The sequence below is a fragment of the Parabacteroides distasonis genome (assembly GCF_004793765.1).
GTDB lineage: Bacteria > Bacteroidota > Bacteroidia > Bacteroidales > Tannerellaceae > Parabacteroides > Parabacteroides distasonis_A.
Genome location: NZ_SRYM01000011.1, coordinates 1 through 99,420, shown reverse-complemented (window position 1 = coordinate 99,420; position 99,420 = coordinate 1). Strand labels below are relative to the sequence as shown.

The 99,420-nt window shown below is 43.4% G+C and carries 72 protein-coding genes and 3 pseudogenes; 25 read left to right on the top strand and 50 right to left on the bottom strand.

Annotated elements, in window-relative coordinates; translation table 11 throughout:
- Positions 1-62 precede the first annotated feature (62 nt).
- The 5 genes from E5342_RS05960 to thiL are packed head-to-tail and all read left to right on the top strand — an operon-like array spanning position 63 to position 6,475.
- The gene (locus tag E5342_RS05960; RefSeq protein WP_121736707.1) at positions 63-1,523 is read left to right on the top strand and encodes a glycosyltransferase family 2 protein; all 1,461 of its coding nucleotides are present in this window, start codon (positions 63-65) and stop codon (positions 1,521-1,523) included.
- Positions 1,520-2,539, top strand: coding sequence for a DUF4922 domain-containing protein (locus E5342_RS05955; protein ID WP_135959031.1), 1,020 nt, complete (start codon positions 1,520-1,522; stop codon positions 2,537-2,539). The genes E5342_RS05960 and E5342_RS05955 overlap by 4 nt, the downstream gene beginning before the upstream one ends.
- Before the next feature lie 30 nt (positions 2,540-2,569).
- On the top strand, positions 2,570-4,318 hold the full coding sequence (gene sppA, locus E5342_RS05950) for a signal peptide peptidase SppA (protein WP_135959033.1): 1,749 nt from the start codon (positions 2,570-2,572) through the stop codon (positions 4,316-4,318).
- A gap of 11 nt (positions 4,319-4,329) precedes the next feature.
- Positions 4,330-5,439 (top strand): tetraacyldisaccharide 4'-kinase, encoded by a 1,110-nt coding sequence (lpxK, locus tag E5342_RS05945; RefSeq protein ID WP_135959030.1) that lies wholly within the window; start codon positions 4,330-4,332, stop codon positions 5,437-5,439.
- Positions 5,440-5,446: 7 nt separating this feature from the next.
- Positions 5,447-6,475, top strand: a complete 1,029-nt coding sequence (gene thiL / locus E5342_RS05940; RefSeq protein ID WP_121736703.1) for a thiamine-phosphate kinase — start codon at positions 5,447-5,449, stop codon at positions 6,473-6,475.
- A gap of 611 nt (positions 6,476-7,086) precedes the next feature.
- Here the strand turns inward: thiL and E5342_RS05935 are convergent.
- From E5342_RS05935 to E5342_RS05890, 8 genes and pseudogenes are all read right to left on the bottom strand, one after another.
- Positions 7,087-8,121 (bottom strand): hypothetical protein, encoded by a 1,035-nt coding sequence (locus tag E5342_RS05935; RefSeq protein ID WP_135959029.1) that lies wholly within the window; start codon positions 8,119-8,121, stop codon positions 7,087-7,089.
- A gap of 2 nt (positions 8,122-8,123) precedes the next feature.
- Positions 8,124-8,534 carry a TerB family tellurite resistance protein gene (locus E5342_RS05930; protein WP_135959028.1) on the bottom strand — a complete coding sequence of 137 codons (411 nt, stop codon included), beginning with the start codon at positions 8,532-8,534 and terminating at the stop codon, positions 8,124-8,126.
- Between the two features lie 247 nt (positions 8,535-8,781).
- Positions 8,782-10,365: a hypothetical protein gene (locus tag E5342_RS05920; RefSeq protein WP_135959026.1), complete on the bottom strand. Its 1,584-nt coding sequence runs from the start codon at positions 10,363-10,365 to the stop codon at positions 8,782-8,784.
- A 295-nt stretch (positions 10,366-10,660) separates the two neighbouring features.
- Positions 10,661-11,968 (bottom strand): MobV family relaxase, encoded by a 1,308-nt coding sequence (mobV, locus tag E5342_RS05915; protein ID WP_135959025.1) that lies wholly within the window; start codon positions 11,966-11,968, stop codon positions 10,661-10,663.
- Between the two features lie 191 nt (positions 11,969-12,159).
- Positions 12,160-13,131 (bottom strand): toprim domain-containing protein, encoded by a 972-nt coding sequence (locus E5342_RS05910; RefSeq protein ID WP_135959024.1) that lies wholly within the window; start codon positions 13,129-13,131, stop codon positions 12,160-12,162.
- A 251-nt stretch (positions 13,132-13,382) separates the two neighbouring features.
- Positions 13,383-14,624: pseudogene (locus tag E5342_RS05900) on the bottom strand (primase-helicase family protein).
- 277 nt (positions 14,625-14,901) lie between these two features.
- Positions 14,902-15,285 carry a hypothetical protein gene (locus E5342_RS05895; RefSeq protein WP_135959023.1) on the bottom strand — a complete coding sequence of 128 codons (384 nt, stop codon included), beginning with the start codon at positions 15,283-15,285 and terminating at the stop codon, positions 14,902-14,904.
- A 12-nt stretch (positions 15,286-15,297) separates the two neighbouring features.
- Positions 15,298-16,518: a site-specific integrase gene (locus tag E5342_RS05890; RefSeq protein WP_135959022.1), complete on the bottom strand. Its 1,221-nt coding sequence runs from the start codon at positions 16,516-16,518 to the stop codon at positions 15,298-15,300.
- Positions 16,519-16,832: 314 nt separating this feature from the next.
- Here E5342_RS05890 and E5342_RS05885 point away from each other — a divergent pair, with 314 nt between their 5' ends.
- Positions 16,833-18,125: a 3-keto-disaccharide hydrolase gene (locus tag E5342_RS05885; RefSeq protein ID WP_121736702.1), complete on the top strand. Its 1,293-nt coding sequence runs from the start codon at positions 16,833-16,835 to the stop codon at positions 18,123-18,125.
- A gap of 104 nt (positions 18,126-18,229) precedes the next feature.
- Complete coding sequence (locus E5342_RS05880; RefSeq protein ID WP_135959021.1) at positions 18,230-21,046, top strand: NPCBM/NEW2 domain-containing protein; 2,817 nt, start codon at positions 18,230-18,232, stop codon at positions 21,044-21,046.
- 78 nt (positions 21,047-21,124) lie between these two features.
- Here E5342_RS05880 and E5342_RS05875 read toward each other — a convergent pair.
- The 3 genes and pseudogenes from E5342_RS05875 to E5342_RS05865 form a co-directional block, all read right to left on the bottom strand.
- Positions 21,125-23,542: pseudogene (locus E5342_RS05875) on the bottom strand (SusC/RagA family TonB-linked outer membrane protein); the annotation flags it as partial.
- A 281-nt stretch (positions 23,543-23,823) separates the two neighbouring features.
- Entirely contained in the window at positions 23,824-24,834 is a 1,011-nt protein-coding gene (locus E5342_RS05870; protein ID WP_135959020.1) for a FecR family protein, read from the bottom strand.
- Positions 24,835-24,903: 69 nt separating this feature from the next.
- The gene (locus E5342_RS05865; RefSeq protein ID WP_135959019.1) at positions 24,904-25,476 is read right to left on the bottom strand and encodes an RNA polymerase sigma factor; all 573 of its coding nucleotides are present in this window, start codon (positions 25,474-25,476) and stop codon (positions 24,904-24,906) included.
- Between the two features lie 300 nt (positions 25,477-25,776).
- Between E5342_RS05865 and E5342_RS05860 the strand changes: the two genes are divergently transcribed.
- From E5342_RS05860 to E5342_RS05830, 6 genes are all read left to right on the top strand, one after another.
- Positions 25,777-27,009 carry a site-specific integrase gene (locus tag E5342_RS05860; protein WP_135959018.1) on the top strand — a complete coding sequence of 411 codons (1,233 nt, stop codon included), beginning with the start codon at positions 25,777-25,779 and terminating at the stop codon, positions 27,007-27,009.
- A 24-nt stretch (positions 27,010-27,033) separates the two neighbouring features.
- On the top strand, positions 27,034-27,417 hold the full coding sequence (locus tag E5342_RS05855; RefSeq protein ID WP_135959017.1) for a hypothetical protein: 384 nt from the start codon (positions 27,034-27,036) through the stop codon (positions 27,415-27,417).
- A 357-nt stretch (positions 27,418-27,774) separates the two neighbouring features.
- Entirely contained in the window at positions 27,775-28,149 is a 375-nt protein-coding gene (locus E5342_RS05850) for a hypothetical protein (protein ID WP_135959016.1), read from the top strand.
- Between the two features lie 162 nt (positions 28,150-28,311).
- Positions 28,312-29,670, top strand: a complete 1,359-nt coding sequence (gene mobV, locus E5342_RS05845; RefSeq protein WP_135959015.1) for a MobV family relaxase — start codon at positions 28,312-28,314, stop codon at positions 29,668-29,670.
- 348 nt (positions 29,671-30,018) lie between these two features.
- Entirely contained in the window at positions 30,019-30,693 is a 675-nt protein-coding gene (locus E5342_RS05835; protein ID WP_135959014.1) for a hypothetical protein, read from the top strand.
- 11 nt (positions 30,694-30,704) lie between these two features.
- Complete coding sequence (locus E5342_RS05830) at positions 30,705-30,959, top strand: hypothetical protein (RefSeq protein WP_135959013.1); 255 nt, start codon at positions 30,705-30,707, stop codon at positions 30,957-30,959.
- 297 nt (positions 30,960-31,256) lie between these two features.
- On the opposite strand, the gene E5342_RS05825 is transcribed toward E5342_RS05830, so the two are convergent.
- From E5342_RS05825 to E5342_RS05800, 6 genes are all read right to left on the bottom strand, one after another.
- Entirely contained in the window at positions 31,257-34,391 is a 3,135-nt protein-coding gene (locus tag E5342_RS05825) for a glycosyl hydrolase (RefSeq protein WP_135959012.1), read from the bottom strand.
- Positions 34,388-36,760, bottom strand: a complete 2,373-nt coding sequence (locus tag E5342_RS05820; RefSeq protein ID WP_008773824.1) for a family 78 glycoside hydrolase catalytic domain — start codon at positions 36,758-36,760, stop codon at positions 34,388-34,390. The genes E5342_RS05825 and E5342_RS05820 overlap by 4 nt, the downstream gene beginning before the upstream one ends.
- A gap of 17 nt (positions 36,761-36,777) precedes the next feature.
- Positions 36,778-40,350: a glycosyl hydrolase gene (locus tag E5342_RS05815; protein WP_034532093.1), complete on the bottom strand. Its 3,573-nt coding sequence runs from the start codon at positions 40,348-40,350 to the stop codon at positions 36,778-36,780.
- 118 nt (positions 40,351-40,468) lie between these two features.
- Entirely contained in the window at positions 40,469-41,989 is a 1,521-nt protein-coding gene (locus E5342_RS05810) for a RagB/SusD family nutrient uptake outer membrane protein (protein WP_008773826.1), read from the bottom strand.
- Positions 41,990-42,013: 24 nt separating this feature from the next.
- Entirely contained in the window at positions 42,014-45,304 is a 3,291-nt protein-coding gene (locus E5342_RS05805; protein ID WP_210434960.1) for a TonB-dependent receptor, read from the bottom strand.
- Positions 45,305-45,557: 253 nt separating this feature from the next.
- On the bottom strand, positions 45,558-46,625 hold the full coding sequence (locus E5342_RS05800) for a FecR family protein (RefSeq protein WP_135959011.1): 1,068 nt from the start codon (positions 46,623-46,625) through the stop codon (positions 45,558-45,560).
- Between the two features lie 323 nt (positions 46,626-46,948).
- On the opposite strand from E5342_RS05800, the gene E5342_RS05795 reads away from it, so the two are divergent.
- From E5342_RS05795 to E5342_RS05780, 4 genes are all read left to right on the top strand, one after another.
- Positions 46,949-47,500: an RNA polymerase sigma-70 factor gene (locus tag E5342_RS05795; RefSeq protein WP_008773829.1), complete on the top strand. Its 552-nt coding sequence runs from the start codon at positions 46,949-46,951 to the stop codon at positions 47,498-47,500.
- A gap of 130 nt (positions 47,501-47,630) precedes the next feature.
- A complete protein-coding gene (locus E5342_RS05790; RefSeq protein ID WP_135959010.1) occupies positions 47,631-50,450 on the top strand; it encodes a TonB-dependent receptor in 2,820 nt (939 codons plus the stop codon).
- A gap of 264 nt (positions 50,451-50,714) precedes the next feature.
- Positions 50,715-52,274: a sensor histidine kinase gene (locus E5342_RS05785; protein ID WP_135959009.1), complete on the top strand. Its 1,560-nt coding sequence runs from the start codon at positions 50,715-50,717 to the stop codon at positions 52,272-52,274.
- Between the two features lie 2 nt (positions 52,275-52,276).
- A complete protein-coding gene (locus tag E5342_RS05780) occupies positions 52,277-53,008 on the top strand; it encodes a response regulator transcription factor (protein ID WP_005861388.1) in 732 nt (243 codons plus the stop codon).
- Positions 53,009-53,089: 81 nt separating this feature from the next.
- Here the strand turns inward: E5342_RS05780 and E5342_RS05775 are convergent, their stop codons facing one another.
- The 14 genes from E5342_RS05775 to rsmH form a co-directional block, all read right to left on the bottom strand.
- Positions 53,090-54,505, bottom strand: coding sequence for a carbon starvation CstA family protein (locus tag E5342_RS05775; protein ID WP_135959008.1), 1,416 nt, complete (start codon positions 54,503-54,505; stop codon positions 53,090-53,092).
- A 115-nt stretch (positions 54,506-54,620) separates the two neighbouring features.
- Positions 54,621-55,070 carry a GatB/YqeY domain-containing protein gene (locus E5342_RS05770; RefSeq protein WP_005861384.1) on the bottom strand — a complete coding sequence of 150 codons (450 nt, stop codon included), beginning with the start codon at positions 55,068-55,070 and terminating at the stop codon, positions 54,621-54,623.
- A gap of 19 nt (positions 55,071-55,089) precedes the next feature.
- Positions 55,090-56,427, bottom strand: a complete 1,338-nt coding sequence (gene ftsZ, locus E5342_RS05765; RefSeq protein ID WP_121736697.1) for a cell division protein FtsZ — start codon at positions 56,425-56,427, stop codon at positions 55,090-55,092.
- A 34-nt stretch (positions 56,428-56,461) separates the two neighbouring features.
- Entirely contained in the window at positions 56,462-57,838 is a 1,377-nt protein-coding gene (gene ftsA / locus E5342_RS05760) for a cell division protein FtsA (protein ID WP_121736696.1), read from the bottom strand.
- A 5-nt stretch (positions 57,839-57,843) separates the two neighbouring features.
- Positions 57,844-58,572 carry a cell division protein FtsQ/DivIB gene (locus E5342_RS05755; RefSeq protein WP_005861378.1) on the bottom strand — a complete coding sequence of 243 codons (729 nt, stop codon included), beginning with the start codon at positions 58,570-58,572 and terminating at the stop codon, positions 57,844-57,846.
- Positions 58,569-59,957, bottom strand: a complete 1,389-nt coding sequence (gene murC / locus E5342_RS05750) for a UDP-N-acetylmuramate--L-alanine ligase (RefSeq protein ID WP_135959007.1) — start codon at positions 59,955-59,957, stop codon at positions 58,569-58,571. The genes E5342_RS05755 and murC overlap by 4 nt, the downstream gene beginning before the upstream one ends.
- A 5-nt stretch (positions 59,958-59,962) precedes the next feature.
- On the bottom strand, positions 59,963-61,069 hold the full coding sequence (gene murG / locus E5342_RS05745; RefSeq protein ID WP_121736694.1) for an undecaprenyldiphospho-muramoylpentapeptide beta-N-acetylglucosaminyltransferase: 1,107 nt from the start codon (positions 61,067-61,069) through the stop codon (positions 59,963-59,965).
- Positions 61,056-62,363 (bottom strand): FtsW/RodA/SpoVE family cell cycle protein, encoded by a 1,308-nt coding sequence (locus tag E5342_RS05740; protein ID WP_135959006.1) that lies wholly within the window; start codon positions 62,361-62,363, stop codon positions 61,056-61,058. The genes murG and E5342_RS05740 overlap by 14 nt, the downstream gene beginning before the upstream one ends.
- Before the next feature lie 112 nt (positions 62,364-62,475).
- Positions 62,476-63,813 carry a UDP-N-acetylmuramoyl-L-alanine--D-glutamate ligase gene (gene murD / locus E5342_RS05735; protein ID WP_121736692.1) on the bottom strand — a complete coding sequence of 446 codons (1,338 nt, stop codon included), beginning with the start codon at positions 63,811-63,813 and terminating at the stop codon, positions 62,476-62,478.
- 3 nt (positions 63,814-63,816) lie between these two features.
- The gene (gene mraY, locus E5342_RS05730; protein WP_121736691.1) at positions 63,817-65,076 is read right to left on the bottom strand and encodes a phospho-N-acetylmuramoyl-pentapeptide-transferase; all 1,260 of its coding nucleotides are present in this window, start codon (positions 65,074-65,076) and stop codon (positions 63,817-63,819) included.
- A 13-nt stretch (positions 65,077-65,089) separates the two neighbouring features.
- Positions 65,090-66,550, bottom strand: a complete 1,461-nt coding sequence (locus E5342_RS05725) for a UDP-N-acetylmuramoyl-L-alanyl-D-glutamate--2,6-diaminopimelate ligase (protein ID WP_121736690.1) — start codon at positions 66,548-66,550, stop codon at positions 65,090-65,092.
- 2 nt (positions 66,551-66,552) lie between these two features.
- On the bottom strand, positions 66,553-68,748 hold the full coding sequence (locus E5342_RS05720; RefSeq protein ID WP_135959005.1) for a penicillin-binding protein: 2,196 nt from the start codon (positions 68,746-68,748) through the stop codon (positions 66,553-66,555).
- An 18-nt stretch (positions 68,749-68,766) separates the two neighbouring features.
- Positions 68,767-69,120, bottom strand: a complete 354-nt coding sequence (locus E5342_RS05715) for an FtsL-like putative cell division protein (protein WP_121736710.1) — start codon at positions 69,118-69,120, stop codon at positions 68,767-68,769.
- A gap of 12 nt (positions 69,121-69,132) precedes the next feature.
- Positions 69,133-70,050: a 16S rRNA (cytosine(1402)-N(4))-methyltransferase RsmH gene (rsmH, locus tag E5342_RS05710; protein WP_121736689.1), complete on the bottom strand. Its 918-nt coding sequence runs from the start codon at positions 70,048-70,050 to the stop codon at positions 69,133-69,135.
- 476 nt (positions 70,051-70,526) lie between these two features.
- Here rsmH and E5342_RS05705 point away from each other — a divergent pair, with 476 nt between their 5' ends.
- The 3 genes from E5342_RS05705 (at position 70,527) to cls (ending at position 73,905) form a co-directional block, all read left to right on the top strand.
- The gene (locus E5342_RS05705; protein WP_121736688.1) at positions 70,527-71,351 is read left to right on the top strand and encodes a 1-acyl-sn-glycerol-3-phosphate acyltransferase; all 825 of its coding nucleotides are present in this window, start codon (positions 70,527-70,529) and stop codon (positions 71,349-71,351) included.
- A gap of 12 nt (positions 71,352-71,363) precedes the next feature.
- On the top strand, positions 71,364-72,338 hold the full coding sequence (locus E5342_RS05700) for a GNAT family N-acetyltransferase (protein WP_121736687.1): 975 nt from the start codon (positions 71,364-71,366) through the stop codon (positions 72,336-72,338).
- Between the two features lie 130 nt (positions 72,339-72,468).
- Entirely contained in the window at positions 72,469-73,905 is a 1,437-nt protein-coding gene (gene cls / locus E5342_RS05695; protein ID WP_121736686.1) for a cardiolipin synthase, read from the top strand.
- Here the strand turns inward: cls and E5342_RS05690 are convergent.
- From E5342_RS05690 to E5342_RS05680, 3 genes are read right to left on the bottom strand one after another with little or no spacing between them, the layout of a single operon-like run.
- Positions 73,877-74,434 carry an RsmD family RNA methyltransferase gene (locus tag E5342_RS05690; RefSeq protein ID WP_121736685.1) on the bottom strand — a complete coding sequence of 186 codons (558 nt, stop codon included), beginning with the start codon at positions 74,432-74,434 and terminating at the stop codon, positions 73,877-73,879. The two genes, cls and E5342_RS05690, sit on opposite strands and share 29 nt — an antisense overlap.
- Positions 74,425-75,249 (bottom strand): DUF3822 family protein, encoded by an 825-nt coding sequence (locus E5342_RS05685; protein WP_121736684.1) that lies wholly within the window; start codon positions 75,247-75,249, stop codon positions 74,425-74,427. Before E5342_RS05685 ends, E5342_RS05690 begins: the two co-directional genes overlap by 10 nt.
- An 11-nt stretch (positions 75,250-75,260) precedes the next feature.
- Positions 75,261-75,896: a hypothetical protein gene (locus E5342_RS05680; protein WP_121736683.1), complete on the bottom strand. Its 636-nt coding sequence runs from the start codon at positions 75,894-75,896 to the stop codon at positions 75,261-75,263.
- Positions 75,897-75,989: 93 nt separating this feature from the next.
- Between E5342_RS05680 and E5342_RS05675 the strand changes: the two genes are divergently transcribed.
- The 5 genes from E5342_RS05675 (at position 75,990) to E5342_RS05655 (ending at position 80,508) form a co-directional block, all read left to right on the top strand.
- Positions 75,990-77,405: an ATP-dependent DNA helicase gene (locus E5342_RS05675; RefSeq protein WP_121736682.1), complete on the top strand. Its 1,416-nt coding sequence runs from the start codon at positions 75,990-75,992 to the stop codon at positions 77,403-77,405.
- Positions 77,406-77,514: 109 nt separating this feature from the next.
- A complete protein-coding gene (locus E5342_RS05670; RefSeq protein ID WP_135959004.1) occupies positions 77,515-78,210 on the top strand; it encodes a hypothetical protein in 696 nt (231 codons plus the stop codon).
- Between the two features lie 9 nt (positions 78,211-78,219).
- Positions 78,220-78,924 carry a 16S rRNA (cytidine(1402)-2'-O)-methyltransferase gene (gene rsmI, locus E5342_RS05665; RefSeq protein WP_121736680.1) on the top strand — a complete coding sequence of 235 codons (705 nt, stop codon included), beginning with the start codon at positions 78,220-78,222 and terminating at the stop codon, positions 78,922-78,924.
- A gap of 19 nt (positions 78,925-78,943) precedes the next feature.
- Positions 78,944-79,816 (top strand): hypothetical protein, encoded by an 873-nt coding sequence (locus E5342_RS05660; RefSeq protein WP_121736709.1) that lies wholly within the window; start codon positions 78,944-78,946, stop codon positions 79,814-79,816.
- Positions 79,816-80,508 (top strand): YjjG family noncanonical pyrimidine nucleotidase, encoded by a 693-nt coding sequence (locus E5342_RS05655; RefSeq protein ID WP_121736679.1) that lies wholly within the window; start codon positions 79,816-79,818, stop codon positions 80,506-80,508. Before E5342_RS05660 ends, E5342_RS05655 begins: the two co-directional genes overlap by 1 nt.
- A gap of 131 nt (positions 80,509-80,639) precedes the next feature.
- Here the strand turns inward: E5342_RS05655 and E5342_RS05650 are convergent, their stop codons facing one another.
- The 16 genes and pseudogenes from E5342_RS05650 to E5342_RS05575 form a co-directional block, all read right to left on the bottom strand.
- Complete coding sequence (locus tag E5342_RS05650; protein ID WP_121736678.1) at positions 80,640-81,647, bottom strand: FAD:protein FMN transferase; 1,008 nt, start codon at positions 81,645-81,647, stop codon at positions 80,640-80,642.
- Position 81,648: 1 nt separating this feature from the next.
- Positions 81,649-83,229, bottom strand: a complete 1,581-nt coding sequence (locus E5342_RS05645) for a peptide chain release factor 3 (protein WP_121736677.1) — start codon at positions 83,227-83,229, stop codon at positions 81,649-81,651.
- Positions 83,230-83,249: 20 nt separating this feature from the next.
- The gene (gene rfbD, locus E5342_RS05640) at positions 83,250-84,113 is read right to left on the bottom strand and encodes a dTDP-4-dehydrorhamnose reductase (protein WP_135959003.1); all 864 of its coding nucleotides are present in this window, start codon (positions 84,111-84,113) and stop codon (positions 83,250-83,252) included.
- 14 nt (positions 84,114-84,127) lie between these two features.
- Positions 84,128-84,676: a DUF4924 family protein gene (locus E5342_RS05635; RefSeq protein WP_135959002.1), complete on the bottom strand. Its 549-nt coding sequence runs from the start codon at positions 84,674-84,676 to the stop codon at positions 84,128-84,130.
- Positions 84,673-85,599 (bottom strand): Mur ligase domain-containing protein, encoded by a 927-nt coding sequence (locus E5342_RS05630; RefSeq protein WP_135959001.1) that lies wholly within the window; start codon positions 85,597-85,599, stop codon positions 84,673-84,675. Before E5342_RS05630 ends, E5342_RS05635 begins: the two co-directional genes overlap by 4 nt.
- Positions 85,600-85,662: 63 nt before the next feature.
- Positions 85,663-87,132, bottom strand: coding sequence for a TolB family protein (locus E5342_RS05625; protein ID WP_135959000.1), 1,470 nt, complete (start codon positions 87,130-87,132; stop codon positions 85,663-85,665).
- Positions 87,129-88,904 (bottom strand): DUF6057 family protein, encoded by a 1,776-nt coding sequence (locus E5342_RS05620; RefSeq protein WP_135958999.1) that lies wholly within the window; start codon positions 88,902-88,904, stop codon positions 87,129-87,131. The genes E5342_RS05625 and E5342_RS05620 overlap by 4 nt, the downstream gene beginning before the upstream one ends.
- 137 nt (positions 88,905-89,041) lie before the next feature.
- A pseudogene (locus E5342_RS05615) lies at positions 89,042-89,143 on the bottom strand (AAA family ATPase); the annotation flags it as partial.
- A 90-nt stretch (positions 89,144-89,233) separates the two neighbouring features.
- Entirely contained in the window at positions 89,234-90,532 is a 1,299-nt protein-coding gene (locus E5342_RS05610) for an HlyD family secretion protein (RefSeq protein WP_135958998.1), read from the bottom strand.
- Positions 90,533-90,555: 23 nt separating this feature from the next.
- On the bottom strand, positions 90,556-92,751 hold the full coding sequence (locus tag E5342_RS05605) for a peptidase domain-containing ABC transporter (RefSeq protein WP_135959032.1): 2,196 nt from the start codon (positions 92,749-92,751) through the stop codon (positions 90,556-90,558).
- A gap of 150 nt (positions 92,752-92,901) precedes the next feature.
- On the bottom strand, positions 92,902-93,456 hold the full coding sequence (locus E5342_RS05600; protein WP_246867068.1) for a glycosyltransferase family 32 protein: 555 nt from the start codon (positions 93,454-93,456) through the stop codon (positions 92,902-92,904).
- Positions 93,457-93,542: 86 nt separating this feature from the next.
- Positions 93,543-94,724, bottom strand: a complete 1,182-nt coding sequence (locus E5342_RS05595; RefSeq protein WP_135958997.1) for a 6-bladed beta-propeller — start codon at positions 94,722-94,724, stop codon at positions 93,543-93,545.
- An 8-nt stretch (positions 94,725-94,732) separates the two neighbouring features.
- Positions 94,733-96,226, bottom strand: coding sequence for a radical SAM/SPASM domain-containing protein (locus E5342_RS05590; RefSeq protein WP_168354458.1), 1,494 nt, complete (start codon positions 96,224-96,226; stop codon positions 94,733-94,735).
- Positions 96,227-96,321: 95 nt separating this feature from the next.
- On the bottom strand, positions 96,322-96,534 hold the full coding sequence (locus tag E5342_RS05585; protein ID WP_135958995.1) for a hypothetical protein: 213 nt from the start codon (positions 96,532-96,534) through the stop codon (positions 96,322-96,324).
- A gap of 58 nt (positions 96,535-96,592) precedes the next feature.
- On the bottom strand, positions 96,593-98,560 hold the full coding sequence (locus tag E5342_RS05580) for a glycosyltransferase (RefSeq protein ID WP_160217500.1): 1,968 nt from the start codon (positions 98,558-98,560) through the stop codon (positions 96,593-96,595).
- Between the two features lie 10 nt (positions 98,561-98,570).
- Entirely contained in the window at positions 98,571-99,278 is a 708-nt protein-coding gene (locus E5342_RS05575; RefSeq protein WP_121736667.1) for a glycosyltransferase family 32 protein, read from the bottom strand.
- Positions 99,279-99,420 lie beyond the last annotated feature (142 nt).

The window sequence follows — 99,420 nt, the reverse complement described above, 5'->3', positions numbered from 1 at the left end:
AATGGAATCGACCCTAATTTTATCTTGCAATAAAAAGGTTTATCGGACAGCAATAATATACAATGAAACGAATCAATTGCTTTATCCCCTATGGGGAAATAGAGGCGACACAACAAACAGTAGCGCAATTAGCCGAGTCATCCTTAGTGGATCAGATCTATCTAATCACGGACAATCCTCACGCCAAGGCTATCTATCCCTGCTACTTAATCTACACGGAGAATATCCAGAGTACGAAAGCCCTCCAGAAAATAGCCAGCTATGCCAGTACCGATTATACATTGATTTATACGAAGACCGATAAGCTTCAATTAGGCATGTATGCCCTAGAGCGTTTTGCCGCTATCGCCGACGATACGAGATCCGGCATGGTTTACTCCGATTATTACGAGAAGAAGGAGGGTAAACTCAACCTCCATCCGGTGATCGATTACCAGAAAGGAAGTCTTAGGGATGATTTCAATTTCGGCTCCCTCCTGCTCTATCGTTCTTCCACGCTACAAAACGCCATAGCCTCCATGAACACGGAATATACGTTCGCCGGGCTCTACGACTTGCGCCTGAAAGTCTCCCAGAACGCCCCACTGACGCACATCAACGAATATCTATATACAGAGATAGAGAATGATCTAAGGAAATCCGGAGAGAAGATGTTCGACTACGTAGATCCCAAGAACCGCTCCGTACAAATCGAGATGGAAGCCGCCTGTACAGACCACCTAAAGATGATAGGCGGTTACTTGCCCCCTCATTTCAAGCCAGTCCGTTTTGATGAGCAGGCATTTCAGACGGAAGCCTCCGTTATCATCCCGGTACGTAACCGTGTACGGACGATCGAAGACGCTATCCGCTCCGTACTGCGGCAAGAGACATCCTTCCCCTTTAACCTGATCATTATCGACAATCATTCCACGGACGGCACCTCCGAGCGAATCCAAACGATTGCCGCCACAGACCCTCGTATTATCCATATCCAGCCGGAGCGTGACGACCTCGGCATCGGGGGTTGCTGGAATATAGGAATACACCATTCGGCTTGCGGCAAGTTCGCCATCCAATTGGACAGTGATGACGTATACAGCGACGAGCATACCCTGCGTAAGATCGTGGAAGCATTCTACGAGCAGCGATGCGCCATGGTAGTCGGAACCTACCGAATGACCGATTTCGATATGCGAACCATCCCGCCCGGAATCATCGACCATAAGGAATGGACCCCAGAGAACGGCCGCAATAACGCCCTCCGCATCAACGGGCTCGGTGCGCCCCGGGCCTTTTACACGCCCCTGCTGCGGAAACTGAACCTCCCGAACACCAGTTACGGAGAAGATTACGCCCTCGGCTTGCGCATCAGCCGTGAATACCCGATCGGGCGGATCTACGACGTGCTGTACCTTTGCCGCCGTTGGGAAGATAACTCCGACGCCTCATTGGATGTCGTAAAAATGAACAACCATAATATATATAAGGATAAAATCAGGACTTGGGAACTCGAGGCCCGCTTAAACATGGAAAGACAATGAAACCAAACAACTGGGTCAGCTCATCGCAAGCGACCGAATTATTAGCCAAGCAACTCGTGACATGGCCATTGGCCGAGAAGAACTATAAGGCGCTGGAGGCCGTGCAAGTAAAATCCTTCGATATGGGAGGGTTCTCGATACGTGCGCAATTCAATCCCGCCCGTATTGTTTCCACCGGGGCCAAGGTAGATGCCCGATCCCTAAAAGAACGCAAGTGCTTCCTATGTCCCGAGAACCTGCCGGTGGAACAGGAGCGACTGCCTTTCGGCTTTCGCCATCTGGTATTGTGCAACCCCTACCCGATCTTTCCCCAGCATTTCACGATCCCTACCCGGAAACATACTCCGCAACTGATATTGCCGCAATGGAATGACTTCTTGGAACTGACAAGGAGACTCGCTCCCTTCACCGTCTTCTACAATGGACCCCGTAGCGGAGCCTCGGCACCGGATCATGCCCACTTCCAAGCGGTGACACGAGGCATCATGCCACTGGACGAGGAGGTGACCGAATTTATCCGACACCCGGAAGCGAGCATTTCCGACACCCGGAAGCGAGCGTTTCCGACACCCGGAAGCGAGCGTTTCCGACATCCGGAAGCGAGCGTTTCCGGCGCCCGTATATTCCCGCTCACCGGAAACCTCCGCCCCGGCCTCGTCATCCAAGCCGCCACCGCCGAGGCCGCCACCCGGCTCTTCAAGGAGATCTACGCCGCCCTGCCGCTTCCCCCCGGCGAGCCTGAGCCGATGATGAATCTCTTCGGCTCCTATTACGGCAATCAGTGGGTAATCACCATGATCCCCCGCAAGCGCCACCGCCCGTGGCAATACGAGGCCGAGGGCAACGACCATCTCCTGTCCAGCCCGGGAGCTGCCGATATCGGAGGTCTTTTCATCACCCCTTTAGAAAAAGATTTCAAGAAGATCAACCCGGAGCTTCTGCGAGATGTTTACCAACAAGTATGCCTCAGCGACCGGGACGTAGAGGAAATTTTCGTACATTTGTCATCTAATTAGTTTTCAATAGATATGAAACAATTCTTTAAAATGATGTTTGCCTCAACGCTAGGCGTTATGTTGGCAATGGGAATAATCATAACGGTCTTGATATCCATGACTATAGGATATATCGCCACCGTAGGTAGCACACCTGATTATACCCCCAAAAGCAATACGGTATTCAAGATCAAGCTAGACGGGACGCTGGCGGATAACCCGGCGGAGAATCCCTTCTCTGCCTTGATGGGCGACAAGGAAAACACACTGTCACTCAAAGACTTGCTCGAGACGATCCGGATAGCGAAACAGAACGATAAGATCGCAGGGATTTATATCGAATCGGGGCTTCTCTCCTCGGGTAGCGCCAGCTTGGAGGCGATCCGCCGATCGCTGACAGACTTCAAGGAAAGCGGCAAGTTCGTGGTAGCTTACGCCGATAATTTCACGCAAGGGAATTACTTCCTCTGCTCCGTAGCCGACAAGGTATTTTTGAATCCGCAAGGCATCCTTGAGTTGACGGGACTCGCCTCGCAAACCCTATTCTACAAAGGGCTGATGGATAAGGCAGGTATCGAGATGCAAATCTTCAAGGTAGGTACCTACAAAGGTGCCGTGGAGCCTTTTATGCTGGATAAACTGAGCGAGGCGAACCGGGAGCAAATCCAATCGTATATCTCTACCATCTGGAATAATATAACCGAAAGCATCGCCGAATCACGTGGCATCAGCGTGAACGATATCAACCGCTACGCCAACGAGGGGCTTTTCTTCGCAGACCCGGAGAAAACGGTGGAATGTGGCTTTATAGACGAATTGAAGTATAAGCCGGAGGTAGAAGCATATGTCAGAGAACTAGCCGGACAAAGCGGAGAGAAACTGAGATCGGCCAGCGTAGCCCAAATGAAAACCCTCAAGGCCTCCCCCAGCAAAAACGCTCCGGAGATAGCCGTACTTTACGCCGAAGGCGAGATTAAGGCGCAAACATCCGGCAGCCTATACGATATTGAGCAAAGCATCACGGAGAAAATGGCCGATGAGCTTATCAAGCTAAAAAACAACGATGACGTGAAAGCCGTGGTATTCCGCGTGAATTCCCCGGGAGGTAGCGCTTATATATCCGAGCAGATATGGCGTCAAGTCGTCGAGTTGAAGAAGGTGAAACCCGTGGTCGTTTCCATGGGCAACGTAGCCGCCTCGGGAGGTTACTATATCTCATGCGCCGCTAATAAGATCATCGCCGAGCCGAATACGTTGACCGGCTCCATCGGTATCTTCGGTATGTTCCCGAACGCCTCCGGGTTATTCGGGAAACTAGCGTTGACCGCAGATATCGTAAAGACAAATACGTTCTCGGACCTCGGAGACCTCTCCCGCCCCATGACCGAGAGCGAGAAGGCACTGATACAGGGATACGTGGAAAGAGGCTACCAAACCTTCCTTTCCCGCTGCGCCGAAGGTAGAGGTATGACTATCGAAGCGGTCAACGCTATCGGACAAGGACGGGTCTGGACGGGTGAGCAAGCGAAAGAAAGAGGTTTGGTCGATGAGCTGGGCGGTATCGAATTAGCCATAAGCACAGCGGCAGGGTTGGCCGGTCTAGATCAGTATAGCGTGACTACCGTCAGCAGTTCCAAGAATTTCCTGGACGAGTTCTTGGAAAGCCAGCTCGGAGAGGTGAAACTCTCTATTGTCAAAAGTGTATTGGGCAATGAGTTCGAATACTTTAAGACATTGGATAACATCAAGACAAATTGCGGAATCCAAGCTCGTATGCCTTACGATATAAAACCGCTATAAAAACTGAGCCTATGCCGACAGATCATACAATTAAGTTCAATAAACTCCTCACCCCATTCTCTTTCCTTTACGGGATCGGGGTGAGATTCAGGAATCAGCTGTTCGATTGGAAAGTCTTTCGGACAGAGCAGTATGATCTGCCTATTATTTGTGTGGGGAACCTTACTGTCGGGGGAACCGGGAAAACCCCTCATACAGAATACATCATCCGTTTGATAAAAGACCAATATCGAGTAGCTGTACTCAGCCGTGGCTACAAACGGAAAACCTCCGGTTTCTTGTTGGCCGATCAGCGAAGCACCAGCAAGGATATCGGTGACGAGCCGTACCAAATAAAACGCAAGTTTCCGGATATTCTCGTTGCCGTAGACGCCAATCGCCGCAGGGGTATCCGTAACCTATTGGCCTTGCCGGAAAATGAGCGCCCAGAAGTGATCGTACTAGACGATGCCTTTCAACATCGATATGTCACCCCCACACTGAACATTCTTTTAACCGATTCCCACCGTCTTTATACGCAAGATAAACTCTTGCCCACAGGACGTTTAAGGGAGCCCGTGGATGGTGCTCGGCGTGCGAACGTAATTATTGTCACGAAATGTGAGTCATGTATACAGCTTATAGACTTCCGGATCATAGAAGAGGATATGCATCTATCTGCTTATCAAGAACTCTATTTCAGTCAAATTCTTTATGGAGAGCTGGAACCCGTCTTTTCCGGTAAAGCTCCCAGACGCACATTAAAAGGACTGGCCTCTACTACAGAGGTTTTATTGGTATCCGGTATCGCATCCCCAGCACCTCTCGAAAAAGAGATCCATAAATATACGGAGCATGTCACCTCGCTGGTCTTTCCGGATCATCACGCCTTCGATCGGCATGACATTAAAAAAATACAAATGGCCTTCAAGCGGTTGACTTCTACAAGTAAATTGATAATCACCACGGAGAAAGATGCCGCCCGACTTCGGGATCTTCCTTCGCTTCCCATGGAATGGCTTTCTCATTTATATTACTTACCCATTACAGTGGGTTTCTGTATGGATCGGGAAAAACAATTTCAAGAATTAATCGTTAAACATATTAATACAAGAATAAAGAATCATCCTATATTACGTTAACAATCTTATGAGCAATAGAACAGAAATATCGACTTTGGGAGAGTTCGGTTTAATCCGTCATCTCACCAATAAAATAAAGCTAAAAAACCCAAGTACCTTAAAAGGCGTGGGTGACGACGCAGCCGTACTGGATTACACGGACAAGCAAGTATTGGTTACGACAGACCTTTTGCTGGAAGGCATTCATTTCGATTTGATGTATGTACCGCTGAAACATCTCGGCTATAAATCCGCAGTCGTAAACTTCTCCGATATTTACGCCATGAACGGACGCCCGAAACAGATTACGGTATCATTGGGTATTTCCAAACGTTTCTGTGTAGAAGATCTCGAAGAATTCTACGAGGGCATTAAACTCGCTTGTGATATCTATGACGTAGATCTCGTTGGTGGCGATACTTCCGCATCACGCACAGGGTTAGCGATCAGTATCACTTGTATAGGCGAGGGAGAAAAAAGTAAAGTTGTCTATCGAAACGGAGCCAAAGAAACCGATCTTATTTGCGTGTCTGGTGATTTAGGAGCCGCCTACATGGGCCTCCAATTACTGGAACGGGAGAAAAGCATATTTAATGGGGAGAAAGATTTCACGCCCGATTTCTCAGGTAAAGAATATTTGTTGGAACGCCAATTAAAACCGGAAGCCCGCAAAGACATTGTCGAGGTTCTTGACCAAGCTGGAATCGTTCCGACCTCCATGATGGATATCTCCGACGGCCTCTCTTCAGAGTTGCTTCATATATCTAAAGAAAGCAATGTAGGTTGTCGAGTTTACGAAGACCGTATTCCTATCGATTATCAAACCGCAGCCATGGCAGAGCAGTTTAACATGAATCTGATAACAGCGGCATTGAATGGAGGTGAGGATTATGAACTCTTATTCACTGTTCCTCTAGCAGATCATGATAAGGTATCGGAAATAAAAGGTATCAAGGTGATTGGTCATATAACAAAATTGGAATTAGGTAATTACCTAGTCGGCCGTGAAGGAGGTGAAGTCGAACTTAAGGCGCAAGGCTGGAACTCACTAAATTAGGGGCTGTCCACAATTTTGTATAAATGGAAACAGGATTCAGTTGTAAGTTTCCTCTTATATCTGTATTCTGTTTTCAAAAATAAGCACAAATTGGTTCATAATCAAGCTCCAGTTATGAATTTCAGGGCAACCGCATCAAAATAGCAGTAAAAAATAGACAATTTGACACTAAAACCAGGTATTTAAAGGTCTCTTTCCCAAAAGATTTATGGCGTAGTGATAATTCCTGAAACTAATTTTTTCAATTCGAGGGGATATGAGGATTACGTTCATTGCCTTTGGGAACGGGCATAGTTACCGTAATTTTGATACGGTAGCCCTGGGTTTTTTCTTTCAACAGAAAGAGAGATCAAAGATTTTATATAATTCTGGAAAACTTTCGTTAGTGACTTATACAAAGGACTTTGGGAGAATTACCCGATTTTGAGGTAATGACTTGGCAACTGTGCCATATACTGCGTTCTGCCTTGATTTGCTATTCAAGTAACTCGTTTGGGTACAAATATAGAAAAAATATTAGAAGCTATAACACAAAATAAGAAAAAGCTAATACCCTTTTTGCAAAAGAGAACCATACCTATTTTTCTTTATGGTTCTCTTTTGCTATTTAATCAAGCTGCACTCATTTGTTCCATTACATCATTTGCGTCTTTTTCAGCTTTGCTTATTTCTGTTTTATTGATGATATTTTGGTCTGAACTGTTGGATTTTCGTACTAATTTCACTTTACACATATTGTACAACACCCCTACAATCAGAACCATATTCTCTATAATAAGCTGTTCTTCCATTGATAGATTATGCCAATTTATACGTTTTTCACTATACGACTCAATAATATTCCGCATTTTAGTAAGTTGTTTCAAATACAATGAGCGCATACGCAATAATGTAGCATTGTATCTTTCAGCAGTTCTTTGCAAATCATAAAGATAGTTGCATATGTCATTGATTTTTCGTTCATTAGAAATCATTTGTTCCCATGCTTCATCCGCTTTACTTGAAAGTTTAGAACCTGTACAGCTAAATATGACACCTCCAACTAATAAACCTACACCTAATGTTGCAGCACCTAAAATCGTAGTACCTAAAGCTATCCCACCACCTCCTGCAGCAAGTGAACCGCCACCAAGAGCAGCAAGAATTGCATTAGTTGCAGCAGCTCCACTTAAAGCAGAAATTGCAGTTCCTGTTGAAGCCGTACAAAGAGCCATGACAGCAGCCGTTGTTGCACCTGATGCAGCAAATCCTCCAGCTGTACCTAAAGCAGCTCCACTTAAACCTCCAACAAGAACACTTGCTCCGACAGATGCTTTCTTGATTTCTTCACCTTCAAATTTTGGTATTGATACATTTCCAATTTTTACGTCTGCAAACTCAGGACGATTCTTAATCCGCTCAAACAAATCGGAGAATTGTTGAAATTCGGAAAGGACCTTCATTTCATTCTCCCCCAAAACGTCCATAGTCCTGCAAGCACTTTGATTCATCCTTTCAAGACGAGCATTGTTTGAATTATTCCGTTTTTGAGCCTCTTTTAACTTATCATTGGCTTGTTTCATCTTGACACCGCCATGAATTCCTAAGCCGACACCTGTTGTTCCTGCAACAGCGGCAGCTATTCCTAAAATCAATGGTAATGGCATAGTTATTCTCCTTTCTCTACTAAATTGACTAATGACATATAAGCAGCTACATAAGCATCTTCCAAATTGATAGCTTGCTCTATAAAAGCTTTATCAAATTCAAAAGCATCTGCCAGCTGTTGTACTAATGCCTTTTCTTCAGTGGCATAATTTCCATCAGCAAACGCCAATGCCAGTAACTCTAAAAAGATAATTCGTTTTGTTTGAGGTGTCGAAGTCATAGCAAATTCCTTAATGATACTATCAACATCACATTGTTCATCTAAGTTGCAAATAGGAATTAGCATTTCATTAGCATAAGCAGACAAAATCTGCTTTTCAGATTCTTCAACAACGCCATCAGCCTTTATTACCGCAACGGCAAGTTTCATGAAATTATCCTTTTCTGTAGGATTCAGTGAATTTAAAAACATAGCTCTTTATTTTTTAGTTTGTTACATATTTCATAGTTGAGTTTGTAAAACTCATCACGAGTGTATTTCTCTTTGAAAAATTGTTCGTAGCAATTGTCTATCCGACAAAACAAAGGCCTATCTTCATAAATACTGCACAGATTTCCTTTTAGGTATTTGCAAATACCATCGCCTCTATCTAACTCAGCATAAATTGATATACCTTTGAGATGTCTGCAACATTCTCCGCACTTATCACATTCAAACATCAGCAGAATTTTAATTTGCTGTTAGGATCTGCCATAAAAGAATCCATGTCTTTATGGTTTCCAATCGGTGAATTAATCTCTAATCGTTTACATACAGTTCGCAAGGCAAAATTCAGTTCTTGCTCATTGGCCGCATCCTCTAAAATAGATACAGCCTCACTATAAGACTGGGCTTCCTTTTGGAATGCAGCCAAATCTATATTCATCAGTTTGGCGCAATATTCTTCTAACAGCCGTGCTTGTGTTCGATAATATACTACAATATCATCAACAGTCGGAATTGAATTAAGCACTTGCACAATTTTATTGACGGCGGAATTTCTGTCCAAAAGATATAACAACGAACAACTCAATATGCCTGTAACAAGTGTGCCGCAGAATGTTTGTACAATATCTCCAACAACAGGAATTGCCGCAACACCTGTTTTAGCAATCAAATCGCCAACCATTGTACCTGCAACAACGCTGGATCCTGTTGCTATAATTTTTGCAGCCGCCCTAAACCTCTCTCCGAAAGGAAGAAAGTCGGGATTAAACAATAGAATTTTTGTCGCTTCAACCAACGAAGCCCACGATTGCCGGATAATCCTCACCACATTCTTAGCCGTAGTAAAGAATATATTACAAAGCGTTGTGGTCAAAGAAGCCAAGACTCCTCCAACTGCGCCTTCTATGAATTTATGCCATAGTTCTTTATATTTGAGCTTGGCATTTTCCAAACCTCTTTTAACTCCCAAAGCTATGCTGTTAAACAAGGCTTTACCATCTTCTTTCCCTTGTTTTATTTCATCACGAACAGCAAACCAAATTTCACTAAAGACCAAGCCGAGCGCTTGACGTAATCCCATAGCCACGCCAACCTTACCAGCAGCTTTAGCTGTGTCCTTGAAAAAGGCTGAACTTGTATAGTAAACTCGGTTGATTTTTTCATTATAGGCTTTTCTTGCCTGTTTGTCTTTTTCAAGCATTCTTTTTTTTGTTTCCTCGTCAAGTTCGGGATGGGATTCAATATATTCTTGAATGCTCTTGTCTTGCATAGAAGCGTTTAAGCTCTTATTTGTCCAAGCAAAATTATCTTCAGAATCAGCAAGTTCTTTTCCATTCAGTCCTGATAAAAGACGCCCTCTATCTTCATGTATTTCTTTTGCTGCAATTATATGGTCTAATTCTGCTTTTTTATTTGGTGGTATAGATTTTGTATGCCCATAAAAACCTATATCTTCATTGGTATATTCATCTTTTATATTTTTTCCTGTAGCTTGCCACTGTTCTCTTGCCTCGTGTTTCTTTTGCTGAAAATTACCCCCTTTATGATAGGCTACACCATCATAATTACCCTTATTGTTATAAGTTTCTTCATTCTTCTTGTTTTTATAGTGCATTTGTTCGTCCTTACCAATCTGCCGCACGTTATGAATTGTATCAACATCACCTCCATGCTGGTCACTCACTAAGAAGTCAAGTCCAAATGATGTAATAAGACTTTGTATAACAACACGCTCATACTGTTCAAATATGCTATTATACACATTTGCTTCAGCATCATAACTCCCATCAATTTGTTTCACAAAATTTTCAGCCATATATAATCTCCTTTATTAAACCACGAAGCGTGGAACTGTATGCCACACTTCTTTATGTACAGGCCCTGAGAAAACCTTTGGAAACAGATGTGGGAATAACAGCCCCACGCATATGCGTGGAGACCATTATATCATCTCTTGTTTCCTTTGTTTGAAGGTTCTCAGGCTTCGTACATACAAGAAGAAGACATAACGCCTCTTATTTTTAATATGTTATGGATAGAGTTAGCTCAATCCGAATACAAAAGTATGAAAAATCCGTGATATACTTTAAATCATCACGGATTTTTTTGATTTACAGTTTCATACTTCTATTCTGTTTCGGCTTCGGTATTCCGATAGCTTCTCTGAACTCATTCATTTTCTTTCTGAACCAGTTCACGTGAGAAACCCCGTCTATCTTGAAATCGAATTTACCGTTTTCATCCTGTTTGATGGAGCAGACGGAATGTCGGGTATCAAAACTTCGGTTAAACTCGGAAGAATAGAGTTCACCTTTTATCCCGACCTCCTTGAACTCGCACAGTCTTCTGATTATCCCGTCATTAAAGCCCAAACGTTCACGCAGGAAACTTATCACGGGCATCAGCTTCTCCACATACGGAAAGTAGCGTCTGACAAAATCCGCAAACTCCGACAGCTTGCGGTGCTGTTGCTCGTAAGCGTTTCTTATCTCCTGTATCTGCTTGGCTTGTTGCCGTTCCCGTTGTCGGGCTTCGTCTTCAAGTTCAAGGATGCGGTCTTGCAAGTCCTCGTTCCTGCGTTCCAACGATTTCATCTTTCCACTTCCGAAAAGAGAGCCCACACTGCTTGCAAGGGCGGTTGCCGTATCGGTGGCTGCGCTTTTGAGCTTGTCGGTACGGATTTCCGCTTTCACCTGCTTCAGTTCCTCCTGCGCCTCGGCTTTCTTCTCCTGCAACAGTCTGGTTTCAGTTTCGAGGACTTCATTCTTCTTTTTCAAGTCCCTATAATACTGCATGGTGGTGGTGTGCCGTGCTTCCGAACCCCGTACCCCACGCTGCAATCCGTATTTCGCCATCACCCTTGCGTAATTGTCGTGGTAGGCGACCAAGGTCTGGCGGTTGAACAGGTCGTCGGCACACAAACGGACGGAATTTGTTTTCTTGCGGTACTTGCGCTTGCCATCAGCCTGTTCTTTCTTGGCTTTGCGCCTTTCACCCGTCACGATGGGAACAACGGCTGCGTGGATGTGCGGAGTCTTCTCGTCCATGTGCAGATGTGCGGCAACCACATTGTCTTTGCCGAATGTGGCTTGCAGCCATTGGATGCTGTCGCTGCACCATTCATCGAGTTCTCCTTTTTCCTGTATGTTCATCATGTCCTCGTGCGTACCCGACAAGACCACCCGAACGACACGGACTTGGTCGTGTGTGATTTTCCGTCTGATGCCTGCCGTGTTCAGCCTGTGGGCAATCGCTTCATTCCTGCCATGAACGCCATTGGGGTATTCGACAAGCACCCTGTTCAGATGCGTTCTTGTCGGGTCTGCGTTTTTAGGTATTATCTTTCTCTCTATATGGTCGGACTGCGTGGTGTCCGATGTACCCTTTGCTTTCTTTATGTCCAATGAAAAATATCCCATATTATTTCTATTTTTGCGGTTATCGTTATGTCTCTTCTCTCTGCCTGCGACATCGGCTCACAGGGTTTCCAAAGGGATTTCCCTTTGGCTCGATAGGGTGTTTTTAGCGTTACGAAGTAATGCGTGAAGAAAACGCCCTATTGAGCTATGGTATTTCTGTCTAAATACCTTTGGGAAAGCGAACGTGCATATTACAGATGAAATCCCCCTTTCTTTTTCGGTGGCTGCATCATCCGCCTTGCGGATTGGACTTGCTTCTTCTCCTTTATCGGCTCTGCCGATTGGGACAAGGGCTTACCGCACAGGTAGTCGTTCAAGTCCTTATAATCACGATAGTACATTGACTTGTCAAGCATCCGTTCCCCGAACTTCTCTTTCAGCTTCTTGCAGATGCTCCGTCCAGCCGTGTCGTTGTCAAGGAAACAGCCGATTTGGGTGTAGGTTTCCAATAAGCTTTCCGCTTTCGCAAGATTGGAAACGGAGTTCAGTATGACATAGTCCTGTGTGTCCAATCGCGGGTGTTGCGGATTGTTTCTTACTCGGATGGTAAGGAATGAGAGGTAATCCATGAACCCCTCGAACAGGTAACACATACATCGTTGTCCGTCCTGCTGTCGGATATGAGTGATGTCTTTCGGGGCGACACATCCCTTGAAGTATCTGTTGCGCACTTCATATCCTCCTGCCATGTTCGGAAAGCCGATGGCAAAATAGGGTTTGTCGGCATTCATAAACCGAAGCTCCCTGCATTCTCTTTTGGCAAGTCCAATGTTTATTCCCCTTTCTTGCAGATAAGCTATAAGAGCAGGAGAGGACAACTCACCAACCCTTAATCCCTGATAAGGCTGATTGTCGGAATGCTGTCTGCCAAAAGAGAACGATGCAGGGCGGATGTATGCTGTCCGCTCCTCTATGCGTTTCAGCAGATAGGCTACATCTTCCGAACGGTAGAGTTCCGCTGCCAATGCAATGATATTACCGCCTTTGCCGATGCCGAAGTCGTACCATTTTTCAAGCTCGGTGTTTACCTTGAACGATGCGTCCGTTTCTTTCCGTAACGGTGATTTGTACCACAGGTTCCTGCCTTGTTGCTTTACAGGCGTATAGCCCAGACTTTGCAGATAGTCTGCCAGTTTGATTTGCTTTACATCTTGGATTGTCATATTACATATGGTTTTGAAGTTGATGAAAATTTGTTGATTTGATGAATTGTCAATGTAATATATTTATATACAGCCTCGTAACCTCTCAACATCTTCTCAACAAACCACTCGCCAAAAGAAAAATCAACAAACGGGTGTCAGTGGTCTCTCAACTTCTCTTTTGGCTTGTTGAGATTTTGTTGAGAATGTATATCGTTTATTGTCAGTGTATTTATACCCATATTCAACAATTCAACAGAAAAATGATAATATTACAGGGATTCAAGTTGCTCCCTTGTGACGGTGTAGAAGCGTCCCACTCTCCTTATCGGCTCATACCGACACTCCCGATTGCAGTTGAACTGGTAGGTGGTATAAGTCAGTCCGTTTGGCGCAGGGGTCAGTTTCCAACATTCCTGCAACACTTTTCGGACTTGGTGTTTCTCCACCTTTACCTGTGAGTGTACCAGCAAAAGAAGAATGTCGCTGTAACAGAAAGAGAATGTATCCGTGCCGACACTGTCCATGATGTCAAGGACAAGTTCGTGCATCTCTATCTCCAATCGGTTGCGGTTGCTGCGGATAATCTTCTGCAAGGCTTCTGTATGCAGCAATGTGGGGTTGAACCACATCCGGCTTTCCTTATCGGTGGATAGCTGTCTGTATTGCAGGAAATGGAGAAAGGCGGGTATCTCCGCTTTCAGTTTTTACAGGAAGTCGGTGTCATCGGACTGCAAGCGGTCTATCTTGCGCACCCAATAGCGTGTTTCCCCTGCGTCTATGATTACGGGCAGATACTCGTTGTTGGAGCACAGCACGAATTTGGCGAAGAATGCAATCTCGTCACGGTCGTTGCCTTTGGCTTCCACCTTGTAGGATAAGGTAGTGCTGAGGTTTTTCAACCGTTCGCTGTCCTCCCTGCGGTTGAGCAACACCTCATACACCAAGATAAGGAGCTTACCCGCCCAATCGGAATTGAACTGGCTGCGGAAATCCTCGTTGGTGTTGAAAGTCACATTGTTCTGAAAAAGGGCTTTCAGAAAGTTCAGGAAGGTGCTTTTGCCCGTGTTGCGTTCTTCTGACACCAACAGCAGGATAGGCAACTTCTGAATCGGTTGCAGGTAGAGCAGTTGCAGATAGTCCATCCCCAACTCGTATTGTTCCCCGAAGATGTGATGCAGCAATGAACGGATAGAGGGGAAATCCCCTTGTCGGGGTACATGGTCTATCGGTTCGTAGAGGTTAAGGAATTTGCCGACTACGGAACGGTAGCCGATGTGTTCGGGTACTGTGCAAAAGCCGTCATACTTGGGAACGCTGCCGATGTAATCCTTGCCGTAATCCTGTCGCAGGGTCTCGTTGTTCCATGCGATGCGTTTCTTCACATACCCTCCGTTCAGTCTCGGTTGCTCCACAATCTTGTAGAGCGTTGTCCCGACACGGATAAATTCTTCCTTTGCCATGCCGCCATCCGATGGCGGTCTGTGGCTGTCCTGTTGTTCGATAGCTGACATAATCAAATGGTTTTAAGTTTGAAAATTACCAGCTGCAAAAATATAATCAATTATCGGATAGGTTGTTATGCAAAACACAGCAGAATGGTGACAAATAGCCCCCGAAACAAAAACTTTCAATGGTCTGGGACAGGAAACGGGTTGCGCAAACGGAAAAACTCCCGAAAAGCTAATGTCGGATTACGCTTTTCGGGAGAAAAAATCGGAGTGTCTGTCGTGCTGTTGTACTGACTTAATGAATTACTGACTCACCGAGGGAATTATGTCAGTCATTCAGCTACGAGAAGTATTCGGATTTGGATATACCGTTGGTATTCAGCGAGAAGAAGATGCTTGTTTTCTCTTTTCGCAGGTACAGTCTTTCAAGAACGGCATCGCGTACCCGTTCCGCTCCGAATGTGCCGATATGGAAAGCGAGGGCAACTATCGTTTCAAGGTTGTAAACCTCCATGCTGCAATTATCGGATATCCGTATGTTTCGCCTTATCCCGTATTCCCTTAAAACTCCGTTCTTGCAAAGAGCCTTCAGCCCTGCACGGAATGTCGGGGCGGTTACTCCGAGCAGGTCGCAAAGTTCCCATTCGCTCATGGCGGTTGCGCTTATATCAGTCGGCATGATGATGTTTCCGTTATCGTCCGTTGTGATGATGCTTCGTTTCATGGCTATGCTTGGTTATGGGGTTACACTTCCGAACGATGCGTTCAGTTTGTTGCCGAACATCGTCAGGTCATTGTCAAGTTTCTGTGTGGTTATCTTCGCATAGATTTGAGTCGTGACAATGTTCGTGTGTCCCAGCACACGGCTCACGCTTTCAATGGGCATCCCCTTGCTAAGAGCCAGTGTTCCAAATGTATGGCGGCTGCAATGAAATGAAATTGACTTGGTTATACCACATTCCTTTATCATCCGTTTCAGAGGTTTACAGACAGACCAGTAGTTCAAGCCGGGGAATATGCGGTTGTCTTTCTGCATCGGTCGGTAGCGTTCTATTATCTGCAAGGGTATATCCAGCAGCTTCACTTGAAAGGGGACTTTTGTCTTGTGGCGTTTGGACAATATCCACTTCTCGCCATTCACCTCCACTATGTTGTCATTCGTCAGTTCCTGAATGTCCACGAAAGACAAGGCGGTGAAACTTGCAAAGACGAAGATGTCACGGATATATGCGAGCTTGCTGTCTGCAAACTCATGTGTCATGACCGCTTTCAGTTCATCTTCCGTCAGATATTCCCGTTCCTTTACATTGGGACTGATGTGGAACTGTGCGAAAGGGTTGCGTGGTATCAGTCCGTTGAAGTGCGCACGCATCACCACGCCTTTCAGCCACATACATTTCTCCCATATCGTTCCGTTATGCAGTCCGGCTTCCGTTGAAAGATATGCGGCAAACTCCTTTATGAAATCGGGAGTAAGTTCCGGCATAGCCATGTCGGTACGTTTATAAAATGACTTGATGAAAGCCGCAACATAGTTCCTTGCCACTACACGTGAGCGGTAGGTAGCCATTGTACGATCTTTTCCCACACGCTTCTTGAACACCTCGTTCTCACGGTCAAAAGCCTTGAGCAGGGTTTCATACTCACTACCGATTCCCTGATAGGCGTTGCGTACCATTTCAGCCGTGACGAATGCCTCACGGTCTGATATGCGCTGGTAATGTTTGATGATTTGCGCCTTGATGTTGTCCAACGCAAGATTGATGTCCCGTGCCTCGCGGCTCTTGCCTTTCGCCTTGTTGCCTTTCACGTCCCAAAGCGATTTCGGGATGCTCTGCTTGCAACTGAACTGCGCCACAGTTCCGTTGATTGTAACCCGTCCCATAATGGGGACAATACCGTTTTTCTCCTTGCTGCCGTTCACGTAGAACAGCACCTTGAATGTGCTTCTTGCCATACTCGTTTTTTGTTTGCAAAGTTATTACTCAACGAGTTAGACCTTGATATGCCAACCTATGCCACAAGCTGCCAGATACAACACGGTGTGTTAAAAATCACCATCCGGCGGGTAACGATTTGGAGACCGTTCTGCTTCATAAATCCTCTTTCCTTTGCATTACCCCGGTTTCTCGCCTGTCCTCATTTGGCTTCGTAAACGCCTTATTGACAGGCATTACGAAGGCATTTATCCCTTTTTATTCGTCTTTTCCAAAGATTTTGTGTAAATTTGTCATCCAGTTACAATTTATCAACCTAAATTCTTTAATTTACATGGAATCTGTAATGAAAAAAACAGTTGTCACAAGTTTGTTAGCCTCTTGTGCAGTATCGCTGGCCTTGTTTTCCTCTTGTGCCAGTCAAGAACAAAACACACTTACTCCCGAAGAAATCGCTGACGGATGGGTTCTGCTTTTTGATGGAAAGACATTGGACGGCTGGAAAGATTACAACGGAACTACATTGACACAGCCTTGGCATGTAGTGGATGGTTGTATCCAAGCCAAAGGAGATGGCAGCGACGCTAGTGGCTACATCGTAACCGACAAAGAGTATGAGAACTTCGAGCTTTCTTGGGACTGGAAATTGTCCAAGGGGGGCAATAGCGGTATGTTGTACCACGTGGTAGAGCGTCCCCAATACGCTGTTCCTTACGTAACGGGGCCAGAGTACCAGTTGATCGATGAGCCGAACTTCTCGGAACCATTGGAAGAGTGGCAGAAATTAGGCGTGGATTACGCAATGCACTTGCCGGATAAATCCAAGATGAAGGTAAATCCGCAAGGCGAATGGAACAACTCCAAGATCGTATTCGACAACGGACATGTGGAACATTGGTTGAACGGACAAAAGATCGTTGAGTTCGAGGCATGGACAGACGATTGGCACGCTAAGAAAAATAGCGGTAAATGGGCCAACGCACCGGAATACGGATTGGCGAAAAAAGGTGTGCTTTGTTTGCAAGATCATGGTTATCCCGCATCTTTCCGTAACTTGAAGATCAAGGAACTTCCCCGTAAGGCCGGTAAGGAAGTGAACCTGTTCAATGGCGTGGATTTGACCGGATGGGAACCATACGGTACGGAGAAATGGTACGTAAAAGACGGCTTATTGGTTTGCGAAAGCGGTCCTAACAAACAATACGGTTATCTAGCTACCCGTGATTATTACGATGATTTCGATCTGACCGTAGAGTTTAAGCAAGAGGCTGACGGAAACTCCGGCGTATTCATCCGCTCTTTCGTAGAGGAAGGCGTGAAAGTAAACGGTTGGCAGGTAGAAGTAGCTCCGAAGGGTCATGATACAGGTGGTATCTACGAGTCATACGGACGTGGCTGGTTGGTTCAGATTCCGGACGAGAAAGAGAATATCTTGAAAGAAGGCGATTGGAACACGATGCGTATCAAAGTACAAGGCGATAACGTACAGACTTGGCTAAACGGACAGGAAATGGTAAACTTGAATGACGAGAAGATCGGAGACGGAAAAGGCCGCATCGCCCTTCAGATTCACGACGGTGGAGGCATCAAGGTTCTTTGGCGAAATTTAAAACTTACGACATTATAATAGAACGAAGCTAGATTATAAACCAAATAAGGTGTTTCAAAAGAAGTCTTTTTGAAGCACCTTATTTTTATCATTGATAACACCCTCTTTTATCACTGGATTTTATGAATAAACTTATCTTTACAGCTATCCTTTCGGGATTTGCCGGCCTCTACGCCATGAGCCAAAACGAGATCCGGCTTATGGACATGGACCTAAATAAATCCTACCAAACTTACGGTGGCGCCGTCAAAGGGAAATCTGTTACCAACGAACCCGCCTCCATACAAGGAAAAACGTATGATGACGTGATCGGGGTACAAGCCAAAAGTCATATCAAGATTGATTTACACAAGAATGCGTCACGCTTTCAAGCTCAGGTCGGGATCGCCGACTCACATATCGATTATACGGATAAAAGTCTCACGGTTATCCCTTTTGTTGACGGAACGAAAATGTATTTCGATACCCGAAAAAACGCCAAGACATTTGTTGGTCTAGAAGGCAAAGACGGAAAAGTACATCCGGGCTCGGCCTTATTTATCTTGAAAGGAGATGACAAGGAGATTTATAACAGCGGTATCGTCAAACTTGGCGATGCCCCGAAAACAATCGACATCCCCCTAAATGGCATAAAAATATTGGATCTTATCGTAGAGCCTACCGATGATGGACCTAGCGGAGATCATGCCTTATGGATCACGCCCCAAATAGAGTATATGGAGATCATCCCCTCAATCGTCTCCACGAGCTATCAAGGGAAAGGGCCGGAAGTATTATCCGGTACGGAGAGGAAATTACTTGATAAAATCAAGCGATTACCCCAACAAGGGCTTCCTTTGGAAAACACCTCTTTCGACTGGCTTTTACAACCCTCACGATCAAAAGCCGGGATATATGCGACTCCCGATGGCAAAAGCCTCTTATTGTCAAACGGAATGGTAGCACGTATGTTCCGTATCTTACCTAATCTTTCCACGCTTGATATCTTCAACAGGATGACCGGAGAAAGTATGCTTCGCGCCGTAAGTAGCGAAGGCAGTGTGACGATTGACGGGAAACGTTGGGAACTTGGCGGGCTGGTCGGTCAGCCCGAGCGGGGATACTTCCAAATGGAATGGGTCGGCCAAATGACTACCCGCCCCGGTTCTTTCCTTGTCGAGGATTTCCGCATAGAAGAATTACAGGAAGATATCAAATGGGCCAGAAGCCGCTGGGCGCTGAATAAGAACGTACCCACAGGGAAAAGACTGACTTTCGTATTAAAAGGAGAGAAAGAAACAGAAGGTGTCATCGTAGAACTTCATTACGACTTATACGATCACATCCCGGTTATCCGGAAAAGTATGGAGGTTACCAACAATACCCCGCATTCCATAGATATCGATGCCTTTCAATTGGAATATCTGGCATTCGCCGAACCGGAGTCGCCCGGCGGTGGAGATCCCTCCAAATTCAGGCTCCCGAACATACATGTAGAAAGCGATTATGCTTGTGGCGGAGAGTTCACCGAGCGGGAAACCGATATCACAGAGAAATGGGTAGCCGATCCGGAATATACCTCCCAACGCAATTATCCTTTACTCACGCCTTGTATATTAGACGTATCGCCCAAGCTAGGTCCCGATTATACTCTAGCAACGGGCCAGAAGTTCAAATCCTTCAGCGTATACGAGATGCCATTCGACAGCGATGATCGTGAACGGAAAGGTTTGTTCAAGCGACGCTTACATTATACGGTAGCTCCATGGGTTACGGAGAATCCAATCTTCATGCACCTTACCTCTTCCGATCCGGATGTCATTCGTACCGCTATCGACCAATGCGCCACCGTGGGCTACGAGATGGTTATCATCAGCTTCGGGTCTGGATTGAACGCCGAAGATATCTCGGAAGAAAATATCTCCAAATATAAATCCTTGGTGGATTACGCCTGCGGCAAAGGTATAGAGTTAGGATGTTACTCCCTCTTATCAAGCCGTTGGATCAGCGACAAGGTAGATGTTATCAATCCCAAGACGGGCAAACGGGGGGGTATGCGTTTCGGTAGCGCCCCTTGCCTTTGCAGCGATTGGGGATATGAGTATTTCCATCATATACGAACCTTCTTCGAACGTACGGGTATGCGTTGCTTCGAACACGACGGCTCCTACCCCGGCGACGTATGCGCCTCCACCCACCATACCTATCATAAAGGGCTGGAAGATTCGCAATGGAATCAGTTCCATAAAATAACTGATCTCTATCGTTGGATGTGCGAGAATGGCATTTATATCAATGTTCCCGATTTCTATTTCTTGAACGGGTCTACCAAGACAGGCATTGGTTACCGTGAAGCCAACTGGTCGCTTCCCCGAGACCGGCAGATCATCCATGCCCGCCAATTGAATTATGATGGTACATGGGAGCGGATGGCTTCAGCATGCTGGAGCTTTGTTCCTCTCGTGGAGTATCAAGGAGGAGGAGAAGCCGCCACCTTGGAACCCCTCCACGAACACTTGTTCGAATATAAGACACACATGGTGCAAAACTACGGAGCAGGTGTCCAAGCTTGCTACCGAGGGCCACGCCTGTATGATACCCCGGAGACCCAAGCAGCCGTAACCGAGGTTATTCAATGGTATAAGAAATACCGTGATATACTTAACAGCGATATGATCCACTTACGCCGACCGGACGCACGGGACTGGGACGGGTTCATACACGTCAATCCCCACAAGAAAGAGAAAGGTTTAGCCATGTTCTTCAATCCAACCCATCAAGAGATCACCCGTACGATCCATGTTCCACTCTACTATACGGGCTTGACGCAGACAGCTCGCATCCGGGAAAAAGAGCAGGCACCAACCATATACAAGTTGAGCAGAGATTATACCGTAGAACTCACGGTGAAGATCCCGGCAAACGGATACACCTGGTATGTGGTTGAAGCAGCCGATTAAAACTAAATTAGTATCTACATCCGTACGATAAATAGAACTATTCAAAGCCGCATCACTTCCAGCCCAAATGATCGGATTCACTTGGTCACTTAACTTTACCACTTTGTTCTTGTTGGTAGACAACGTAAAAGCCACGTCATACCTGAAATCTTTATAGGAATCCCTCCATTGAACCATCCATTCGAAACCTCTATTGCTTATCTTTCCGATATTAGCCCGATAAGAAGAAGTCTCGCTAAATGGTTCCGAAGAAGGTCCGGCAGAAGGTGGCACACCTACTGAATATAACATATCAGAAGTTTTCTTATCATAATACTCGATTGTCGTATTCAAGCGATTATCCAGAAAACTTGCGTCAACACCTATATTCCATTGGGCCACGTCTTCCCATTTAATCGTAGCATTCGCAACATTTGAATACCAGAATCCTCTCTGCGTATTTTGCCCATCATATGAATAATATAGATAATTATTCGTAAAAGAAGGTTCATACAAGAATTGAGGAATTGTATTGTTACCAATTTTACCATAACTTCCTCTCAATTTCAACTGAGACATCCATGTTATATTATCCTTTACGAAGCTCTCTTTTCCCACATTCCAACCGACAGAAGCAGAAGGAAACACACCAAACCGATTCTCTGGACCAAAGTTATCATAACCATCCCGACGAATACTAGCCTCTAGCAAATACCTGTCATCATAAGCATAGTTTACACGAGCGAACTGGGATAAACTACGACCTTCCGTTTTCGTTCCGGATACATCTTTATCTCCCGTACCTAAACTAATATCATCCGAAGGCTGAACCAAAAAGCCGTTTTTCCAACCACCTGCCGAAGAAGCCGTCGCCCGATAAGCCTCGTAGCCAACCATAGCTTTTACATAGTGTTTCTCCCCAAAAGTATGGTCATAGGTCAATGTATATAACATACGTAAATCATAACCGGAGCCATAATCTTTCGAGTAATAATCCTGTTGAGATAAAGATCCCAAATTCCATGACTCTAAGAACAAATTATTCGCATGGGAGTCAAAATTGGCAGAGAAATTCGCTTGGAATTTTAAATCATTGATAATCTCCCAATCCAAAATCGCATTTGCCCGGGCCCAAAACCTACGTTCATTCTCATGATGAGACATTAGTGTAGCCACATGATTAGGTCCCTCGTAGTAACCACCTGCCGGATGTTTTCCCCAACCTCCACCAGCTTCGTTGGTATTATCATAAGGCACCATCGTAGGAACTTGGCGGTAATAAACATAATCATTATTCGTCTGCCCATACAAATGGGGATCCGTATTATTAAAACCAACAGTCAGGATCTCGGAAAATTTCACGCGTTTACTTATATTTGTCTGGCTAGCCACACGGAAATTACCCGCATCCTCAAATGAATAACGTTCGATAAACTGATTCTTGTAGAACTCCGCAGACATATTAAATGTAGTTTTCTCATTACCACCCGTCATCTGTAAAAAATAGTTTTGCCTAAAAGCATTACGCCAAACCAGATCTTCCCAGTCTGTATCTGGTAGCGAAGCGGGATTATCCCAGCCGGAATTGGGATTATTAGGGAAGCCTGCCGCCAATTTCCGGTCAATAAAGTCTGCGGTATGCAGCATATCCGGCAAATCAATCGGAGTCTCTATTCCAAAGTTTACTCTCGCATTAATAGAAAGTTTCCCTATCTTTCCCTTTTTAGTGGTAACAAGGATCACACCTCCTGCTCCCCGGGCACCGTAAATAGCAGTCGAAGCCGCATCCTTCAAGATCTCGATAGATTCTATATCATTAAAATTAGGAGCGCTACCCGGCACTCCATCCACGATCCACAACGGATCTGCGCCATTGATAGAAGCCGCTCCACGAATGATAATATTCCCATTGGAAACATTGACACCTGCCACACGGCCTTGAATAACATGCGACACATCCATATTTAAATCATTAAAATCATCCGTCTTAATAGAAGCCACAGATCCCGTTACATTCGACTTTTTCTGCACGCCATAACCAACAACGACTACCTCATCCAGTTTTTGAGTATCTTCCTTCAAGTTTATCATTAAACTTGATTTTCCGTTCACAGCTACATCTTGAGTATTAAACCCAATATACGAGACCTGTAAAATACCGCTATCATTTATATTTAATGAGAAATTTCCCGAAATATCCGTTACCGTTCCATTCGTAGTCCCTTTCTCAACAACATTCGCTCCGATAATCGGTTCACCGTTACTATCCACGACAGTACCAGATATCAGCTTTACATTACCGGCAGTCTTTAAAGTTACGACAATTGAATGCCCTGTCATCGTATATTGCAAGTCTCTTTGATGCAATACGTCATCCAACAAACGCTGAATCGGCTGATTCGTCACGTTTAAAGTTACCTCCTTCTTTCCTTCCACTATAGCATCCCGATAAGAGAATATATATGTGGTTTGCTTCTCTACAGCCTCAAAAAATTGCTTTAATGTAGCATTCTTCATGGAAAGAGTGACACTTCCTGTCTGAGCTAATACCAAAATAGGATTAAAAAACAGAAATAGAGCCAAAAAAATTATATAGCTACATTGATTTTTTCTACTTTTGAACATATATTATTTTTTAAAATTGATACAATCCGTTTTATGGCTTGATCGCCATTCTCGTAAATGGAGTATTAATTGGGGAACCGGAAAATCTCGACCATTTTTCGGTTCCGTTTTTATTATGAAGAATCTTGTCGCATAAGAACTGATTTAAGGTTATACATTTTATTTTCACTCGCTCAAGGATGTATAAAGATATCATCTCCTCGTACATCATATGTAAAGTCATAATGCCTCTCTAAAAGGTCCATTACCTCTACGATATATTCACTATCAAAATTTCCGGTAAATAAGTCATTCGCTAAAGAAAAATCATTCAAATGGATATTCACGCCATATCTACGCTCTAGTTTGGCCAAGACATCACTTAATTTCGTTGATCGAAAAACGAGGTCTCCTCTTAACCACGCCGTTTCAAATCGATTATCTGTTTTCTCCACGGTTATAATACCCGATTCTTTATTGAACAATGCTTTTTCATTTGGTTTTAGATAAACGACACGAGAAGGGTCTGAACAAGTCTGTATCTTGATCCGTCCCGATATCAAGGCCATTTCCATGACATTCTCCCGCTCATACGAATACACATTAAAACTTGTGCCCAACACTTCTATATCCAGATATTCAGTATGTACCACGAAAGGTTTATCCTCATTCCGAGTCACCTCAAAATAGGCCTCTCCCTCTAAATTGACCTGTCGAAGCTCTCGACCGAAATCGTGAGTGTAACTTAAGCTCGATTCCGCATTTAGTTTTACTTGTGTTCCATCCGGTAAAGTCACCCCCGATCTTTCCCCTCTATCGGCATGAACCACTAAATTGCCAATGCTACCCTTCTGATCGACTGGATTGAAATATAAATAACCAGACAATATACTTAATAAAGGTATTAATAGTATTGCGGCGATACGAGCCAGTTTCCTAAACACCATAACGAATCGTTCTTTTCTCGTTCGATTTTGAATCTCACTGAACATATCTCGTATGATTCTCTCATCAACCTCTTCAAAGGGTCGCCCATTTTCCCATAAATGAGACAATGACAGCGATAATTCATCATCATCAGACAAATTAACCAAAAGCCGTAGTGTTTTCAACTCTTCCGTAGAGATCGTATGATCCATGTACTTTGAGAGCAAATAATATGTATGTGATTCCTGCATAATATCCTTTTTATAAGGTATACACATGAGCCGTTAATTTATAACATGTCTTTTTAGATGTTATAAAACATAAGAATATTATTTTTTCAATTTTATTTATCCGATAAAGAAAAGAGAGAACAGCAAAGCATACTTACCGAGCTCCTTTCTTAAAACATGTAAGGCTTGCGATAACTGGTTACGCACAGATTGTTCTGAAATAAAGGCTTTAGCCGCTATTTCTGTTATAGTTATACCTTGTTCCTTATTTAACTCAAACAGTTCTCGTTGGCGAGGTGTCAACTTTTGTTTCGCTATTTCCAGTCTATGGTTAAATTCCTCAAAAGATAATTTACGTTCAATCGCTGTTTCCTCTCCATCTCCAGACTCATTCAGTACAACATCTTCCAAAAAAAGTGGACTATTTGCCTGCCTACGAAACTCATTCAATAATTGGTTCTTGGCCATCGTAAATAGGAAAGCACTGAAAGACATATCTAAATCAATCTGTTCTCTCCGCATCCACACTTTGATAAAAGTCTCTTGTACAATATCTTTTGCAAGAGCATCAGAATGAGTCAAGTGCAATGCGAACGCATATAGGCGTGAAGCGTATGATTCATACAGTTTCGTAAAGTCTCTGTATGAACCGCTTCGTAATCGTTCTAGGTATATCCGTTCTACATCCATCTCCTCTAGCACATATTGACCGAACAAATATAAAATAAACACATAGCGAAAAGACAAATTTGAGCGAAGCGTAGCGAATGACACTGAAACAGTGTTCGTTACGCTTCGTCTTTGTGTGGTAAGAAAGCAACTGAAAGCCACTTTGAAGCCAAATGCGGCAGGAGTTCAGTTACCAGCCCATTACTACCGTAACGGATGAAAATTTTCGGTTAAAGGCTTCTATTTCTGCGATTTGCGCAGGTTTGCATATCTGTCGGTAACTCACTGTAACTTAATTTTGTAACCAAAAAAGTGTGAGTTATGCGAAGTACATTCAAAGTATTGTTTTACGTGAAGAAAGGCAGCGCCAAACCAAACGGCAACCTGCCCCTAATGTGCCGTCTTACCGTGGACGGCGAGATTAAACAGTTCAGCTGCAAGATGGACGTTCCCCCACGCCTGTGGGACGTGAAAAACAGCCGTGCTTCGGGCAAGAGCGTCGAGGCGCAGCGAATCAACCGTGCCGTCGATAAAATCCGTGTGGACGTGAACCGCCGCTATCAGGAGCTTATGCAGACGGACGGGTATGTAACCGCCGCCAAGCTCAAAGACACCTATCTCGGTATCGGTGTCAAACAAGAAACCTTGTTGAAGTTGTTCGAGCAGCACAATGCAGAATTTGCAAAGAAAGTCGGACACAGCAGGGCAAAGGGAACATTCACCCGTTATCTGACCGTCTGCAAGCACATCCGGGAGTTCATGCCCCATACCTACAAGCGTGAAGACATCCCGTTAAAGGAACTCAACCTCTCCTTCATCAACGATTTCGAGTATTTCCTGCGCACGGAGAAGAAATGCCGCACCAATACCGTGTGGGGCTACATGATTGTGCTGAAACATATCGTCTCGATAGCGAGGAACGACGGGCGGTTGCCGTTCAACCCCTTTGCCGGGTATATCAACTCCCCCGAAAGCGTGGATAGGGGATACCTTACCCAAGCGGAGATACAGACACTCATAAATGCGCCGATGAAGAACGGGCAGCATGAACTCGTAAGGGACTTGTTCGTCTTTTCGGTGTTCACGGGGTTGGCATATTCCGATGTGAAGAACCTGACCACAGACCGCCTGCAAACCTTCTTCGACGGCAATCTATGGATTATCACCCGAAGAAAGAAGACGAACACGGAATCGAACATCCGTCTGTTGGACGTTCCGCAAAGAATAATAGAGAAGTACAAGGGAATGACACGGGACGGTCATGTTTTCCCCATGCCGAGCAATACCACCTGCAACAAGATACTGAAAGAGATAAGCAGGCAGTGCGGTTTCAAGGTGCGCTTGACCTATCATGTCGCAAGACACACGAACGCAACGACCGTGCTTTTATCCAACGGTGTACCCATTGAGACCGTGAGCCGACTGTTGGGGCACACGAACATCAAGACCACGCAGATATACGCCAAAATCACCGCCCAGAAGATAAGCCGGGACATGGAAGCCTTGTCGCACAAGCTGGAGGATATGGAGAAGAACATCTGCCATGCCATTTAATAACGACCTTAAAAGCGAATACCGATGAAAGAAAATAGAAATACCATCACGATGGACAAACACGGCAATATCATCATGCCGACTAATACAGCCAATGTGTGGATGTCCGAGCCGGAACTTGTCGGGCTGTTCGGGGTAATTGCCCCGACAGTCCGTGCAGGAATCAGAGCCGTTTACAAGGGCGGAGTTCTGAAAAAATGTGACACGAAGCGTTATCTGCGTTTGGAAAACGGCTACGGGCTGGACGTTTACAGTTTTGAAATGGTTGTCGCACTCGCATTCCGTATCGGCTCATGCGGTGCGGAGAGGTTGCGTAATGCCTTGCTAAATAGGATGTACCGGCGAAAAGAAAAAGATGAATATTTTCTGACGCTGCATGTCGGTAAGTCTGTCGTCATGCCGTCATGAAACCGTTGAATATCCAAATCACCGGTTGTTCGAACCGTCAAGCCGACACATCATCGCTTACCGATACGGAATGCAAGTACGGAAATGAAACCGTTATTTCGATGAAATGATGAATATATATAGTAAATATGTGATTATAAGACATATAGATATTCATCAAATTCTCATCAACGGATATTTGCCGATGAACGGGAAGTATGCCTTACCGTGTCGTTTCTCTTTTGGCGAGTATTCTGATGAGAAGTTGATGAGCATACATACCGCTAATATACAGATATTTATATTCCATTTCATCAAATCATCGGATTTTTATCCATCATCAACCCGGCTGGGAAATGGGATAGGGAGAGTGCCCATTTGCTGCAACCGGAGCAGCCATTTCCGTTTTCAGAGGCAAAGGTAGCATGGGGCTTCGATGGCGGCAGCAAGGTCAAGCGGCAAAGCCGTCATGGGAACAATCTCCACCCTCATGCTTCGGGTAGTATTCTTCCCATGAACCTTGCATCCGACAGCCCCACGCAAAAGAGCCTCCGCAAACGGAAACGACCGCCCCAGCAACCGACGACGAAAGGAAAAACAACAAGGGGAGTTTGTGACGGAAGCAATGCTGACGGACTACCGACACTCTGCTCACATTGTCATGTATGCAAAGCTGGTAAGCAAGGTATGCAAAGCAAGCAGACAGGCAGGGACGGACGGCACACGGGTATTTGCGGACAGAAAATACCGTAGCTTATTAGGGAATTTTCCAAGCCGCATTGCAAGCAACGCTGAAAATTCCCCAATAAGGCAAGGGGCAAGCCCCTCTGCACACCCCATCGGGAACAGCTTTTTGCCGTCCCCGAAGATACGAAGAATCATTGTTTCACAAGCTAAAAAAGAAAGGATTTTTATATGGGATTTGTAGTCTTACACATGGAAAAGGCGCACGGTTCCGACAGCGGAACGACCGCCCACATCGAGCGTTCCATCATACCGAAGAACGCCGACCCCACACGCACGCATCTTAACCGCAGGCTCATCGAATATCCCGACAGGGTGAAAGACCGTTCAGCGGCTATCCAAAGGAGGCTGGAAGAAGCCGGACTGACACGCAAAGTCGGCAGCAACCAAGTACGGGCTATCCGCATCAACGTGTCGGCAACGCACGAAGACATGGAGCGCATCCAACGGGAGGGACGGTTGAACGAGTGGTGCGCCGACAACCTAAGATACTTCGCCGACACGTTCGGCAAGGAGAACATCGTGGCGGCTCACCTGCACATGGACGAGAAAACGCCGCACATGCACGTCACGCTCGTCCCGATAGTCAAGGGGGAACGCAAGCGCAGGAAACGGGAGGAGCAGGCTAAGAAACGCTACCGCAAGAAACCAGCCGACAGCGTGAGGCTGTGCGCCGATGACATCATGAGCCGTCTGAAACTGAAATCCTATCAGGACAGCTATGCCGCAGCGATGGCGAAATACGGGCTGCAAAGGGGGATTGACGGTTCGGAAGCACGGCACGTTTCCACGCAACAGTACTACCGTGACATAAAGCGTCAGACGAAAGAACTGAAAGCGGAGGTGGTGGAGTTGCAGGAGCAGAAAGATACGGCACGTGAGGAACTTACACGGACGAAAAAGGAGATACAGACCGAGCGGCTGAAAGGGGCGGCGACGACCGCAGCCGCTAACATCGCCGAGAGTGTCGGCTCTCTTTTCGGGAACAACAAGGTCAAGACGCTGGAGAGGGAGAACACCGTCCTACACCGTGAGGTAGCCGACCACGAGGAAACCATCGAAGCCCTGCAAACCCGGATACAGACCTTGCAGGCAGACCACAGCCGTCAACTGTTGGATATGCAACAGAAGCATATCAACGAGCTGGCACAGACAGAAACGAATCTCAAACGTGAGATTTCACGACTTACGGTGTTGTTAAACAAGACATTGAAATGGTTTCCGCAAATCAAGGATATGATTAACATTGAAAGATTGTGCCTTGCTGTAGGTTTCAATAAAGAGCAGACTGCGACATTGCTGACAGGTAGACCCATTGAGTACAACGGCGAGTTGTACTCGGAAGAACACAAGCGAAAATTCATGGCAAAAGACGTTAAAGCCAAAGTATTCTCTGACAATGGAAGGTTTATCCTTACGATTGACTTGCGACCCATCGGCGAATGGTTCAAGGAGCAGTTCGAGAGGTTGCGGCAGACCATACGCCAACCCGTTATACCGCAACGGAAAGACAGGGGAATGAAACTGTAAAAGCCCCCTATTCCATTGAGGCAGGCAAAGAAATCCATTACAAGATAAGTGATTATCGCAGCTTTTTTATTACTTTTGCGTTTGGATTGGGGGCGACCCCTCTCCAAGACATATTAGAAAATAAAGAAGCGTTATGCTTATCTCGTGCGAATGAAAACGTAGGAAATTTTCAACCGTGTACAAGGATAGCATAGTGGTTCTCACGCTATAGCGTGGGCTGCTATTACTACATCTGTACACAACGGTTTCCTACGACCATCATTCAAAGACGTGGCATTGCAGTTCCACGCTTCCGTGATTTAATAAAGGTTCTCATGGCAACTGGGGAACAAAAAAAAACTTGGTAATATGAAAAAATTACTATCAATTACAATGTTGCTTACGTTTTCAATAATTGTACATGCGCAACAAGATGTTACCCAATTCCTTGGAATTCCTATTGATGGGAGTAAGACTGAGATGATACGTAAACTGAAAGAAAAAGGTTATCGGAATGACCCTACGACAGATGCTTTGGTTGGAGAATTTAATGGCGCAAAGGTTAATGTTTTTGTCGTAACTAACAATAATAAAGTTTGCCGTATTATGGTAGCTGATGCCAATAATGTTGATGAACGTGCCATTCAAATAAGGTTTAATAGGCTTTGTGAGCAATTTGCAAATAATCCTAAGTATATATCTTTACAAGATTACACAATACCCGAAGATGAAAACATCTCCTATGAAATAACCGTTCATAAGAAACGTTATGAAGCTGTTTTTTATCAACAGTCAGCAGCAACAGATACTATTGCCATTAAAGAAAAATTACAGTCTATCTTATTGTCTAAATATACGGAAGAACAATTAGAAAATCCAACTGAAGAAATTCGATCTGAAATTATCAAACTCTCTATGGAATATGTAATGGAAAGTTATTCAAAAAGACCTGTTTGGTTTATGATATCTGACTATTATGGGAAATATTATATTACAATGTTCTACGATAATGAATACAATCGTGCAAATGGCGAAGACTTATAAAAACAATAACAATGAAAATGAATAATTCAAATCAAGAACTTTCCATTAAGTGTGGGAAAACAACTAACAGTTTTGAGGAATTAAAATTGTTATGCAAAAAAGAGGCTGATAAACTGTTGAAAACAATAGACGTTTCCTCTCAATCCACAATTTCTGTTGCTTTTTGGACTGTTGACATTCCTGAACTTATCTGCATCGGCAATTTTTCTAAAGAAAAAGATGGAGGAGTCCGTTACGATTTAGATTTCTCACAAACTACTTTATAGTTTTGTTTTGATTCTCAAGGTTTAAAAGTAGCCATTTTTTTGCTGAATCAAAAAAAATGGCTACTTTTGTATCTGCAAAGAGTTATTTGACAGCATAACCCCACAAAACGCTGAAATTCGCACGGTTGCCAACTCGTTACCGCCACTTCTCAAATAATTCGCTAAATGTTTATTCCTCAAATGGTTGTGTCAAACCGTTGAAAATCTAAAATAAAAAAATAAGAAGAGGTTATTTCCTCTTGAAAAGAAATAACCTCTATCTACTACAAATGGTGCTTAGCCTCATTTTTCATTGATCTATAAATCTTCAATTTTCACTTGCTTGAAGGACCTGATTTTTACCGGTCCCAAAAGCCCTGACGTTCGTAAATATTTTTCAGAATCTGGAGCATCGAACTTTACGATATTCGTTTTAGTTCTTCTCTCTTGTTTAGGCAATTTACTATCTCCGATAAGGCGATTAGGCCATAAGTTGACAATCTCTATTGATAAAGTATTTTGACCTTCCTTTACATAAGGAGTGATATCAACCTCAAAAGGAGCCGACCAAGAAACAGGGAAGACATGATCATTAACTTTAATCACAGCTAGATCTTGAACATTCCCTAAGTCTAATTTCATCTTTTTATCCCTTAACTGTTCAGTCTTTATATAAAATGTATTTTCATAAATCGCTTTTCCTGAAAAATAACGGATCTCCGGATCTTCTGAATCTGTCCATGAATATAATTTATTGAAAATGACAGGTTCACTTTTACCCCAACAAGAATCAAAGCGTACAACCCAATTCCCCATTATGACATACTCCTCTATTTTCTCACTGCTTCCTATAGATAAAACACTTCCATTATTCCAATAAATTTTATAATTCCCGGGATCATATATGTTAGCGACAATATTATCTTTTTTGGTTTCAAATTCAATTGGAGGATATTGGCCAGCCTCTAAATCATCTGGGAATATTGCAGAACTACAACGCTCCACTTTCACGATATGATTATTCGTCTTCTCTGCATTCCTAAATACTACAAAAATAGAGCCTTCTGGATTAAAATGCAAAGGAATAACCGTAGTTCCGTTCTCTTCATAATAATTTAAAACAGGCCTTATGTCTCCTGTTTGTGGATTCCATAATTCAGGAACCTTTCCTGTTACCCTAAATTTGCAATTCACAAATTCATAACGATCTGGTAAAGAAGGCATATACCGATAGAAATAATCATTAATGCCATTTACAGCATACCGATTTGTTACAAAATAAATATCTTGTTCCTCTGTTCTTCGATGAATATAATCCAATAACGTTCCCGATCGACGGCTTGTATATGATAAATCAGGCTTCACCGACATAGACATTAGCACATTATTTATATCTTGCCCCCAAATTACACGCCCTTTACCATAGGTTTGTTCCGTTCTATTTACTCCATCTAGCCATCCCCACATACGATTCCGAATTTCATACAACTCTTTATCACCCTCCGGATAATTGGTTAGGCCACTCGTTCTAAGAGGAGGCTCACCAATCACAGTCATACCTTGTAATACCAACTGTTCTATTTTTCTTAAGACTTCCAAATCAATTGTCTTGTGAGGAGGTAATATTAATACTTGATACGACATTCCATCCGGCAAACGTATTTTCCCTTCAGAAAAAGAAAGCCTATTTAAAATCACATCTTTTGAGCATTTATCCCAGTCATACCCAAAATTTAGATCGTCTACCTCCTCTTTCAGAAAAACCATATTAGGGACATCATCTCCTGTATAATAAAGAACATCTGCCACAAATAATCCTTGTTGAAGCAAATAAGAACACCGATCTATATAATCTACAAAATCTCCAGCCTGCTCCCACCAAGTTACATTTGGATTTAAATGTGTTCCCGCAAAATATTCATTTCCGGGCACGCCATACTCTTTTGGAGAGGAAACAAACGCATGCCAAACTAAACGATTAACCCCTGAACAAAAAATTCGATCTAGAATTCCCTTTAAATCTTTAGGGGATCGTTCCCATTGGGGGCCAATACTCGTTGGTCCTTCAGCTTCCACAAATCTCTTTCCATTCGTATGTGCTACACAAGCACTTTGTCTAACTGATAGTCTCGCTCCCTCAGACGCAACATGAGAAATAGATCGTGCCCAATATTCACCATGAGGTATATCGCTAATACTCATTATCTGTAACGCATCAACAGGAGTATAACAAGGGCCTCCCGATTCCGGGTCAATCATCATTCCATGTTTATGAGCCAACTCTTTGAATAACATATAATGATTCTCATAGATACAATCACTCACAGTTCTTCGAAGGTCTTGTAAAAAACGATTTGAAAGTTCTGGACTCTCTACAATGCGACCAGTCATAACCGGAAGATAAGGAAATATATCATATCCTCGATATTTCTTAAATTCTTCGGGGAAACGATTTGTCCAATTCACGACTCCCATCTCCCAGCTATCCGTTTGAAGAAAACGAACACTATTACCGGCCTCTTTCGCCGTATAAATCAATGGTTCTATGACAGTTTTACTGAATACATCAAAAGCTTCCGCACTTAAGTGATCTACCGATAGACCTTCCCACCCATCACTTGTTGTCGAAGTACGCACCCCCGTACAAGTCCAGCCATACCGTATAATAGTCCAATTACCTTCTGGAGCATCCCAATTTAGAGTTTCTCCATCAAAAAAATCTGTCAAATCCAGAATCTCACTTTTCTTTATCACTTCTGCATTTGAGTCAAAAAGGAATCCCTCCCTCAATTTATCTAGCGGAAATATTTCTTGAAAACCAAGCACTGAGTTAAATGATTTAGCAGACCAATAAGGAATTGCCTCATCCTTTATCGGTGTGCCTTCTGGCAACTGTTTCACTGCTTGAACACAGACATCACGATACAAAAGATTTGATTCTGGAAGTGCTAATTTTATATGAAGTATCTTTCCACCACTAATATTACACTCAGAATATGTTAACTTTTTCAATGCATGTTCTGGGGTTATGGAAGGTCCTCCCGGATTCCAACCACTTTGTACATTGACACACAAACTTATCCCCAGTCGATCAGCCTCTCGTACCGCATGTTTATATAAACCCATCCAATCAGGAGACATAAATACTGGTCCATGTGCTGTTTTCGTAGCGATCTCGTAACTAGAGCTTCCCGCATCAATTAATGTAGCGGAACCATATCCCTTAGCTTTCATTTCTTCAAGATCTCTTGTTATAGACTCTTTGGTCGCCATACTATTTATCCACCACCAATAACAAGACATCCGAGCTTCCCCCGGTGGGGATTTAAACTTCTCCATAAGTGTATTATCATCTATTCGCAGAATAGGTGCCAATCCAAAATCTGACTGTCCCATCATATCTTGTATACAGAACAATCCTAATATTATCAAATAATTAATTTTCATATTCATAGATCTATCAGATTTTGTCCAGAATGAAGAACTAGGGTTTGTTTATTCCAGATGAAACGACCAGACAAACCCTCCGGCAATACAATTTTACCATTAATGCCTTTATTTTCCCTTTCTAATATTATAGAAATATTTCCTAATGGATGAGGTATTTTTCCCTCTACTCTATTCAAACAACCTAAATGGGGCTCTATTTTTACAGAACGGAAACCTGCTTCTGCCGGCTCCACTCCACAAATTGTCGCTAGAAAATCCAAAACGGGACTTGCGCTCCAAGCATGGCAATCCGAACGGCTAGGCTCCGGATTCTCCGCAAAAGTGGTTAATCCCATACCCAACATATCTTGCCAAGGTTTCAACATAGATACATATTGATCAGCTAAGCCCACTTTCTTTAAAGCCCGAAACAAATAAAAACGATAATAGAAAGTTGCCTGAATTAAAGAAGAAGTCGTATCTAAGCGTGTCAATAAGTCTTGCTGAAGTTTAACAGGAATAGCATCAGACAATATCCCCATTATGTTAGCATGTTGGCTATAACTTGTTTTCAATATATCATCACATAACAATTGTTTTTTTTCAACCCAGCAATGCTTCCATGTATTTTCACATAAAGAAATCCGTAATGAGTCATATTGAGCGGCCAAATCTTTCTCACCAAAATGATCCAGTAATTCCACGGCATCCTTTAATGTATAAGCTAACTGCAAAGTAAGGATAGAGGACCCGCCAGTCATTCCTCCCGGAGGAACTCCACCTGTCGGTTTATCTTTGCTCCATGGCCATTGAGTTGGCCAATCCACAAAATTCCAATGAGGAATAGCCCCTAGCATCCCAGTTTCCTTATCCACTTTATCCGCAAACCACTCCAGTATTGTTTTCACCCCTGAAATACAGTTTCTCACAAAAGCAGGATCATCACGATACATCCAATAATCATGTACCATATTAATCCAGTATAAAGAGAATGGTGGAATATATTGAGGAACACGGCTCGGATAACGACTTGTCGTAATTCCCTCGTAAGAACGAGAATAATCGTACATCTTAATTGCTTTTCGCATTAAACGATCATCCCCATCTACGTAAAGAGAAATAAGAGCTTGAATACGTGTATCGCCCACATATTGTAACTGCTCATAATATGGGCAATCAAAATAAGTTTCGTGCGCACATAAACGTGCCGTACGCCAACCAGTTTCCCAAATTTGTTTCATAAAATCCAGATCGCAATCAAAAGAAGCATTTTCTTTAAATGGATATCCTGTATACATACCATACAAATCATGGAGAACTAAAGGCTCATCCTTAGTCTCGATATCCAGTTTAATATACCGATAAGTCCTAAACCATAAAGGACGGAAAAGACGATTCGAGCCTCCATCCGGATAAAATTTATCCACAAACCCTATGACATCCCGTCCATCAATCTCATTTCTGTTCGCTTTTTCTCCGTCCTTAAACATGGCTTCACTATAAGTAAACTTCACTAGACTATTCTTCCCCCCCGAAACAATCAATTCAGGATAAGCCGTTGTCAAAAAATCCTGATCAATCAAAAGAGATATCTTCTGATTTGCTGGGACTTTAAGCTCCGCTTTACCTTTTAAGAAATCAGATGGCAAATCAATACCTTCCGCCCTACGTATTCGGTTCATACGTAATAAAGATTCTTCCATAAATGGAATATCTCTTTTGCATAGTATCCAATCATATCCAGAACCTATTCCATAAGGTTGTCCACGGCCTATCGTACGAACCTCTATCCAGTCGGTATCATTATAATCCAAATTTTCCCAGCCCCATGGATATAATGACGCATTCAAAATATCACTGCATCCAACATCTTGTAAATACTCTATAGAAGGAGAATAAGCAGGATCATGATAAACTTTCCAAGATTTATCCGTGTTTGCTTGTACCTCCAAAGAAGAGTTTCCTTGTACAATCAAACCTGTCTTCAGAGTCATCTGTGCTCCCGGAGTATAGCTTCCAAAGTTCCAAACCAACACAGCTAATACATTTTTCCCGGGTCTTAACAACGACGCAATATCTACCGTATCAAAATACCAGTGATAAATATCCCCCCTTGCCGGTCCCCAACAAACCGGTTTCCCATTTACAAATAAACGATATCTATTATCAGCCGATATATTTATAATAAAAGAATCTAGTTGACTATCTAATGTCAATGTTTTCCTAAAGTGATAAACGCCGTAATCATATAATGAACTTTCCGGACAAGTAATCCATTCTGCTTCCCAACGTTCTTTTAACAATACAGGAGATGGTTCCGCACTATATTGATTTTGTCCTTTCACAAATACCGAACAACATAGCAAAATCAGTAATAATATAAAATATTTCATTGTACAATCCTTTTTAATTAATTAAAAATCAACAAAGATATCGGGCCTATAAGTCCGGCTTTAGGGTCTCCACGATAGGGCGTTGGCTGAGTTTGATAATGATTAGCTAATGTACTATAAACCAACACCTCAATTTCATTTGCACTTTCCTTTAGGAATTGGCTTATCTCCACTTTGTATGGAGGACTCATTAAAATCCCAGCAGAATGGCCATTAACCTTTATCTCACAAGTAGCTACCACGTCCCCTAAATCCAATAAAACTTTTTTATCTGAGCATTTCTTTGGTAAACGAACATTTTGTTTATAAATCATACCTCCAGAATAGCAACGTAGAGCTCCCGTTTTTGCCCAATTTCCTCTCAAAAGCAGACCTGTTCCTGTTTTCAATTTTACAGGTTCTGCCAATGCTGCTGTCCCTTGATTACCTATATGAGCTGCGATTGAAAAAGCGATAGTTCCTATTCTTTGCCTTTTCTCCGGAAAAATCACCTTGTATCGGTTAATACCATCCAGACTCATCTCATTCAGAAGATGTATAGCAGAATCCGGAAGCGCCTTTCCATCAACCCACACTTTCAAGTCTTTACCCCTAATCGCAAAATCCATTTCCTGTAATCCCGGAACTGATTGAAAGCGGTAATTCCATCTATTATACTTTCCTTGGTACGGATCAAAAAACAAATGTTCCGTTTTAGCCCAACACATCGATATTTCATCCGAATAAGCAGATGGTTTTATTGGTTTTGCTACTTTCTCTGGTAACAGAACTACGGCTCCTCGAGGACGATCATCATGGTAAGCTCCAGTTTGAGATTTATATTCTATTTTACAAGTATTCGCATACTCAACGAGCAAAGAATGCCATCCCTGCGTCAATTCTATTTTTTCATGGGTAAATACACCGTCTATTAAAACAACATCCGCTAATGTCCCAATCTGCTCCACCCGATAAGTTCCACTCTCCTTTACATACACATAAGTCCTAAACCTTTGCAATCCTCCTCTATCCAAAATAAAGAAGCCATCACTAATCTTACCTTTCAGCCCATGATATCCTTGAGCACCCGGATTATCCCATACTCCATACTGCCAAGAAAACGAAACGGTTTTCCAATTGGGGAATGAATCCGAATAAGTCTCATATTGAGGTCCATATCCATAAATTCCTTCTTCCCAATCCTCATCCTTAAAATCTTTTTCCATCCAAGACTTAGGAGCTTGGTTCTCTGCCATAAAACGAAAAACACGAGCTTCAGCTCCAATATATTCATTGGATGCGGGTAGACGAAAATCGCCCCATTTATTATTTAATGTCGGCAGCAAATTGACAGTCCATTCTCCATCTAACAAAATTTCAGAGTCAAGGGATTCTTTCTTTTCCAAAATATTTTCTAGAATGGGTGTGCCCGGTGAGAATACAATTAAATAAGAATTGGTATATTCTTTTTTCAATTTCAACCAAGTACCTTTTTCATTCTGGCGAAGAACAGGATAAGGGTGTATCGTCCCATTTTGAGCATCCCATAATTCCACTTTGCCTGTATTACGGAAAAAACACTCAGAGTTCTTATCCACATTCATTACCATATAAATATCTCGATCACCAACTTTTCGATGCAACACTTTACCTCCATTTTCATTAGGAATAAAATCTGGTGTAATCAATTGAGGGATACATTTCTCAATCGAACCATCTGAAATATACCACCCAATTCCATTTGCCACATTCCTTTGCATTTGCCCCGTTTTACCTGAACGAGCCTCCATCGCAGTCAAACCGAATATCTCTTTTACTATTTCGTCGACCTCCTTATCTTGTTCACCTTCTCTACTACTAGCAGAGGGTAACTCCCCTGTTGCCAGAATAATGCCACCAGCCCTGTAATAATCCCTAAGTTTTTGCAAAGAAGAAAAATGCATCGCTTTCATTCCTGCTATAACCATTACTTTATACTTCTCATTCATTATATGCAACGAACTTTTGTCAAAAGAGGCTTGCCTTAAAGAACGAAAATCAATAAAGTCATAATCCAATCCAGCAGCACTTAACTTCATAGCCAAATTAAATGTTGTATCGGCTGTCATATCTGGATATGCTTGCATGGATTCAGTCGGATACATGAGGGCTATATCACAAACATGCTCTCCTTGGCTCAACAGATAACTCATTCTTTCCGTATATTTCAACCAAGTTTTCATATGAGGCCAATAAGGCATACGAAAATGGAAACAAGGCGGAGCCCATTCCCACCAACCACCATGAGTTGAATAATACAAACCATGCATACAAACTAAATTACCACCAGCCATAAAATGATGATCTATTTGTTGAGTCAACCATGCACCGGAGCTCCCCCAACCCATACTATGAAAAGCTTCTAGCCAAGTTCTTGGACGATTATATAAATGCGCTATAGAACTCGAAACTTTCGTCTCCAAAAAGCTGGAACCCATAGATGGAGCATCATTTCCCGGAGCAGTAAACCAACTGATCGCACGGAAATAATCAACATAAGATAATGGATTTCGTCCACGTCCTAAATTATCGCAACCATATATTAGCCCTCTCTTAGCATGCCATTCATAAATCGGTTGGTAATAACGTTCTTCAGACAAATCCATTAAAACCTCCGCATAATCTAATCGAATCTTGGGAGTAATCGGGCCTATATATTCTTTCAATGCGGGTAAATACGGGGTTATGTCATATCCTTTTCGTTTTTGAAACTCCGACTGAAAATCATCAGACCAAGACATCATACTGATTGGATAAGATAATTCATCCTGAAAAAAGTAATTCATGCCAGCCTTTCCCACAGAGTCCATCTTATTTTCAAAACGATTAAAATAGACATCAACCAAAGTCTTCCCATAATCCGGATGAAGGACATATTTATTCTTTGCCTTAATAACATAGACATTCACATCCTCTCTTATAGGAGATTTCCAAATAATCTGCCCATTCTTAATGCTAGTTTCGAGATTAATCTTACCGGGCCAAGCGACAACAGCCACTAAATCCGCCGGAACATCATATTGGAAAACCTCATCCTTTTTTACAGGAATTGCATTTATCTCCAACTCTCCTTTATATCCTTTAAAGATATCCATAGTATCCAATTCATCCGGATAATAGCCGTTTCCAATCCAGCCAACTGTATAATCATCTAGTCCAATCCCTAATCCACGTTGAGCGCATTCTCCCGAAAACCATTTCCAGATATTCCACCACTCATCTGAAAATACAGCAGGTTCACCGGGCTCAGTCCGTCCATATAGGCCATACCCGTCTTTATTGAACAAGGTATCCACTTTCGGATCTGTATGTATATAACTAACCGCAAAACCGTCTGTCGCAGAAGAAGAAAGGATATCCAATTGTTCTTTTAACCGCTCTTTATCCAAACGGTCTCCATTCCACCAATAGAAAGGAACATTCCCATATCCTTTAGGGGGATTCTGAAAGCCGGATAAGACATCAATATCTCCTCCCCGTCTTGGATATCCCTTATACTTTTGAGATTGTGCAAAATTTATGGAAGGCATAAGAAATGGTAAACAGAACAGTAAGAAAAGTCGTTGTTTCATAAACTTTAAATAATTAGTAGCCCCTAGAGACCTTTCAGTTAACAAATAATGGTAAAGATAGTATTTCTATTCGTTCCGGAGAACAAAGCGCCTCCGGAACAAATTCATTTTTTACTAATCAATATCCCGTGTTTTGCTCAAGCAAAGAATTAATTTGAAGTTCACGATAAGGTATCGGGAACACTAATTTTTCTTTTGTTACCTGATAAGTTCTTTCTGTTAAATACGGATATAAAGACTTCATACGTTTTCCATATTCAGACATTACTTCTATAGCCTTTCCTGTACGGAGTAAATCCTGCCATCTATGACCTTCAAAAGCTAATTCATGCCGACGCTCTTTCGCGACAATATCAGCATTTACCATAGACAAAGCCTTTAATCCTGCTCGTTGGCGAACTTGATTTACGAATGTTACAGCTTCTCCCGCCTTACCTTGTTCTACCAAACATTCCGCAAGTAAAAGAAGAGCATCCGAATACCGATAAACAGGCCAATTATCATCCGTATTTTTCACTTTTGAATGAGCATGATGATATTTGTTGATAAAATAATAAGATATAGGATAGTCCTTAATTCCAAGATCCCCTACATTAAAAACTTTATCATATACAAAACGTCCATACTCATCATTATGTCCTGCTATTACAGAAACCGAAGGATCTACACGCAAGTCCCCCTCTTCATAAGAATCGACCATCTCCTGTGTGGGTATATTCCAGCCAGCATCGCTAAGTGTATTACTTGCGGGAACGCCTGTTATAATCTCAGCCTCACTTGTTCTCGGTATAAAATAATACAACCAGTTGCTTTCCTGTCCTTGATCCCCCTGTTGAAACTGGACTTCAAAAATAGATTCTTTGCTATTCTTATTCGAGGGTTCAAAGACTGACGCATAATTTGTTTGTAATTCATATCCCATCTTCAGTATTTCCCTTAATTGAGCTTCTGCTCCAACATAATCCCGAGAGGGCATTGTCATCAAGACATAGGCCAATAGCATACGTGCAGAACCTTGTGTAGCAGAACCATTTTGTGGAAAACTAACAACAGGAAGTTTAGCAACGGCATCATTTACATCACTCAAAATTATCTTGTAAACCTCCTCCTCAGAAGAACGAGCCAAAAACGCATCATTAACACCGATTACCTCATGTAAATATAAAGGAACTCCTCCAAAATACTGAACTAATTGAAAATAGTAATACCCTCTCAAAAACTTCGCTTGCCCTATTATATGATTTTTAAATTCTTCTGAAAATTCCATTCCCTCGATACGATCCAATATAGAGTTTACCCTAGAAATGCCAGAAAAACAGTTATAATACATATCATCAGTTACAATATTCTGCTCATCATTTGTAAAATCTGCCACTTCCTCATATTGACGTTGTGCCCTATCCGCCTCAAAGCGGATATAATGAGTATTATCGGCACGCATTTCGGACATTAATGTCCCATAAACGCCATGAACATCACGTAATCTTTGATATGCTCCATTAATGGCTTGCGTAAAATGCTCTTCCGTCTTAAAAAAAGTAGATTCACTTCCTGTATGCTGAGGTGCCAAATCTAAAAAATCACCAGAACAAGAGCTTAAAAACAAAGTAGTTATACATATACTTATTAACTTCTTCATAATTCATTTATTTTATACAGATTCTTAGAAAGTTATATTACACCCAATACTAAATGTTCTAGGAACTGGATAAGCCGTACGATCTACGCCTAATCCTCTCCAATCCATTCCATTTTGACTAACTTCTGGGCTAAGACCCGGATATTTCGTAAAAACGGCAAGTTGTTGGGCAGTCAAATACACACGAAGTTTTGATATATAATGATTAGGAGTAAATGGAATCGTATACCCCAAAGTAACATTTTTGATCGCCAAATATGAAGCGTCATACACTTGTCCACTATGCCCCAAACGGAATAACTCTGTAGTCCCTGATTTTGTACGCGGAACAATACCATTGCCCGGATTCTCCGGTGAACGCCATCTGTCTTGTACATATTTACGGACATTGAACACACCATCTAGATTTTCCGTATTCTCATAATTGGCATTCATTATATCTCCACCAATCTGACCTTGAAGTAATATACTCAAATCAAAATTCTTATATTGGAATTCATTAGTCATACCAAAAATAGCATCAGGAGTAGGATTTCCTATAATCGTCCTGTCATCAGCGTCAATTCTTTTATCATTATTTACGTCCACCATCCGAGCGGTTCCAATCTCTGATGTAGCATGTTTAGGTTGGGAATTTAATTCTTGTTCCGTCATGTATACTCCATCATAAATATACCCGAACAAAGCACCAATCGGTTGTCCAACTTCTAATCGATTAAAATCACCATAAGTCTCATATCCTCCAATCGGAGCATTTTCCGTACCTAATTTTAAGATTTTATTTCTGTTGAAAGAAACATTAAGATTAGTAGTCCATTTAAATTCATTTACAAGATTACGAGATGTAATGGTTATCTCATGCCCCCATATCTTGAAATCCCCCATATTGGATTGTATATCCCAAAAACCTGTAGCTGCAGGAATATCCGTTTGATACAACATTCCGTCCGTCCGTTTCAAATAATAATCATACATCACAAAAATACGATCATTCAAGAAACCAAGATCAATACCCAAATCCAGCTGTTTTGTCTCTTCCCAAGTTAATTCATTATTCCTCAGGCTTTCCAAAGCTTTACCCGGTGCTAAAGCTCCCCCTAAAACATAATTTGCCTTAGCAACCCGAGCTAGATAATTATAATTGTCAATATTATAATTACCAGTCAAACCATAGCTCGCACGGACCTTCAAATAATTCAATATTTGAGACATCGGCTGCATAAATGCCTCGTCAGAGGCAATCCATCCTGCAGAGACTGAAGGAAAATTCGCATATTTATTTCCTGAGCCAAAACGAGAACAACCATCACGACGGAAAGTTACTTGCAACAAATATCTATCCTTAAAGCTATAGTTAGCCCTTCCAATGAAAGAAGCCATCGCCCATTGTTGCATCGTACTAGTTCCATTTTTAGTAGCCGCAGCATCAATCCAAGAGATATCATCATCTGGAAAATCTGTTCCTGACAAATCTGAACCTTCCCACGTATATTTTTGTGCAGTATAGCCAATCAAAGCATCTATACTATGATCTTTAATTGTCTTATTATACATCAACATGTTTTCAACCGTCCAGTTATAATAGAAGCCCGTATTAAAATTAGCTGTTGCCTTCTGAGGGGGTGCAATATTAAAAGCACCTCCTGCAGTGGATGGAGTAAAGTCACGTAAATTATTCGATCCAATATCTACTCCAGCTTGAAATTTATACTTGATGCCATTCCAAATATCCAGCTCCGCAAACATATTGCTCAAAACCGTTATCGTTTTCCTCTGATCAATCTTTTCATCTAATACCCGTCGCCAGTTTGGCTGTGGAAACATATTAGGCGCATTCAAAGCCAAAACATAATCTCCATTTGCATCATAAGGACTTAACAATGGAGAAGCTAATGTAGCGGCACTCAGCAAATTACGTTGTCCGTCAATCGTTTGATTTTTTGCCAATTGTAATGTCGGAGCTATATTCAAGCCTAATTTCAAACGATCATTCACTTGATAATCATTATTCGCACGAAGAGAGAAACGCTCAAAATTAGTATTATACAAAACACCATCTTGACGGAAGTAACCTAAGACAATCGCAGAATTGAATTTATCCTTACTTGCCGAAATACTTAAGCTATAATTTTGAACAGGAGCCGAATGAGTTAATTCTTTATACCAGTTCGTACCTTCCCCATATTGCTCTGGATGTTGATAAGCCTCTGGGACACCTTCCGTATAGCCTTCATATTTAGCCTTGTCCTCATAAAATTCTTTTTGGAATTGAGCAAATTCACGTGCGTTCATTACATCTGGCTCTTTTAATCCCCGGATCGATTGTATTCCATACGAAGCATTTAAGCTCACTTCCGTCCGACCTTGTTTTCCTCGTTTCGTGGTAATCAAGACAACTCCATTTGCGGCTCTCGAACCATACAGAGAAGTTGCCGCAGCATCTTTCAATATAGAGAAAGATTCTATTTCATCCGGATTGATATTATTTAACCCGGTTGATATCGGTAGTCCATCCACCACAAACAATGGTTCATTACCTCCATTTATAGAGGCAGCTCCACGAATACGGAATGCCATACCTTGACCCGGCATTCCTGAAACTTGATTGATCTGCACACCTGCAACTTGCCCTTGCAATTTTTGCCCGAGCTGCCCTACCGGTATACTTGATAATTCGTCCGCATTGACCTTAGAAACAGATCCAGTCAAGTCTCTCTTCTTTTGTGTACCATAGCTCACGACAACCACTTCATCCAACGATTGCATATCCTCAGACAACGTAGCGTTCACAACAGAATTATTCCCTACTAATACATCTTTAGAAACATACCCGATATATGAAAACACCAATATAGCTCCAGAAGGAACATCAATACTATAGTTTCCGCCAATATCTGTAATCGTCCCATTTGTAGTTCCCTTTTCAATAACGTTCACACCGATTATAGCTTCACCTCTGCTATCCGTTACTTTACCTGTCACCTTACGACCATCTTGAGCTGTACTCTTGGAGTCCGCAACTGTAAGTATAACGTCTTTATCGACCACCTTGTAAAGAATATTTGTATCTTTAAAGATTTGATTTAGGACAGAAAAAAGATCTTGTCCTTTAACATTCACCGATATCCTACGATTGACATCAACTAGTTTACTATTATAAAAGAAATGAAAATCGGTTTGCTTCTCCAAAGTTTCCAAAACATCAGAAACAGTAGTCTCTGATAGATCTAGAGATAATACATTTCTTTGGGCTTGTGACTGATTGGCAAATACAAATCCAATAGATAAACAAAGCAACAAACAGGTTAACTTCATGGTTCTTGCGACTTTGGGAACCAACCCTAGGGTAGGAATATGCCTTCCCTGTTGGTAATAATAATTTTTTACCATACTTTTGTAACTGATTTAAGATTAAAAAAATAAATTCTTTAGTACTGTTTAAAGACTTACTATTGATGATTTCATACGGAAAGATGCTGGTAGCATCTCTCCGTATGTTTTTTAATAGAGTCTGAAGGTTCTATTCTCTCATAAGCAATACATTTAAGGTTAAACTTCTATTTTAATTTCACTCATTTCCTTTTTTCTTTCTCAATATAACCATTGTACTTTGGGAACCTTGGCTGTCATCCGTCATAGCTTGTTTGATCTCATAGTCTATCCGTGAAGAAATCTTCAAATAATCCAAAACTTGAGATAATTGTTTATTCTCAAATGTTCCATTAAAGTAATAGCTATTAATCACTGGATCTTGTATTTCAAATTTGACATTATAAAAATAAGATAATCTCTTTAGTACTTGAGGTAGAGGCATATTCTTAAACATAAGTTTCCCTTCCATCCAAGCTGTCTCATAAATCGTATTTACTTTCGTTATTGAGATCTTTCCTTCATTTATATCACAAACAGCCTTCTCTGAAGGTTTTAATTTCCATTTATAAATCTTCCCTATCTTGTTTTTCACTTCTACATTCACTGAACCTTTTACTAAAGTTGTCGATATCTGACCTTCACTTTCATATGCTTGCATATTAAATTCCGTCCCCAATACCCTCACGTTATATCGATCACCGAAAGCACTAACAATAAAAGGCTGTTTTTCGTTATGAGTAACTTTAAAATAAGCTTCTCCCGATAAACATACTTTCCTCTCTTTGGAATCGTATGGCATTGGATAGGACAGGCTACTTCCTGAATTTAAATACACGACTGTGCCATCTGGTAAATTAAAATGAGTACGTATCCCCGCATTGGCTTCAAGCGTTATATGCTGAGGAGCACCGGCACTCAAACCTACCCTTATATATGAGATTAAGCTTGATAGTCCAATGATAGCAATTATACAAGCCGCAGCGACAGAGAACCTCTTCAGCCAATATAAACGGGTCCGTTTTGCTAATCGTTGTTCCAGCTTTTCGTAGGCAATCAATGGATTTCGGCTAGCGATCCGTTCCATCGCATTGTTCGCATAATATATACGGGCGGTCTGTAATAAGATCCTCTTATTATTTTCATCCGCTTCCAGCCAAGCTTCAATATAAGATTTTTCCTCATTGGAAGCTGTGTCCTTTATATACCGTAAAAGCATCATACCTTCCGGCTCTTGGAAATTAATATGTCTATTTTCAGTTTTCATTCTTATCTGTTTCTATAACTAAGACAATCCTGAAAGAACACACCCTTAACTAAAAAGCAATTTTTTTCAACTTTCTCATTTTTAGTCCAAGGTAACCGCATCAATTTTTTTTACGGAAGACCGTTAGACTTTTACTACTTACTTTCCCATAGGATATATACTTTATCAGTAAAGTAAGTAGTACTTCATCGGTAAAGTAAGTATATCTTGCGATAAGGATGTCCTAAAAGTGATATTTCGATGCGGTTACCCTAATTTTAATCTTGAATATCCAAGATAAAATATATCTTTGCTTACAGAAAAGAAAGGATGAAGAAGGTGCTATGGATGATTCTACTTTAATTGAACAAATACAATTAGGAAGTAAAGACGCTTTTAAACAGATGTTTATCAAATTTTATTCGCCGCTATGCGAATATGCTTCCCAATATGTTTCTGATGAGGATGCCGAAGAACTTATTCAGGAGCTAATGTTATTTATATGGGAAAACCGAAATTCCTTATTTGTAGAGATATCCCTAAAATCCTATCTTTTTATGGCTGTTAAGCATCGTTGCCTCAATGCGATCAAAAGGCAATTGTATCATGAGCGAGTACATAGCCTGATTTATGATAAGATTAAAGATCAATTTGAGAATCCTGATACCTATTTCGTAAACGAGCTTACAGAGAATATCACGAAAGCGATCGAAGAATTGCCTGAGAATTACCGGGAGACATTTAAACTTAGCCGATTCGGAGAGCAATCTAATCCCCAAATCGCAGAGGCCTTGGGGGTTTCTATAAAAACCGTGGAATACCGGATTACACAATCCTTGAAAATATTGCGGGTTAAGTTGAAGGACTATTTACCTTTTATAATGTTCTTGTTCTAAGAATACTCTCCATAAATCCAAAGGCCTGCACGATTGTTAATAATATCAAATCCATAAAAGTTATATTAAACTATTTTGAGTGAACCTTGTCTATCTTTTCATAATTGTAAACAATGTAATCCATATAGTTATGAAATCGGGAAAGTGCCTTTTGATGTTGTTGATGATCCTTTTTTCACCGATGGCTTTCGCACAGCAAAGCGGTGTTAATGTTACCGGATCTGTCGTTGAGCAAGGTAGTGATACCCCCATCGAGCAAGCAACGGTACGATTGCTGAACGTAAAAGACAGTGCCATGGTACGAGGTGTGGTGAGCGCCCGTAATGGTAGTTTTACCTTGAAAAACGTAAAGAAAGGAAGTTATTTACTACACATCACATTCATCGGATACGATCCATTGTACCAACCCTTGCAAATCACCGGAAAGAAAAATCCCGTAAACGTAGGTAAACTCGAATTAAGCGACGGAGCGATCGAGTTGGGAGAAGCCGTAGTTATAGGTAAGGCACCCGAGGTTACCGTTCGCAACGACACTGTGGAATACAACGCGGATTCTTATAAAGTAACCGAAGGCTCCGTTTTGGAGGATTTATTGAAAAAGATGCCCGGTGTGGAGGTAGATGGCGAAGGCAAGATCACCGTCAATGGAAAAGAGGTGAAAAAGGTAATGGTGGACGGAAAGGAGTTCTTCTCCGATGACCCGAAAGTGGCCTCCAAGAATCTTCCGGCCAAGATGATCGATAAATTACAGGTACTTGATAAGAAAAGCGATATGGCCCAAATGACCGGCTTCGACGATGGAGAGGAAGAGACCGTCATCAACCTAACCGTGAAACCCGGCATGAAGCAAGGTTGGTTTGGCAACGCATATGGCGGATACGGAAGTAAAGATCGGTATGAAGGCAACGCCATGGTCAATCGTTTCGTGAATAATGACCAGATCACGTTCATGGGGGGAGCGAATAACACGAATAATATGGGCTTTTCCGATCTAGCCTCAACAATGTTCTCCGGTATGGGAGGCGGTGGAGGCCGACGAGGAGGTTTCGGAGCGGGTAGCGGTATCACCTCTTCCGGAAACGCCGGTTTGAACTTCAGTAAGGAATTCAAGCCGGATAAACTAACTCTTGGGGGAAATACTCGTTATTCCCATTCCGACAATGACGCTCGCAGCAAGAGTAATCGGCAGAATATCCTTCCCGGAGATAGTTCCTCCTATGATAATAGCGAGGCGATGAGCCGTACGAAGAGCGATAACTTTGGCGTAGACTTTCGCTTGGAATGGAAACCGGATACGATGACTCAACTTATCTTCCGCCCGAGTTTCAGCTTCAGCCACAGCATGAACGACAATTTCAGTGATGCTACCACCTTGGATAACGAACGGGATACGGTCAATACCAACAAATCCAGCAATTACTCGGAAAGTAACGGGTACAACCTAAATGCCAGCATCGATTTCAGCCGTAAGTTGAATAACAAAGGACGCGTGTTCAGCGCAACCCTTTCCGGAGGCAATAGCGATTCGTACAGTGACGGCATGAACCGTTCCGACATCGTTTATTTCAACCAGACTGATGCCTTGAAGAATAGCATTATCGACCAGCGCTCACGTTACGACAACAAAGGTTTCAATTACCGGGCCTACGTATCGTGGGTAGAACCGATCGGGCATAATAATTTCATCCAAGCCACTTATAGCATCAGCCAACGGAAACAAGAAGCCTTGAAGAATGTTTACAACCAAGACGCTGATGGTATATATAATGTATTAGATTCCGCCTATAGCCAAAGCTATCGCAATAACTTTATCAGCCAGCGGGCCAGCTTGAGCTTCAAGTCTCAACGGGCAAAGTTCAACTACACGATCGGCTTGAATCTGGACCCATCCTATTCCAGCAGTGAGAATTTCGTTGGCGACACGACCTTATCCAAGATAACCCGTAAGGTGGTCAACCTCTCCCCGATGGCTCAATTCAACTATATGTTCGATAAGCGTACGAATCTTCGTATCATGTATAATGGCCGTACCAGCCAACCGAGCATGACTCAATTACAACCGGTAGCGGATATCTCGGACCCGACGAATATCACGATCGGTAACCCAGATTTGAATCCCCGCTATACGAACAACGTATTTATTCGTTTCCAACAGTTCACGCCGGAGAAACAACGGGCCTTCATGATCATGGCAAACGGTAGTTATATCATCAACGATATCGTAAGTTATACCTCTTATAACCAAGAGACAGGTGTAAAGACCACCACTTACAAAAACGTAAATGGCAACTATAGTGGCAACGTCCGTATGATGTTGAACACCCCCTTGAAGAATAAGAAATTCTCCATCAACTCCATGACAATGGCCTCGTTCGCTAATAGCAACGGATATATCAACGAGGAGAAGAATACGAACCGGAATCTCATATTGTCCGAACGTGGTGGTATCGACTTCCGCTCCTCTTATCTGGATCTGGGCGTAAACGGGAATATTCGTTACAATGCCACCAGCAACTCCCTGCAAAAGGAGAATAACCAGAACACCTTCAATTACGGAGCCGGCGGTTATACGACAATCTATTTGCCCCTCAATTTCAAGATAGAGAGTGACGTGAACTGGTCTACCAACGCTGGCTACGGGGACGGATTCAAACAGAACGAAGTCCTATGGAACGCTTCAGCCTCCAAGTCTTTCTTAAAGAATAACCAAGGGACGCTCCGTTTCAAGATCTACGACATCCTGCAACAACGAAGCAATATCTCCCGTTCCGTTACCGCTAGCTATATACAAGACTCAGAATATAACACGCTAGGCAGTTATTTCATGGTACACTTCATCTATCGGTTTAGCATCTTCAAAGGCGGAGCCAGTGCCAGCGACGTGAAAACGCCGGGTAGAAGCGGACGGGGAAGAGGTCCGATGGGTCCTCCTCCGGGACATCGATTTTAATCCCCTAAGTGGAGACTTTATAAAGTCCGGGCGCAACAAAGAACGCACCGGACTTGTTTTTACTTAGGATAATATATAAAAAACTTAGGATAAAATAACGCTAACTAGCACATTAACAGCGGAGTTTCAATGCTTAGCTAGCATACATCCTCTATGCCCACAAAGTATTATTAACATTTTAAACGGATTATTTTTACCTTTTTTGTGTAAATATTAAACTAAAACATACGTTATTTGTTGCAATATTAAGAGAAAGATATTGATATGAGGAAGTCGACAATTTGGTTGCTTGCGGTAGTTATGGCTTTTGCCTTCGCCGGGTTATTATACCTACAGGTAAACTATGTGAGCATTATACTTAAGACACGCAGCGAACAGTTCAATGAGACTGTCAAAAGAAGCCTGCGCCAAGTATCTAAGAATCTGGAATTGGATGAGACCCGTAAATACCTCGAGGATGATATCAACCGGGATGAGACAAATTTCATGTATCAAAATGCCCCGGATGCCCAAAGCCTAGGACAAGTGATCAACCATGAGAAATACCAATTACAGATCAAGGATTCTAATGGAACCGTTCAACAAATAGAGATGCAAAGTTTTAGCGCCCATAAGTTCGAGCCGCTCTCTTCCTTGTCAAAACGGCAGTCTGCCAACAGCATCGTAAACACATCTAAAGATTTACAGAAGACACTAAAAAGACGTTACCAGTACCAAGGTGGACTGATAGAGGAGGTGATTTACAACATCTTATACACCGCGAATCTAAAGCCGATCGAGGAACGTATAGATTTTAAAAAGCTAAACAATTACTTAAAAACAGAATTTATTAACAACGGTTTGAACTTGCCGTTTGTGTTTTCTGTTATTAACAAAGATGGAAATGTAGTATACCAGAGCGGAGAATTCCAAAAGCAACCGATCGCCTCTGACGTGATCACCCAAGTGCTTTTCCCGAACGATCCCCCATCGAAACTAAACTACCTGAGAGTTTATTTTCCGACGAAAGGGGATTATATCTCAAGCTCTATTACTTTCATCGTTCCATCGGTTATATTCTCATTGATCCTGTTGATAACCTTCGTCTTCACGATTTACATCGTATTCCGTCAGAAGAAGTTATCCGAGATGAAAAACGACTTTATCAACAACATGACGCACGAGTTGAAGACACCGGTATCCACGATCTCGCTCGCTGCTCAGATGTTGAAGGATTCGGATATAACGAAGAGTCCGGACGTATTCAAGCATATATCCGGCGTAATCAACGACGAGACGAAGCGATTGAGCTTCTTGGTCGAGAAAGTGCTACAGATGTCTTTGTTCGAACGACAGAAAGCGGCACTTAAATTGAAAGAAATTGATGCGAATGATTTGGTAGCGAACGTGGCTAACACCTTCGTTTTAAAGGTCGAGAAGTACGGCGGTACAATGGATATAGACCTGCAAGCTACGGAATCGGATATATATGTGGATGAAATGCATATCACCAATGTATTGTTCAACTTGATGGATAATGCGGTTAAATATCGCCGTCCGGAAGTTCCGCTTACATTGATGGCACGCACTTGGAATGAAAACGGAAAGCTTTTGATCTCTGTGGAAGATAATGGTATCGGTATCAAGAAAGAATATTTAAAAAAGGTATTCGACCGTTTCTTCCGTGTACCAACAGGCAACGTACATGACGTGAAAGGCTTCGGTCTCGGACTTGCTTACGTACGCAAAATTATTGAGGACCACAAAGGTACGATCCGTGCTGAAGGTGGTACCGGAAACATTGGAACAAAATTTATTATTACTTTACCTCTTATAAAAAGTTAGTTATGGAAGAAAAACTAAAGATCTTCTTTTGTGAAGACGATGAGAATTTAGGAATGCTTTTAAGAGAATACTTACAAGCTAAAGGGTATGTAACGGACCTATTCTCTGACGGAGAAGCTGGATACAAGGGTTTTACCAAGGGCAAATACGATCTTTGCGTATTGGATGTCATGATGCCAAAGAAAGATGGTTTCACCTTGGCACAAGAAATTCGCTCTATCAATCCTGATATCCCTATTATCTTCCTTACAGCCAAGACTATGAAGGAAGACATCTTGGAAGGATTCAAGATCGGTGCGGATGACTATCTGACAAAACCGTTTAGCATGGAAGAGCTATTGCTTCGTATCGAGGCTATCCTTCGCCGTGTGAAAGGTAAAAAGATGAAAGATATTCCTTTCTACAAGTTAGGAAACTTCTTGTTCGATACCCAAAAACAAACGTTGGCTATCGGCGACAAGGTTACGAAACTTACTACCAAGGAATGCGAATTATTAAGTTTACTATGCGCCCACGCAAATGAGATCCTAGAGCGTAACTACGCCTTAAAGACAATCTGGGTAGATGATAACTATTTCAACGCTCGTAGCATGGACGTTTATATTACGAAACTACGTAAACTATTGAAAGACGATCCGGGTATCGAAATCATCAACATCCACGGCAAAGGTTATAAATTAATCACTCCTTCCGGAGAGGAACAAGCCCGTGAGGAAGGCATACAAGTGCTTTAATTCACTTTGTCGCAAATAAGAGGAGGGCTGAATCATTATAAGGTTCAGCCTTCTCTCTATCATAACGATGCTTTTTCTAAATCATAACAATGAAATCTTTCGTTTCCAAATGAGGAAAAGGGCTAAAACAAGAATCGTGACCGCAATACCCGCACATTGAGATATACCGACAGAAAGTCCCAGCCCTTCTGGAGCCACAAATATATAAGTAGAGCAAACCGTTGTCATAAACAAGGCCGGGATTAAGGTAATCCAATACAGCTTTTTTGCCTGAACCAAATATACAGTCAACGCCCATAAGGTAAACACCGCTAAAGTCTGGTTGCTCCAAGCGAAATAGCGCCAGATCATATCGAAACCATCCTTATCCTTTTGGCTATACAATAAGATAGCTATAGCGACAATAAACATCGGAATACAAATCATCAAACGCTTTGCGATTGTCTTTTGTTCCAAATGGAGGAAATCTGCCACGATCAAACGAGCCGAACGGAAAGCCGTATCACCCGACGTGATAGGAGCAGCGATCACCCCAAGTATCGCCAATATCCCACCTACAGCTCCCAGCCATTCTTTCGTGATACTGTCTACTACGACAGCTGCATTCGTCTCCTCCATACCATTATTATGAAAGAAATAAGTCGCTGCAGCGGCCCAAATCAAAGCAACAATACCTTCGGTGATCATCGCCCCATAAAATACAGGACGGGCATACTTCTCACTCTTCATGCAACGGGCCATCAAAGGACTTTGGGTAGCATGAAAACCGGAGATAGCACCACAAGCTATACTCACGAACATGATCGGGAAAATAGGCAAGCCATCCGGATGCGTATTACTAAGCCCATCCGTGATCTCCGGCAATGGCGGCTGATAAATAAATAACATGGCCAAGATGCCTACGGCCATAAATAATAAAGCGATCGCAAACAAAGGATAGACTTTTCCTATAATCTTATCTACAGGCAATAAAGTTGCCAATATATAATAAAGGAATACAACGATGATCCAAAATGTGACATCCAAATATCCTGGGGTCAACGTAGCCAACAGTCCTGCTGGTCCAGCTACGAAAACAGCACCAACCAAAACCATCAAGAGAACCGTGAACCCCCGCATAAATTGCTTAAAGTTATTTCCCAGATACCGTCCGATCAATTCCGGTAAGCTTTCACCATGATGCCTCAGCGAGAGCATTCCCGCTAAGGCATCATGTGTGGCCCCTGCAAATATACTTCCCAACACAATCCATAAGAAAGAAGCGGTTCCGAACTTAGCACCCATAATAGCACCGAAAATAGGTCCCAGACCCGCTATATTCAAAAACTGGATCATGAAAATCTTCCAAGTAGGCAAGGGTATATAATCAACACCATCTTGTTTCGTAAAAGCCGGAGTAACCCGGGAGGGATCTACACCAAACACCCGCTCGACAAATTTACCATACGTAAAATATCCAACAATAAGAACTATCAGACAACATGTAAAAGTAATCATGGTTTTCTAAAGAATTAAATTGTCAAAGGAAAAGGTATATACGAGAAAACCGTACCAAGGGCATTCTAACGAGTAATAGTCAAAATGCCCTTAGTACGGTATTCGTATGAATCAATTAATTAAGTAAACGCTTAACCGTCTCGGAAATCATCCGTCCTTCGGCTCTTCCTGCCAATGCTTTTGAGGCTACCCCCATTACCTTACCCATATCTTTCGGGCCAGCGGCACCGACTTGAGCGATAATAGCTTTCAATTCTTTCTCCAATTCCTCGGCAGACATTTGTTGAGGCAAATATTTCTCAATCACTTTTACTTGCTCCAACTCAACATCCGCTAGGTCTTGACGGCCCTGTTGCACATAAATCGTAGCGGAATCTTTCCCTTGTTTCACCAACTTCTGCATGATCTTCAAGGCATCCGCATCCGTCAGCGTATCATTGGCTCCCGGAGCGGTTTTCGCTTCCAAGAAAAATTTCTTTACATTTCTCAATGTCTCCAAGGCGACTTTATCTTTCGCCTTCATCGCGTTTTTAATGTCTTCGCTGACTTGTTCAAATAAATCCATATCCTTATTATATTATTAACTATCGGAAACTAATTCTCTTTTTCTCATCTCGCGGAGCATCTTGACGAGGTTGGGCACTCGATTTTATAACAGGCTGGGAAACCTTTCGCACATCACGATCAAAACCTTTCCCATGAGAACGATCAAGACATTTAGGATCCCGATTGTATGTAGGATTATCTTCCAACAAGGAGATCAAAAGCTCATCATCCAGCTCCTCAGGGTTGAGTATAACAGATTTCGCTACACTCTTATATGAATTATAATATCGGTCAATCAGCTTATCTTCTTCCGCTCTCTGTTGTTTCAACGCCGCCACACGCTCAGCGGCCTTAATCATATCATCCTCGGTTTCATAATCCTTAGCTTCATCAGACAAGACATCTTCCAAACCAAATCCGGTAGCCACGATTGTTATCTTAATCTTATCCCCCAAGGTGTCATCATAGCCATGCCCCCACTTCACCTCGTATTCCGTATTAAACTTATCCATGAAATTATCGATATCCCCCATCTCGCTAACCTTCAACTCATTCTCATGGCTATAATAAATCACGAAAGCAACCCGCTGGGCATTATAAATCTTATCCTTATCAGTGGCCAGCGTATTTTGTAAAGCCTGCTCTATAGCTAAGTGCAAACGTCCTTCGCCCTCGCCCAATCCTACACTGACCAAAGCGACTCCGCTATTACGCATCGTAGTATCCACATCCGCAAAATCCACGTTCTGCTCTAAATCGGTCGTGATAATCTCGGCGATACTACGTGCAGCAATCGTCAATGTCTCATCAGCCTTACGGTTGGCTTGCGGAACAGACAACTCTTCCAGTCCCAAGAGATCTTGATTATTCACCACCACTAAAGAGTCCACGTTCTCGGCCATCCGACGTACCCCCTTTAAAGCTTTTACCAACTTTGAACGTCCTTCAAACACATAAGGAATGGTCACGATACCAACCGTCAATATCCCCATATCCCGGGATATCTTGGCTACAATAGGAGCTGCGCCCGTTCCGGTTCCACCTCCCATTCCTGCTGTAATAAAAGCCATTTTCGTACCATCATTCAACATAGAACGTATATCCTCCTCGCTTTCCAATGCGGCCGACTCTCCTCTTTCCGGGCGGTTTCCTGCGCCCAATCCACCCGTGGTATTCACTCCAATCAAAAGTTTATTAGGCACATCCGACTTGCGCAAAGCTTGATTATCAGTGTTACAAAGAACAAAAGAGACATCATGAATACCTTCCTTATACATATTGGTTACCGCATTTCCGCCGCCGCCTCCAACGCCTATCGACTTTATAATATTCAGTGTATCCACAGGCAAGTTAAAATTTAATATCGTATCATCCATATTTTCATGGTTTTATTCGATTAATAAATAACTATCAGATATTCTCTTCATCAAAGAGTCCGCCCATCAAATTTTCCCTCTTCCTCCGTAATTTGTCCCAAAAACTGTCTTCCCGACTCTTAGTTCCTCCCTTACGGGTATCTTTTCCTATAGAAGTCTTGGCTTGAGGCTCTTTAACCTCTGGTTCCGGAGTAACTACAGAAGTCTCTGATTTCTCTTCTACCTGATCAGGCTGTTCCGGAACAAAGACCGGCTCCGGAGTGACCGCACAATTCACCTCGCCCTTCATCAGAATACTCAAGGCCACCGCAAATAAGGAGTCATTAGTTACCAAGTCTCCACTCTCCACGGAGTTCCGGCTAACAGATGCATAACGTACCTCCAACTTAAATATCTCCTTAATCAAATCCGGTAAACGTTGCAAGTTAGCTCCTCCACCAGCGATCACCACACCTGCTCCCAACATTCCAGCCGTTTGTACCATCCGCTCCAAACAGGCAAATACATTCTCTACGATCTCTTTGGTACGAGCTTCAACCACATTATTCAATTCTTTTTGAGTAACAGCGGCACCAAATCCTATAGATGAAGTAATCTGCACATGATCATTCGTCCGGTCTGTCACAGCACTTCCGTATGTCTGTTTAAGCCGTTCAGCCTCTTGCGTTGAAAGGCCAAGGGATTCTATATCTTTTGTTATCACATTTCCTCCAAACGGAACCACAGACAAACCAAGCAACTTACCCTCCTTATATACGACCAGCGTCGTGACTCCTGCCCCAAATTCAATCAAGGCACAGCCTTTAGCTTTGTCCGTATCGGTCAAAACACTATCTGCCAAAGCCAGCGAAGAGACAATGAGACCTGCAATCTCCAGTTTCGCTCGTTCCACACTATAGATCAAATTTCTCTTCAATGAGGGACGCCCTACGATCAAACGATAGCGAGCCTCAATTCTCGAACAAGAAAGCCCCACCGGATTGGCCACTTGCTTATTATCCAAAAAATAAACTGGAGAAACCGCAACCAGCACATCCCTCATATCATCCGATTGGTACTTACAACATTCCTGCCGCAAAGAGTCGAGCAATTCATCCGTCACGACACCACTCACACCTAACAATTTAGAAACAGAGTGCTCTATAGAACAAAGTGACTGACCGGCTAAGCCTACATAGACTTTTCCAATCTTTGTCCCATTCAATTTATTTTCCAATTTATTGACAAGACGTTTAATTCTCATCGCCGTCTCATCAATATTATATACACATCCTCTTCGTATGCAGGTGCCGGAGTTCTCAACTTCGTAGGCGATGATTGAAAGAGCGCCCGTCGCATTCTTAGTCCCCACCATTCCTACCATATGGGAGGTACCTAGGTCAATAGCTGCTATAAAGTCTGTGTATGCCATATCATCTATTTTTTAGTACAAACAATCTGATTCTTATATTTTAAATTAATCATACTGTACTTTTCCCAACCCACTTTAGGGATCGCTTGTTCATAGAAAAGCTTTAAATTCGCAAGCTTTTCTTCGAATTCATCCAAAGTACCCAACATGATCCGGTGGTTACCCACTCTTGGAATAAGTTCTATATCATTATCCGGATAGACATAGATTTGTTCAATCTGGTCATTCCAGAACTCATTCTCTTGCAAAAATAATGCAAATTTGTATAAGTCGGTCACCGCAAGCTCTTTTTCCACATATCCACTCACAATTGGCACATGTGCGGCATACCGACGACTGATCGGCATGGTGGTTCCCAGATTATCCACGTAATAACTACCTCTTACGCCCATAATCCGGAGGATAGGCATCTTTTGCATGACCTCTAGTTTGATAATCCCCGAAGGAGTCTTATACGCCTCCACTTGGGCGATCATCTCATTCTTAAGTAATTCCGTCTCTATCCGATCCGTATTCACGTCGGCCATTGGCCGCTTGATCGGATCTAGCCCGGCTTTCTTCAGTATAGACACAAGGTCGCTCTCGCTCACGAAGTGTTTATCCAGACTGTCTTTCACCACGACTTGCAGATCTTGGCAAATAGAGTCCTGACGTATTTCCCGAAAGAAAAACGACACAAACACGATGTAACAGAACAACAACGTGGCTACTACTATGGAAATTATTCGGATCACGGTTTCCTTATTTGTTTACATAAAATCTCTTTTACAGGCTCCACCAAACGGTCGATATTACCGGCGCCTACCATTAATACTACCTCATATTTTCCGGCGGCAACCACGTCCAAAAGCTCTTCCTTCTTACACAGCGTCTTGGAAGGGATCGTCACCTTATCAAAAATGATCTGAGAGCTCACCCCCGGAATCGGTTCCTCACGAGCCGGATAGATATCCAGCAAGATCAACTCATCCAATAAAGAGAGACTTGCGGCGAAATCACCAGCGAAATCCCGGGTACGGGTATATAGATGCGGCTGGAAAATACCTGTCACCTTACGACCCGCATATAATTCCTTCACCGACAAGATACTCTGTCGCAATTCGGCCGGATGATGGGCATAATCATCGATCAATACCACTTGATCAGTCTTCAAATGGAAATCGAAACGGCGGCGAGGTCCGGCAAATGTAGCCATACCCTTTTTCAAATCCTCCGGTTTCACTCCGTTCAACCAAGCGATCGCCATAGCCGCTACCCCGTTCTCTATATTAACCTTTACGGGAACACCTAATTCCACATCTGGAATACGGATTTCCGGACCAACGAAGTCAAAGATAATATTTCCGTCGCAAATACGAATATTTTCAGCGTAAAAGTCCGCTATTTCCGTAACGGAATAGGTATATTTCTTGACACCCTCCTGTAAACGGGGCGTTACGTTGATTCCTTTCTTGATCAGTAGACAACCATTGGGACGAATTAAGGAGGTAAATTTCTCGAAACTCTCCCGGTAAGCCTCCGCCGTACCGTAAATATCCAGATGATCTGGATCTGCGGAAGTAATCACTGCCATATAAGGAGTAAGCCAATGAAAAGAACGATCGAACTCATCCGCCTCGATCACGGTAAAGTCGCTCGTATCAGACAACATCAGATTGCTCTCGTAGTTCTTTAGGATTCCACCGAGGAAAGCATTGCAATCCACCGGCGATTGTTTCAGCAAATGAGCCAGCATAGAAGAGGTTGTTGTCTTACCATGCGTTCCCGCCACGCATAAACCCCGGCTACTTTTCGTGATCTCTCCCAAGACACGTGCCCGCTTCATCACCTCAAAACCCTGCGCACGGAAATAGGTCAACTCCGTATGCGACTCCGGTACCGCCGGCGTATAAACCACCAGCGTATCATCGGGCGACTTGAACGCCTCCCCGATCAAAGCTACATTATCCTCATAGTGAATATCGGCTCCCTCCTTTTTCAACTCCTCGGTTAAATCGGAAGGGGTCTTATCGTATCCGCCCACTCGTTTTCCCTTAGAGAGGAAATAACGGATCAAGGCACTCATTCCAATGCCCCCGGCACCTACGAAATACACCGCTGTCACTTTATTTATATCCATATTCCTTATTTCTTATCTATAATCTTAACAATCTCATCCACGATCCGGTCCGCGCTATGGCGTTGCGCCAAGGTCTCGATATTACGGCTCAACGTACGCAAACGTTCATCGTCATGAATAATCTTCAAAGCGGTAGGCACCAAATCCTTCTCCGCATCTTTATCGGCGATCATAACGGCGGCATCCTTATTGACCAAGGCCAAGGCATTCTTGGTCTGATGATCTTCCGCCACATTCGGCGAAGGCACCAAAACCACCGGTTTTCCTAATAAGCAAAGTTCCGAGATAGAACTAGCCCCCGCACGAGATATCACCAAATCGGCCGCTGAATAAGCATAATCCATACGGGTAATAAAGTCCGAGCACCAAACCGGCAATCCCCGATACGCCTTCAAATGCTTGGAAGCGTCGTTGTAATAATACCGACCGGTTTGCCAAATAACCTGCACATCCGAGGCGAAGAACTTATCCAGATCCCCTTGGATGCTCCGGTTGATCGTCCGTGCACCAAGGCTACCACCCACCACAAGGATCGTCTTTTTCTCCGGAGAAAGCCCAAAGAACGCCAGTGCCTCCTCTTTCTTACTCAGTGCCTCTTCCAAATCCTGTCGTACAGGATTTCCCGTAATCACAATCTTATCTGTCGGAAAGAACTTCTCCATGCCCTCGTAAGCGACACAAATCTTGCTTGCTTTCTTCGCCAACAACTTATTGGTCACACCGGCATATGAGTTTTGTTCCTGTATCAACGCAGGAACACCTTGCGAAGCCGCCATCCATAAAGTCGGTCCACTGGCATAACCGCCCACGCCGACCGCGATATCCGGCTTGAACTCACGGATCGTCTTCCTCGCCAAGCGCAAGCTTTTCGCTAAGCGAGCCATGACCTTCACGTTATTCATCAAGTGGGCACGATCAAACCCGCTCACCGGTAAACCTACGATTTTATAACCGGCTGCCGGAACCTTATCCATTTCCATGCGATCTTCCGCTCCCACAAATAAGATTTCCGCATCCGGAAAACGTTTCTTGAAAGTATTAGCGATAGATATGGCCGGGAAGATATGGCCTCCCGTACCACCGCCGCTTATTATAATTCTATATTTCTCCATGTTTCAATTCTTTTCTTGATCCCTCCGATTCTTCTACCGCTTCCAACGAAGCGTCCTGTACCCAATTCGTTATCTCCTCCTCCGTTAAGGCAGGGGGGGCGGAAGCAGCGGTCTCATCCTCAGGCAACTCATCTTCCTCATTTCCCATATTGGCTCCAAAGCGACTTACACTCAAGATCATCCCAAAATACACACAAGAGATAACCGTAGAGGTTCCACCGCGGCTTACCAGAGGCATAGGTTGCCCCGTGACTGGGATCAGATTAACGGCTACCGCCATATTCGCCAGCGCCTGCACCACAAGCAGCAACCCGCACCCTAACACTAAGTACTTGGGAAAAAGCCTGTCACATTTACGGGCTATCATCCCCACACGCACCAACAGCCAAATATAGAGCAGCAAGACCCCGACTCCACCAACAAGGCCCAACTCCTCGATGATAATCGCATAGATAAAATCAGAGTAAGCCTGCGGCAAGAAATCCCGTTGTTGCCCATGTCCTGGCAGCTGAGGCGACAAGCCGCCCCGCGCAATCGCTATTTTAGCATGGGTAACTTGATAATTATCGTCGTTAAATAGCTCCTTTGCGTCGAACGTGTCTTCATTCGATTTGATGACAAGACGATTCTTCCACGTCACCACCCGGTCTAAAACCGGTAATTTCGCCCATACCTTATTGGGAATCACAAACCAAGAAGCGATAAACACCCCCAGTAACAACGTCAATATGCCCGCCAGCTTGGCCAATCTCAGCAAGGAGATTTGCCCGACAAACATCATCAGGAAACAAACCCCAAACAGCATAAATGCCGTAGAGAAATTCTCCGGCAGGATCAAGGCACACGTCAAGCTCACCCCTCCTAATATCCACCAATAAATCTGATTTTCCGTAAACTTCCCTCGTCGGCTCAGCATAAACGCAACAAAGATAATGCACCCCAGCTTTGCAAACTCCGAGGGTTGTACCTGAAAACCCAAGATAGACAACCAGCGATGCGCATCATTCGCACTAATTCCTATGAAAGGTGTCACCAGCAACATGCCAATGGATATTGGCAAGACAATGATCCCCGCGGCAAAAAGACGGCAAGGGACATTATGCAAGACCAGTACGACCACGAAGCCGGCAAGCAAGAATGACGCATGGCGGGCTATCGGCCCCCAATGGTTGACATTCTTATAAGCCAGCGTACTGGTCGCGCTAAACACCTCTACCGCAGAGACCAGACACAGGAACATGAAGATGATCCATATCACCCGGTCGCCCTTAAACAGTTTACTCGCTAAATCCATCTCGTTTATTTTCTTTACACAACATCGTTTTTATCCTTCCCCGAAAGCCTTTCCGACATCCGCGGCAGACCTCCTCAGACATCCGCGGCAGGCCTCGGAGGAGGGCTGCGGGCTACAATTCCCTCACGCAGCGCTTGAACTGATCGCCCCGATCCTCATAGCTCTTGAACAGGTCGAAACTGGCGCAACAAGGAGAGAGCAATACCGTATCTCCCTTATGAGCCATCTTATAAGCTTTCGCCACAGCCTCTTCCATCGAGCGGGCGTCTTCTATATTCGCCACTTTCCCGTCGAAGAAAGCATGTAGTTTCGTATTATCCACACCCATGAAAATCAATGAATGCACCTTTTTATTCACTAATTCCTCGATCTCCGAATAATCATTCCCTTTATCCGTGCCCCCTAAGATCAAAACGACCGGAGTCGTCATGCTTTGCAAGGCATACCAACAAGAGTTTACGTTCGTAGCTTTCGAGTCATTGATATAATCAACACCACGTACGCGAAGCACCTTCTCCAAACGGTGCTCGACACCCGTGAAATCACTGAGTGAGGCACGTATTTTCTCATCATGAATGTCCACGATCTTGGACGCTATCCCCGAAGCCAAAGAGTTATACAGGTTATGCGTACCAGTCAATGCCAATAGGTCTTGTTCCATCGTAAATGTTCCGTTTGCCGTTTCAATAACTACTTGATTATTTTCCGTATATCCCTTCACGCCGTTCTCATACGTCCCGGCGAATGGGTAAAGAGTAGCCTTAGGATGCCGTTTAGCGATCTCACGGGCTATGATCGGGTCATCGTTCCAGAAAATGAAGGCATCATCCTTCGTCTGATTTTGTAAGATGCGGAATTTAGCATCTACATAATTCTGCATCTCATAGTTATAACGGTCCAAATGATCCGGTGTTATATTCAATATAATAGCGATATCCGCTTTAAAGTCGTACATGTTATCCAATTGGAAACTGCTCAACTCGATGACGTAGACCGCATGAGGATCTTCCGCAACCTGAAGTGCCAAGCTGTTTCCCACATTTCCGGCTAAACCCACGTCCACGCCCGCTTCTTTCAGTATATGATACGTAAGCATCGTCGTTGTCGTCTTGCCGTTGCTACCCGTGATGCAAACCATCTTCGAATCCGTATACCTTCCGGCAAACTCGATCTCAGAAATGATCGGCGTACCTTGCTTCTTCAATAACTGTATGACAGGGGCCTTGTCGGGAATACCCGGGCTTTTGACAATTTCGTCGGCACTCAAGATGTCGGCTTCGGTATGCTGTCCCTCTTCCCAACGAATCCCGTGGTTGTCCAGCATCTCCTTATACTTAGGTTTGATAGAGGATTTATCGGACACGAACACGTCGAATCCTTTCGCCTTCGCCAAGACAGCGGCTCCCGCACCGCTCTCCCCAGCCCCTAATATAACCATTCTCTTACTCATCTTTTATCTCATCTTTAACGTAACTATCGTCATAACAGCCAAAATAATACCGATCAACCAGAAGCGAACCACGATCTTCGATTCAGGCACGACATTGAACGGCTTTTGGATCAACGCCTGTATACCCGCGTTTCCCGGCTTCTGGAAATGATGGTGCAAAGGGGCCATCTTGAAGATACGGCGACCTTCCCCATACTTCTTCTTCGTATATTTAAAGTAGGCCACTTGCAACATGACCGATATATTCTCCACCAAGAAAATACCGCAGAGGATCGGTATCAACAACTCCTTACGGATGATGATCGCGAAAACGGCGATAATGCCTCCCAAGGTCAAGCTACCCGTATCTCCCATAAATACTTGGGCCGGATACGAGTTGTACCATAAGAAACCAACCGTGGCACCGATAAAGGCAGCGGCATAAACCACCAATTCCTCCGCACCGGGTATAAACATGATATTCAAGAACGAGGCGAACTCAAAGTGGGATGACATATAGGCCAAAATACCGAGTGCCACCCCGATGATAGCCGATGTTCCGGCTGCCAAGCCATCCAAGCCATCCGTCATATTGGCTCCGTTCGACACGGCGGTCACCACAAAGATCACCATCAGCACGAACACCAGCCACGCGGCCTCCTCCTTATAATCGCCCGCCCAGTTTACCAAGTTCGCATAATCGAAATTATTGTTTTTCAAGAACGGGATAGTAGTCTTTGTGGACTTGGTCTCCATCGTATGATAACGTACCTCCTCGATCACGTTATCATGGCGCACCTCCATATTCTCCTTGATCACCACGTCCGGACTCATGAACAATACCAAGCCAACGATCAGGCCCAGTCCTACTTGCCCGACGATCTTGAAACGTCCGTGCATACCCTCCTTGTTCTTCCTGAACACCTTGATATAATCATCCGCGAATCCCAAGGCACCCAGCCAAACCGTAGTCACCAACATCAATATCACATAGATATTATTCAACTTGGCACACAGTAAAGTAGGGATCAATATAGCGATAATAATGATAATACCTCCCATCGTCGGCGTTCCCTTCTTACTCATCTGCCCCTCCAATCCAAGATTTCTCACCGTCTCCCCGATCTGCAACATTTGCAACTTATCGATGATACGCCGGCCGATCGCCGTAGAGATGAACAAGGACAAGATCAAGGCCAAACCCGAGCGGAAAGATACATACTTAAACATACCCGCTCCCGGGAAATCCAACTGATCCAAATAACTAAAAAGATAATAAAGCATGTCGTCTTAAATATTATGATTGTTGTGTCGAAAAAATCTCGCGTAACTTCTCACGATCGTCAAAGTGATGTTTCACTCCCTTGATCTCCTGATAGTCTTCGTGGCCTTTTCCGGCAACAAGGATCACATCCCCTTTCTTCGCCAACATCGTAGCAGTCTTGATCGCTTGCGTACGGTCCGTGATACATAAAGTACGTTCCATATCCATTTTCGTCAATCCGGCTACCATGTCCTTAATAATATCATCCGGTTCCTCAAAGCGTGGGTTATCGGAGGTAAGGATTACCTGATCGCTCAGCTTGGCAGCCTCTTTCGCCATCAACGGACGCTTCCCCTTGTCCCGGTTTCCCCCGGCACCCACGACGGTAATGATACGTCCTTTCCCGTCCAATACCTCATGAATACCATTCAGTACATTCGTCAAGGCATCCGGCGTGTGAGCGTAATCCACGATCGCCGTATAACCGAGCGGAGACTGAATCGTCTCGAAGCGACCGGATACAGAGCGAAGCGTACTCAGCACGATCAACACCTCCTCGGGATCTTTTCCCAAAGAAACCGCAGCGCCATACACAGCCAGCAAGTTATAAGCGTTGAAACGCCCCACAAAATGCACCATGAGCTCCCGACCGTTAATAATCAAGTCGGTACCCTCGAAATGGGATTCCAATATCTTTCCTTTGAAATCGACCAAGGTACGCAAGGAATAGGCCAGCTTCTTCGCCTTCGTATTCTGCAACATCACCAAGCCGGATTTATCATCGGCATTCGTCAAGGCGAAAGTCCCGGCAGGCAGATCATCGAAGAATTTCTTCTTCGCTTTCAAGTAATTCTCCACGGTCTTATGGTAATCCAAATGATCGCGGGTCAGGTTCGTGAAAATCCCCCCGTCGAAAGACAAGCCGCTAATACGCCGCTGATCGATCGAATGAGAACTAACCTCCATAAAAGCATACTCACATCCGGCCTCTACCATCCGGGCCATCAAGGAATGAAGCGTAAGCGGGTCCGGTGTCGTATGATCCGTCGGTACCGCCTCGCCATCTATATAATTACATACCGTGGAAAGCAATCCCACCTTATGTCCCATCTTCCGGAACATCTCATATAATAAGGTAGCGATCGTAGTCTTCCCGTTCGTACCCGTCACGCCTACCAACACCAATTTCCGGGAAGGATCACCATACCAGCGGGAAACCAAAAGACCCAACGCCTCCGCCGAATCCTTCACCACGATAAACGAGCATCTCCCCTCCAAATAGGACGGGACCTCCTCGCATACGATAGCGACAGCCCCCTTCTCTATAGCGCTGTCCATATAAGCATGGCCATCCACGGCCGTACCTCTCACAGCGACAAACAAAGCCCCCTTCGTCACCCGACGAGAGTCTGATTGAATATTCGTGATATCCACATTATCCGCCCCCATCAACTCGGGAGCATCCAACGCACCGATTAAATCCCTTAATTCCATACCTATTTCAATGTTAATAATACGGTCTGCCCCTTAGACACTCGCTGCCCGGGCTGAATACTCTGCGAAGCGACCCGTCCGACCCCCGACAAGGAGACACGCAGACCGGCTTGTTCCAACAAGAAAACCGCATCTTTAGCCCCCATACCGACTACCCGGGGAACCAGTCCTTCCCGAATCGTCAGATCCCTCAATTTCACTTTATTCTCTTCTTGCTCGGCAGAAGCTACGACCCATTTTGTCTCCAAACTGTTCGTATCCACCTTAATATCCAATTCATCCAGTACTTCCTCTACCGCCCTCAGGTCGCCTCCTTTCACACGAGGTATCATCACGGCCGTCGAATCCCGTTCCATATCCCGGACATCGAACGACATATGGCTGGCATATATCTTCTCGGCAATCGCACGCACCACGCCTCCCGACATCGTACCACCCGAAGGATAACCGATACGAGGACGGCGGATCACCACGATACAAGAATACTTCGGATGATCGGCCGGGAAATAACCACAGAAAGAAACTTGGTGCCCGCTCGTGCGGTAGACACCGCCCGTAGCGATCTGCGCCGTACCGGTCTTTCCGGCGATCCGGACAATATCCGAATGAACCGCCTTACCGGTTCCTTTCTCCACGACTCCCAGCAACATATCTTTTATCAACGCCAGCGTATGATCCGAGCAGATCGAAGAGTTGATCACCTCCGGGGAAAAACTTTGCACGGTCTTGCCGTTATGTAAGATCTCTTTCGTAAACATCGGACGAACCATCTTCCCGTCGTTCGCAATCGCGTTAAAGAACGCCAACGTATTGATCGGCGGTACCTGTGTCTCGTAACCGAACGACATCCAAGGCAAGGTGGTCTTGGACCAATAACGGGTCGTATCATCCGGACGGCGTATCATGGCATGTCCCGCCCCCGGTATCTCCAGACGAAGATCCGCGTTCATACCGATACGGTACAGTCCCTCCACGAACTTCGTCGGGTTATCCGAATAACCTTTCAGGATCGTCTTGGCCACACCGATATTGGAGGAATACCAAATCGCCTGCTCCACCGAGATCCGGCCGTATCCACCTTTATTCATATTATGGTCCGTCATACGGGCTCCCTTATACATATATATACCATTGCCGACATCGACCGTATCCCCCGGATTGCATAAACCATCCTCCAAGGCCACCATGATAGAGGCCACCTTGAAAGTAGAACCCGGCTCGATCTCGTCTGCCACGGCATGGTTCTTCGTCTCGCCATATACGCCTTCACGGATACGCCCCATATTCGTGATCGCCTTGATCTCTCCGGTCTCGACCTCCATCACGACAGCCGTACCGGACTCGGCATCGATCGCCTTCAATTTATCGACCAACGATTTCTCGGTTATATCCTGTATATCAATATCGATCGTGGTACGGATATCCATGCCATCCACCGGATCTACCTCGATCACGTTCGTCCAGCCTCCACCGACACGACGAACGGAACTCAACCCGGCCTGCCCCCGCAGGAGCGAATCGTATTGCAACTCCAATCCATTCTTCCCCTTTGTAGTTCCACCCTCCTCGATCTCCCCGTAGATATCACCGATCGTACGAGACGCCAAGGTCCCGAAAGGTTTCTGGCGCTGTACCATCTCCTTCGTATAAAAACCGCTCTTATAACGTCCCAGACGAAGGAACGGGAATTTACGGATCTCCTTCAAGTCCGAATACGAGACCTTCCCCGCGTAAATCGGGAACTGGCGGCTCTTACCGCTCAGCCCTTTCAGCAGATAAGCCTTATAGCCCGCAGGCGTACGATCCTTCAATTTACGGGAAAGATAAAACGCCAACGAGTCCACCCCGTCCTTCTTGGACGTCTTGAACGTATCCAGCCAATTATACTTGGCATCCTTAGCCGGAATATACGCATCCGCCTTAAAGTCGATATACATATAATAACGAGGCACGCTGGTTGCCATCAACTTACCGTCCGACGAATAGATATTGCCCCGTCCGGGCAGCACCAAACGGTTTGGTCGTTTCTGGCTCTCGGCTACCTTCATCCATTTATCCCTCTCCACGAAGGCTGTATCAAAGGCGCGGAACAGGATTCCTACGGCCACAAGCCCCAGCAACAGCACGACTACGAAGTAACAGAATAAAATCCGGCTACCTTTAGGCTCTATTTCTTTCGGTTCGTTTTCTTCAGACATACCCATTTACACCTTATCTCACTTATATAACTCATAAGGAGGGGTTTTCGCACCCTCCAGATCAATACCTTGTTCCTCGATCAGCAACTCGATTTGCGACTGACGGCTATTGCCGGTCAACTCGGATGAGATCGACAACGCCTCGAAACGCACATCCCTCAATTGCTGTTGCAACCGGTCGATCTCACGCAGCTTTTGCATACAAGTATACCGGTTACCGATAAAGAAAAACGCCAACACGACAAGTAACACGATCATGCGCGTATGCCTCAAGATAAAATCCTCTTTTAGCACACCGCCGCCGAGTATATACCAGAACGAAAGACGTTTCTCTTTCTTCCTCGTTTTCTTACGTTGTCCGTTTTCTTCCATATCCATTTCTCCTTATACCTTCTCCGCGATTCTCAATTTGGCACTACGGGAACGGGGATTCCGTTCTACCTCCTCGTCTGTCGGGACGATCACCTTATTATTGACCAAGCGGAAAGGCGATCGCACGTTCCCGAAGAAATCCTGCTCGCATTTCCCCTCGAAGTTTCCGGTCTTCAAAAAGTTCTTTACCAGACGGTCTTCCAAGGAGTGATACGTGATAACCACCAATCGTCCTCCCGGCCTCAACACCCGCAAGGTACTCCGCAGCATCTCTTTCAGCGCCCTCATCTCATCGTTCACCTCGATACGAAGCGCCTGAAAGACTTGCGCCAAGAATTTCTTCTCCTTATCCTTCCCCGTAAACGGCTTGATCACCTCCAAGAAGTCACCGATCGTCTCTATCCTCCTTGTCTCACGGGCTTTCACCAGCACAGAGGCTAATTTCCGCGACACCTTTAGCTCGCCATATAGATAAAACACGTCGGCCAGCGCCTCCTCCGTATAATTATTCACGATATCGGCGGCGGTCTGCCCGGCACGCGTATTCATCCGCATATCCAACGCTCCGTCGAAACGGAAAGAGAAACCGCGATCCTTATCGTCGAAATGATGGGAAGAGACACCTAAATCCGCCAGCAGACCGTCCACCTCCCCGCTTTCTCCGTAGTAACGCATAAAATTATACAAATAACGGAAATTACTGCGCACGAAAGTGAATCGTGGGTCTGCCGGAACATTATGCTCGGCGTCCGCATCTTGGTCAAAGCCGTAAAGTTCGCCCTCGCTACCCAACCGTTTCAAGATCTCGCGGGAATGTCCTCCACCGCCAAACGTAACATCCACGTAAATCCCGGCGGGACGGATATCCAATCCCTCCAGACTTTCCCGCAGCATTACCGGTACATGATAGCAACTATCTTTTTCTTCCATTCGTCGTTCTTACGTTAAACTTCCTCTTAAAATCAAGCGCCGTACTCCTTTGATACGCACGCACATGCCTTATCAGTGGGTAAAAGTACACATTTCCCAAATTACCCGCCAACATTTATATAAGAAAAGTAGGAAAAAGTTATCAACAGGTCGTTAACCCTTCGTCTTTTCGCCCTTATATCTTATGCTTTTCATCGGTATCCGCTAGCCTATTCTTCCTTTCTCTTTCATCTTCTAACGGCTGTTGGACGATCATGCAACAGCTGGTAGATGATCTTCCAACAGCTGTTGCATGATCGTCCAACAGCCGTTAGATAATCATTGATTAATCACCCGGCGGCTAACCTCCTTAATGGAAGCGGCTAAAAGACCAAGGGGAAATGACTAAGACAGCTGGTGAAAAAGCAAAAACTTCGCTCAAACCTCTCTCATTTTAATTATTAACTTTATCTTTGTCCCCCGACAAGCTTACATAGATGGCAAAACAAGGTGTGACAAAGATAGATATTAAGCAAGTATTGGCACAAAAGGCGCCCAAGGCGTCACGCAAGATCCCGGGATTTATCGTGGACTACTTGATTCGCACGGTTCACCAAGAGGAGCTGAATGATATACTGACCCGTTATCACGATAAAGAAGGGGTGGATTTCATGCGTGAGCTTATCGGCTATTTTGATCTTACCCTTGATCTGGTACATGAGGAAAACATCCCGGCCGAAGGGCGCTATATCTTCGCCTCCAACCATCCGCTCGGAGGATTGGACGGTATCTGTCTCTCCGCCGTTATCGGTTCCCGGTTCGAAGGCCGTATTAAGTATCCGGTCAATGATTTATTGCTTTATCTCTCCAATCTAAAATCCATCTTTGTACCGATCAACAAACACGGTGCCCAAGGAAAGGACAACGCACGGATGCTGGAGAAGGCTTTCGCCTCGGACGACCAGATCATCACGTTCCCTGCAGGTCTGTGTTCCCGCAAGATCGAGGGAAAGATACAAGACCCGGAATGGAAGAAGTCCTTTATACAGAAAGCGGTGGAATATAAACGGGATATCGTGCCTGTCTATTTTGACGGGCGGAACTCCAATTTCTTCTATAACCTCGCCCGGATACGCAAGGCGTTGGGTATAAAGATGAATTACGAGATGATTTATTTACCGGACGAGATGTTCCGGAGCAAACATAAGACCTTCCGGATTTACTTCGGGAAGCCTATCCCTTGGCAGACATTCGACAATAGCAAGAAACCCGTCGAATGGGCCGAGTGGATGAAAAACAAGGTTTACAAACTCAAGGATTAACAGACGAAACATATGCAAGACATTATCAATCCCATAGATAGGGCACTACTGAAGGCTGAATTGACCAAAGAAAAGAGGTTGAGAAGTACCAATAAATCAAAGAATGAGATTTATATCGTCACGGCGCACGACTCACCCAATGTCATGCAAGAGATAGGGCGTCTGCGGGAAGTCGCTTTCCGTTACTATGGGGGTGGCACGGGATTTCCGGTGGATATCGATGAGTATGACACGATGGAAGACGCTTACCGCCAACTAATTGTCTGGAGTCCGGAAGATGAGCAGATCTTGGGTGGATACCGTTTCCTTTGCGGATCGGACGTTAAGTTCGACGAGAATGGTAAACCGATCTTGGCGACCTCGCACTTGTTTAATTTCTCGGAGAAATTTATCAAGGAGATCCTTCCTTATACGGTAGAGTTGGGACGATCGTTCGTGGCCCTGGAATATCAATCCACCCGTTCCGGGGCGAAAGGTTTGTTCGTGCTGGATAACCTGTGGGACGGATTGGGAGCCTTATCCGTCGTTGATCCGAGCTTACGGTATTATTTCGGGAAGGTGACCATGTACAATACGTACAACCAAGAAGCCCGTAATATGATCCTGTACTTCCTCAGTTTGCATTTCCCGGACGCGGATCAACTGATCACTCCGATATATCCTTTGGAGACTAATATGGATGTAGAGAAGATGAAATCTCTTTTCCCTCACGATAATTTCAAGGATAACTATAAGATACTGAACCAAGAAGTCCGTAAATTCGGTATAAACGTACCTCCTTTGATAAACGCTTACATGAGCCTGTCGCCTAAGATGCGTGTATTCGGCACCGCTATCAACCATGAGTTTGGAGAGGTGGAGGAAACGGGTATCCTAATCGCTATTAACGAGATATTAGAGGATAAGAAAAAACGGCATATCGAGACGTATCTGGAAGAGGAATACAAATCCGCCGAGCTTATACGCAAGAATTTCATCGGGGAATAAGGGAAAAAGAGCGGACAAGACTTACTTACCTCATCCCCGATGGCCTACATGGCACTAAAAGATTATGGATATTTGCTATTCTCGGAAAGCATTCTTATCTTAGCCGATTATAGCGAAGAGAGAAAGTTCCATGTTAACAGCCATTCATATACAGTTAATCGTTGGTACAATATTTATCATATTGTATAGCGTCACTATATTAGGGCTGGTATTGGTTATCATTACAGAGAACAGGAACCCGCTAAAGACAATCCCTTGGGTGATCGTCTTATTATTAGCACCCGGCATCGGACTGCTTTTCTACTTCTTCTTTGGACAAGATAACCGGAAACAACGAATCATATCGAGGCGTACCTATAAACGGATCATGAAAAGGCCGCAAGAAGGTAAATTACCTCAAGACGCCTGCGTAGTTCCGGCCCCCTATAAACCTTTATCGACCTTGTTGACCAACACCAACCAATCCTCCCTCCTATACGGAACACAAATCACGATTTATACGAATGGAAACGATAAGTTCAAAGACTTGCTGGAAGAGATCCGGAAAGCGATCCACCATATCCATATACAATATTATATATTCTGTGATGACGAGATAGGGAAACAGGTGCAACAACTCCTTATCAAGAAGGTAAAAGAAGGCGTGGAGGTACGTGTACTTTATGATGATGTGGGTTGTTGGAATGTAAAAGACAGCTTCTTTAAGGAAATGAAGGAAGCAGGTATCGAGGTATATGCGTTTTTGAAGGTAGCGTTCCCCGTTTTCACCAGCAAGGTGAATTACCGGAACCACCGCAAGATTATCGTGATAGACGGTAAAGTCGGGTTTATGGGAGGCATGAATATAGCCGACCGATACGATAAGGGAACCTCTTGGGGCACATGGAGGGATACGCATTTCAAATTCGAAGGGAAAGGAGTGCACGGACTTCAATCCGTATTCCTCATCGATTGGTACGTGGTTAGTAAAAAACTCTTGAACGATCGGATTTACTATCCGGCTGCCCAAATCTATAGCGATAATATTATGCAAATCGCCACAAGCGGTCCGGTAGGTCAATGGAGAACCTTGTTGCAAGCAACTATTTTCTTGATCGCCAACGCCAAGAAATATATCTTTATACAAACCCCTTATTTCCTGCCTACCGAGGGATTGAACCAAGCGTTGCAAACCGCTGCCTTGGGGGGAGTGGATGTTCGCTTGATGCTGCCTAAGCGTTCCGATACACGCTCAGCGAATATGGCCAGTCATTCCTTTATCGACGAGATGGTAAAGGCCGGCGTAAAAGTATACCTCTACAAACCGGGCTTCCTGCATTCCAAGCTAGTCGTGTCCGATGACGCATTGACAAGCATCGGGTCCGCCAATATGGACTTCCGTAGCTTTGAGCACAACTTCGAGATTAACGCCTTCGTATATCAAAAGGAATTCGCCCTGCAAATGAAACGCATCTTTACACACGACATGCATCACTGCGAGCGCCTGATCCCTTCCCGCTGGTTAAAGCGCCCGCTCAAACAACGCATGGCGGAATCATTTATGCGTCTGTTTTCTCCTCTTCTTTAAGGAAGATGCTAAAGTTCACGGAACCATACACCCGATGCTGGTAGAAATAAGGCAAAGAAGAGAAATCATTGGTCTTCGGATGCTCCATGATGAATATCCCTCCATCCCTTAGTAAATCGCGCTCGAAAACCAAGGCAGGTATCTCCGGCAACTCCGGCAAGGCATACGGAGGATCGGCAAAGATAAAATCGAAACTTTGCTTAGGGGCTGAATTCAAATAACGGAAAACATCCCCACGAATCAGAGTCAACGCATCCGTCTTCAGTTCTTTCGCTACTTTGGCAATAAAAGAGGCATGCGCGTTATTTTTCTCTATGGCGGTTACATTCCGGCATCCTCGTGAGATCAACTCAAAAGAGATACTTCCGGTTCCGGCAAAAAGATCCAACGCATCCATACCTTCCAGATCCACCAAATTATTTACTACGTTAAAAATATTCTCTTTCGCAAAATCCGTCGTAGGACGTGCGCTAAACGAAGAGGGCACGTCAAAACGCCGACGACCGTATATACCGCTTATTATTCGCATATTAATAAAGATATTAAATCCATAGGGGCTTTCGCTACATCCGTTCCCAACAAATAGGCTTCCGAAGGGATTTCCACCGGCTTAACATGGCGTAAATAGGCTCGCAATCGCTCCAAAACCCGCATTCGCAAGAAAGATTCCCCCACAAAATGCAACTGATCCATTTCTTGGTCTAATCCCGCCTGTTTCCATACATATAATATATAGTATACTATATCGTCCGATTGATCGATCGGGTAAGAGTTCACAAATAAGAGTTTTCCTTGAGCGCAGCACACCACATCCATCCGCTTTCGTTCTACCACAACATACATTTGCCGAGACAAGCTAGCACGACTCTCCCTTGTCCATAGTATTAGCGGATAAGTCATGCAGTGGGAGAAAAAAGGATGCAAAAGAGAACGGGAGCAAAACTCGTAAACCTCCTCGTCCACCCCAAACACCAACTTAGCCTGTTGTTCCTTCAAAGTATCGGTTAAGCAATACAATTCCGACGTAGAGAAGTTGAAATCCAATAAGCGTCTTTCCTCACCGTGCCCCCAATAATTATCAGGGACCAAGCTATATTCCGGAAACGCACAGATCACGTTAACCCGTTTATAAGTCCACGTAAGAAACTCATGGGCAAAGAAAAACTCCTTAAGGGAAGAAATGAAAGAGACCGCCCGATCGAATTCTGTCTCCCGATAAAAGAAACTTCCTCCAAGCGAGGGATCATACCCGGAAAAAGAAAGTCCACCCGACCGAAGCCGGATGGACACTATATACTTTTCCGAATTATCAGTAGTTAACGTATCAGGAATTCTGATAGTCATATGAGCACTGATTATTCCCAGTTACCTGCGTTATTGTTAATCTCTTCCAAAGAACCTACACGCATTCCAGGGAATTTACCTTGTTTCTCAGCCTTGTCGATCAAGTTATAAGTCAACTGAGGATCCATGTCACGCAAATATTCTTTGTAAGGAACCTCACAAGCGAACACTTTGATCTCATAACCAGAACCGGATTTCAACGTAGCCGTATCCATCTTGAAAGTAATCTTTTCACCCGGAACACCCGGTACATAACGCATAGCCGCTACATCATAATTCTTACCCAACAAAGTATCTTTCGCCAATACCCACATAGTATCACGTCTGATTAAACCTTTCTTAACGGCCTCTGCCTCTGTCATACCTTTCTCCAACTGCTCATCCGTCAATACACCTTCCTTGATCAAGAACGGTAGATTCTCAGTGTTCAGGAACTTCTCCAAATCGTCAAAACTACCGGCATGCGTCTTATGAATGTTCTTATACTCAATCTGAGCCTTACGGATTTCGATCAAACGAGTTTTTATCGCATTATCACGCAACTCTTTCTCATCATCATACTCTATCGGACCAGTGATGCTCTTGTAGCACATGTAACCTAGCAGTACAACTGCGGCAGCTAATAAAATCTTTAATGTAACTTTCATGGTTTGTATTGTTTTTTGAATTTATTTCGTTCGGCAAATTTAAAAAAGAATATTTAATACACTACCTTTATAGCGAAAATTATTGCAATCAAAATGATAAATAGTTACATAAGCCAGCAAATCGAACGAAATTTCCCCTATAAACCGACGGATGATCAGTTTTTAGCGCTTCATACGCTTACCGAATTTCTCTTGTCTGAGCAACCAGACAGCCTTCTGCTGATGAAAGGCTACGCTGGAACCGGAAAAACCTCTTTGGTCGGGGCTTTGGTGAAAACGCTTAACGAACTAAAGCAAAAAGCATTTTTATTGGCTCCAACCGGACGGGCAGCCAAAGTTTTCTCGGGCTACGCTGGTCAAAAAGCGTATACAATTCATAAAAAAATATATCGCCAACGGACGTTTTCCAATGAACCGACGGGCTTCATGCCGGCAGATAATCTACATAAAGATACACTCTTTATCGTCGACGAGGCTTCTATGATCGCCAACGAGGGGTTGGATTCATTTGTTTTTGGTTCCGGACGCTTGCTAGACGATTTAATCCAATATGTTTATTCCGGGGAAAACTGCCGTCTTATCCTAATGGGAGATGTCGCACAGCTTCCTCCGGTAATGCAAACGGAGAGTCCCGCCTTGAATCCTGAGATATTACGAGGTTACAACCTACAGGTTTGGGAGATAGAGTTAACCCAAGTCGTACGCCAAAGCGAGGACTCGGGAATCCTGTTCAACGCTACCCGGCTACGAGACGCATTACGAAACCACACGGTCGAGATCTTTCCGAAATTACAATTAAAAGGTTTCTCCGACTTTACAAAAGTCAATGGAGATGAGCTAATTGAGGAAATATCTTCCGCCTATAGCCGTGATGGTATGGAAGAGACAATGATTATCTCCCGCTCGAATAAACGAGCCACGATTTATAATAACGGCATACGTAACCGTATCCTATACAGGGAAGAAGAACTATCGTCCGGTGATCGTTTAATGGTAGCCAAGAACAATTATTATTGGACAGCGCATTGCAAGGAGATGGACTTTATAGCGAACGGAGAGATCATTCAAGTCATACGGGTACGCCGTGTCACGGAGATGTATGGCTTCCACTTTGCCGACATCTCAGCTCGTTTTCAAGATTATGATTTGGAAATCGATTTGAAAATCCTATTGGATACTTTACAGACCGACTCCCCCGCCCTCCCTAAGGAGCTAAACGACAAGCTCTTTTACACCATATTGGAAGATTACGAGGATATTCCTACCAAGGCGGGAAAAATGAAAAAGATGAAGGTAGATCCTCATTATAACGTTGTCCAAGTAAAATATGCCTATGCGGTAACTTGCCATAAAGCCCAAGGAGGCCAATGGATGAATGTCTTTCTCGATATCGGTTATATCACGAAAGAAATGCTTGGTGAGGATTTCTATCGGTGGCTCTACACGGCTTTTACCCGGGCGACCCATCACCTATATCTGGTGAATTTACCGGACGAGTTCGTCGAATGATTTACAATATTTTAAGATCGGAACTGGCAACATTGCCAAGAAATACTTATTTTTGTTGCAAAACATACGTATGTCCGGATGATTTATAGCATCTGAAAAACATATAGAAATGGCAAACAAGGAAAAAATAGATTATCTATTGATCGATATCAGGGAGCTGGAGAAGTTGGTAGCCGGAATGAGGGACGCGGAAATTTATCCCGCCTCTTTCTTCAACCAGACTTTCCAGTTGACCCACAAGGTATTGAAGGAGCTTCATACGCTGGAGGGACTTCAGTTAGAGGCTTTGCGTAAACAAATGGAGGAACATCAACGACTTATCGATTCTATTCCCGTAAGTAAACCTTTACAGATGCCGGAGGTGCAACCGGCTCCGGAAGTATCCCCTACGATCGAGGTCGTACAGGTACAAGAACCGGTCGTTGAGGAGCCTATCGTAGTAGAACCAATTGTCGAAAAAGTGATCCCAGAAGAAAAGATCGTACAAGAGACAATTCCCTTGAAAGAGATAGAGATTCCACATAAAACTATATTAGCGGATAAATCCAGTATTTCACTGAATGATATATTGGAGAAAAAGAATCTTTCTGATTTCCGTAAGGCATTCAGTTTAAATGATCGTTTCCGCTTCAGAAGGGAATTATTCGGAGGAAATGAGGAGAAAATGAATAAGGCGATCGCAGACCTGAACGATCTTAGCTCGTACGAGGAGTCGGTCACTTATCTGAACAAGGTGTTGAACTGGAATATAGAAGACGCTTCCGTAGCCGATTTCATCAAGCTATTGGAAAAACGCTTCTCATAATTATACGATATGGCAAAATTGACTGTAGTCCCAACTCCTGTTGGAAACTTGGAGGATATGACATTCCGGGCAATCCGTGTGCTAAAAGAAGCTGATGTTATTTTAGCGGAGGATACCCGTACGACCGGCATATTGCTGAAACATTTCGAGATACAGAACAAGATGCAGTCCCACCACAAGTTCAACGAACATAAGACGGTGGAGCAAATCGCAGCCCGTATCAAGGGAGGGGAGAATATCGCCCTTGTTTCTGATGCCGGTACGCCGGCCATCTCTGATCCGGGATTCATGTTGGTGAGGGAATGTGTTCGCCAAGGGGTAGACGTAGAGTGCCTGCCCGGAGCTACGGCTTTCGTGCCCGCCTTGGTAGCGTCCGGATTACCCAATGAGAAGTTCTGCTTCGAGGGGTTCCTTCCTCAAAAGAAAGGAAGACAGACCCGGCTAAAAGAATTGGCATTGGAATACCGGACTATTATTTTTTATGAATCACCTTTCCGTCTGCTCAAGACCTTGACGCAATTCGCCGAGTTTTTCGGTACAGATCGCCAAGTATCAGTATCCCGAGAAATCTCCAAATTGCACGAGGAAACCGTACGAGGCTCCTTAGAAGAAGCAATTCAGCATTTTACCGTGAACGAACCAAGGGGTGAGATTGTTATTGTATTAGCAGGCTTAAAAGAAAAAAAGGACAAAGAGACAGAAAAAGATGTTTAACTTAACAAACAAAAAGAACATGAAGAAAGTATTATTAGTATGTGTCTGCACAGCCATGCTGGCCTCTTGTGGCCAAAATTCAGCGGATTACAAGAAACTAAAGGCAGAGAACGATTCTCTACGTATTGAGAATACGAAGAACACGGATGAGCTTAATGATATGCTCTCCACTCTAAATGATATTGAATCTGATTTTCAATCTATACGTGATGCCGAGAATTATTTGACAATCCAACAACAAACCGGCGGGGAACTAAATCTGTCACGCAGAGATCAAATCAAGCAGAACATGCAATTGATCAGCGAAACCTTGAAGAAGAACAAGGAGCAAATCAGCCTGTTGGAGGAGAAATTGAAGAAAAGCGGTATACAATCCGCCGCATTACGTAAGACGATTGATCGTCTTTCCTCCGAGCTGGATCAAAAGGCAACGATGATTGTCGCTTTGCAAGAGGATTTGGCGAAGAAGAACGTACGTATCCAAGAATTGGACGAGATGGTAAGTTCCTTGAATGAGGATGTGGAAAGTCTGGCTACTACCGCAGCCGCTCAATCCGAGAAATTGAACGCTCAAGATAAAGCCCTTCATACGGCTTACTACTGTTTCGGTACTTCCAAGGAATTGAAGGAACAGAAGATCTTATCCGGTGGTGGCCTGTTCTCTAAATCTAAAGTATTGCAGAGCGGTTTCAACAAGGATTATTTCATCTCTATCGATATCCGTGAGGTAAAAGAAATTCCTTTGTTCGCAAGCAAGGCTAAACTAAAATCCAATCATCCGGAAGGATCTTATGAGTTCGTAGAGGATGAAGACGGAAACTTGACCTTGAAAATAAATGACGAGAAGGCTTTCTGGAGCCTAGGCAAGTATTTAGTGATCGAAGTTGGATAATGATTTATAAAAGTATATTTATCGATTTGGACGATACCCTTTGGGATACGTACCATAACAATAAAGAATGCCTTGAAGAGCTATATACCGATTACCACTTTAATCGGTATTATGCCTCCTTCGAGGCTTTCTTCGATATTTATATGCCTCATAATCTAGACTTATGGGCCAAGTACCGTTCGGGGGAAATAGACCGGCAAACCTTAATCTTGGATCGATTTCTCTACGTACTTCGTCCGTTAGGAATAGAGGATAAGAAAACCGTCTTATCGGTAAATAATGATTTCTTGCAACGCACGACCACCAAAACCCGATTAGTGCCCGGAGCCATTGAATTACTGGAATATCTCCGCCCTTCCTATCGGTTATTTATTTTATCAAATGGATTTCGTGAGGTACAATTCAAGAAACTTAGCAACGCAGGCTTGGCTCCTTATTTCGAACGGATGATCCTGTCCGAGGACGCTGATATACAAAAGCCCCACAAAGGTATTTTCGACTTCGCCTTAAAGAACACGAACTCACGCCGGTCCGAGAGCTTAATGATCGGAGATAGCTGGGAAGCTGATATCATTGGGGCTTACCAATCCAAGATCGACCAGATATGGTTGAATCCAGAAGGATTACCTGCCGTAGGCTTCATCCCAACCTATACAGTCCGCTCGCTGGAAGAGATCAAATCCATCCTATAAACAGACCTTTCTTACAATGCCCATTATAGCATGCTTACGATGGGCATTATAAGCTCCTTAGAATGGGCATCATAAAGATCTTACAATGCCTATTCTAAGAACAACATCTTAACAGCTTATAAATAAATCGATTACTTATCGGCAGTCACCAGATATTGACGAAAGCCCTCAGAGTATTCCGGATGATACCCGTCTCCTATCGAATCGGAACAAATAATAAAATAGTCAAGGCCGGGCACTTTAGCGCATAAGGATTTAGCCTCCTCCGAACCTAAGACCATAAATGCGGTAGCATACGCATCAGCGGTCATGGCATCCGGGGCGACAATCGTAGCGCTAAGGATATCCCGCTGTACAGGGCAACCTTCACGGGGATCGATCGTATGGGCGTATTTACGTCCATCCTTTATATAAAAATTACGATAATTACCTGATGTAGCCATTCCTAATGGTTTCGGGAAGCTAACGATCTGCTCGAGTTCTTGATTCATGCCGGCAGCGTCATCCGTAGGCTTCGTGATCCCTAAGCGCCAATCCACGCCCGAGGGATTCACGCCTTTCACACGCATCTCGCCACCAAACTCCACCAAATAATTACGGACCCCTTTCTTCTCCAGCATCTGAGCTATCATATCGCAAACCGTTCCATCCGCCAAAGAAGAAAAGTTCATCATTAAGCGAGGATCGTCCTTCACGATGCGATCCTCTTCTAAACGAACTTTCTGAAAACCGATAAACTGACGGACACTGTCGATATAGGCAGGGGTTACGCTATCCTTCCGGCTGAAGCCAAACCCCCAAAGGTTGATCAACGGGGCGCAAGTCACGTCGTAGGCCCCATTTGTCTCAGCAGACACTTCAAGTGCCTTCTTAAAGACTTTTTGGAAGAGCGTATCTACCCGTATGTCACGGTTCTGGTTTACCTGACTGATTACCGAAGTAGAATCAAAAGCATTAAACAGCCGGTAGAAATATTTCAACTGCTCGTCAATCTCCTTATCCAATGGTTTAGTATGCTCAAACTTAATATGATAAGGCGTATGAAGCCTTCCGGATACCTCATAGTATTGGGGAGCCTGTTCACAACTTATCAACAAGATATTAACAAGTAAGCAAAGGATGGAGAATCGACTTTTCATATTAGAACTCTGATGTAAAATGGAACTTAATATCCGGAAAATCCTGTTGGGCCATCATCAATACATAGCCGGAATCCGCTAAATAAACATCACGGCCTTCCTTATCCAACGCCATATATTGCGCCTTACGTTTCTTGAAATTCTCCAATGCCTGTTGGTTATCACTCTCGATCCAGCAAGCCTTGTATAGGCTGATCGGCTCCCATTTACATTGAGCGGCATACTCATGCAACAGGCGGTATTGAATAACCTCAAACTGCAATTGTCCCACCGTACCGATAATCTTCCGGCCATTGAACTGATTGGTAAACAACTGGGCTACACCCTCGTCCATCAATTGCTCGATACCCTTGTTCAATTGCTTTGCCTTCATCGGATCGGCGTTCTCTATATATTTGAACATCTCGGGCGAGAAGCTCGGCAATCCCTTGAAATGCAATTCCTCTCCGGAAGTCAACGTATCCCCTATCTTAAAGTTCCCGGTATCCGGCAAACCGATAATATCACCCGCAAACGCCTCATCCACCACTTCTTTCTTCTGAGCCATGAAAGCCGTCGGGCTACTGAAACGCATCATCTTACCGAAGCGTACATGCTTATAGTTCGCGTTACGCTCAAAACGACCGGAGCAAATCTTTACGAAAGCGATACAACTGCGATGGTTCGGGTCCATATTCGCATGGATCTTGAAAATGAAGCCGGTGAAATTATCCTCATTCGGGTCTACCACACGCTCTACCGCATGGATCGGACGCGGCGAGGGAGCGATACGAATAAAGCAATCCAATAGCTCTTTCACGCCGAAGTTATTCAGAGCGGAACCAAAGAATACTGGAGCGATATCCCCATCCAAATACGTATTTACATCAAATTCGGGATAAACCCCCTCTATCAACTCTACATCCTCACGAAGCTTTGCAGCTTGCGTAGGATCAATATAAGTCTCGAGATCCGGACTTGTGATATCCTTGAATTCCACATTCTCCGTCACATATTGCTTACTCGGGGTATATAGGTTCAGTTTCTGCTCGAAAATATTGTATACGCCCCGGAAACGTTGTCCCATATCGATCGGCCAGCTCAATGGGCGTACCTTTATCTGTAATTCTTCTTCTATCTCATCCAGCAAATCAAAAGGATCTTTACCATCACGGTCCATCTTGTTGACAAAAACGATCACCGGAGTCTTACGCATACGACAAACCTCCATCAACTTACGAGTCTGCGCCTCTACTCCCTTGGCGATATCGATTACGATAATAACGCTATCCACCGCCGTCAAGGTACGGAACGTATCCTCGGCGAAATCTTGGTGGCCCGGTGTATCCAAGATATTAATCTTATGATCGGAATAATCAAAAGCCATTACGGAGGTAGCTACGGAGATACCGCGTTGCTTCTCAATCTCCATCCAGTCGGACGTGGCAGTCTTCTTGATTTTATTAGACTTCACCGCTCCCGCTACATGGATAGCGCCACCAAATAACAATAATTTCTCGGTAAGCGTAGTCTTACCGGCATCCGGGTGGCTGATTATGGCAAACGTTCTTCTTCTTTCAATCTCTTCTGAATACTGGCTCATTCTATTATATATGTTATCAGTTACACTTTGTTATTCATGCAGTAGGTCAAGCTAGTCTCCCAATGGGGAATCGTCAGTCCATACGCACTTTTTATCTTACCTTTGTTCAACACGCTATAATGTGGTCGGCTGGCTGGTGTCGGATAATCCTTGGTCTCTATGGGAATCACCCGGTTATCCAGGCCTGCTATTTGCAAGATCTTTACCGTAAAATCATACCAGCTACACACCCCCTCGTCCGAGAAATGATAGATACCCGGTATAAATTTACCCGCCTCGGCACGTTCCAGCACGGTAAGCATAGCGACCGCTAAATCTCCGGCATAAGTAGGCGTACCCACTTGGTCGAATATGAAACGCAACTCATCCCGCTCCTTTCCCAAACGCAATACCGTCTTCATAAAATTGTTTCCATACTCGGAATACAACCAAGCCGTACGGATAATCACGGAATCCGGACACACCTCCATCAAGACCTGCTCTCCCGCCAGTTTCGTACGTCCATATACGGAAACAGGGCAAGTCGCATCGCTTTCCAGATAAGGACGGCAACTCGTTCCATCGAACACATAATCTGTAGATACATGAATCACCTTCGCACCCACGGCATGAGCGGCCTCACCTAAGTTCCGTACCGCATCCCGGTTGATGCGCATACACAAATCCTCATGCTCCTCCGCTTTATCCACCGCCGTATAAGCGGCGCAATTCATGACATATTGAACATCATTTTCCAAGACATATTTCCGGACGGCCTCCTTGTCGCAAATATCCAACGTATCTATATCCGTAAAAAGAAAATTATAGCCGGGATACTGGCTGATACGAGCGTGGATAGAACTTCCCAATTGACCGTTCGCTCCGGTTACCAAAACTGTCTTCATGTCTATATCTATTATTAATCCTCTAGTTTAAGTTCCCCTTTCATATCTTCCCGATATTTCTCGGCGAGCAACGCCAAGAAGGAACTGATTTGTTTAATACCCTCTAACGTCTCCGCACTCACCTCTTTCCCTTGCATACGCAAAAGCAGATAGCCATATACGGCGGCGAAACAAGTTTCCAACTCCGGCAGATCCTCTCCACCCGATTTAGCCCGGAGCTGTACGATGTAAGGAAGCGTCTTATAATAAGCTGCGCTATAAACCATTTCCTTTGGAGATTTTAGAAGATGGAGGTGCAAATCGGTCAAAGTAATAATCACATTCTTGTTCAACTGGATATGGCCTCTCTCCATCACCCCCTCGCTACGCATCATATCGATCAATTCCTCGTACCATTGAGCGATCTCCTTCTTCACCTCCTCGGGCTGGTCATAATGAGCGATCACCGTGCGGTTGATCGAATCCATATCGAATTTATTCGCCCGGATCAACTCCTCAACCTGCCACATATAAAGCAGATATTCAGCGATATTCTCTTTTCTTTTTTGTCTAGCTATTATCATATCGGCAAAGATAAACTATATTCCGATAACGCTTGATAAAAATCCGCATCTTTAACGCCTAACTGCCGACAGGCCAAACGTGCCGCATTTAGATTGATCAAGAAATAGCGATTGGGTATCCGCATCGGATAGTCTCCGTAGCGAGTATGCAGAAAAGTCTGTCCGTTTTTCTCCACGACCGGATGTTCCTCAAAAGGAATAGCGGTGATATCGCTCCGGACTTCTCCCGCCAGCTGGCTGACCGTATCATCACCACCAAAATAAATCAATTTTCCTTCCCGCTCGATAGAAACAGAGAAGGATTGATACGTGGATAAATAGGCCTCCGGAGTCGCATGATCCGTTTTGGTAGACCAAGACAGGTTCGTCAGGATGGCGATATGCGGACGGTAGAATTCCAATTGGAAACGCTTGTCCAAGGCAGAAGTGATATGCTCATCCCCTTCGATCAAAGCGATACGTGCCTCATAGCTCAAATGTATCCGGTTCGGAAGTGAGTCCACCTTGCTAGTCAACGCATAGTCGAACACCAACTTTTGTCGGCGCAACGCACAGATCATCATGGAAATAATTGTCTTCTTCCCACGACTGCCCGCTACAACAACCCGTGTCTTCGACCGAGTCCGTTGAAATATAAATTCCGGAATGGATTGGATTAACACCCCCAATTCCTTAGCACGCAATAATTCCGGGTTATCTTGCTTTACTTTAGCACCCAAAACCACCGAGTGAATATCTTTTATTAATTTCTCCGGAAACCACCCATCCCCATAACAGGTACAACCTGCGTTATGAAGTCTTCCTATCATCTCTTCAGTCAGATCACAACCGGAAGCGCTTACCTCATATCCTTTTTCTCGAAGAGCTAGGGCTAGATCTAAAACCAAAGGTTCGGTTACGGAGATCAAATGAACTTTTCGCATCGTTTTGATTTTAGCGCAAAAGTACGACTTTTATAAATACCTTCGGCACAAAGAAGCGAAAAATTAGATGCCCTCGATACGTTTAATGGTCATGACCTCTTCTTTTCGCGAGGCCTTGACCAACCTTTCCTTCGAGATTAGAATCGGAGTCTGTATAAATTCCGGAACATTAAAAGAGAACAGGGAACGCTCATAATAATCCGGAGACACTTGCGGTAACAGGAAAGGCTTGCCACACTGCCCCCGTTCATCCACATGCACCAAGTATGGGCGCGTGAAAAGCCCATCATCCCGCCGACTGGAAAAGACAAACCAACGACTATTGCCGCTCCAAGAGTGATAGCTCTCTACATCCGGGCTATTCACTTCTGGCAAAGAATCGATTACCCCAGTAGATAGATCCAACATATGCAAATCCGCATCCCTATGCCAAATAGAGAAATTGCCATAATCGGACACCGTATAAAGTAACAGCTTTCCATCCGGGGAGACTCTCGGGAACTTAACACTCCGACCCGCTTCCCTCGCATTATACAAGGTATCCACTTGGGTTCCAATCGAACCGTCTTCCGGATCAAAAGCGATCCGAAGTAGGCTATACCGGACATCCCGATAGTTTTCCGGCATACAAACAGAATCCGCCGAACAAAACAACAGATAGTTACCATCTGGAGTAAAAGCGGGAAAAGTCTCGTAACATGCCTTGGAAGCCAACAAAGGCGAACTCAACACCCTCTCCTTCTCCGTGTCATAGATCAGCACGTCCGATTCCACATCATATACCTCAATCCTATTGTTATCGGAAATATGGAAATCTTGGTGGGTCTCGTTGGTAGAGAAAGCGACATACCGACCCGATGGATGCCAATATGGATAAACAAACGAAGCCGGCTTGCCGTCCCGTTCCAACACAATCTTCTTTACCTGCCGATGATCAATGAGGTAAGTCCCATTGTGAGAGCCTCGTTGATGGAAAAGCATCCGTTCGCCTTGTCGCCCACAAAAAGCATGGCAGTTCATACAACTATTATTTGTCGATTGGTTATTAAGAACAGACTTTTCAACATAGTTTTCAACACATCGTTGGTAAATCCCCATCTCGTTCCACATCCGATATCCAGGGAAAATACGGCGATACACCAAATAAGCGTCAACAGAATCTCTTGACACATAAATCGGGAAACTCATTTGTTTCCAATCACTTTGAGGTTCCCGAAAATAAACCGTCACATCTATTTGTTTTCCTTGTGCGTCCTGCGATAAGACCTTCCAATCCGTTTCCGGCAGGTTGAAAGTACCCTGATCGGCTGCGATTATCAACTCTCTATTCATAGTTTTCAACCGAGTTATCCCCTGTAACTGTTGATCTACTAACTTGAAATTGGGAGGTGCCATATTGACTGGTACAGTAACTTCCCTGTAATCAGGAAACACGTCCGTTTCGCCCAGTTCCGCCCGTGCGGGAACTTCCGGTTTACAAGCCACAAGTCCCAAAAAACAACCTATAATCCAACAGATAGATAATCGCTTCATTGTTCTTTTCCTTTAAAGATCTTGAAATAGTAATAAAACCAATAAGTATCACCAAACTGCTGATGAATCAAAGAGACATCAGTCTGGATTCCGGATTGTCGCAAGAACCTCTTGAACAATCGATAGCGTTCGACTAACTCCGGTTGTATCGGATAAACGGACAGTACGGTACGATCCCTATCTGCCAGCAACAATACGGCTTCCTGAAAATGCCTAGGCATTCGCTCTCTGTCCAAGCAAGGTGTCACCTCCAAAAACCGGGAGAAAGCCTCCAGATCCTTATCCAATAAATAATAACATCCCCGATATTCCCAACCAATCCGATTATCCGGCAGATCGTATCCGCTCCACAAAGAATCGGCGGGAACAGATAGGCTCAGTCGATCCCTTTTCTCTATTCGGATACGCTTGCCTCTCAGCTCCGGCTCTTCGTACATCGATTCCGGGTTGGCCAAGTAGGAGGCATAACGTTTCGCCCAATCTTTATAGAATGGCATGGTTACCAGTAAGTCCAGGTATTTCCGGGCCAACCCCATCTCACCCCGGATCAGGCAGACTTGCACGAAACGTTGCATCAAACGGGCACTTCCCTTACGTTTGGATTGCGTAAATCCATCCATCGCAAAGCTCTCGGATAGGGAGACATCACCAACAAAGAAATGGACATCGCTCAATAAGCGATCCATATAGAAGGTCTGATTCCAATCGGCACACAAACTTTTCGTTCCTTTTTGATCGAACGTAAACATTCGGTCGGCCAACTCGCCTTTTTGGGCCAATGACATGTTCAAATAGTTTAAACTAACATAATCATGGATCTGTTTTCCCCGGTATTTATCAACAATGGTATCCCACCGCTTCTCCCGGGCCAAGAACGAAAGCTCGTCTAGCATCATGCGTTGTACATGCCAAGATTCCGGCAGGCAAAACCCAACAACTAGCGACATAGAGAGCAAGCAAACGGCAAAAGCGCCCCGATCGATCCATTTATTCTTTCCGTCAAACCGCAACACAATGCGGGCGAATAAGCTCACACCGACTATCGCAAAGGTAAAGAACGTCCACACTCGATACATATAATAATAAGGCAATCGCTGGATCTCCAAATAGGATTCCGGCCTCCATCCCTCATACAAAGGCACGGGAATATCCAACCATCCGCTAAACAGGTAAATGAAAACAGCCGGGATCAAACAAGCAGTGGCCGCCCATCTTTGCCGTAGAGTTGGGTAGCGAAGGAGGGCAAACAACGTATATAAAAATGCGAAATAAACCGAAAGAAGTCCGGTCAACCCGCACAAAAAGAGCGTAGAGAACAAGCCATACCCAATGATAAATCTCACCCGCCGTATGTTCAGCGAAGACAACAAAGCCAAAAGCATCAAGACAATACCGACTGTCCCATCCACCAAATATTCCCCATGTACGCTCATCTTCAACAGATACAGTACCGGCAGTAAAGAAAGAAACGAAAGGTAGCTCTTATCCGAAAAACTGCGCAAGAGCTTATCGATCATCATTCCACTACTTACCAACAAAACAGAATGGAAGACCACCGCCAACATAGGTTGCCGATAATATTGGATGATCCATTGTCCGGCGACATCACAAAAACCACCCGGTTGCCACAAAGACTCCCATATGAACCACCACTCAGGAATAAACAATTGCATCTCTTCTTGCCCCACAAACAAAAATACCCCAAAAAGCAGGAGATAATAAAAGATAGCGGCTGCCGAAAGAGACCAAAAAAGTATTTGTTTCCAGTTCATATACTTAATATATTGTTACACTCACAGTTCGTTACCGGTTATTGACAACAAATCGAATCACACCATAAAAGCACCCTACGATTACTTATCAGAAATGCTATTTTACCAACCATCGCTCGATGTTACGGGTCACAGAAGACCAACTGATAAATCAAAACAGTCTTATCAATATATAGAAAACCGTCTTTACGGATCTTCTCAATGTTCTGTATACCGATAGGATAAATTGTCTGGTTCATAGCGATGATTGTTTAGATAACTAATGATGAACAAAGATAGATATTCCTTTTTACCGAAACAATATAAGTATGTATGATTTCAAGTAGCACTTAAAATCCCTCCTTCACGATCCGCTTAATCGGAAGGAAAAAACGCTCTATCAAGCGTAACTCCTCGGTAACGATCTCTGCGGTAGCCCGCATCTCTTGAGAAACAGGCAAGTCGATACCGTAATTAGTTCTCAGCCCTTTAGGAAAATGGATGTCTGCCGTATAGTATTCATCGGAAGGAACCAACGAAATATTCGATACCACGCCGCTTACCACACCGAACTCCTGATCCGGGAAATTAGAAAAACGGACAATCACCCGCTGTCCTCTCTTAACCTTTCCAGAGCGCACTATCGGTACCTGTACCTTTCCCACCAGTCGCCCCTCGCTCTGTGGCACGATAGTAAAAGCGATCTCTCCGGATGAGATATACTGATTATCATTCCAGTATTTCGTGAAAGTCACAATACCCTCAACCGGCGTAATCAAACAATAGCGCAACCTCCACTCATGTATACTGTTCAGCAATTGTTCCCTAGCTGTCTGCAAGTCCTGTCGCAACATAAATTCTTTTTCGTTCTGCTCCAATGTCAGATCCAATAATACTTGTTCTTGCTCTCCAATCCTTATTTTGAAATTCTCGACCGAGGCTACCGCACCTTCTAGAGAATAGCGGCTTTGCAGCATAGAAGCCCGAGCAGTCTCGTGTTCATAAGAGGAAATCACGGATTGGCTATACAATAAAGAATCCCGTGCGTATTGCTGTTCTGCCAAGGCGTATTGTTCCAAAAGGGTCTGTAGCTGCCGCTCGATCTCATTATAGTAAGCCCTATACAAAGCAATTTGTTTATGAATGGAGGCCTTCTTTTGCGAATAATAACCAATAGCCCTATAATTGACACAAGCATGGAGGGCCGACAGAAACCCCGAGTAAGCAGCCTGCATATCTCCTAACGACAGTTCCTTATATTGCGATAAAGCCTTGTCAAGGCTATCCACATCCACTTCAAATCGTTCCAAAGCCTTAGCCAAATACACTACATCCTCCGTATTCGCATGATTCTCCATGATCGCCAGCCAATCACCCTCTTTCACCGCACTATTATTTTTGATAAGCAATTCCTGTAGCTTCCCTTCCGAGCGAGTCATTATCGCCACCGCTGGATGTTGCCCCGTCAATGTCATCTCCGCCACTATCACGTCAGGGTATTTGAAAAAACAACTCCCTGTCAATAACGCCACGACCACAAGAAACAGCAGCGAGATTCCCCAACGGACAATCCAATCCGGAACTTGCCCCATCACTTCCTGCACCTCCTCGCTACGCAATTCTATATTCTTTCCAGAATTTCTCTCCATCACCATCAACGATCAACCGTCCGCTAATTACCTAACTCCAATTGGTTTCTCACCAATCGATAATAAACCCCTCGCAAAGCCGTCAGTTCCTCATGCGTTCCTTCTTCCACGATACGCCCCCTGTCCAATACCACAATCTTATCTGCATCACGCACCGTACTCAACCGATGCGCTACCACTACCACCGTACGTCCTTCATAAAAGGCATGCAACTGTGCCATAATCTCCCGTTCGTTATTTGCGTCCAATGCATTCGTAGCCTCATCCAAGAAAATAAAATCCGGATTCTTATACACCGCACGGGCGATCAAGATTCGCTGTCGCTGCCCTTGGCTTAGCCCATTCCCTTCCAAGCCGATCTTCGTATTATATCCCAAAGGAAGAGAGTCTATAAATTCCCGTATATTAGCCACCTCAACAGCATGCAGTAAACGGCTCTTGTCCACCACCTCTTCTCCGACGGCGATATTGTTCGCAATCGTATCCGAGAAGATAAAACCATCCTGCATAACAGATCCAGTCTTTGCCCTCCACACACGCGGATTCAAATTGCGGAGCGAAGTATCTCCAATCCGCACGTCCCCCTTATTTGGCTCATAGAAACCGAGCAACAATTTAACGATCGTTGTCTTCCCGCTCCCGCTAGCCCCCACGATAGCGGTCACTTTATTATGCGGTATCGTCAAATCGATATGCTCCAAAACGTAATCCCTATCAGCACCATCATAACTAAAACACACATCTTCCAACCGGATTGTTCGATCATCGGGTAAAGTGTTCAACCGGTCACCTCCCAGCAGCTCCTCATCCTCCTTCCCATGGATCTCAGCAAGACGTTCCAAACTGATTTTCGCATCTTGAAACGCCCGAGAAAAACTAATAAACTGTTCGATCGGTGACATCAATTGTCCTACTATATAAGTAACCGACATCATCATACCCAATGTCATATCTCCTTGTACCACCGCCCGGGCAGCGATAAAAGAGATCAGTATATTTGTTGTCTGGCTAAAGAAAACCGCCCCCATCTGCTGGTACTGCTGCAACGCCAACCCTTTTATCCCTATTTTGAAGAGTCTCACTTGTATTCGCTCCCATTTCCATCGCATTCGGGTCTCGCTATTATTCAATTTGATCTCCTGCATTCCAGTGATAAGCTGGAAGAGGTTGCTCTGCTCACCGGCCGACAAAGAAAAACGCTTCACATCCAATTCCCGCCTCCAGCGCATAAAAGCCAATACCCAAGCTACATACAAGCCATTCCCCAGCAAGAAAAGTCCCAGTATCACCCAGTCATAATAGGCCAGTACAAAACCGAACACGATAAAATTCATGAACGAGAAAAGTGTATTGAGCGAGGTTCCGGTCATAAACACTTCAATTCTGTCGTGATCACCAATACGCTGCATAATATCGCCCACCATCTTCGTGTCGAAGAAACGGAGTGGCAAACGAGTCAACTTAGCGAGAAAATCAGAAATCAACGCGATATTAACGCGAGTATTGACATGCAACAAGATCCAGCTACGGATAAAATCGACAGACAGCTTAGCGACAAAGACCACCAGCTGCGCAATAAGCACGAGAGTGATAAAGCTAAGATTATTATCCCGAATACCCGTATCCACCAAGCTCTGCGTAAGAAACGGCAGGATAAGCTGTAAGATACTTGCCGTACACATCCCCAATCCCAGCTGTATCACCTCCCGACGATAAGGCGAAAGATAACGAAAAAAGAAACCGAGGCTACGTTTCCCAGCCTCCGCTTCCCCCTCCGAATCATAAAACTCCGGTTTTGGCTCCAACAAAAGTGCCGCTCCGGTATCCTTCCCGTCCACCTTCGTACTCACCCAGCACCGTTTAAACTCCTCTCTCGTATAAGAAACAAGCCCGGCGGCAGGATCGGCTATATAAAACCGTCCCTTCTTGATTTTATGACAAATCACAAAATGATTCTGGTTCCAATGCAATATACAAGGCAACAGACATTCGCTTTCCAGCTCCTCCAAAGCGATTCTCACTCCCTGTGTACGGAAACCTATACTCTCCGCCGCTTCACTAATGCCCAGCATAGAGACCCCCTCCCGGGTGATAAAAGCCTTCTCCCGTAAACTCTGCAAAGAATAAGCCCGTCCATAATACTTAGCGATCATGCGAAGACAGGTTGGACCACAGTCCATCGAGTCCGGTTGACGATATATAGGGAACATACTAAACATCATTCTTTATATCTTTCACCCATGAATTGAAAAAGTAATGTACAGCATAAGCATCTTTTAAACAATTGTCTAATTCCTGACTTTCTTCATTTTCTAGCAATAAACGTCGGACTTGATATCCCGTAAATGGAGTCACATATTTTCTAGGCATTATATAAACTTCCATTTGTTCTTCTTTTGATATAACAGCCAAGGCCCTGTAGTTTGTAATATACAATTAAACGGATCAGCGTTATCAATTTTCACAGGATGCTCAAAGATAGAATCTATCACCTTTTTCAAAAACCAATGCTTTGGAGTTGATAAAATCATAGCATTATTAAAATAATGAGAAACCGAATGGCCACATTTTTTTTTCATTCCTTCTGAATATTCATGTTCTTCCGAAAAACAACAAGTCTTTCCAGATATTAATGGTTCGATAGATTGTAATGATTCGTAATCTAAATCAATGTACATTCCTCCCATTTGGAACAAGAACAAATAGCGAATCGCATCACATCGTTGAATATTATATGGAAACCCATTAAACAAATCTATATATTGAGGATAATAGTTTTCCATAAACTCAATTATACGATCATCATCCCAAAGAATATATTTCCAATCAGGGTAATCACGTCTCCATGTCTCAATTAAGGCTTTATAACTTTTAGGAAACTCCTCTGCAGAAGACCATATTTGATGTATTATTTTAGGAATCATACTATGACGGTTATTATTAATCCATCCATTTCAAATCAAAGGGGAATACATTCACATATATTCCCCATATAAGTTTATTATATTCTCTAAGACTGCAATTTAAAGAATACAATCCAATCATTCGTATTATCATCTATTTGAGATACATCTACGTTCTTTAAGAATGGATAGTCATCCTGATAATTCGGTTTTTTTTTAGCGATTTCTTCTACGACCTCTTTCAGCTCTACGGCATTGACCAGTTGGTAAAACTCCCCGCTCTTCTCATCATATCCGTCCGGTGCCCTGTAGCCTCCGAAGAACAGATCATAAGGTTGCCCCCAGTTCTTATTCAAAAGATAAGTATCCGACTTTCGATTATAATAAACCACACATGGATCCCAGATCAAAGAAGGCGCAAACACAACCCAGTCGTCTGTAACGGTCAAGCGATCGAATGAAAGAATGGCCTTGTCTCCCTCGCGGTATTCACGGAATCGGTTGGCTATCTCCTCATCCGTACCACTAAACATATCGGAAGGGATATTCATGCCTTTGAAGTCAAGCGTGGCGAAGACAGACACGGTATCTTCCAACTGATAGATGGATGGATCAAAATAATTTGTCAACAAGATCCGATCGCCATATCTTTTCAATGAATGGTAGGTAGACTGGGAGATTTGCTGTTTCAATAAGTTCTTATTGCTAGGCAGGTACTCAAAGACCGTTCCATCCGGGTGGTATACGGTAAGCTGATAAGGTTGGATATAATTGGAAGCAACAGCTATCGTACCATCTTTTGTGACAGCTATCTGACGACCATTATTTTTCAAAGGAATAGTTTTAATATAATGCCCCTCATAGTCATACAGCTGAATTTTCATATTATCCAATCCGTAAATTTTGTTGTCGGACAGGGCTATATTAAACAACACGTTATATTCCTCCGCTCCTTGCCCCTTACGGAATATCTTGTTTTTGAACTTGCCATCTCGCCCAAAACGAAAGATAGTCTGTTGCGAGGCATCCAAAAGAAAGATATCATCACCATCCAAATGAATGGTAGAACCAGAACCTTTAAACAAGATATCATCACCTGATTCCAACGGCAACAACTGGATCTCCATACCGGCCAGAAATCTATCAATACTTTCTTTTGGAGATTCTGATTTCAAATCAACTGGACAGATAGATGGAGCCTCATCAAACTTTGCTTCGTTTTTCTTTTCAATACAACCTTGCAGTAATAATATACTACAAAAGGCTAAACCAACTAATTGCTGTTTCATATTATTTGTTATTGTGGAATTAAGACTGATATTTGACGAGGAGCATTAACACATCTAGGATCAGGAAAATCCTTATTATCTAATCCATACCCTTTTAATACATCAACAATACATCGATTAGGAAAAGCATAGCACTCCTCAAATATCTTACATGATTTACAAGGACTTGCATCTCTAAAATCTTCACGTTTAGGAAATGCCAATTTTAATGCCTTTGGCGAATTCCAAACTTCAACGATAGATTGTTGCGTCAAGTCACCTATTATATAATAAGGATTCCAATACAATTGTTCACATATCGTAACCTTTCCATTTGGCAAAACCATAATATTAGAAAAATTAGCAGAACACCTTGCTCCTAAAAAGCCCTTACTACCGTTTGAACTTTTAAAATAACGCTCTACGTCAGAAGTATCCCAAATCATCTTGATTTTCGAAATAGGACGAATACTTTCAATCCAAGCATTAAGTTCTTGCATCTTATCTTTAGAAATATTTAGTTCATCAAAATTTTTCTTACTGTATAAGGACTTACTAGCCAAACGAATCTCCCACTCTTCTAAAGTATCGAAATTACTAAGAAAATCGTATAATTCTGTTAAATATTTAACCTCTCCATTTAAATTCGTCAGTACAGTCGCTACTTTAAATGGAAATTTTGAATGTTCAAAAATCTCAAATGTTTTCTTTACCTTATTCAAATAGACAGGATTCATTCCTATCAATTTTTCACAAACAATCGGATCTATTGAGTCCAAAGAGAATTGTAAACGAGGAGAATATTTCTTCAAAAAATCAACATGATCTTGATTCAAAGGAGTTTTAGTTGATAATAAACCGCCCCCAAAACCATTGACATTTAATAGCTCCAATAATTCTTTCCAATGTCTGTATAAGAAAATATCACCACCGGTAATACTTATATCCATCATTTTCAAATGTTTACATTCTTCCACAATAGCTTTTACATATTTAAAATCCATCTGTTGAGGATGGATTGATCGATCCGCATAACAATACGCACAATCAGTTGTACAATTATTATTCGGCATAATTACCATTGTTTGAGGAGCGAACAATGCTCTTTCAGTTTTCATGTCCAACTCTTGATAGCAAAAATCCAATGGAGAATATAAAGTAATCTCATCTAAAAGGTTCTCTGCGTTAATAATCAAATTACGGGGGAATTGACTAACGACATTCCCATATTCACTATAGAAAGGCTCATCTCTATCTAAAAATGGGAGCACCAAACTTTCTGCCTCTAAAGAACTTACCTCTAGAAAATCCGCAACAGCCGCAATATACTCTTTCAATTCTATTGGTTCAGAAGCTAAAGAAAAAAGCATTGCGTATATCGGATGTATTTTAGTAAGCCAGAGCGTATCTACAGGCACTTTAGATTGCAGATATTCTATTCTTTTCTTTGAATATAAATATGTCCTCTTTAAATCATGCTTAAGTCTATAATAATGATTGAATACGATGATCCTATTTTCCATATACATATAAATAAATCTACCTACTTCTTCAAATTCTATAGTCTAAAAGAAGTATCTAGAAAAATCTTCTAGATACTTCAAACTAGCTTGATTTATCAAGCTCCGGAGCTGCATGATACATTCACACACTTAGCAGTAGTACATTCATTTGCACTAGTGTCCCGACTGTTTGTACAAACATAGTTGTAACAGCCATACGCCAAAAGCATGATACCATCGTTCACACCTCCGGTTAACTGCTTCATCTCAGAGATGTTCAGTTCTTGATGAACAATTTCCCTAAGTTTCAGATTTCGAATAGTTTTCATTAATTTAAAATTTTTAATTATAAAACCTATTATTAAAAAACGACCTTACGGCCTGTTCTTATTTTCCCTGTATTATCCGCTCCATTAGCAGCTGCTTAAAACTAGATAATTCATAATAGAGAAGAAAACGATTGCGACTTTCTTGTCCCATAAGTAATGTGTCAGAAGAAGAAAGAATCATTCGTTCTATATAAGTTCTTAAAAGTAAAGTATTTCCTTCCGTACATTTAATATCTCGCTCAAAAGGAACCACCCAACCATTTTTCCCATTCACAACAATTTCTTCTAATCCACTTTTGTTACCTACAATTAAAGGAAGCTCATTCATCATCATTTCAATAGCTACATAACCAAAATCCTCATACAAAGAAGGAAGTACGCCTATATTGGAAATATAAAACAGCTCATACAATGATTTTTTATCAACAAATCCCAATAATGATATTTTTTTACTACAAAACAATGATTGCTTTTGAATCAGATCATATGCCCCTTCTCCCGCAATCAAAAGACGTATATTTTCATATTTACCACATAACTCTGAAAATGCTCTCGATAACAAATCTATACCTTTTATTGGATCTACGCGGCCCGCAAAAACAATCAGTACCTCATCGTCTTCAAAACCATATTTTTTCCTCAACAAAGATTTATCTTTTATATCTGGCATTTGATCCTTTATACCATGAGGTATTAATTCCAATTTATCAACTGGGATTTTACAATCCTCTAATAAAAAATTATATGAATGTCTAGCAATAGAGACTACTTGATCACAATAATGAAAGAAATGGAGACTATCGTCAAATCCTTTACGAATTGAATTATTCGTATCACCGCTATTTAAGATTTCTTTTAACTTAGTGCGATCACCCAATAAATTAAAACTCCACTCCATATAATGAACAACGCCAACAATTTTAGCATTCACATAATATTGTCGTAATTCTTTCGCTAAATCCACGAAATTGACATGATTTAAAAAGAATATTGGCCTTTCTGTTTGCAAGACAACGGAAGACAGTAACATAGTTATATTTTCAGCATATAACCTTTGTCGTAATTGCCAAGATATTTTTTTATTAAAAGCTAAAGGTTCTCCTATATACAAATATTGTATACCTTGATGACTTTCTATACAAAAAGAGTTTGTTTTCCTCGATTCTAATAAAATTACTGTAACTCTGACCTCAGCATCTACTAAAGCCTCTGTAACTTGGTTTATATATGTACCTATACCATAACGAGAAGAACGACTCTCATTACTTATCAGGTAAATTCTTTTATTTGCGGAAAATATATCATTCCTTACAAATATCGGAAGAAAAAACTTTTCCAAATCCTCCAGACATCTCCAACAATATTCCAAGCCATTTATAAAAAAAGTCTCATCAGAGGAAGACAACTCCTTTTGAGGCGAAATGACAGAAGAAAATAAATACGAAAAACTCACGGAATTAACCGTTCTTCCATTCAACAATAATATAAAATCTCGTACCAATGTTACAGGCATTTCTTTTATAGAATTGACATCCCAATCCTCCACAACTTCTCTTAAAACTTGCAAATATTCATCATCAAAAGGCCGTTGCCTATTTCCTCTAGGAGAAGACAAGCGAGCCATAACATAAATCAACACACCTGCTAACCCCCTTCGGAAATCCTTATTCACCATCCGCCTTGGGTCATATTCCATAACACGAGTATCCACATCTTTCAATATCTCGTCCGTATTTCCTTTCATCAAACCATTTTGAACAAGATATTCAACACCCCAACCTATACCACATAACCCAGATTCTAAACTAATTGAAGATTCTTTATGTAACCCCTCAAAAATTTCCATTAATAATTTTTCCGAGAAATTTTCATACAAAGGATTCTGAGAAGTACGAGCTAAATGAGCAAAAAACAAGACAAATCCCATTCGACCATGAAACAACCCGCAATCTTCTACAAAACTACTATTAATTATCAAATAAGATAATTTATTATCAATCAACTCTTTCAAGTTACAATTTTCCATGCATTTCATTTTATTTACAATACCCCCACGATCCAACAAAAAAATGAACAGCCGATGCTTTTTGCAAACGCTCATTCCATTCATCTTTTTCCTCTCCCGCTAAAATAGCATGTGCCTCCAATAAAGAGAATGGAGCTAGATCCTCTGCCGGAATAACATGAATTTGTTCTTTGAATGCATATTGGTTATACACATCAGATAACATTAAAGCTCCACTCGTTCGCAATACTTGCAGCAACTTATTTTCTTCTTTAACATACATCTGATCAGAGTTAAAAACATGGTCGATCACGGATTTAAGGAAAGGATGCTTGGGTACCGAAGCTATGTATGTATTGTTCAAGTAAGCGTTTTTCACCAACGGGGCATAAATTATATTATCTTTCGTATCTGTCCCAAAACAACAGTCCGCAGTCAACAAAGCCTCGATATTGGCTAAACATTCCGTATCAAAATCCACATATAAACCACCCACTTGATAAAGTATCAAGTAACGTATGACATCCCAACGTTGCACGTCGTATGCAAACCGATTGTAAAAATTCACATAATCAGGATAATATCGTTGCATAAAAGCGGTCATCTTTTGGTCATCCCAAAAGATATATTGCCAATCCGGATGGAATTCTTTCCATGTATTTGCTAGATCAACAAAGGCCTTTGGCAATGGTTTATTACAAGATGACCAAATTTGATGAATAGTTTTAGGTATCAACATTTTTTATCTAAAAAGTATAGATGAAGTTCTAAAGACTTCTACAGTTAACAAATTTACACCTTACTATTATATTACAATTATAATAGATAAGTAACTAATCAAAATTAAGCAGCATAATGGCTAAAGTTAATATTCAGTCGTG

Bases quoted from the DNA above. Each gene is read 5' to 3' on its own strand.
- E5342_RS05870 (WP_135959020.1), bottom strand. From the start codon at position 24,834: ATGTGTATACCTTATAAAAAGGATATTATGCAGGAATCACATACATAT.
- sppA (WP_135959033.1), top strand. From the start codon at position 2,570: ATGATGTTTGCCTCAACGCTAGGCGTTATGTTGGCAATGGGAATAATC.
- E5342_RS05630 (WP_135959001.1), bottom strand. From the start codon at position 85,599: ATGCGAAAAGTTCATTTGATCTCCGTAACCGAACCTTTGGTTTTAGAT.
- E5342_RS05935 (WP_135959029.1), bottom strand. From the start codon at position 8,121: ATGCCATTACCATTGATTTTAGGAATAGCTGCCGCTGTTGCAGGAACA.
- E5342_RS05920 (WP_135959026.1), bottom strand. From the start codon at position 10,365: ATGGCTGAAAATTTTGTGAAACAAATTGATGGGAGTTATGATGCTGAA.
- E5342_RS05680 (WP_121736683.1), bottom strand. From the start codon at position 75,896: ATGAAAGTTACATTAAAGATTTTATTAGCTGCCGCAGTTGTACTGCTA.
- E5342_RS05610 (WP_135958998.1), bottom strand. From the start codon at position 90,532: ATGGAGAGAAATTCTGGAAAGAATATAGAATTGCGTAGCGAGGAGGTG.
- E5342_RS05800 (WP_135959011.1), bottom strand. From the start codon at position 46,625: ATGAAAACTGAAAATAGACATATTAATTTCCAAGAGCCGGAAGGTATG.
- E5342_RS05740 (WP_135959006.1), bottom strand. From the start codon at position 62,363: ATGGATTTAGCGAGTAAACTGTTTAAGGGCGACCGGGTGATATGGATC.
- E5342_RS05600 (WP_246867068.1), bottom strand. From the start codon at position 93,456: ATGATTCCTAAAATAATACATCAAATATGGTCTTCTGCAGAGGAGTTT.
- E5342_RS05890 (WP_135959022.1), bottom strand. From the start codon at position 16,518: ATGGCAAGAAGCACATTCAAGGTGCTGTTCTACGTGAACGGCAGCAAG.
- E5342_RS05660 (WP_121736709.1), top strand. From the start codon at position 78,944: ATGAAGAAAGTATTATTAGTATGTGTCTGCACAGCCATGCTGGCCTCT.
- E5342_RS05785 (WP_135959009.1), top strand. From the start codon at position 50,715: ATGAGGAAGTCGACAATTTGGTTGCTTGCGGTAGTTATGGCTTTTGCC.
- cls (WP_121736686.1), top strand. From the start codon at position 72,469: ATGTTAACAGCCATTCATATACAGTTAATCGTTGGTACAATATTTATC.
- E5342_RS05580 (WP_160217500.1), bottom strand. From the start codon at position 98,560: ATGGAAAATTGTAACTTGAAAGAGTTGATTGATAATAAATTATCTTAT.
- mobV (WP_135959015.1), top strand. From the start codon at position 28,312: ATGGGATTTGTAGTCTTACACATGGAAAAGGCGCACGGTTCCGACAGC.
- E5342_RS05675 (WP_121736682.1), top strand. From the start codon at position 75,990: ATGATAAATAGTTACATAAGCCAGCAAATCGAACGAAATTTCCCCTAT.
- E5342_RS05895 (WP_135959023.1), bottom strand. From the start codon at position 15,285: ATGAAACGAAGCATCATCACAACGGACGATAACGGAAACATCATCATG.
- E5342_RS05595 (WP_135958997.1), bottom strand. From the start codon at position 94,724: ATGAAACAGCAATTAGTTGGTTTAGCCTTTTGTAGTATATTATTACTG.
- E5342_RS05770 (WP_005861384.1), bottom strand. From the start codon at position 55,070: ATGGATTTATTTGAACAAGTCAGCGAAGACATTAAAAACGCGATGAAG.
- rsmH (WP_121736689.1), bottom strand. From the start codon at position 70,050: ATGGAAGAAAAAGATAGTTGCTATCATGTACCGGTAATGCTGCGGGAA.
- E5342_RS05690 (WP_121736685.1), bottom strand. From the start codon at position 74,434: ATGCGAATAATAAGCGGTATATACGGTCGTCGGCGTTTTGACGTGCCC.
- E5342_RS05645 (WP_121736677.1), bottom strand. From the start codon at position 83,229: ATGAGCCAGTATTCAGAAGAGATTGAAAGAAGAAGAACGTTTGCCATA.
- mobV (WP_135959025.1), bottom strand. From the start codon at position 11,968: ATGGGATATTTTTCATTGGACATAAAGAAAGCAAAGGGTACATCGGAC.
- E5342_RS05815 (WP_034532093.1), bottom strand. From the start codon at position 40,350: ATGAAACAACGACTTTTCTTACTGTTCTGTTTACCATTTCTTATGCCT.
- murD (WP_121736692.1), bottom strand. From the start codon at position 63,813: ATGAGTAAGAGAATGGTTATATTAGGGGCTGGGGAGAGCGGTGCGGGA.
- E5342_RS05855 (WP_135959017.1), top strand. From the start codon at position 27,034: ATGAAAGAAAATAGAAATACCATCACGATGGACAAACACGGCAATATC.
- E5342_RS05820 (WP_008773824.1), bottom strand. From the start codon at position 36,760: ATGAAATATTTTATATTATTACTGATTTTGCTATGTTGTTCGGTATTT.
- E5342_RS05700 (WP_121736687.1), top strand. From the start codon at position 71,364: ATGCAAGACATTATCAATCCCATAGATAGGGCACTACTGAAGGCTGAA.
- E5342_RS05880 (WP_135959021.1), top strand. From the start codon at position 18,230: ATGAATAAACTTATCTTTACAGCTATCCTTTCGGGATTTGCCGGCCTC.
- E5342_RS05685 (WP_121736684.1), bottom strand. From the start codon at position 75,249: ATGACTATCAGAATTCCTGATACGTTAACTACTGATAATTCGGAAAAG.
- E5342_RS05930 (WP_135959028.1), bottom strand. From the start codon at position 8,534: ATGTTTTTAAATTCACTGAATCCTACAGAAAAGGATAATTTCATGAAA.
- mraY (WP_121736691.1), bottom strand. From the start codon at position 65,076: ATGCTTTATTATCTTTTTAGTTATTTGGATCAGTTGGATTTCCCGGGA.
- E5342_RS05650 (WP_121736678.1), bottom strand. From the start codon at position 81,647: ATGAAAAGTCGATTCTCCATCCTTTGCTTACTTGTTAATATCTTGTTG.
- E5342_RS05860 (WP_135959018.1), top strand. From the start codon at position 25,777: ATGCGAAGTACATTCAAAGTATTGTTTTACGTGAAGAAAGGCAGCGCC.
- E5342_RS05790 (WP_135959010.1), top strand. From the start codon at position 47,631: ATGAAATCGGGAAAGTGCCTTTTGATGTTGTTGATGATCCTTTTTTCA.
- rfbD (WP_135959003.1), bottom strand. From the start codon at position 84,113: ATGAAGACAGTTTTGGTAACCGGAGCGAACGGTCAATTGGGAAGTTCT.
- E5342_RS05715 (WP_121736710.1), bottom strand. From the start codon at position 69,120: ATGGAAGAAAACGGACAACGTAAGAAAACGAGGAAGAAAGAGAAACGT.
- E5342_RS05805 (WP_210434960.1), bottom strand. From the start codon at position 45,304: ATGAAGTTAACCTGTTTGTTGCTTTGTTTATCTATTGGATTTGTATTT.
- murC (WP_135959007.1), bottom strand. From the start codon at position 59,957: ATGGATATAAATAAAGTGACAGCGGTGTATTTCGTAGGTGCCGGGGGC.
- E5342_RS05635 (WP_135959002.1), bottom strand. From the start codon at position 84,676: ATGATAATAGCTAGACAAAAAAGAAAAGAGAATATCGCTGAATATCTG.
- E5342_RS05575 (WP_121736667.1), bottom strand. From the start codon at position 99,278: ATGTTGATACCTAAAACTATTCATCAAATTTGGTCATCTTGTAATAAA.
- E5342_RS05825 (WP_135959012.1), bottom strand. From the start codon at position 34,391: ATGAATATGAAAATTAATTATTTGATAATATTAGGATTGTTCTGTATA.
- E5342_RS05885 (WP_121736702.1), top strand. From the start codon at position 16,833: ATGGAATCTGTAATGAAAAAAACAGTTGTCACAAGTTTGTTAGCCTCT.
- E5342_RS05865 (WP_135959019.1), bottom strand. From the start codon at position 25,476: ATGGATGTAGAACGGATATACCTAGAACGATTACGAAGCGGTTCATAC.
- E5342_RS05585 (WP_135958995.1), bottom strand. From the start codon at position 96,534: ATGAAAACTATTCGAAATCTGAAACTTAGGGAAATTGTTCATCAAGAA.
- E5342_RS05605 (WP_135959032.1), bottom strand. From the start codon at position 92,751: ATGTTTAGTATGTTCCCTATATATCGTCAACCGGACTCGATGGACTGT.
- rsmI (WP_121736680.1), top strand. From the start codon at position 78,220: ATGGCAAAATTGACTGTAGTCCCAACTCCTGTTGGAAACTTGGAGGAT.
- E5342_RS05910 (WP_135959024.1), bottom strand. From the start codon at position 13,131: ATGACAATCCAAGATGTAAAGCAAATCAAACTGGCAGACTATCTGCAA.
- E5342_RS05810 (WP_008773826.1), bottom strand. From the start codon at position 41,989: ATGAAGAAGTTAATAAGTATATGTATAACTACTTTGTTTTTAAGCTCT.
- E5342_RS05830 (WP_135959013.1), top strand. From the start codon at position 30,705: ATGAAAATGAATAATTCAAATCAAGAACTTTCCATTAAGTGTGGGAAA.
- E5342_RS05955 (WP_135959031.1), top strand. From the start codon at position 1,520: ATGAAACCAAACAACTGGGTCAGCTCATCGCAAGCGACCGAATTATTA.
- E5342_RS05590 (WP_168354458.1), bottom strand. From the start codon at position 96,226: ATGGAAAATAGGATCATCGTATTCAATCATTATTATAGACTTAAGCAT.
- E5342_RS05720 (WP_135959005.1), bottom strand. From the start codon at position 68,748: ATGTCTGAAGAAAACGAACCGAAAGAAATAGAGCCTAAAGGTAGCCGG.
- murG (WP_121736694.1), bottom strand. From the start codon at position 61,069: ATGGAGAAATATAGAATTATAATAAGCGGCGGTGGTACGGGAGGCCAT.
- E5342_RS05960 (WP_121736707.1), top strand. From the start codon at position 63: ATGAAACGAATCAATTGCTTTATCCCCTATGGGGAAATAGAGGCGACA.
- E5342_RS05655 (WP_121736679.1), top strand. From the start codon at position 79,816: ATGATTTATAAAAGTATATTTATCGATTTGGACGATACCCTTTGGGAT.
- E5342_RS05620 (WP_135958999.1), bottom strand. From the start codon at position 88,904: ATGAACTGGAAACAAATACTTTTTTGGTCTCTTTCGGCAGCCGCTATC.
- E5342_RS05670 (WP_135959004.1), top strand. From the start codon at position 77,515: ATGGCAAACAAGGAAAAAATAGATTATCTATTGATCGATATCAGGGAG.
- ftsZ (WP_121736697.1), bottom strand. From the start codon at position 56,427: ATGGATGATACGATATTAAATTTTAACTTGCCTGTGGATACACTGAAT.
- E5342_RS05705 (WP_121736688.1), top strand. From the start codon at position 70,527: ATGGCAAAACAAGGTGTGACAAAGATAGATATTAAGCAAGTATTGGCA.
- E5342_RS05835 (WP_135959014.1), top strand. From the start codon at position 30,019: ATGAAAAAATTACTATCAATTACAATGTTGCTTACGTTTTCAATAATT.
- thiL (WP_121736703.1), top strand. From the start codon at position 5,447: ATGAGCAATAGAACAGAAATATCGACTTTGGGAGAGTTCGGTTTAATC.
- E5342_RS05795 (WP_008773829.1), top strand. From the start codon at position 46,949: ATGGATGATTCTACTTTAATTGAACAAATACAATTAGGAAGTAAAGAC.
- E5342_RS05780 (WP_005861388.1), top strand. From the start codon at position 52,277: ATGGAAGAAAAACTAAAGATCTTCTTTTGTGAAGACGATGAGAATTTA.
- E5342_RS05775 (WP_135959008.1), bottom strand. From the start codon at position 54,505: ATGATTACTTTTACATGTTGTCTGATAGTTCTTATTGTTGGATATTTT.
- ftsA (WP_121736696.1), bottom strand. From the start codon at position 57,838: ATGGCATACACAGACTTTATAGCAGCTATTGACCTAGGTACCTCCCAT.
- lpxK (WP_135959030.1), top strand. From the start codon at position 4,330: ATGCCGACAGATCATACAATTAAGTTCAATAAACTCCTCACCCCATTC.
- E5342_RS05625 (WP_135959000.1), bottom strand. From the start codon at position 87,132: ATGAAGCGATTATCTATCTGTTGGATTATAGGTTGTTTTTTGGGACTT.
- E5342_RS05725 (WP_121736690.1), bottom strand. From the start codon at position 66,550: ATGGAATTAAGGGATTTAATCGGTGCGTTGGATGCTCCCGAGTTGATG.